General features: G+C 68.1%; 102 protein-coding genes, 1 other RNA gene and 1 pseudogene (1 of these 104 running past the window's edge). 76 read left to right on the top strand and 28 right to left on the bottom strand.

What is annotated here, in order from left to right:
* Positions 1-1,594, top strand: the 3' portion of a protein-coding gene (locus ASC87_RS02575; protein WP_056656195.1) for a glutamate synthase-related protein. The gene continues 3,164 nt to the left of window position 1, outside the view; 1,594 of the gene's 4,758 nt are visible here — the last part of the coding sequence; its start codon lies off the left edge, out of view; it ends in the stop codon at positions 1,592-1,594.
* Positions 1,595-1,624: 30 nt separating this feature from the next.
* A complete protein-coding gene (locus ASC87_RS02570) occupies positions 1,625-3,103 on the top strand; it encodes a glutamate synthase subunit beta (protein WP_056656188.1) in 1,479 nt (492 codons plus the stop codon).
* Between the two features lie 150 nt (positions 3,104-3,253).
* On the opposite strand, the gene ASC87_RS02565 is transcribed toward ASC87_RS02570, so the two are convergent.
* From ASC87_RS02565 to ASC87_RS02540, 6 genes are read right to left on the bottom strand one after another with little or no spacing between them, the layout of a single operon-like run.
* Complete coding sequence (locus ASC87_RS02565) at positions 3,254-7,084, bottom strand: pilus assembly protein (protein WP_157603794.1); 3,831 nt, start codon at positions 7,082-7,084, stop codon at positions 3,254-3,256.
* A 16-nt stretch (positions 7,085-7,100) separates the two neighbouring features.
* Positions 7,101-7,748: a hypothetical protein gene (locus tag ASC87_RS02560; protein ID WP_056656182.1), complete on the bottom strand. Its 648-nt coding sequence runs from the start codon at positions 7,746-7,748 to the stop codon at positions 7,101-7,103.
* On the bottom strand, positions 7,745-8,905 hold the full coding sequence (locus tag ASC87_RS32645) for a PilW family protein (protein WP_056656180.1): 1,161 nt from the start codon (positions 8,903-8,905) through the stop codon (positions 7,745-7,747). Before ASC87_RS32645 ends, ASC87_RS02560 begins: the two co-directional genes overlap by 4 nt.
* The gene (pilV, locus tag ASC87_RS02550; RefSeq protein WP_235582018.1) at positions 8,902-9,294 is read right to left on the bottom strand and encodes a type IV pilus modification protein PilV; all 393 of its coding nucleotides are present in this window, start codon (positions 9,292-9,294) and stop codon (positions 8,902-8,904) included. Before pilV ends, ASC87_RS32645 begins: the two co-directional genes overlap by 4 nt.
* Complete coding sequence (locus ASC87_RS02545) at positions 9,294-9,902, bottom strand: GspH/FimT family pseudopilin (RefSeq protein ID WP_056656409.1); 609 nt, start codon at positions 9,900-9,902, stop codon at positions 9,294-9,296. Before ASC87_RS02545 ends, pilV begins: the two co-directional genes overlap by 1 nt.
* Positions 9,902-10,363 carry a type IV pilin protein gene (locus ASC87_RS02540; RefSeq protein ID WP_304440675.1) on the bottom strand — a complete coding sequence of 154 codons (462 nt, stop codon included), beginning with the start codon at positions 10,361-10,363 and terminating at the stop codon, positions 9,902-9,904. The genes ASC87_RS02545 and ASC87_RS02540 overlap by 1 nt, the downstream gene beginning before the upstream one ends.
* Before the next feature lie 216 nt (positions 10,364-10,579).
* On the opposite strand from ASC87_RS02540, the gene ASC87_RS02535 reads away from it, so the two are divergent.
* The 6 genes from ASC87_RS02535 (at position 10,580) to ASC87_RS02510 (ending at position 14,617) form a co-directional block, all read left to right on the top strand.
* Positions 10,580-11,419: an ABC transporter ATP-binding protein gene (locus ASC87_RS02535; RefSeq protein ID WP_056656170.1), complete on the top strand. Its 840-nt coding sequence runs from the start codon at positions 10,580-10,582 to the stop codon at positions 11,417-11,419.
* Positions 11,416-12,198: a lipid asymmetry maintenance ABC transporter permease subunit MlaE gene (gene mlaE, locus ASC87_RS02530; RefSeq protein WP_056656167.1), complete on the top strand. Its 783-nt coding sequence runs from the start codon at positions 11,416-11,418 to the stop codon at positions 12,196-12,198. Before ASC87_RS02535 ends, mlaE begins: the two co-directional genes overlap by 4 nt.
* Before the next feature lie 12 nt (positions 12,199-12,210).
* On the top strand, positions 12,211-12,705 hold the full coding sequence (mlaD, locus tag ASC87_RS02525) for an outer membrane lipid asymmetry maintenance protein MlaD (protein WP_056656164.1): 495 nt from the start codon (positions 12,211-12,213) through the stop codon (positions 12,703-12,705).
* Positions 12,702-13,553 carry a VacJ family lipoprotein gene (locus ASC87_RS02520; RefSeq protein ID WP_082568332.1) on the top strand — a complete coding sequence of 284 codons (852 nt, stop codon included), beginning with the start codon at positions 12,702-12,704 and terminating at the stop codon, positions 13,551-13,553. Before mlaD ends, ASC87_RS02520 begins: the two co-directional genes overlap by 4 nt.
* Positions 13,554-13,676: 123 nt before the next feature.
* Positions 13,677-14,297 (top strand): phospholipid-binding protein MlaC, encoded by a 621-nt coding sequence (locus ASC87_RS02515; RefSeq protein ID WP_056656163.1) that lies wholly within the window; start codon positions 13,677-13,679, stop codon positions 14,295-14,297.
* 11 nt (positions 14,298-14,308) lie between these two features.
* The gene (locus ASC87_RS02510; protein WP_056656160.1) at positions 14,309-14,617 is read left to right on the top strand and encodes a lipid asymmetry maintenance protein MlaB; all 309 of its coding nucleotides are present in this window, start codon (positions 14,309-14,311) and stop codon (positions 14,615-14,617) included.
* Positions 14,618-14,672: 55 nt separating this feature from the next.
* On the opposite strand, the gene zwf is transcribed toward ASC87_RS02510, so the two are convergent.
* Positions 14,673-16,118, bottom strand: coding sequence for a glucose-6-phosphate dehydrogenase (gene zwf / locus ASC87_RS02505; protein ID WP_056656157.1), 1,446 nt, complete (start codon positions 16,116-16,118; stop codon positions 14,673-14,675).
* 103 nt (positions 16,119-16,221) lie between these two features.
* On the opposite strand from zwf, the gene tal reads away from it, so the two are divergent.
* From tal to ASC87_RS02490, 3 genes are read left to right on the top strand one after another with little or no spacing between them, the layout of a single operon-like run.
* Positions 16,222-17,172, top strand: a complete 951-nt coding sequence (gene tal / locus ASC87_RS02500) for a transaldolase (RefSeq protein WP_056656154.1) — start codon at positions 16,222-16,224, stop codon at positions 17,170-17,172.
* Positions 17,172-18,767: a glucose-6-phosphate isomerase gene (pgi, locus tag ASC87_RS02495; protein ID WP_056656151.1), complete on the top strand. Its 1,596-nt coding sequence runs from the start codon at positions 17,172-17,174 to the stop codon at positions 18,765-18,767. The genes tal and pgi overlap by 1 nt, the downstream gene beginning before the upstream one ends.
* Positions 18,768-18,774: 7 nt before the next feature.
* Complete coding sequence (locus tag ASC87_RS02490) at positions 18,775-19,962, top strand: aminotransferase class I/II-fold pyridoxal phosphate-dependent enzyme (RefSeq protein WP_082568331.1); 1,188 nt, start codon at positions 18,775-18,777, stop codon at positions 19,960-19,962.
* 17 nt (positions 19,963-19,979) lie between these two features.
* On the opposite strand, the gene ASC87_RS02485 is transcribed toward ASC87_RS02490, so the two are convergent.
* Entirely contained in the window at positions 19,980-20,537 is a 558-nt protein-coding gene (locus ASC87_RS02485; protein ID WP_056656146.1) for an HNH endonuclease, read from the bottom strand.
* A 312-nt stretch (positions 20,538-20,849) separates the two neighbouring features.
* Here ASC87_RS02485 and ASC87_RS02480 point away from each other — a divergent pair, with 312 nt between their 5' ends.
* The 7 genes from ASC87_RS02480 (at position 20,850) to ASC87_RS02450 (ending at position 29,238) form a co-directional block, all read left to right on the top strand.
* Positions 20,850-21,554, top strand: a complete 705-nt coding sequence (locus tag ASC87_RS02480; RefSeq protein WP_056656143.1) for a TetR/AcrR family transcriptional regulator — start codon at positions 20,850-20,852, stop codon at positions 21,552-21,554.
* A 46-nt stretch (positions 21,555-21,600) separates the two neighbouring features.
* Positions 21,601-23,391, top strand: a complete 1,791-nt coding sequence (locus ASC87_RS02475; protein ID WP_056656140.1) for an acyl-CoA dehydrogenase C-terminal domain-containing protein — start codon at positions 21,601-21,603, stop codon at positions 23,389-23,391.
* A 31-nt stretch (positions 23,392-23,422) separates the two neighbouring features.
* Positions 23,423-23,869 (top strand): DUF2147 domain-containing protein, encoded by a 447-nt coding sequence (locus ASC87_RS02470; RefSeq protein ID WP_056656137.1) that lies wholly within the window; start codon positions 23,423-23,425, stop codon positions 23,867-23,869.
* 38 nt (positions 23,870-23,907) lie between these two features.
* A complete protein-coding gene (locus tag ASC87_RS02465; protein ID WP_056656135.1) occupies positions 23,908-26,292 on the top strand; it encodes a 3-hydroxyacyl-CoA dehydrogenase/enoyl-CoA hydratase family protein in 2,385 nt (794 codons plus the stop codon).
* Between the two features lie 26 nt (positions 26,293-26,318).
* Complete coding sequence (locus tag ASC87_RS02460; RefSeq protein ID WP_056656405.1) at positions 26,319-27,515, top strand: acetyl-CoA C-acyltransferase; 1,197 nt, start codon at positions 26,319-26,321, stop codon at positions 27,513-27,515.
* Positions 27,516-27,637: 122 nt separating this feature from the next.
* Positions 27,638-28,402, top strand: coding sequence for an enoyl-CoA hydratase (locus tag ASC87_RS02455; RefSeq protein WP_056656132.1), 765 nt, complete (start codon positions 27,638-27,640; stop codon positions 28,400-28,402).
* A gap of 14 nt (positions 28,403-28,416) precedes the next feature.
* Positions 28,417-29,238, top strand: a complete 822-nt coding sequence (locus tag ASC87_RS02450; RefSeq protein WP_056656124.1) for an SGNH/GDSL hydrolase family protein — start codon at positions 28,417-28,419, stop codon at positions 29,236-29,238.
* Positions 29,239-29,276: 38 nt separating this feature from the next.
* On the opposite strand, the gene ASC87_RS02445 is transcribed toward ASC87_RS02450, so the two are convergent.
* Both ASC87_RS02445 and ASC87_RS31500 read right to left on the bottom strand, forming a co-directional pair.
* The gene (locus tag ASC87_RS02445; RefSeq protein WP_056656121.1) at positions 29,277-29,699 is read right to left on the bottom strand and encodes an acyl-CoA thioesterase; all 423 of its coding nucleotides are present in this window, start codon (positions 29,697-29,699) and stop codon (positions 29,277-29,279) included.
* A gap of 85 nt (positions 29,700-29,784) precedes the next feature.
* The gene (locus ASC87_RS31500) at positions 29,785-29,943 is read right to left on the bottom strand and encodes a hypothetical protein (protein WP_157603793.1); all 159 of its coding nucleotides are present in this window, start codon (positions 29,941-29,943) and stop codon (positions 29,785-29,787) included.
* Between the two features lie 190 nt (positions 29,944-30,133).
* Here ASC87_RS31500 and ASC87_RS02440 point away from each other — a divergent pair, with 190 nt between their 5' ends.
* From ASC87_RS02440 to ASC87_RS02415, 6 genes are all read left to right on the top strand, one after another.
* Complete coding sequence (locus ASC87_RS02440) at positions 30,134-32,008, top strand: ABC transporter ATP-binding protein/permease (RefSeq protein WP_056656119.1); 1,875 nt, start codon at positions 30,134-30,136, stop codon at positions 32,006-32,008.
* Complete coding sequence (locus ASC87_RS02435; protein ID WP_056656115.1) at positions 31,989-32,924, top strand: LysR substrate-binding domain-containing protein; 936 nt, start codon at positions 31,989-31,991, stop codon at positions 32,922-32,924. The genes ASC87_RS02440 and ASC87_RS02435 overlap by 20 nt, the downstream gene beginning before the upstream one ends.
* A gap of 51 nt (positions 32,925-32,975) precedes the next feature.
* Positions 32,976-33,875, top strand: coding sequence for an amino acid ABC transporter substrate-binding protein (locus ASC87_RS02430; RefSeq protein WP_056656112.1), 900 nt, complete (start codon positions 32,976-32,978; stop codon positions 33,873-33,875).
* A 207-nt stretch (positions 33,876-34,082) separates the two neighbouring features.
* Positions 34,083-34,829, top strand: a complete 747-nt coding sequence (locus tag ASC87_RS02425; protein WP_056656110.1) for an amino acid ABC transporter permease — start codon at positions 34,083-34,085, stop codon at positions 34,827-34,829.
* On the top strand, positions 34,826-35,491 hold the full coding sequence (locus tag ASC87_RS02420; protein ID WP_056656106.1) for an amino acid ABC transporter permease: 666 nt from the start codon (positions 34,826-34,828) through the stop codon (positions 35,489-35,491). The genes ASC87_RS02425 and ASC87_RS02420 overlap by 4 nt, the downstream gene beginning before the upstream one ends.
* An 8-nt stretch (positions 35,492-35,499) precedes the next feature.
* The gene (locus ASC87_RS02415; RefSeq protein ID WP_056656102.1) at positions 35,500-36,234 is read left to right on the top strand and encodes an amino acid ABC transporter ATP-binding protein; all 735 of its coding nucleotides are present in this window, start codon (positions 35,500-35,502) and stop codon (positions 36,232-36,234) included.
* Between the two features lie 358 nt (positions 36,235-36,592).
* Here the strand turns inward: ASC87_RS02415 and ASC87_RS02410 are convergent, their stop codons facing one another.
* Both ASC87_RS02410 and ASC87_RS02405 read right to left on the bottom strand, forming a co-directional pair.
* The gene (locus ASC87_RS02410) at positions 36,593-36,802 is read right to left on the bottom strand and encodes a cold-shock protein (RefSeq protein WP_056656099.1); all 210 of its coding nucleotides are present in this window, start codon (positions 36,800-36,802) and stop codon (positions 36,593-36,595) included.
* A 202-nt stretch (positions 36,803-37,004) separates the two neighbouring features.
* Positions 37,005-37,889 (bottom strand): DUF4394 domain-containing protein, encoded by an 885-nt coding sequence (locus ASC87_RS02405; RefSeq protein ID WP_056656096.1) that lies wholly within the window; start codon positions 37,887-37,889, stop codon positions 37,005-37,007.
* 102 nt (positions 37,890-37,991) lie between these two features.
* Here ASC87_RS02405 and pyrC point away from each other — a divergent pair, with 102 nt between their 5' ends.
* The 7 genes from pyrC (at position 37,992) to ASC87_RS02375 (ending at position 44,065) form a co-directional block, all read left to right on the top strand.
* Entirely contained in the window at positions 37,992-39,047 is a 1,056-nt protein-coding gene (gene pyrC, locus ASC87_RS02400; protein ID WP_056656093.1) for a dihydroorotase, read from the top strand.
* A complete protein-coding gene (locus tag ASC87_RS02395) occupies positions 39,044-39,898 on the top strand; it encodes an NYN domain-containing protein (protein WP_056656090.1) in 855 nt (284 codons plus the stop codon). The genes pyrC and ASC87_RS02395 overlap by 4 nt, the downstream gene beginning before the upstream one ends.
* Before the next feature lie 11 nt (positions 39,899-39,909).
* Complete coding sequence (locus ASC87_RS02390) at positions 39,910-40,665, top strand: DUF3025 domain-containing protein (RefSeq protein WP_235582017.1); 756 nt, start codon at positions 39,910-39,912, stop codon at positions 40,663-40,665.
* Between the two features lie 9 nt (positions 40,666-40,674).
* Positions 40,675-41,018, top strand: an RNA gene (gene rnpB, locus ASC87_RS02980) — RNase P RNA component class A.
* A gap of 58 nt (positions 41,019-41,076) precedes the next feature.
* Positions 41,077-41,688: a TetR/AcrR family transcriptional regulator gene (locus tag ASC87_RS02385; RefSeq protein WP_056656086.1), complete on the top strand. Its 612-nt coding sequence runs from the start codon at positions 41,077-41,079 to the stop codon at positions 41,686-41,688.
* Positions 41,685-42,890 carry a multidrug effflux MFS transporter gene (locus tag ASC87_RS02380; RefSeq protein WP_056656083.1) on the top strand — a complete coding sequence of 402 codons (1,206 nt, stop codon included), beginning with the start codon at positions 41,685-41,687 and terminating at the stop codon, positions 42,888-42,890. Before ASC87_RS02385 ends, ASC87_RS02380 begins: the two co-directional genes overlap by 4 nt.
* Positions 42,891-43,009: 119 nt before the next feature.
* Positions 43,010-44,065, top strand: coding sequence for a carbonic anhydrase family protein (locus ASC87_RS02375; RefSeq protein ID WP_235582016.1), 1,056 nt, complete (start codon positions 43,010-43,012; stop codon positions 44,063-44,065).
* 55 nt (positions 44,066-44,120) lie between these two features.
* Here the strand turns inward: ASC87_RS02375 and ASC87_RS02370 are convergent, their stop codons facing one another.
* The gene (locus ASC87_RS02370; RefSeq protein ID WP_056656081.1) at positions 44,121-45,221 is read right to left on the bottom strand and encodes a hypothetical protein; all 1,101 of its coding nucleotides are present in this window, start codon (positions 45,219-45,221) and stop codon (positions 44,121-44,123) included.
* A gap of 163 nt (positions 45,222-45,384) precedes the next feature.
* On the opposite strand from ASC87_RS02370, the gene ASC87_RS02365 reads away from it, so the two are divergent.
* Complete coding sequence (locus ASC87_RS02365) at positions 45,385-45,885, top strand: MgtC/SapB family protein (protein ID WP_056656396.1); 501 nt, start codon at positions 45,385-45,387, stop codon at positions 45,883-45,885.
* Here the strand turns inward: ASC87_RS02365 and ASC87_RS02360 are convergent, their stop codons facing one another.
* The 6 genes and pseudogenes from ASC87_RS02360 to ASC87_RS32970 form a co-directional block, all read right to left on the bottom strand.
* Positions 45,886-47,343, bottom strand: coding sequence for a serine/threonine-protein kinase (locus tag ASC87_RS02360; protein WP_056656077.1), 1,458 nt, complete (start codon positions 47,341-47,343; stop codon positions 45,886-45,888).
* Positions 47,344-47,368: 25 nt separating this feature from the next.
* Positions 47,369-48,241: a DUF3365 domain-containing protein gene (locus tag ASC87_RS02355; RefSeq protein WP_056656074.1), complete on the bottom strand. Its 873-nt coding sequence runs from the start codon at positions 48,239-48,241 to the stop codon at positions 47,369-47,371.
* A gap of 27 nt (positions 48,242-48,268) precedes the next feature.
* The gene (locus ASC87_RS02350) at positions 48,269-49,168 is read right to left on the bottom strand and encodes a hypothetical protein (RefSeq protein ID WP_056656071.1); all 900 of its coding nucleotides are present in this window, start codon (positions 49,166-49,168) and stop codon (positions 48,269-48,271) included.
* Positions 49,169-49,513: 345 nt separating this feature from the next.
* The gene (locus ASC87_RS02345; protein ID WP_235582015.1) at positions 49,514-50,923 is read right to left on the bottom strand and encodes an AtzE family amidohydrolase; all 1,410 of its coding nucleotides are present in this window, start codon (positions 50,921-50,923) and stop codon (positions 49,514-49,516) included.
* The gene (locus ASC87_RS02340; RefSeq protein ID WP_056656065.1) at positions 50,920-51,138 is read right to left on the bottom strand and encodes a DUF4089 domain-containing protein; all 219 of its coding nucleotides are present in this window, start codon (positions 51,136-51,138) and stop codon (positions 50,920-50,922) included. The genes ASC87_RS02345 and ASC87_RS02340 overlap by 4 nt, the downstream gene beginning before the upstream one ends.
* A gap of 35 nt (positions 51,139-51,173) precedes the next feature.
* Positions 51,174-51,284 (bottom strand): annotated as a pseudogene (locus tag ASC87_RS32970) (ABC transporter ATP-binding protein); the annotation flags it as partial.
* A 159-nt stretch (positions 51,285-51,443) separates the two neighbouring features.
* On the opposite strand from ASC87_RS32970, the gene ASC87_RS02335 reads away from it, so the two are divergent.
* The 5 genes from ASC87_RS02335 (at position 51,444) to ASC87_RS02315 (ending at position 55,558) form a co-directional block, all read left to right on the top strand.
* Entirely contained in the window at positions 51,444-51,908 is a 465-nt protein-coding gene (locus ASC87_RS02335; protein WP_056656062.1) for a hypothetical protein, read from the top strand.
* A 143-nt stretch (positions 51,909-52,051) separates the two neighbouring features.
* Positions 52,052-53,110, top strand: a complete 1,059-nt coding sequence (locus ASC87_RS02330; RefSeq protein WP_056656059.1) for an alpha/beta fold hydrolase — start codon at positions 52,052-52,054, stop codon at positions 53,108-53,110.
* Positions 53,111-53,136: 26 nt separating this feature from the next.
* Positions 53,137-53,457: a hypothetical protein gene (locus ASC87_RS02325; protein ID WP_056656057.1), complete on the top strand. Its 321-nt coding sequence runs from the start codon at positions 53,137-53,139 to the stop codon at positions 53,455-53,457.
* A 72-nt stretch (positions 53,458-53,529) separates the two neighbouring features.
* Positions 53,530-54,456 (top strand): DedA family protein/thiosulfate sulfurtransferase GlpE, encoded by a 927-nt coding sequence (locus tag ASC87_RS02320; RefSeq protein ID WP_056656052.1) that lies wholly within the window; start codon positions 53,530-53,532, stop codon positions 54,454-54,456.
* Positions 54,457-54,508: 52 nt separating this feature from the next.
* The gene (locus tag ASC87_RS02315; protein WP_056656049.1) at positions 54,509-55,558 is read left to right on the top strand and encodes a DUF1254 domain-containing protein; all 1,050 of its coding nucleotides are present in this window, start codon (positions 54,509-54,511) and stop codon (positions 55,556-55,558) included.
* A 3-nt stretch (positions 55,559-55,561) separates the two neighbouring features.
* On the opposite strand, the gene sctR is transcribed toward ASC87_RS02315, so the two are convergent.
* Positions 55,562-56,221: a type III secretion system export apparatus subunit SctR gene (sctR, locus tag ASC87_RS02310; RefSeq protein WP_056656046.1), complete on the bottom strand. Its 660-nt coding sequence runs from the start codon at positions 56,219-56,221 to the stop codon at positions 55,562-55,564.
* 13 nt (positions 56,222-56,234) lie between these two features.
* Positions 56,235-57,323, bottom strand: coding sequence for a type III secretion system cytoplasmic ring protein SctQ (sctQ, locus tag ASC87_RS02305; protein WP_056656043.1), 1,089 nt, complete (start codon positions 57,321-57,323; stop codon positions 56,235-56,237).
* 203 nt (positions 57,324-57,526) lie between these two features.
* Between sctQ and sctV the strand changes: the two genes are divergently transcribed.
* From sctV to ASC87_RS02235, 14 genes are all read left to right on the top strand, one after another.
* The gene (gene sctV / locus ASC87_RS02300) at positions 57,527-59,599 is read left to right on the top strand and encodes a type III secretion system export apparatus subunit SctV (RefSeq protein ID WP_056656394.1); all 2,073 of its coding nucleotides are present in this window, start codon (positions 57,527-57,529) and stop codon (positions 59,597-59,599) included.
* An 18-nt stretch (positions 59,600-59,617) separates the two neighbouring features.
* A complete protein-coding gene (locus ASC87_RS02295; protein WP_056656391.1) occupies positions 59,618-59,884 on the top strand; it encodes an EscS/YscS/HrcS family type III secretion system export apparatus protein in 267 nt (88 codons plus the stop codon).
* Positions 59,881-61,662 carry a type III secretion system outer membrane ring subunit SctC gene (sctC, locus tag ASC87_RS02290; protein WP_082568328.1) on the top strand — a complete coding sequence of 594 codons (1,782 nt, stop codon included), beginning with the start codon at positions 59,881-59,883 and terminating at the stop codon, positions 61,660-61,662. Before ASC87_RS02295 ends, sctC begins: the two co-directional genes overlap by 4 nt.
* Positions 61,659-62,807, top strand: coding sequence for a hypothetical protein (locus tag ASC87_RS02285; RefSeq protein WP_056656040.1), 1,149 nt, complete (start codon positions 61,659-61,661; stop codon positions 62,805-62,807). The genes sctC and ASC87_RS02285 overlap by 4 nt, the downstream gene beginning before the upstream one ends.
* 131 nt (positions 62,808-62,938) lie before the next feature.
* The gene (locus ASC87_RS02280; protein ID WP_056656036.1) at positions 62,939-63,157 is read left to right on the top strand and encodes a hypothetical protein; all 219 of its coding nucleotides are present in this window, start codon (positions 62,939-62,941) and stop codon (positions 63,155-63,157) included.
* Between the two features lie 78 nt (positions 63,158-63,235).
* On the top strand, positions 63,236-63,601 hold the full coding sequence (locus ASC87_RS02275; protein ID WP_056656033.1) for a hypothetical protein: 366 nt from the start codon (positions 63,236-63,238) through the stop codon (positions 63,599-63,601).
* Positions 63,594-64,364: a type III secretion system inner membrane ring lipoprotein SctJ gene (gene sctJ / locus ASC87_RS02270; protein WP_056656030.1), complete on the top strand. Its 771-nt coding sequence runs from the start codon at positions 63,594-63,596 to the stop codon at positions 64,362-64,364. Before ASC87_RS02275 ends, sctJ begins: the two co-directional genes overlap by 8 nt.
* Before the next feature lie 12 nt (positions 64,365-64,376).
* Positions 64,377-65,045, top strand: a complete 669-nt coding sequence (locus tag ASC87_RS02265) for a hypothetical protein (protein ID WP_056656027.1) — start codon at positions 64,377-64,379, stop codon at positions 65,043-65,045.
* Positions 65,027-65,653 carry a type III secretion system stator protein SctL gene (sctL, locus tag ASC87_RS02260; RefSeq protein ID WP_056656024.1) on the top strand — a complete coding sequence of 209 codons (627 nt, stop codon included), beginning with the start codon at positions 65,027-65,029 and terminating at the stop codon, positions 65,651-65,653. The genes ASC87_RS02265 and sctL overlap by 19 nt, the downstream gene beginning before the upstream one ends.
* Positions 65,653-66,999, top strand: coding sequence for a FliI/YscN family ATPase (locus ASC87_RS02255; protein ID WP_056656022.1), 1,347 nt, complete (start codon positions 65,653-65,655; stop codon positions 66,997-66,999). The genes sctL and ASC87_RS02255 overlap by 1 nt, the downstream gene beginning before the upstream one ends.
* 4 nt (positions 67,000-67,003) lie before the next feature.
* A complete protein-coding gene (locus tag ASC87_RS02250) occupies positions 67,004-67,489 on the top strand; it encodes a hypothetical protein (protein WP_056656019.1) in 486 nt (161 codons plus the stop codon).
* A gap of 2 nt (positions 67,490-67,491) precedes the next feature.
* Complete coding sequence (sctT, locus tag ASC87_RS02245; protein ID WP_369820727.1) at positions 67,492-68,271, top strand: type III secretion system export apparatus subunit SctT; 780 nt, start codon at positions 67,492-67,494, stop codon at positions 68,269-68,271.
* Between the two features lie 6 nt (positions 68,272-68,277).
* Positions 68,278-69,354 (top strand): flagellar biosynthesis protein FlhB, encoded by a 1,077-nt coding sequence (locus tag ASC87_RS02240; protein WP_056656012.1) that lies wholly within the window; start codon positions 68,278-68,280, stop codon positions 69,352-69,354.
* A 265-nt stretch (positions 69,355-69,619) separates the two neighbouring features.
* On the top strand, positions 69,620-77,107 hold the full coding sequence (locus ASC87_RS02235) for a hypothetical protein (RefSeq protein ID WP_056656008.1): 7,488 nt from the start codon (positions 69,620-69,622) through the stop codon (positions 77,105-77,107).
* Positions 77,108-77,201: 94 nt separating this feature from the next.
* Here the strand turns inward: ASC87_RS02235 and ASC87_RS02230 are convergent, their stop codons facing one another.
* The 5 genes from ASC87_RS02230 to ASC87_RS02210 form a co-directional block, all read right to left on the bottom strand.
* Complete coding sequence (locus tag ASC87_RS02230; protein WP_056656006.1) at positions 77,202-78,245, bottom strand: ABC transporter ATP-binding protein; 1,044 nt, start codon at positions 78,243-78,245, stop codon at positions 77,202-77,204.
* A 43-nt stretch (positions 78,246-78,288) separates the two neighbouring features.
* A complete protein-coding gene (locus ASC87_RS02225) occupies positions 78,289-80,481 on the bottom strand; it encodes an iron ABC transporter permease (protein ID WP_056656004.1) in 2,193 nt (730 codons plus the stop codon).
* Positions 80,482-80,499: 18 nt separating this feature from the next.
* Positions 80,500-81,525: an ABC transporter substrate-binding protein gene (locus ASC87_RS02220; protein ID WP_056656001.1), complete on the bottom strand. Its 1,026-nt coding sequence runs from the start codon at positions 81,523-81,525 to the stop codon at positions 80,500-80,502.
* A gap of 97 nt (positions 81,526-81,622) precedes the next feature.
* Positions 81,623-82,945, bottom strand: a complete 1,323-nt coding sequence (locus ASC87_RS02215; protein ID WP_056655998.1) for an ATP-binding protein — start codon at positions 82,943-82,945, stop codon at positions 81,623-81,625.
* Complete coding sequence (locus tag ASC87_RS02210) at positions 82,942-83,631, bottom strand: response regulator transcription factor (protein WP_056655995.1); 690 nt, start codon at positions 83,629-83,631, stop codon at positions 82,942-82,944. The genes ASC87_RS02215 and ASC87_RS02210 overlap by 4 nt, the downstream gene beginning before the upstream one ends.
* Positions 83,632-83,858: 227 nt before the next feature.
* Between ASC87_RS02210 and ASC87_RS02205 the strand changes: the two genes are divergently transcribed.
* On the top strand, positions 83,859-84,689 hold the full coding sequence (locus tag ASC87_RS02205; protein ID WP_056655992.1) for a LuxR family transcriptional regulator: 831 nt from the start codon (positions 83,859-83,861) through the stop codon (positions 84,687-84,689).
* Between the two features lie 97 nt (positions 84,690-84,786).
* Complete coding sequence (locus ASC87_RS02200) at positions 84,787-85,770, top strand: LysR family transcriptional regulator (RefSeq protein WP_082568326.1); 984 nt, start codon at positions 84,787-84,789, stop codon at positions 85,768-85,770.
* Here the strand turns inward: ASC87_RS02200 and ASC87_RS02195 are convergent.
* Complete coding sequence (locus ASC87_RS02195; protein ID WP_056655986.1) at positions 85,764-87,002, bottom strand: sensor histidine kinase; 1,239 nt, start codon at positions 87,000-87,002, stop codon at positions 85,764-85,766. The genes ASC87_RS02200 and ASC87_RS02195 overlap by 7 nt on opposite strands.
* A 77-nt stretch (positions 87,003-87,079) precedes the next feature.
* Here ASC87_RS02195 and ASC87_RS02190 point away from each other — a divergent pair, with 77 nt between their 5' ends.
* Positions 87,080-87,718 carry a response regulator transcription factor gene (locus tag ASC87_RS02190; RefSeq protein WP_056655984.1) on the top strand — a complete coding sequence of 213 codons (639 nt, stop codon included), beginning with the start codon at positions 87,080-87,082 and terminating at the stop codon, positions 87,716-87,718.
* A 147-nt stretch (positions 87,719-87,865) separates the two neighbouring features.
* Positions 87,866-88,675 (top strand): LuxR family transcriptional regulator, encoded by an 810-nt coding sequence (locus tag ASC87_RS02185; protein ID WP_056655981.1) that lies wholly within the window; start codon positions 87,866-87,868, stop codon positions 88,673-88,675.
* Positions 88,676-88,687: 12 nt separating this feature from the next.
* Here the strand turns inward: ASC87_RS02185 and ASC87_RS02180 are convergent, their stop codons facing one another.
* Positions 88,688-89,641: a transporter gene (locus ASC87_RS02180; RefSeq protein WP_162255122.1), complete on the bottom strand. Its 954-nt coding sequence runs from the start codon at positions 89,639-89,641 to the stop codon at positions 88,688-88,690.
* Positions 89,642-89,952: 311 nt separating this feature from the next.
* On the opposite strand from ASC87_RS02180, the gene ASC87_RS02175 reads away from it, so the two are divergent.
* From ASC87_RS02175 to ASC87_RS02075, 21 genes are all read left to right on the top strand, one after another.
* Positions 89,953-90,393 carry a division/cell wall cluster transcriptional repressor MraZ gene (locus tag ASC87_RS02175; RefSeq protein ID WP_056655976.1) on the top strand — a complete coding sequence of 147 codons (441 nt, stop codon included), beginning with the start codon at positions 89,953-89,955 and terminating at the stop codon, positions 90,391-90,393.
* A gap of 6 nt (positions 90,394-90,399) precedes the next feature.
* Positions 90,400-91,356: a 16S rRNA (cytosine(1402)-N(4))-methyltransferase RsmH gene (rsmH, locus tag ASC87_RS02170; RefSeq protein WP_056655971.1), complete on the top strand. Its 957-nt coding sequence runs from the start codon at positions 90,400-90,402 to the stop codon at positions 91,354-91,356.
* Positions 91,353-91,643: a cell division protein FtsL gene (gene ftsL, locus ASC87_RS02165; RefSeq protein ID WP_056655968.1), complete on the top strand. Its 291-nt coding sequence runs from the start codon at positions 91,353-91,355 to the stop codon at positions 91,641-91,643. The genes rsmH and ftsL overlap by 4 nt, the downstream gene beginning before the upstream one ends.
* The gene (locus ASC87_RS02160) at positions 91,640-93,430 is read left to right on the top strand and encodes a penicillin-binding protein 2 (protein ID WP_056655963.1); all 1,791 of its coding nucleotides are present in this window, start codon (positions 91,640-91,642) and stop codon (positions 93,428-93,430) included. The genes ftsL and ASC87_RS02160 overlap by 4 nt, the downstream gene beginning before the upstream one ends.
* Before the next feature lie 8 nt (positions 93,431-93,438).
* A complete protein-coding gene (locus tag ASC87_RS02155) occupies positions 93,439-94,941 on the top strand; it encodes a UDP-N-acetylmuramoyl-L-alanyl-D-glutamate--2,6-diaminopimelate ligase (RefSeq protein WP_056656388.1) in 1,503 nt (500 codons plus the stop codon).
* Entirely contained in the window at positions 94,938-96,341 is a 1,404-nt protein-coding gene (murF, locus tag ASC87_RS02150; RefSeq protein ID WP_082568323.1) for a UDP-N-acetylmuramoyl-tripeptide--D-alanyl-D-alanine ligase, read from the top strand. Before ASC87_RS02155 ends, murF begins: the two co-directional genes overlap by 4 nt.
* Entirely contained in the window at positions 96,331-97,512 is a 1,182-nt protein-coding gene (gene mraY / locus ASC87_RS02145) for a phospho-N-acetylmuramoyl-pentapeptide-transferase (RefSeq protein WP_056655960.1), read from the top strand. Before murF ends, mraY begins: the two co-directional genes overlap by 11 nt.
* 18 nt (positions 97,513-97,530) lie before the next feature.
* Entirely contained in the window at positions 97,531-99,315 is a 1,785-nt protein-coding gene (gene murD, locus ASC87_RS02140; protein WP_056655957.1) for a UDP-N-acetylmuramoyl-L-alanine--D-glutamate ligase, read from the top strand.
* A 47-nt stretch (positions 99,316-99,362) separates the two neighbouring features.
* Positions 99,363-100,568 (top strand): putative lipid II flippase FtsW, encoded by a 1,206-nt coding sequence (ftsW, locus tag ASC87_RS02135; RefSeq protein WP_235582028.1) that lies wholly within the window; start codon positions 99,363-99,365, stop codon positions 100,566-100,568.
* A complete protein-coding gene (gene murG / locus ASC87_RS02130) occupies positions 100,565-101,641 on the top strand; it encodes an undecaprenyldiphospho-muramoylpentapeptide beta-N-acetylglucosaminyltransferase (protein WP_056655950.1) in 1,077 nt (358 codons plus the stop codon). Before ftsW ends, murG begins: the two co-directional genes overlap by 4 nt.
* Positions 101,638-103,047 (top strand): UDP-N-acetylmuramate--L-alanine ligase, encoded by a 1,410-nt coding sequence (gene murC, locus ASC87_RS02125; RefSeq protein ID WP_056655947.1) that lies wholly within the window; start codon positions 101,638-101,640, stop codon positions 103,045-103,047. The genes murG and murC overlap by 4 nt, the downstream gene beginning before the upstream one ends.
* Positions 103,044-104,009: a D-alanine--D-alanine ligase gene (locus ASC87_RS02120; RefSeq protein WP_056655942.1), complete on the top strand. Its 966-nt coding sequence runs from the start codon at positions 103,044-103,046 to the stop codon at positions 104,007-104,009. The genes murC and ASC87_RS02120 overlap by 4 nt, the downstream gene beginning before the upstream one ends.
* A gap of 4 nt (positions 104,010-104,013) precedes the next feature.
* The gene (locus ASC87_RS02115) at positions 104,014-104,847 is read left to right on the top strand and encodes a cell division protein FtsQ/DivIB (RefSeq protein WP_056655939.1); all 834 of its coding nucleotides are present in this window, start codon (positions 104,014-104,016) and stop codon (positions 104,845-104,847) included.
* A gap of 8 nt (positions 104,848-104,855) precedes the next feature.
* Positions 104,856-106,085 carry a cell division protein FtsA gene (gene ftsA / locus ASC87_RS02110; protein WP_056655936.1) on the top strand — a complete coding sequence of 410 codons (1,230 nt, stop codon included), beginning with the start codon at positions 104,856-104,858 and terminating at the stop codon, positions 106,083-106,085.
* A gap of 208 nt (positions 106,086-106,293) precedes the next feature.
* The gene (gene ftsZ / locus ASC87_RS02105; RefSeq protein WP_056656382.1) at positions 106,294-107,496 is read left to right on the top strand and encodes a cell division protein FtsZ; all 1,203 of its coding nucleotides are present in this window, start codon (positions 106,294-106,296) and stop codon (positions 107,494-107,496) included.
* A gap of 104 nt (positions 107,497-107,600) precedes the next feature.
* A complete protein-coding gene (gene lpxC / locus ASC87_RS02100) occupies positions 107,601-108,536 on the top strand; it encodes a UDP-3-O-acyl-N-acetylglucosamine deacetylase (RefSeq protein ID WP_056655933.1) in 936 nt (311 codons plus the stop codon).
* A 12-nt stretch (positions 108,537-108,548) separates the two neighbouring features.
* Positions 108,549-108,734, top strand: coding sequence for a hypothetical protein (locus ASC87_RS02095; RefSeq protein WP_056655931.1), 186 nt, complete (start codon positions 108,549-108,551; stop codon positions 108,732-108,734).
* 30 nt (positions 108,735-108,764) lie between these two features.
* Positions 108,765-108,971 (top strand): hypothetical protein, encoded by a 207-nt coding sequence (locus ASC87_RS02090; protein ID WP_056655928.1) that lies wholly within the window; start codon positions 108,765-108,767, stop codon positions 108,969-108,971.
* Positions 108,972-109,035: 64 nt separating this feature from the next.
* A complete protein-coding gene (gene epsE / locus ASC87_RS02085; RefSeq protein ID WP_056655925.1) occupies positions 109,036-109,866 on the top strand; it encodes a polysaccharide export protein EpsE in 831 nt (276 codons plus the stop codon).
* Between the two features lie 132 nt (positions 109,867-109,998).
* Positions 109,999-111,444, top strand: a complete 1,446-nt coding sequence (locus ASC87_RS02080) for a mannose-1-phosphate guanylyltransferase/mannose-6-phosphate isomerase (protein WP_056655920.1) — start codon at positions 109,999-110,001, stop codon at positions 111,442-111,444.
* 79 nt (positions 111,445-111,523) lie between these two features.
* Positions 111,524-112,627, top strand: a complete 1,104-nt coding sequence (locus ASC87_RS02075; RefSeq protein ID WP_056655918.1) for a sugar phosphate nucleotidyltransferase — start codon at positions 111,524-111,526, stop codon at positions 112,625-112,627.
* Positions 112,628-112,904 lie beyond the last annotated feature (277 nt).

The following is a 112,904-nucleotide window of genomic DNA, read 5'->3' as shown; positions in this document are numbered from 1 at the left end:
CCACGACCTGAAAAACGCGAACAAGCGCGCTGACATCAGCGTGAAGCTCGTGTCCGAAGTGGGCGTGGGCACCATCGCCACCGGCGTGGCCAAGGCGAAGGCCGACCACATCGTGATCGCTGGCCACGACGGTGGCACGGGTGCCTCGCCGTGGTCGAGCATCAAGCATGCCGGTACGCCGTGGGAACTGGGCCTGGCCGAGACGCAGCAGACCCTGGTGCTGAACCGCCTGCGCGGCCGCATCCGCCTGCAGGCCGACGGTCAGATGAAGACCGGCCGCGACGTGGTCATCGGTGCGCTACTGGGCGCCGATGAATTCGGCTTTGCCACCGCACCGCTGGTGGTCGAAGGCTGCATCATGATGCGCAAGTGCCACCTGAACACCTGCCCGGTGGGGGTGGCCACGCAGGATCCGGTGCTGCGCCAGAAATTCCAGGGCCGCCCGGAACACGTCGTCAACTACTTCTTCTTCGTGGCCGAGGAAGCCCGCCAGATCATGGCGCAACTGGGCATCCGCAAGTTCGACGACCTGGTGGGCCGCGCCGACCTGCTCGACACCCGCAAGGGCATCGCGCACTGGAAGGCCAAGGGCCTCGACTTCAGCCGCATCTTCCACCTGCCCAGTGCGCCGGCGGAAGTGGCCCGCCGCCAGGTCGACACCCAGGACCACGGCCTCGACCGTGCGCTCGACGTCAAGCTGATCGAGAAGTGCCTGCCCGCGCTCGAGCGCGGCGAGAAGGTGCAGTTCATCGCCGAGACGCGCAACGTCAACCGCACGGTGGGCGCCATGCTGTCGGGCGAACTGGTGCGCCGCCATCCCGAGGGCCTGCCGGATCACACGATCTTCATGCAACTCGAAGGCACCGGCGGCCAGAGCTTCGGCGCGTTCCTGGCCAAGGGCATCACGCTGTACCTGATCGGTGACGCGAACGACTACACCGGCAAGGGCCTGTCGGGCGGGCGCGTCATCGTGCGTCCGAGCATCGACTTCCGCGGCGACGCGGCGCGCAACATCATCGTCGGCAACACCGTGCTTTACGGCGCCACCAGCGGTGAGGCGTTCTTCCGTGGCGTGGGTGGCGAACGCTTCGCCGTGCGCCTGTCGGGCGCCACGGCGGTGGTCGAAGGCACTGGCGACCACGGGTGCGAGTACATGACGGGTGGCACCGTCGCCGTGCTCGGCAAGACGGGCCGCAACTTCGCCGCCGGCATGAGCGGCGGCGTGGCCTACGTGTACGACGAGGATGGCCAGTTCGCCAGCCGTTGCAACACCTCGATGGTGTCGCTCGACAAGGTGCTCACGGTCAAGGAACAGGAAGCCACCGGCGACAAGGCCACGTGGCACCAGGGCCAGGCCGACGAGGCCATGCTGAGGAAGCTCCTCGAGGACCACCACCGCTGGACGGGCAGCCTGCGCGCCCGCGAGATCCTCGACAGCTGGGCGGAGTCGCGCGGCAAGTTCGTCAAGGTCTTCCCGAACGAATACAAGCGCGCGCTCGGCGAAATGCACGCCGCCCGCCAGGCCGGCGAGACCATCGCCAAGGCCAAGGCATCCGACAAGCCCGCCGGCGGCAAGAGCCGCGCGAAGGCCTGAACCCGCACACGCCAGGAGTCATCAAGCATCATGGGAAAAGTCACCGGCTTCATGGAGTACGAGCGTCTTGAAGAGGGGTACGCCCCCGTTCAGGACCGCGTCAAGAACTACAAGGAATTCGTCATCGGGCTGAAGACCGACGAGGCGAAGATCCAGGGCGCACGTTGCATGGACTGCGGCACGCCGTTCTGCAACAACGGCTGCCCCGTCAACAACATCATCCCGGACTTCAACGACCTCGTTTACCGCGACGACTGGAAGAACGCGATCGAGGTGCTGCACTCGACGAACAACTTCCCGGAGTTCACGGGCCGCATCTGCCCGGCGCCGTGCGAAGCGGCCTGCACGCTCAACGTGAACGACGACCCCGTCGGCATCAAGAGCATCGAGCACGCCATCATCGACCGCGCCTGGGCCGAGGGCTGGGTCCAGCCGCGCCCGGCCAAGGTCAAGACGGGCAAGAAGGTGGCGGTAGTGGGCTCCGGCCCCGCCGGCCTGGCCGCTGCGCAGCAGCTGGCCCGTGCGGGCCACGACGTCACGGTGTTCGAGAAGAATGACCGTGCCGGTGGCCTGCTGCGCTACGGCATCCCCGACTTCAAGATGGAGAAGTCGCACATCGATCGCCGCGTCGACCAGATGAAGGCCGAAGGCGTGACCTTCCGCACCGGCGTGATGGTGGGTGCGTTGCCCGAAGGCAGCAAGGTCACCAACTGGGCCACGGAGACTGTGTCGCCCGACGACCTGAAGTCGCAGTTCGACGCCGTGCTGCTGGCTGGCGGCGCCGAACAGCCGCGCGACCTGCCGGTGCCCGGCCGTGACCTCGAGGGCGTGTACTTCGCGATGGAGTTCCTGCCCCAGCAGAACAAGGTCAACGCGGGCGACAAGGTCAAGGCGCAACTGCGCGCCGAAGGCAAGCGTGTGATCGTGATCGGTGGCGGTGACACCGGCAGCGACTGCGTGGGCACCAGCAACCGCCAGGGCGCTACCAGCGTGACCCAGTTCGAGCTGACCCCGATGCCTCCGGAGCAGGAAAACAAATCGCTCGTGTGGCCGTACTGGCCGCTCAAGCTGCGCACCAGCTCCAGCCACGAGGAAGGCTGCGAACGCGAGTTCGCCATCGCCACGAAGGAATTCATCGGCGGTGAAGGCAAGGAAAAGGGCAAGCTCAAGGCCCTGAAGACCGTGCGTGTCGAGTGGGCCAACGGCAAGATGACCGAAGTGGCTGGCTCCGAGCAGGTGCTGCCAGCTGAGCTGGTTTTCCTGGCGATGGGCTTCGTGAGCCCGGTGGCGAGCGTGCTGGAAGCGTTTGGTGTCGACAAGGACGCCCGTGGCAACGCGAAGGCCAGCACCGAGTTCGTGGGCGGTTATGCCACGAACGTTGCGAAGGTGTTCGCCGCTGGGGACGTCCGCTATGGCCAGTCGCTGGTGGTTCGCGCCATCCGCGAAGGGCGCCAGGCAGCGCGTTCGGTGGATGAGTTCCTGATGGGTGTGAGCGACCTGCCTCGCTGAAGCCCACTGCCAGTCGCCGCGTTGCCCGCGGCCTGGCGAGTCCCCAAGAAAAATGGCGCCCCGCGGGGCGCCATTTTGTTGGGGTCGGGCCTGTGGGTGAATCCTTGCGGACCTACCCACGCTGGCCGCGGCCGGTGGCCGGTCTCTGCCTCAGTTCGTCACCTTCAGTTCGCGCCAGTTCAGCACGCGCAGCGAGGTGGTCTTCGTGAAGTTGCCCGGGAGGGACTTCACTTCACCCTGGTCCGTGCCCACGATGAGGCGCGGTGTGTTGCCCGTCCCGGTGCGTTGGCTCAGGAACTGGATGTCCGTCACCGCGCCGTTGAACGTGGCGTACGCGATCGTCGTCGAGCTGTTGACACCGCTCGTGAGCACGCTGGCACCCGTACCGTAGTTCAGTGCATAGACGCGGCTGAAACCGGCCGGGTTGCAGGCGTCGCCGTTTGGCAGCACCGAGGAGAACGCTACCAAGTCGAGCGGGGCATAAATGGCCGGCTCGGAGACGACTCGCCATCCGATGTTGCTGTTGCCGCGTCCCAGGTTGATGAACCAGCCCAGGGCGTCGGCCGTCGCGTTGGTCACGCCGACGAGCGGGTCCGAATTGAGCGTCATGCGGCCGCGCCGGACGGGCAGGTCGGAGGCATTGGCGTTGAAGCGCGATGCGACGCCGTCGGTGATCGCGTAGAAGGACTGGTTCTGCGTGCTGCCGATGTCGGCGTCATCCAGCAAGCGGCCGGTGCCGAACATGATGTAGCGCTTCAGGTTGGACGACTGGATCTCCACGCGCGGGCGCGAGGTGATCGGCTGGGTCGTGCCATCGGGGTCGGTCACTACCGCGATCAGCGTCGGGGCAGCGTAGTTGCCCGTCGTGGGCCGCAGGTCGACACGCCAGACGTTGCCGTTGAGATCGCCGGCATAGGCGGCATCGGCCGTCGCGTCTGACCGGTCGTTCACGTAAGTGTTCACGTGGGCCAGGCCCGCACTTGCCGTGGCGCTGCCGGAACCGGTGGAGACTTTCTCGAGCAACGCACCGGTGCGCGGGTTGACGAAGAAGAAGTAGCCGCGGCCATCGGTGTTGTTGTACCCGGACACCAGCACGACGACCCAGCCGTACTTGCGTGTCTTGATCACAGCCGGTTCGCCGAAGGTGTAGCCGAGGTCGGGGTCGGTGAACTCCCACATCACCTTCGATGCGACGGCGGACTCGCTGGTCATGCTGGACGGGTCGGTCACGTCGATCGCGTAGTAGCTGCGACCACCCTTGCCGAGTCCGCCGATGAGCAGCGAGCGCCAGTCGGACGTGGTGGCGTTGGTTGACCCACCGGTGCGGTTGAGGTCGACGTCGTACACCTGCGGGGTGGCGTTCACGTAGTAGTGATGCAGGAACTGCGGGTTGCCGAGGGCGGCCAGGCCGTTGATGTTCGGCGTGGCCGTGGGGCCCTGGTAGAGCGCACCCGGGACATAGGCGAACAACTCGGTGCCGTCGGAGGCGGCCGGAGTTGAGGCCGTCGACCCGATGATGGCGTGCATCACGCCCGCGTTGGACCCTGCATAGACCATCGTGGTACGCGACGCGTGCGCGGCCTTGAAGGCGGCGTATCCCGGGTTGATGGATTCGGACAGCGTGAGGTTGGGCGGCCCCACCGGGCGGGCCTTGGAACCGACGATGTCACCGACCAGCGACGTGCGGGTGCGATAGAAGCGGTTGGCCGCAGTGGCAGAGCTCAGTTCGTAGGTGCGTTCGCCGCGCAGGTAGTTCAGGTAGTCCGTGCTGTCGTTGCCCGTGCGGTAGGTGGTGTTGAGCGCAGTGAGTTGGGCGGTGGACAGGTTCGCGGCGCGGAACGCAACGGCAGCGCCGGTTTCGGTATTGCGCGTCACCATGCGACGGCCGGTGTTCCACCCGGTGCCTGACAGCTGCGCGGCCAGGCGGTCACTGAAGTTCCAGAGGTCCGTGGTGGTGGGTTGGCCCGTGGTGGTATCGAACGCGACACTGGAACTGGAGACTTCGCCGGTCCAGTTCGTCGAGTCGTAGCGGCTGCTGTAGCTGAAGCCACCCGACGACTCCACCTGGGGCACCGGCACGGCGAACGAGGTGGTGTAGGCGCGGAGTTGAGCGGCGATGCTGGCGAACACCTTGTTCAGGCCGGCCACCATCTGGTCGGGTCGGCCGGCCGTGAAATAGTTGTCAGGACGATCCTGGAACGTGCCGCTCGACGAAGGTCCCACCGTGTCGGCGGTCTTGTTCCACCACGTCCTGTCGAGCGCCGTGGTGCGGTTGAAGTCATAGCCGTCCGGCACGTCGAAACCACCATACTTGGCTGCCAGGTAGAACTGGTTGTTCGGCGAGAAGGGCTTTTCGAGCACGTCCACCCAGTACGTCTGGATGGTCTGCTTGCCCGTGGTCTTCGTGTCCGATGCGACGTCAGGACGGATGTCCTGGGTGTTCGCCCAGTAGGCAAGGCCCGCCATCCGGCCAGCGTTGTTGCTGCAGCAACCGTTGATGTTGTAGGTGGTGCCGTAGTTCGTCCCCAGGCCCTGCATCACGCCCACCTTGTTCGTGGCCGCGACGGCATCGACAGCCGAGTCGGCGATCACCGCGGACGGCATTGCCGGCTCGTCGGCGTTGTTGGTGTTGCCGGGAACGTTTTTGTCGGCGTGGGTGTAGACGTCACCGATGCCGAGGATGAAGTTGCGCTGGCAGGAGTACTGGATTGGATCGTCCCACGTGGTGATGACCGGGAACCCGTCCAGGCGTGCCGTGACCGTGGCCGCGGCCGTGCCGGTGGCGATGTTGCTCCATTCCGGCACGTTGCCCAGGTTGCGGAAGTAGCGGATCGCAGCGTAGTACAACTCGCTGACCGGATCGTTGGACCGGTAGTTGCCGGGCGTGATCTCACCGAACTTGTTCAGGTAGTTCATCACCCCGCTGTTGGCCACGTTCGTGCTGGGGCGGAACAACGCATTGGTGTCGCTCGCGTCGGAGGCGTCCGGGTTCAGTTCGAACACGCCGGTGGTGGTGTTCCACTCCGACTTCGGGTTGGTCGTAGCCGGGAGGCCCGGCACCGGTTGCGTCGGGCCCACGAACTTCTGGCGTGCACGCAGCACACCGCCGTCCCGGGAGTTGCCGTCCTGCTGGTTCATGTAGCCGAAGGCGCTGAACCGCATGCGGCTGGCGTACTGCTGGATCAGGCCTTCCGGCTTCCAGTTGGTGCCGTACTGCTTGCAGTTGCTTTCGACACCTCCTGCGGAGGAGCTGGAATCGCACACCTTGACCCGGGCGAACGCCTCGAACAACGTGGTGTTGTCGGGGGTGTTGACGAACGGCGAGACCGTGGCACCGTTGACCGCGTTCGCGCCGTTGTTCCCGGTGAACCGGAACTTGTTGCCAAGATTGGCGACTCGGATCTTGAGGCTGTTGGCGCCGTCGAACGGGGTGGCGCCAGGGACCAGGGCTGCGTCCAGGGTCTTGTTGGGCGACAGACTGTTGTCCTGTCCGGACTGCCAGGCGCGCTCGAGCACCGTCAGCGTCGTTTCGTCACGGAAGCGGTAGCCGCCCGTCAGGGCCCAGCGGAACGGGTCGATGGTCTGCATCGTGGCCCAGTTCAGGAAGTTGCCGCTCCACTTGCCCGTGCAAGAGCGGGTCGTGGTGGTGCCGGCCGGAATGAAATAGCGGTCGTTGTCGGTGGCGCCGTTGTTGTACGTGTAGCACTTGTTCGGGTCGAAGTACCCGAGGTATTCCGTGGTGGTCGCGTACGTGGTGTTCGTATGCGCGGCACGGATGGCGGTCGGGTATTCCACGGACAGCGCCAGTGCCACGTTGCCCGGCACGGTGGTGTTGGAGAACAGCGGCTGGTCGGCCAGGGGTGTAGTCGCGAAACCGGGCAGGGCAATGCCGACACATAGCAGCGACACAAGGGTGCTGCGGACGGGCCGGTACCATGCCGAAGGTGGACGGCAGATCGAGGTCGTCGCGTGGGTGCTCATGACAGGTGCTCTCGGATTACATGGTGAACGTGGATTGGTAGAAGGACTGCGAGTTGCGCGGCCCATCCACCCGAACGCTGATGCGGTACACGATCTGGAGTTGTAGCGAACCGCCGCCACTGGAAGAGGTGTCTTCCGGATTGATCAGGTGCGAGCCGCTCCCGCCCTTCTGGGGGGGGCCGACGATCTGGCATCGGGCGGCGCCGAGGTCGGTGTCGAGGCCCTCGCTGTTGCAGAGGCGGTCTACCACGTAGCGGATGGTGATGCCCTGGTCCGCTGGCACGATGGCACCGGCGGTCCAGGTCTGGTCGAAGGTTTCGGCGTCGATCAGCAACACCTTCGGAATGCCTTCCGCGGTGGTTTCGAGCGATGTGGCGCTGTAGTTGTATTGCGCCTTGGCCGTCGACCGGGCGAGTGGCGTGATCAGGGCGCCGGTTCCCTGGACTGTCGCAAGTGCCGCCGTGACGGCGCGCTGGGCCTGGTTCTGCATGTCGCGCTTGAACGCGACGTTGCCGGACGTGTACATGCTGCTGTTGAACGAGCGGACGAGGGCCACGCTCGCAATCATCATGATGGCCAGGGCGATCAGCGCGAACAGCAGCACGACGCCGCGCTGCCCGCGGGGTGTGCAAGCACCGGCAGGACGCATGAGGATGGATTTCATAAGAGGAGGACGTTCCGAAGCGGGATGGTGATTTCGACCGTGCGGTGGCGGGCGTACAGTTCGTCGCCCGTGAGTTCACGCTTGACGGACATGTCGATGTCCTTGAACAGCTCGACCTCGGTGCCGGCGGGATTGACCGCCTCCTTCTCGAGCAGCGACGTGCGCATGATGAGACCGACCCGGACCGAGACGATCTGCCGCAGCAGGGACTGGGAGGCGGCCGAACCATTGAGCAGGGCGGCACTTGCAAAGGCGCCGGTGGGGGCCTGCCAAGCGTCTTGGTCGCCGTCACCGTCGATGTCGATGCCGTAGACCGCACGCATGGCCACGACACCGTCTGCCAGGGGGAGCGGGGCCTCGTTGGCACCTTGCGTCAGCAGGTCATACGTGACCAGGGCGTAGCGGGTCGGGTCCACGCCGTACAGCTTGAATTCAGGCGGGTTGTTGCGCGTCTTCTGGGTGCTGATGTTGCCGAGGGCGATGGCGTAGGGCGTCGCCGTGCCAAAGCTGCCGAGGTTGGCGCTGGTTCCCGTGGCGCTGAAGAACGAGCCCGACAGCGGCAACAAGTCGGTCGCGCCGGCGGCCACCGCGCCCACCTGCTGCAGCATGCAGTCCAGGCCATCCTCCACCAGCAGCACCAGGTCGTCCTGTTGCCAACCCAGCGTGTTCACGAGGCGCACGTTGGCCGGTGCGGTGGAGACGGCCAGCACGGCGCGTCCGACCTCGGCAAAGCCGGCGTTGCCCGACATCGCGATCAACACGTCCGAATCGGTGCCTTGCTGGACGACAACGGGCGCCAGCCTCACGTTCGGGTTGACTCCGGTGAACGGCTCTGGAAACGCCGACGGCCGAGGCAGGATGATGGCGCCATCGCGTGACGAGTTGATGAGGCATCCCAATGAATTGCCGCCGGCCGAGGACCAGCTCTGCATGAAGCCGGAGCCGGCGCTCCGGATGGCGCGGTCGAGCTCGTAGGCGGCGAGTGCACCGTTCTGGTTGGCGTCGTTCAGGGTGGTGGTGGACCGCTTGGAAACTTCGTGGTCGAGCATCACTTTCGAGATGACGAGCGTCAGTACCAGGGCGATGACCATCGAGACCATCAGTTCGACCAGGGAAAACCCGGCCTCCTTCACGCGCATGCGCTGCAAGGTGTTCATAGGATGAACTGCGTTTGGTACTTGTTCATGGGTTCCGTCGTGGCCGCATTCGGCGATTTCCACTGGATGGTGATGTCCACCTCGGTGGCCGAGCGCTGGGTCACGTTGCCCACGCCGTTCGGCAAGCCGCCTTCGGCCGGCTTGGACACACGGTCCTTCCAGGCCTGCAGTTCGGTGGCGTTGACCGTGATGCTCTTGCTGAGCCGCATCTGGGCGGTCAGGTCGTTGGCGAGCAAGGCGGCCCGGTTGGTGTCTTCCGCGCTGGAAGAGAACTGGATCGCCCTAGATTGCAGGCCGACGAGCCCCATGAGGCCCACGGAAAAGATCAGCACGGTCGTCAAGGCCTCGATCAGGCTCATGCCCCGCTGGCGTTTCTGGCTTGGTTTCATCACATGCATCCGTCGGGGTGGGATGAAGAGAAGGTCTTGTCCGGGTCGCACATGCGCACCTGCCCGTTCAACGAAACGGTGACGCGCAGGCGGCGGTCGGCGCCCACGCGGGCAATGTCGTAGCCCACCAGCGGTTGTGCCCCGTCGACGGTGCATGTGGCCGTACCTACGCCGGGCGTGTCGTGGGCGACCTGGCGGCCATTCGAACTGAAGCAGAGGGCGGCCGGGCCGTCGATCGTCACGCCCGCGGAGGAGTCAGACAGCGAACCACCCTGGACGAATTCACGCACCGTGGCGGACTCCGTGGCCCGCGGGATCGTGTGGATGGCCCAGTTGGTGCCGTCGGCCACGGCCTGGGACGAGAGGCTGGGCTCCGCGTTCGTCAGCGAAAACACCGTCTGGCGGTTCCGGCGGATGGCTTCCGACTGGGCCTGGCGCAGGCCGTTCTGCAGCGCGTCGGCAATGGTGCGGACCTGGCTGTTGCGCAGCATGGCCGTGAAGGACGGCACGGCGAGCATCAGCAGGATAGCGATGAGCGAGAGGGTCACCATCAGTTCGACCAGGGTGAAACCCCGATCGGGGGCCCGGGGTCGCCTGCCGCGAAGCATCAGCATGCCTGGCCCCGCTTCAGGATCCAGTGCCTGGCACAAACGCCATAGCCCGCCGGGCCGGCGTCGCTCTTCTGTTCGTCCTTCTCGTTCACCGACAGCGTGAATCCGCTCATGGAACCCGTGCCGACCGCCTGGACGATGTACGTGGTGGAGGTGGGGGTGCCGGCGCAACTCACGACGAATTTGCCGATCGTGCGGCTCGCATCGTTGCCCAGGGCGCATGGCGTCACAAACGTACCCACCGTGCGGTAATCACGGTTGTCCTGGAAATGGCGCTCCATCTTGGCCCGGTAGCCGGACAACGCGGTGGTGGCTTCGGTCAGTTGCCCGCGGATGATGTAGTCACGATAGGACGGAATGGCGATCGAGGCCAGGATGGCGATGATCGCGACAACAATCATCACTTCGATCAGCGTGAAGCCGCGTTGGCGGGGCAGGGCGTGGGACATCGGGTTCATGAAGGCCTTTCCGGAGGTTTGAAGTGTGCCGGTGGGCGGGGGCGGGGTGTCCCCGCTCGTCCCGGTCGGTCGACCGTTCATCGGCGCCCCCCGAAGGATAGTGTCCTGACACACTCCTTTGCCTTGTCTTCACGCCAGCTTCAACCGGCCTGCGCCCGATGCCCTATCATCGGTCGTTTGCGGACAATCCATCCGCCCGCACCTCTCCGAAGGCGAATGAGTTCACCTCCTGTTGATTCCCCTGCTGCCCCCGTACCGCTGATCGAGCTGCGCAACGTGACCTGTGGTTACGATGACAGGGTGATCCTCGAGAACGTCAACCTCACCGTGCCCCGGGGCAAGGTGCTGGCGTTGATGGGCACGTCCGGCGGAGGCAAGACCACCGTGCTGCGCCTGATCGGGCGCCTGCTCGCGCCCATGAGCGGCCAAGTGCTGTTCGATGGCGTCGACCTGGCCACGCTCGACACCGATGCCCTGTACACGGTTCGCCGTCGCATGGGCATGCTGTTCCAGTTCGGGGCGCTGTTCACCGACCTGTCGGTGTTCGACAACGTGGCCTTCCCGTTGCGCGAACACACGAACCTGAACGACAGCATGATCCGCGACCTCGTGCTGATGAAACTCAATGCCGTGGGCCTGCGGGGCGCGCGCGACCTGCTGCCGTCCCAGGTGTCCGGGGGCATGGCACGCCGCGTGGCGCTCGCCCGGGCCATCGCGCTCGACCCCGACCTCATCATGTACGACGAGCCGTTCGCCGGCCTCGACCCCATCTCGATGAGCGTGGCCGCCACGCTCATCCGCGACCTGAACAACGCGCTGGGCGTGACCAGCATCGTCGTGTCGCACGACGTCGACGAAACCTTCCTGATCGCCGACCACGTGGTGTTCGTGGCCAACGGCCGCATCGTCGCGCAGGGGTCTCCCGACGACATGCGCCGCAGCGAAGACCCGCTGGTGCAGCAGTTCGTGGGCGGCCATCCTGATGGCCCGGTGCGCTTCCATTACCCGGCCGTGCCCCTGGCCGAAGACTTCGGCGTCGGCGGGAGCGTTCGATGAACTGGCTGCGTCCTTCCGTGGTGGGGTTCGCGGTGCGCGGCAAGCTGGCCGACATCGGTGACGCCACGCGCCTCTTCTTCCAACTGGTGTCGCTGGTGGGGGCCACCTTCGGGCGCTTCCGGCTCGTGACCGACCAGGTGTTTTTCATCGGCAACCGGTCGTTGTCGATCATCTCGGTGTCGGGGCTGTTCGTCGGCTTCGTGCTGGCCCTGCAGGGGTACTACACGCTGCAGCGCTACGGTTCGGCCGACGCGGTGGGGCTGCTGGTGGCGTTGTCGCTGGTGCGCGAGCTGGGCCCGGTGGTCACGGCGCTGCTGTTTGCCGGTCGGGCCGGCACGTCGCTCACCGCCGAGATCGGCCTCATGAAAGCCGGCGAGCAGCTGGTGGCCATGGAGATGATGGCGGTCGACCCGGTCAAGCGGGTGCTCGCGCCGCGCTTCTGGGGCGGTGTCGTGGCGATGCCACTGCTGGCCGCGGTGTTCAGCGCAGTCGGTATCCTCGGCGGGTGGCTCGTCGCGGTGGTGCTGATCGGCATCGACCCCGGGTCGTTCTGGTCGCAGATGCAGGGTGGGGTGGACGTCTGGGCGGATGTGGGCAACGGCATCGTCAAGAGCGTCGTGTTCGGGTTCACCGTCACCTTCATCGCATTGCTCCAGGGCTTTGCATGCAAGCCCACGCCCGATGGCGTGGCACAGGCCACCACCCGCACCGTGGTGATGGCATCCCTTTCCGTGTTGGCGCTCGATTTCGTGCTGACCGCCATGATGTTTTCGATTTGAGGAGCGACGACGATGCAAAAATCTCGTCATGACGTGTGGGTGGGCCTGTTCGTGCTGATCGGCGCGGCGGCCGTCCTGTTCCTGGCGCTGCGCGCCGGCAACCTGCTGAACCTCAACTTCGGCGAAACCTACGCCGTCGTGGCCCGGTTCGACAACATCGGCGGGCTCAAGCCGCGTGCCGCGGTCAAGAGTGCCGGGGTGGTGGTGGGCCGCGTCGAAGCCATCACCTTCGACAGCAAGACCTTCCAGGCGCGTGTGCAGCTGCAGCTGGAGAAGAAGGTGGAGTTCCCGAAGGACAGCATCGCGAAGATCCTGACCTCCGGCTTGCTGGGCGAGCAATACATCGGGCTCGAGCCCGGCGTGGACGAGAAGGCGCTCGTGGCCAACGACACCATCAAGCAGACCCAGGATGCCGTGGTGCTCGAGAACCTGATCAGCCAGTTCCTGTACAGCAAGGCGGCGGAGCCGGCCGCACCCGCGGCACCTGCACCGGGGGCGAAGAAGTGAGACGCCTGCTCGCGACCGGCGCGGCGGTCCTCGCCCTGCTCGTCACCACGGGGTGCGCCACCACGGCAGGTTCGTCCGCCGCGGATGCCGAGCCGCCGAAACCGTCGAAGGTGGATCCCTGGGAAAACTGGAACCGCAAGGTCTTCAGCTTCAACGATGCCATCGACACGGCCGTGATCCGGCCGGTGGCCACCGCCTATGAAAAGGTGGTGCCACAACTCATCCGCACCGGTGTCACCAACTTCTACGGCAACTTCGCCGACGCCTGGTCGGCGGTGAACAACGTGCTGCAGGGCAAGCTCGCCGACGGTGCCCAGGACGTGATGCGTGTGGGCACCAACACGCTGTTCGGCATCGGCGGGTTGTTCGACGTGGCCACTGAACTCGGCCTCGACAGCCAGCGCGAAGACTTCGGCCAGACGCTCGGTTACTGGGGCATCGCGCCGGGGCCATACGTCGTGTGGCCCCTGTTCGGGCCGTCCACGGTGCGCGAGTCGTTTGCCATGCCGCTGGACCGTTATGTCGGGCCGGGGCTGGCGTTTTCCGATGGCAGCACCCAGTACAGCCTGATGTTCCTGGGCCTGCTCAACGAGCGCGCCAACCTGCTGCCCACCAGCCGCATGCTCGACGACATGGCACTCGACAAATACGTGTTCGTGCGCGATGCCTACCTGCAACGCCGCCGCAGCCTGGTCTACGATGGCAACGAACCCGAGTCGGAAGAGGACTCGTTCGAGGCCGACCCGGAACCCCCGGCCGCCGCAGCGTCGCAGCCGGCCGCGGCATCCGCCCCGGCAGCGGCCGCGGCCTCCGCGCCCGATGCGCCGGCATCCCAACCCAGCAACTGATCGCTGACAACCAAAGTCCGGCCAGTTGCGTTGTGTGACGAGGCGGTGATCGGGGACTGAACTCTTTGCCCTCGATGCCGTCCCATACCGGTCTTTGATGCCGGTGATCTGAAAGGAATCTGAATGCGTATGCAACGTTTGATGTCGTGGGTGGCTGCCATCGGTTTTGTGGCGGTCAGTGGTGTGGCACTGGCTCAGCAGGGGCCCGATGCGCTCGTGCGGCAGGTCTCGGGCGAGGTGCTCGATGCGGCCAAGGCCGACAAGTCGATCCAGGCCGGCGATCTGAAGAAGATCTCGGCGCTGGTGGAAGCCAAGGTGCTGCCCTACGTCAACTTCACCCGCATGACCTCGAAGACGATCGGTCCGCAGTGGAACAAGGCCACGCCGGAGCAGAAACAGAAGGTGCAGGACGAGTTCCGCACGCTGCTGCTTCGCACGTACGCCGGTGCCCTGTCGCAAGTGAAGGACCAGACCGTCGAAGTCAAGCCGGTGCGTGACGTCTCCGACGAGAGCAACGTGCTCGTGCGCAGCGAGATTCGCGGCAAGGGCCAGCCCATCCAGCTCGACTACCGCCTCGAGAAGGCCGGCGACGCCTGGAAGATCTGGGACGTCAACGTGGGCGGGCTGTGGCTTGTCACCACCTACCAGGGCCAGTTCAAGCCGGTGCTGAGCCAGAGCGGCATCGACGGCGTGATCAAGCTCCTCGTGGACCTGAACGGCAAGGCTGCCGCGGCCAACAGCTGATCCGCCAGACGATGCTGATCCTGCCTGCCACCATCACCAGCCGCGAGGCCCGCGACACGCAGCGCATGCTGTCGTCGGCCCTGCAGCAGGAGGCCAAGGCGCCCGGCGAGGCGGAAGTGACGGTGGATGCCTCGGGCCTCCAGCGCTTCGATTCCGCCGCGCTGGCCGTGCTGCTCGAGTGCCAACGCCTGGCAAAGGCGTGGGGGAAGGGGTTCGTGGTGCGCCACGCGCCGTCCAAACTCTCGGACCTCGCGCGCCTGTACGGTGTCGACACCCTGCTGATGCCCGTGGCCGAGCCGGCACCGGAACGGGTGGCCTGATCCGGGCCGTGCACCACGACGGGCGCCTCAGGGCGCCCGTCGTCGTTTCAGGGGGTCACTGTTCCTCGTCCCAGGCGAAGTTGTCGCGGGCGACCAGGGCGCTGGCGGCCGCCGGGCCCCAGGTGCCGGCGGCATAGGGCCGGGGGCCCGCGGAATCCTTGGCCCAGGCTTGCAGGATGGGTTCGACGAACCGCCAGGCCTGCTCCTGTTCGTCGCTGCGCACGAACAGGTTCAGCCGGCCTGCCAGCGCGTCGAGCAGCAGTCTCTCGTAGGCGCCCACGCGGTTTTCCGCAAAGGCCTTGTCGAAGTCCAGGTCGAGCGACACCGGCGACAGCGCCTCCTGCTGGTTGGTGCCCTTGGCCGCCAGCAGGTGCAGTTCGAGACCATCTTCGGGCTGCAGCTTGATCACGAGCTTGTTGGGCTGGTTCACGCCCGGAAAGATGTTGTGGGGCGTGGGGCGGAAGTTCACGACGATCTGCGCTTCGTGCGACGCGAGCCGCTTGCCGGTGCGCAGGTAAAACGGCACCCCCGCCCAGCGCCAGTTCTGAACCTCGGTTCGCAGTGCCACGAAGGTTTCGCAGCGGCTGCCGGCCGGCACGTCCTGCTCCTGCAGGAACCCCACGGCCGGCTGGCCCGCGGCACTGCCTGGGCGGTACTGGCCGCGCACCACGTCGCGCGCCACGCTGTCTTCGGTGAACGGTTTCAGCGACCGCAGCACCTTCAGCTTTTCGTCGCGGATGGCGTCGGCGTCATTGCTGGACGGCGGCTCCATGGCCACCATGGTCAGCAGCTGCAGCGCATGGTTCTGGATCATGTCGCGCAGCGCGCCAGTGCGGTTGTAGAACTCGCCGCGGGTGCCCACGCCCAGGCCTTCGGCCAGGGTGATCTGGATGTTGGCGATGCTTTCGCGGCGCCACAGCGGCTCGAACAGCGCATTGCCGAAGCGCAGCGCCATCAGGTTCTGCACGGACGGCTTGCCCAGGTAGTGGTCGATGCGGAATGCCTGGGTTTCGCTGAAAACCGAGCGCACCACCCGGTTGATTTCCTGTGCGCTGGCCAGGTCGTGGCCGAGCGGCTTCTCGAGAACCACCCGGATGTGCGGCGCATTGAGCCCGGCGGCACCGAGCTGCTCGCAGATCATCGGGAAGAGGTGCGGGCTGGTGGCGAGGTACAGCACCGCCGTGTGGGCGTTGCGCCCCTGCAGCCATGACTTCAGCCGCAGGTAGTCGGCCGGCTGGGACAGGTCCATGCGCCGGTAGTGCAGCAGCTCGGCGAACCGGGCGAATTCCTCGTCGTTGGGCCGTTTGGCGCCCTCGACGTCCTGGAAGCGCTCTTTCAGCCAGGCCCGGTATTGTTCGTCCGACAACTCCTCCCGGGCCACCGACAGGATGCGGCCCCCGGCCGGGAGCTTGCCGTGGCGGAACGCCTGGAACAGCGCGGGCATGAGCTTGCGCCAGGTCAGGTCACCGGTGCCGCCGAAAAAGACAAGGTCGAAAGACATCAATACAGTCGGGTGTTGGGGTGCAAGGCATGGTGCCGAAGTATCCTGGGGGCGTCAACGCGCGCTGCGCTCTAATAAGGTCCTCCCCGAGGAGCTATTCCACATGAACCAACTCGATCAACTCAAGCAGTTCACGACCGTTGTCGCCGACACCGGCAACTTCAAGGAGCTCGCCGCGTTCGCGCCGCGGGATGCCACCACCAACCCGTCGCTGATCCTGAAGGCCGTGCAGCAGCCCGACTACGCGCCGCTGCTGACCGCCACGGTGGCCGCCCACAAGAACGACCGGCTCGACGCCATCGTCGACGAAGTGCTGGTGCGCTTCGGTGTCGAGATCCTGAAGGTGGTGCCCGGCCGCGTGTCCACCGAGGTGGACGCCCGCCTGAGCTTCGACACCGCCGCCACCGTGGCCCGCGCCCGCCGCATCATGGCCCTGTACGAGGCCCGGGGCATCGGCCGCGACCGCGTGCTCATCAAGATCGCGTCCACGTGGGAGGGCATCCAGGCCGCCCGCATCCTCGAACACGACGGCATCCACTGCAACCTGACGCTGCTGTTCTCGTTCTGCCAGGCCGTGGCCTGCGGCGAAGCCGGTGTGCGCCTGATCTCGCCGTTCGTGGGGCGCATCTACGACTGGCACAAGAAGTCCGCCGGCGCCGGCTGGGACGAAGCTGCCAGCTCGCTCGCCAACGACCCGGGTGTCAAGTCCGTCTCGCAGATCTACACGTACTACAAGAAGTTCGACATCGACACCGAGGTGATGGGCGCAAGCTTCCGCAACCTGGGCCAGATCCAGGCACTGGCGGGCTGCGACCTGCTCACCATCAGCCCCGACCTGCTCGCGAAGCTGCAGGCCACCGACGCACCGCTGTCGCGTGCGCTCGACCCGAAGGCCGCCAGGAACGCGCCCATCCACGCCACCACGCACAACGAGCCGAGCTTTCGTCTCGCGCTGAACGACGATGCCATGGCCACCGAAAAGCTCGCGGAGGGTGTCCGCGCCTTCGCCGTCGACGCCGGCAAGCTCGACAAGATGATCGAGGGGCTCGCCTGATGCCCAACGCCCGTTGTGACCGCACCGAAGCCTGGGCCGCACTGGCCGGGCACTTCGAGGCCCATGGCCGCGATTTCGACATCCGCGACGCGTTCGTGCGCGACCCGGGCCGTTTCGACGCCCTGGGTTTCGACGCGCCCGGCCTCTATGCCGACCTGTCGAAGAACCGCATCGACACCGCCACGCTGCACTTCCTGCTCGACCTCGCCCGCGAATGCGGTGTCGAGGCCCGACGCGACGCGATGCTGCGGGGCGACCCCATCAACACCACCGAAGGCCGCGCCGTCTTGCACACCGCGCTGCGCGCCCCGCGCGGCAAGGGCCCCTTCAGCGACGACGTGCACCACGTGCTCGACGCCATGCTCGGGTATGCCGAGCAGGTGCGTGACACTGCCGCCAGCGGCATCCGCCACGTGGTCAACATCGGCATCGGCGGCAGCGACCTCGGGCCGCAGATGGTCATCCCCGCGCTCGACGCGTTCGTGCACCCGGGCCTCACGTTCCACTTCGTCTCCAACGTCGACGGGCACGACATCACGCCGGTGCTGCGCAAGCTGAAGGCGTCCGAAACCCTGTTCGTGATCGCCAGCAAGACGTTCACCACGCAGGAAACCATGGCCAACGCGAAGGTCGCGAAGGCGTGGTTCGAGGCGCAGGGCGGCACCGACATCGCGAAACACTTCGTCGCCACCACCACCAACGTCGAGGCGGCCGCCGCCTTCGGCATCACCACCACCTTCGGGTTCTGGGACTGGGTGGGCGGGCGCTACTCGCTGTGGTCGGCCATCGGGTTGCCCATCGCCATCGCGGTCGGGGGCGACCACTTCCGCGAACTGCTGGCCGGCGCCCACGCGATGGACCGCCACTTCGCCGACACCCCCGCGCCGAAGAACCTGCCCATCGTGCTGGGCCTGCTCGACGTCTGGTACCGCAACTTCCACGGCTTCGGCAGCCGCAGCGTGGCGCCGTACCACCAGGGCCTGCGCCGTTTCCCGGCGTACCTGCAGCAACTCGAGATGGAAAGCAACGGCAAGTCGGTGGACCAGAACGGCGACACACTGCCGTTTGCCACCAGCCCGGTCGTCTGGGGTGAGCCCGGCACCAACGGCCAACACGCCTACTTCCAGATGCTGCACCAGGGCACCGACGTGATCCCGGTCGAGTTCATCCTGGTCAAGCACCCCGCCCACGGGTTCACCGACCTCCAGACGAAGCTGATGGCCAACGGCCTCGCGCAGAGCCAGGCCCTGATGCTCGGCAAGACCGCGGCCGAGGCGGTGACCGAGAAGGCACCCACCGCGTCGGCCGACCTGGATCGCGGCGTGCTGTCGCGTCACCGCAGCTTCCCTGGCAACCGGCCCAGCACCACGCTGCTGATCGACCAGCTGAGCCCGCACGCGCTGGGCGCGCTGATCGCGTTGTACGAGCACCGCGTGTTCGTCAGCGGCGCGCTGTGGGACATCAACAGCTTCGACCAGTGGGGCGTGGAACTGGGCAAGGCCCTGTGCAGCGACTTGCTGCCGCGCCTGGCGTCCGGCGACACGCAGGGGCTCGATGGTTCCACCGCGGGGCTGCTCAAGCGCCTGCGCGCCTGAGCGTTCCATGAAGTTCTCGCGCCGGGCCGAGTCCATCGCGCCGTTCCTCGCGATGGAATTTGGAAAGCGGGCGGCGGCGCTGGAGGCACAGGGCCAGCATGTGGTGAAGCTGAGCCTTGGCGAACCCGACTTCGGCGCCCCGCCTGCCGTGCTGGAGGCATTGCGCCAGGCGGCGGACGGCGGGCCGCTGCCGTACACCTCGGCGCTGGGCTTGCCGGCGCTGCGTGCGGCGATCGCTGGCTTCTACCAATCGGCGCACGGCGTGCATGTGCACCCGTCGCGGGTCATCGTGACCGCTGGCGCCTCTGCGGCCCTGCTGCTTGTGACCGCCGCGCTGGTGGACCCGGGCGACGAGGTGATCGTCGGTGACCCGTCGTACCCGTGCAACCGCCGGTTCCTCGATGGCTTCGGCGCCGACGTGCGCCTCGTGCCCACCGATGCGTCCACCCGGTTCCAGCTCGACCTGGCCACGGTGCAATCGCACTGGACCGACCGCACGCGTGGCCTGATGGTGGCCACGCCGTCCAACCCCACCGGCACGTCGGTGCCGCCCGCCGAACTGGCGGCGCTGTGCGAATGGGCGCGCCAGCACGGCGCCTGGCGCCTGGTCGACGAGATCTACCTCGACCTGAGCGATGCCGATGCGCAAGGGCAGCCGCCACGCACCGTGTTGTCGTTCGATCCCGATGCCGTGGTCATCAACAGCTTCTCGAAGTATTTCGGCATGACAGGCTGGCGGCTGGGCTGGTGCATCGTGCCGGAGGCGATGGTGCCCGTGATGGAGCGCCTCGCGCAGAACTACTACATCTGCCCGTCCACTCCCGCGCAGCACGCGGCGCTGGCCTGTTTCACGCCGGCATCGTTGGCCGTGTGCGAGGCCCGCCGGGCCGAGTTCGGTGAGCGCCGCCGGCTCGTGCTGGACGGCCTGGCCCGCATCGGCCTGCCGGTGCCGGCGCCGCCGGATGGGGCGTTCTACGTGTACTTCGACGTGCGGGGCACCGGGCTCGATGCCATGCGGTTCTGCGAACGCGCCCTGGACGAGGCCCATGTGGCGCTCACGCCGGGCGGTGACTTCGGCCAATGTGGCGCCGACGCCCACGTGCGGCTGTCCTATGCGGCATCGCGCGCCGAGTTGGCCGAAGGCATCGAGCGGCTCGGCCGGTTCGTGGCCGGCCTGGGGGCGCAGGCGGGCTGACGCCCCCCCCGGCGGGTTCAGGCGCGCAGGCGGCTGTTGCGCGGCACGCTGGCCAGCAGGAACTCCATCTGGTCGGCAAGGATGCGGCGGCCCCGCAGGATCATGTCCTCGTGCAGGCTGGGCACGTAGGGCAGGTACAGCAGCGTCATGTGCGCTTCCTCGGGCATCCGGTTGCCCTTGCGGCCATTGCAGGCGCGGCATGCGGTGATGCAGTTCATCCAGGTGTCGTGGCCGCCCCGCGAGGTGGGCACGATGTGTTCACGGGTGAGGTGGTCGCCATGGAAGTGGCCGCCGCAGTAGGCGCACAGGTGCCGGTCGCGCGAGAAGAGCTTCGGGTTCGACAGGGCAGGGGACTGCCGCCACGCCCGGCTGGGGACCGCGCCACGCACCGCGATGATGGGGTGCACCTCGATGCGGGACTGGAGGCCGGTGACGCGCTGCATGCCGCCGCGCAGCACGTAAAAGGCATCCCCGAGCGTCCATGCCACGCCGTCACTGGCGTAGATGACCGCCGCTTCCTTGGCCGAGATCCACGATTGTGGCCGGCCCGACACATCGAGTTGCAGCACTTCCACAGGGATGACTCTCCTTGGACAGAGAGTAAACCAAACGGGGCTGTTTACCCAAGTTGCCTGCGAGATGTCGGCGGTTTGGACACGGACCGGCCGGTTTCATCAAGGCATCACCGAAGGCGCGTTGCACCTTCGTGCACTTCGGGTTCGGCTTTTTGGGGTTAACCCTGGGGGGGCCAGGAGGTTTTCGCGGAACGATGCGGGTTCCATCCCCGAAACCCGCGCATCCCCCCAAAAAAAACTGCCGCCAGGCAGACAAGGGGCTTGCTTTTCTGCAAAAATAGAACGATCGTTCGTTTCTTTCCGGGCTTTGCTGTGACCGAACCGACCTCCCTCACTCCCCGCGCTTCGCGCGATGCGCCGAAGACCCTGCAGAAGGGCCAGCAGACGCGCGCGGTCATTCTGGAAGCGGCGCTGAACCTGGCCTCGCACATGGGTCTCGAGGGCCTGTCCATCGGCGCGCTGGCCGACGTGACCCGCATGAGCAAGTCGGGCGTGTTCGCCCACTTCGGTTCACGGGAGGAATTGCAGATCTCCGTGATCCGCGAGTATCACGTGAAATTCGAGGAAGAAGTGTTCCACCCTGCAATGCGCGTGGCCCGCGGCCTGCCCCGGCTGCGCGCGCTGTTCGATCGCTGGGTGAAGCGGGTCTCCGTCGAACTGGACTCGGGCTGCATCTACATCAGTGGCGCCGTCGAGTTCGACGACCGCCCCGGTCCGGTGCGTGACGCCCTCGTCGAGATGGTGGCGGCCTGGCAGGTGGCACTCACCAAGGCCATCGCACTGGCAGTGTCCGAAGGCCACCTGCGCGAGGACACCGACCCGCAACAGATGCTGTTCGAGGTGCACGGCCTCATCCTCGCGCTGCACCACGATGCGCGCTTCCTGCGTACCCCCGGTTCACTCGAGCGCGTGCGGGTGTCGTTCGAGCGCGTCGTGAGCTACTACGCCACACCCGCCGGCCTGGCCCTGCCCACCACCAATTCATCGCCCCAGCCCGCGCGCCCCAAGCGCGGCTGATCCTTTTCCTCTTGTCCCTCTCTCGATTTTCTCCAAGGAGCTCATGATGGCCCAGTACACCCCGCCGTTGCGCGACATGCAATTCGTGATGCACGAAGTGCTCAACGTCACCGATGAACTGAAGGCCCTGCCGCCATTCGCGGACATCGATGCCGACACCATCAACGCGGTGATCGAAGAGGGCGGCAAGTTCGCCTCCCAGGTGATCTTCCCGATCAACCTGAGCGGTGACCAGGAGGGTTGCACGCTCGATAAAAAGACGCACGAAGTCAGCCCGCCGAAGGGCTTCAAGGAAGCGTACAAGACCTACGTCGAAGGCGGCTGGCCCGCACTGAGCTGCGACCCGGCGTACGGTGGCCAAGGCCTGCCGCACCTGGTGAACCAGTGCCTGTACGAAATGATGAACTCGGGCAACCAGGCCTGGACGATGTACCCCGGCCTGTCGCACGGCGCGTACGAAGCCCTGCACGCCCACGGCACCGACGAGCAGAAGAAGACGTACCTGCCGAAGCTCACGAGCGGCGAGTGGACCGGAACGATGTGCCTGACCGAACCGCACTGCGGCACCGACCTGGGCCTGCTGCGCTCGAAGGCCGAACCGCTCGGCGACGGCACCTACAAGATCACCGGCGCCAAGATCTTCATCTCTGCCGGTGAGCACGACCTGACCGAAAACATCATCCACCTCGTGCTGGCCCGCCTGCCCGACGCCCCGGTGGGTTCGAAGGGCATCTCGCTCTTCGTGGTGCCGAAATTCAACGTCAATGCCGACGGCAGCCTCGGCTCGCGCAACCCGATCTTCTGCACGGGCCTCGAGCACAAGATGGGCATCCACGGCAACGCCACCGCGCAGCTGACGCTCGACGGCGCCGTGGGCACGCTCGTGGGCCAGCCGAACAAGGGCCTGCAAGCCATGTTCGTGATGATGAACGCCGCCCGCCTGGGCGTGGGCATGCAGTCCCTCGGCCTCACCGAAGTGGCGTACCAGAACGCCGTGGCCTACGCGAAGGACCGCCTGCAGATGCGTGCGCTGTCGGGCCCGAAGGCCCCGGACAAGCCTGCCGACCCGATCATCGTGCACCCCGACGTGCGCAAGATGCTGCTGACCGCCCGCGCCTACGCCGAAGGCGGCCGCGCGCTGGGCCTGTGGACCACGCTGCAGCTCGACAAGGAGCTGTCGTCCGACGACGCCGACGTGCGCAAGGAAGCCGGCGAGATGGTGGCGCTGATCACCCCGATCATCAAGGCGTTCATCACCGACAACGCGTGGATCGCCACGTCGCACTGCATGCAGGTGTTCGGCGGCCACGGCTACATCGCCGAGTGGGGCATGGAGCAGTACGTGCGTGACGCGCGCATCAACATGATCTACGAAGGCACGAACACCGTGCAGTCGCTGGACCTGCTGGGCCGCAAGGTCCTCGCAGACAACGGCGCCAAGCTGCGCAAGTTCGGCAAGATGGTGCAGGAATTCGTCGAGGAAGAGGGCACCAACGAAGCCATGCAGGAGTTCGTGAACCCGCTGGCCGACCTGGGCGAGAAGGTCGTCAAGCTGACCACGGAACTGGGCATGAAGGCCTTCGGCAACCAGGACGAAGTGGGCGCGGCCTCGGTCGACTACCTGCGCGTCGTGGGCCACCTCGTGTTCGGCTACTTCTGGGCCCGCATGGCCAAGGTCGCCCTCGAGAAACAAGGTGGTGGCGACCCGTTCTACAAGGCCAAGCTCGCCACGGCGCGCTTCTACTTCGCCAAGCTGATGCCCGAGACGGCATCGTTGATCCGCACCGCGCGCGCCGGCCTGCCGACGCTCGTGGAAATGGAAGAGTCCTGGTTCTGAGCAATCCCCTCGGCGCTTGAAGGAGCCCCCCATGAAACGTGTGCTGTGCGGCCTGGCCGCTGTCTTCGTGTCGTTCGCCGCCTTGGCGGAAGCCACGCCCGCCGGGCTGTGGAAGACGGTCGACGATTCGACGAAGAAGGAGCGTTCGTACGTGCGCATCACCGAGGCCGGTGGTGTGCTCAGCGCGAAGCTCGAGAAGCTGATCGACACGCCCGAGCCCGAGAAGCTCGTCTGCGACAAGTGCACCGACGACCGCAAGGACAAGCCGCTGCTCGGCCTCCAGCTGATCCGTGGTGTCAAGAAGAGCGACGAGGCCGACAGTGCCACGTGGGATGGGGGCACCATCCTTGACCCCGCCAACGGCAAGACCTACAAGGTGCGCCTGACCCCCATCGAGGGTGGCAAGAAGCTCCAGGTGCGTGGCTACATCGGTGCGCCGATGTTCGGCCGCACCCAAGTCTGGATCCGCGCCGAGTGACGCGCGGACCGAATCCGAACAAACCTCCAGGAGAAAACATGAGTCGATTCAATGTCCGCAAGGTCGCCGTGCTTGGCGCCGGCGTGATGGGGGCCCAGATCGCCGCCCATCTGGTCAACGTGAAGGTGCCGGTCGTGCTGTTCGACCTGCCGGCCAAGGAGGGCCCGAAGAACGGCATCGTCACGAAGGCCGTCGAAGGCCTGAAGAAGCTCAAGCCTGCCCCGCTGGGCGTGCCCGAGGACGCTGCGCTGATCCAGCAGGCGAACTACGAGGAACACAGCGAGCTGCTGCGCGAATGTGACCTCGTCATCGAGGCCATCGCCGAGCGCATGGACTGGAAGCTCGACCTCTACACGAAGATCGCGCCGTTCCTGTCGCCGAACGCCATCATCGCCAGCAACACGTCGGGCCTGTCGATCACGAAGCTCGCCGCCGTGCTGCCCGAGTCGATCAAGCCGCGCTTCTGCGGCATCCACTTCTTCAACCCGCCGCGTTACATGGCGCTGGTGGAACTGATCGCCACGCCCACCACGCAGCCCGAGATCCTCGACCAGCTCGAGACCTTCGTCACCACCGCGCTCGGCAAGAGCGTCGTGCGCGCCAAGGACACGCCCAACTTCATCGCGAACCGCGTGGGCATCGCCGGCATCCTCGCCACCTTCAAGGAAGCCGAGAACTACGGCCTGTCCTACGACGTGGTGGACGACCTGACCGGCAAGAAACTCGGCCGCGCCAGCTCTGGCACGTTCCGCACCGCCGACGTGGTGGGCCTCGACACGATGTCGCACGTCATCAAGACGCTGCAGGACAACCTGGCCGACGACCCCTTCTTCCCGAGCTACGCCACCCCGGCCCCGCTCGCCGCGCTGATCGCCAAGGGTGCGCTCGGCCAGAAGACCGGTGCCGGCTTCTACAAGAAGGTCGGCAAGGACATCCAGCGCCTCGACCCGGCCACCGGCGAGTACGTGGCCGGCGGCAAGAAGGCCGACGAGATCGTGGCCCGCATCCTGAAGAAGGCCCCGGCCGAACGCCTGAAGCTGCTCCGCGAGTCCACCAACCCGCAGGCGCAGTTCGTGTGGGCCATCCTGCGCAACAGCTTCCACTACGCGGCCGTGCACCTGGCTGACATCGCCGACACCGCGCGTGACATCGACTTCGCCACCCGCTGGGGCTTCGGCGCATCGCAAGGTCCGTTCGAGCTGTGGCAACAGGCCGGCTGGAAGCAGGTGGCCGAGTGGGTCAAGGCCGACATCGACGCCGGCAAGGCGCTGAGCAAGGCACCGCTGCCCGCCTGGGTGTTCGACGGCCGTGACGGCGTGCACACCGCCGAAGGGTCGTGGAGTCCCACCAAGGCCGCCTACGTGCCAAAGAGCGACCTGCCGGTGTACCAGCGCCAGTTCTTCCCCGAGAACGTGTTCGGTGCCGGCGCTGCCGACGCGCTGAAGTCGGGCACCGAAGAGTTCAAGAACGAGGAAGTGCGCGTCTGGACGCAGGACGGCGAGGTGCTGATCGCCAGCATCACCGCGAAGCTGCACCTGATCAGCCCTACCGTGACCGAAGGCCTGCTGAAGGCCGTCGAGATCGCCGAGGCGAAATACAAGGGTCTCGTGATCTGGTCGCCGGACGACGTGTTCTCGGCCGGCGCCAACCTCGAGGCGCTGATGCCCGTCTTCATGAAGAGCGGCGCCAAGGGCATCGCCCCGGAAGAGAAGAAGCTGCAGGACGCCATGCTGCGCATCCGCTACGCCTCGGTGCCGGTCGTGTCCGCCATCCGTGGCATCGCCCTGGGCGGCGGTTGCGAGCTGGCCGTGTACTCGGCCCGCCGTGTGGCCGCGATGGAAAGCTACATGGGCCTCGTGGAAGTGGGCGTGGGCCTGATCCCGGGTGGTGGTGGCCTCACGTACGTTGCCCGCCGCGCGGCCGAGATGGCGTCGGCCGGCAACGCGAACGCCGACATCCTGAAGTTCCTGACCGACGGTTTCACCGCCGCCGCGACGGCCAAGGTGGGCACGAGCGCCATCGAGAACCGCAAGAACGGCTACCTGCTGTGGAGCGACGTGATCGTGCCGAACAAGGACGAACTGCTGCACGTCGCCGTGCAACAGGCCAAGGCCCTGTTCGAGAGCGGCTACCGCGCGCCCACCAAGGCGGTCTTCCCGGTGGCCGGCCGCGGCGGTATCGCCACCATCAAGGCCCAGCTCGTCAACATGCGCGACGGCGGCTTCATCAGCCAGCACGATTTCCACATCGGTGCACTGATCGCCGACGTGGTGTGTGGCGGTGACGTCGACGCCGGCTCGCTGGTGACGGAGGACTACCTGATGGCGCTCGAGCGCAAGCACTTCTGTGCCCTGCTGGAGAACCCCAAGACGCAAGAGCGGATCATGGGGATGCTCTCCACCGGCAAGCCGGTGCGCAACTGAGCGGCCGCAACCAAGGAACAATGATCATGAGCAAACAAGTTCAAGACGCCTACATCGTCGCCGCCACCCGCACGCCCATCGGCCGCTCCGGCCGTGGCTACTTCCGGAACACCCGGCCCGACGACCTGCTGATCGCCGCGATCCGCAGCGCCCTGTCCCAGGCCCCCGGCCTGGACCCGGCCGCCATCGAGGATGCGATCATCGGCTGCTCCTTCCCCGAGGGCGAGCAGGGCATGAACATGGCCCGCATCGCGGCCGGCCTGGCGTTGCCCAAGCCGGTGGGCGGCGTGACCGTCAACCGCTTCTGCGCTTCGGGCGTGACGGCCATCCAGATGGCCGCCGACCGCATCCGCGTGGGCGAGGCCGACGTGCTGATCGCCGGCGGTGCCGAGTCCATGAGCCTCGTGCCCATGGGTGGCGGCAAGCCCTCGTTCAACCCCGAGATCTTCGCCAAGGACGAGAACGTTGGCATCGCCTACGGCATGGGCCTGACGGCCGAGAAGGTCGCCACGCAGTGGAAGATCTCGCGCGAAGCGCAGGATGCTTTCGCCTACGAGTCGCACATGCGCGCGCTCAAGGCCATCCAGGCCGGCGAGTTCAAGGACGAGATCACGCCGATCGACGTCATCGCCCGCACGCCGAACCTGCAGACCGGCGAGCAGGTCGTGAAGACGCGCACCGTCGACATCGACGAAGGCCCGCGTCCCGACACCTCGCTCGAAGGCCTCGCCAAGCTCAAGACGGTGTTCGCCGCCAAGGGCAGCGTGACGGCCGGCAACAGCTCGCAGACGAGTGACGGTGCTGGCGCGCTGATCCTCGCGAGCGAAAAGGCGATCAAGCAGTTCGGCCTGACGCCGCTGGCCCGTTTCGTGAGCTTCGCCGCGCGCGGCGTGCCGCCCGAGATCATGGGCATCGGCCCCATCGAGGCCATCCCGGCAGCGCTCAAGTACGCTGGCCTCACGAAGGACCAGATCGACTGGATCGAACTCAACGAAGCCTTCGCCGCCCAGTCGCTCGCCGTCATCAACAGCGTGGGCCTGGACCCGAAGAAGGTGAACCCGATGGGCGGTGCCATCGCCCTCGGCCACCCGCTGGGCGCCACCGGCGCCATCCGCGCAGCCACCGTGGTGCACGCGCTGCGCCGCCACAACCTGAAGTACGGCATGGTCACGATGTGCGTGGGCACCGGCCAGGGCGCGGCCGGCATCTTCGAACGGGTCTGACCGTTCGATCGGAGGCCGGTCTGCCCGCGGACCGGTCTCCCCCCGCGACGCGGGCATCCTGTGGCCGGAGGTCAGGCAATGGCTGCAGCCCATCCCGTAAGATCACCCCCCAGGAGACTTCCATGACCATCAAGACCGCCGTGCTCAACGGCGTTTACACCATCGAGATCGCGCGGCCCGAAAAGAAGAACGCGCTGACCGCCGAGATGTACGGCCAGATGGCCGAGGGCCTGATCGCGGCCAAGGCCGACGGCGCGGTGCGCAGCGTGTTGATCACCGGTCAGCCGGGCATCTTCACGTCGGGCAACGACCTCGAGGACTTCATGAAACGCACCGGCACGGTGGCCGAATCGCCCGCGTTCCAGTTCATGAAGGCGCTGACGGGCTGCGACAAGCCCGTGGTGGCCGCGGTGACGGGTGCTGCCATCGGCATCGGCACCACGATGCTGCTGCATTGCGACCTGGTCTACGTGTCCGACGAGGCTCGCCTGGCGATGCCGTTCGTGAGCCTGGGCCTGGTGCCCGAGTTCGCATCGAGCCTGCTCGTGCCCCAGCTGATGGGCCCCCGCAAGGCCGCCGAAAAGATCCTCCTCGGCGACCCGTTCACCGGCCAGGATGCAGTCGACTGTGGCATCGCCAACGCCGTGCTGCCGGCCGCCGAGGTGGCCAACCACGCGCGCCGCATCGCCGAGCGCTTCAACACGCTGCCGCCGTCGGCCGTGCGCCAGACGAAGACGCTGCTGCGCCGCGCGAACGCCGAATCGGTGATGGCCGCCATCGCGGCTGAAAACGAGGTGTTCCTGGCGCGCCTGGGCAGCCCCGAAGCGAAGGAGGCCTTCAGCGCCTTCTTCCAGAAGCGCAAGCCCGACTTCAGCCAGTTCAGCTGACTGTCACGGAACCGGTGGCCACGATCCCCGTGTTGTTCGAGGCCATCCGCTTCCTGTTGACGCCCGTGATCCGCTGGCAGGGTCTGCAGGTGCGCCAGCGTGCCGAACGCCTGCCGGAGCCCCAGGGCAACCGCGAGGGGGTGTCCGGCACGGGCCGCGTGTGCCTGCGGGTGCTGATCGTGGGTGACTCGTCGGCCGCCGGCGTGGGGGCGCACACGCAGGCGCAGGCGTTGTCAGGCCGGCTCGGCGAAGCGTTGTCGCAGCGGCTCGGCGGGGCGGTCGTGTGGCAGGTGGTGGCCCGGCGCGGGGACACCACGGTCGACTCCACCCACGCACTCCAGCGGCTGTCGCTGCGGCCGGCGGACGTGATGGTCACCACCGTGGGCATCACCGACCTGGTGGGGCAGATGCCGCCGCAGCGCTGGTTGCGCCACCTCGATGCCCTCGACCGGGCCGCGGCGCGCCACGCGGGCGTGCACCACATCGTGCATTGCGGCTTGCCGCCAGTGCATTCGTTCCCGCTGCCGAACCCGTTGCGGTGGGTGCTCTCCAACGGCCAGCAGCGCTACAACCGGGCCCTGGCCGAGTGGGTCGAGCGCTGGCCCGAGCGCTGGTGGTTGCCCATTCCGTTCGAGAACGAACTGTCGTCGGACAGCGTGCTGATGGCGGAAGACGGGTTCCATCCCGGTCCGGCCGTCTATGCGTTGTGGGCCGAGCAGCTGGCGGGGATGATCAGCACGCAGATCGTGCCGCGCCTGCCGGCCACCACACCCACGCGGGCGCTGCCGGCGCAGAAGCTGTTGCGCAAACCGCCGCGGCGGGAGCCGCGGGCTTGAGGTTGCCGCGGCCCTGAGCACACCGCGGCGCGAGCCGCTCAGTCCTTCGGGATCTCGCGCGGCTTGCCCTGCATGTCGATGGCGACGTAGGTGAGGTTCGCCTCGGTCACCTTGACCACTTGGAGTTCGGCCGGGTTTCGTTCGGCGTACACCTCCACACGCACCGTGATGGACGTGCGGCCGATGCGCTCGACGTGGGCGTAGAAGCTCAGCAGGTCGCCGACGGAGACGGGCTGCTTGAAGACGAACTGGTTGACCGCCACGGTGGCGATGCGGCCCTTCGCGATGCGCGCCGGCAGCACCGAACCGGCGAGATCCACCTGGGCCATGATCCAGCCCCCGAAGATGTCGCCGTTGCCGTTGGCATCGGACGGCATCGGGGCCACACGCATCGCGAGGTGGCCGTCGGTGGGCAGCGAGACGGGCTCGGTGGCGGGGGAGGAAGCAGGCGTGGAGCTCATGGGGTACCGCGTTCGGGGAAGACGCCCGATTGTCCGCCACCTCGATGTGCAGTGCCCGCGCCCGTGATTGAAAGCGCGGAAAGGGTCACGCCCGGGCGGCTGGCTTGCGCAGGGCCAATGGCCTGGCCGGGGCGATCGTGGTGGCAGCCACGGGCCGCTTGAAGCGGCGTAGGCGCAGGCCCTGCGGCGGGGTCTTGCGCAACACGGCGCGGGGAGGGGCGTGGCGGACGTCGTTCGGGGGCACGTGGGTCTCCGTTTCGAGAGGCGAGGCGAACGCCATGGTGCCGCAACGGGCCGCGGGCAGTGCACCCGGCCGATGAGCGGCCGATCCGGTGGCATGAACGGCGGCGAGGCCAAATCGGTGCACGCGCGCATGCCGCGCCATGTTTGGGCACACTGTCGTCCGAACCCTTGACCGATCGGCTTTTCATTTCATGCGTCCTGCTGCCCTTGCCGCGTCCCCCCGCGAAGCCTCCGCGCCGGCCGGCCCCGCCGTGCCGCGCTCCGACTGGCGCACGCTGCGCAAGCTCTTTCCCTACCTGTGGCAATACCGCTGGCGCGTGGGCATCGCGCTCGCGTTCATGGTGGGGGCCAAGCTCGCCAACGTGGGTGTGCCGCTGCTGCTCAAGACACTGGTCGACAGCCTGTCGCTCAAGCCCGGTGACGCCCGTGCGGTGCTCGTGGTGCCCATCGGCCTCCTGCTGGCCTACGGCGGGCTGCGGCTGTCCACCGCGCTGTTCGGCGAGTTGCGAGAGCTGGTGTTCGCGAAGGCCACCGAAGGCACGGCGCGCAGCATCTCGCTCAGCACGTTCCGCCACCTGCACGACCTGAGCCTGCGTTTCCACCTGGAGCGCCAGACGGGCGGCATGACACGCGACATCGAACGCGGCACCCGCGCCGTGCATTCGCTGATCTCGTACTCGCTGTACAGCATCTTCCCCACGCTGATCGAGGTGGCGCTGGTGCTGGGCCTGCTGGCCGTCAAGTTCGACGCGTGGTTCGCCTGGATCACGCTCGCGGCGCTGGTGCTGTACATCACGTTCACGGTCACCGTGACGAACTGGCGCACGCAGTTCCGCAAGCAAATGAACGAGCTCGACTCGCACGCCCACACCCGTGCCGTCGATTCGCTGCTGAACTACGAGACGGTCAAGTACTTCAACAACGAGGACTTCGAGTCGCGCAGGTACGACGAAAGCCTCGAGCGGCTGCGCCGTGCGTCGCTGAAGGCGCAGACGACGCTGTCGATCCTCAACACCGGCCAGCAGCTCATCATCGCCACCGGCCTCGTCGCGATGCTCTGGCGGGCCACCACGGGCGTGGTGGGCGGCCACATGACGCTGGGCGACCTGGTGATGATCAACGCGTTCATGATCCAGCTGTACATCCCGCTGAACTTCCTCGGCGTGATCTACCGCGAGATCAAGCAGAGCCTGACGGACCTCGACAAGATGTTCACGCTGCTCGAACGCGAGCGCGAGGTGGCCGATTCGCCGGACGCCCACCCGCTGCGCGTGGCCGGCGCCCACGTGCGCTTCGACCAGGTGGTGTTTGCCTACGAGCCCGACCGGCCCATCCTGCATGGCATCAGCTTCGAGATACCGGCCGGCCGCACCGTGGCGGTGGTGGGGCCGTCCGGGTCCGGCAAGAGCACGCTCGCGCGGCTGCTGTACCGGTTCTACGACGTCGACTCGGGTCGCATCACGTTCGACGGCCAGGACCTGCGCGAGGTCACGCAGTCGAGCCTGCGCCAGCAGATCGGCATCGTGCCGCAGGACACCGTGCTCTTCAACGACACCGTGGCCTACAACATCGGCTATGGCCGGGCGGGCGCGAGCCCGGCCGAGATCGAAGGGGCCGCCCGCGCCGCCCGCATCCACGACTTCATCATGTCCACCCCGAAGGGCTACGAGACGCCGGTGGGCGAGCGCGGGCTGAAGCTCAGCGGCGGTGAGAAGCAGCGCGTGGCCATCGCCCGCACGTTGCTCAAGAACCCGCCGTTCCTGATCTTCGACGAGGCCACGTCCGCGCTCGACTCGGCCAACGAACGTGCCATCCAGGCCGAGCTGCAGGGCGTGGCCCGCAACAAGAGCGCCCTCGTGATCGCACACCGGCTGTCCACCGTGGTGGACGCCCACCAGATCCTCGTGATGGACCGTGGCCGCATCATCGAGCGTGGTACACACGGTCAACTGCTCGAGGCCGACGGCCGTTATGCGGAGATGTGGCGCTTGCAGCAAAGTGGCGGCGACCTGCCGGAAAACCGCGAGGAAGGCAAGGAAGGGGCTGATGGAAACCAAGTGGCTTGAGGACTTCGTGAGCCTGGCCGAGACGCGGAGCTTTTCGCGGTCGGCCCAGTTGCGCCATGTCACGCAGCCCGCGTTTTCCCGCCGCATCCAGTCGCTGGAGGCCTGGGCGGGCACCGACCTGGTGGACCGTTCGTCGTACCCCACGCGGCTCACCCTCGCCGGCGTGGCGTTCCGTGCGCAGGCGCTCGAGATCCTTGGGGCGTTGCAGGCCACCCGCAACATGCTGCACGGCCACCAGGTGGCCGGGCAGGACATGCTCGAGTTCGCGGTGCCACATTCGCTTGCCGTCACGTTTTTCCCGCACTGGGTGATGGACGTGCGCCAGCGCTACGGGGCGCTCAAGAGCCGGCTCATCGCGCTGAACGTGCACGACGCGGTGTTGCGGCTCACCGAGGGCAACTGCGACCTGCTCATCTCGTACCACCACCCGTCGCAGCCGCTTGCGCTGAACCCTGACCGCTACGAGATGCTGAGCCTCGGACACGAGGTGCTGGCGCCGTACGCCCGCGGTGACGATGCCGGCCGCCCGATGTTCCGGCTGCCGGCCGCTCCCCACGAGCGGGTGCCGTTCCTGAGCTACGCGTCCGGGGCCTACCTCGGGCGCCTGGTGGAACTGATCGTCAAGCAGTCCCCCGTGGCGCTCAACCTGGATCCGATCTACGAGACCGACATGGCCGAAGGCCTGAAGGCGATGGCACTGGAAGGGCACGGCGTGGCCTTCCTGCCGGGCAGTTCGGTCAAGAAGGAACTGCTGAATCAACGGCTCGTCCGGGCCACCGGGCCCGGAGCTTGCGAGCTGTCGATCGAGGTGCGAATCTACCGGGAGCGCCCGGAGGCCGCCCGCCACACGAAACCCGGAGCGCAATCCCTATGGGAGTTTCTGCGGGAATCCACTGTGGTTAAAACGTATGAGTGATTCGATTCCATTTGTTACCCTAGACTGTTAGCCTCAAAGAAGGAGTTCCCCATGAAGAAGCTTGCTGGTTTCGCCCTGGCGCTGTTGGCCGCCACCGCCACGTCGGCCTTTGCACAGTCCGACACTCTCGCCAAAGTGAAGCAGTCGGGCAAGTTCGTGATCGGCACGCGCGATTCGTCCGCACCGCTCGCCTACACCACCGGTGATGGCAAGTACGTCGGTTACCACGTGGACGTCTGCAACCAGGTGGCCGAGGCCGTCAAGAAGGCCGTCGCCAACCCGAAGCTGAACGTCGAGTACCAACTCGTCACGTCGCAGAACCGCGTGTCGCTCGTCACGAACGGCACGGTCGACGTCGAGTGCGGCTCCACCACGAACAACGCCACCCGCCAGAAGGACGTGGCGTTCGCCCCCACCACCTACGTGACCAACGTCCGCATCGCCGTCAAGGCCGATTCGGGCATCAACTCGCTCGCCCAGCTGGACGGCAAGACGGTGGCCACCACCACCGGCACCACGTCCGTTTTGCTGCTGCGCAAGCACGAACGCGCCGCGAAGGTGAACTTCAACGACGTGCTGGGCAAGGACCACGCCGACAGCTTCCTGCTGGTCGAAACGGGCCGCGCCGATGCATTCGTGATGGACGACAACATCCTGGCCGGCCTGATCGTCAACTCGAAGACCCCGTCCGCCTACAAGATCGTCGGCGAAACCATCAGCGAAGAACCCATCGCGATCATGTACCGCAAGGACGATCCGGCGTTCAAGAAGCTGGTCGACGACACGGTCAAGGGCATGATGAGCAGCGGCGAGCTGGCCAAGACCTACGCCAAGTGGTTCACCAGCCCCATCCCGCCGCGTGGCAACGTGGTCGGCATGCCGATGAGCGACTCGCTCAAGAAGGCCATCGCCAACCCGAACGACAATCCGGCCGAGTCGTACAAGAAGTAAACCGGGCTCCCTCCTCGGAACGCGCATGCGGGCTTCGGCCCGCATGCGCGTTTTGGGCCTTCTCTGGAGTTCGGGAAAACGCCAGGGTGTGCATTTGCCACGGAAAGCCGAGTCACGGTCACAATCGTCGGCTAATCGCCCCGGGCTGGCATGGGTCCTGCTGTTGGCTCTTCTTTTAACCGCGATCCTGAACAAGAAAGTTTGCACATGAGTTCCACGTGGGACTGGCAGGTGTTCTGCAAGAGCACCATTGAAGACACTGTTTATCCAACCTGCTTCGGGCCGGGCGGAGACACCACCTACTTCGAATGGCTGCTGTCAGCCTGGGGATGGACCGGGTCGGTCGCGGTCCTGGCCTGGATCGTCGCGCTGTTGATCGGTTCCCTCGTCGGTATCGCCCGGACCACGCCCAGCAAGCCGCTCGTCTGGTTCGGCAACGTATGGAGCGAGGTCTTCCGCAACATCCCGCTTCTGGTGCAGATCTTCCTCTGGTACCACGTGCTGCCCCAGCTCTTCACGAGCCTGCGCTCGGTGCCGAGCTTCTTGCTGGTCGTGTTCGCCCTCGGTTTCTTCACGTCGGCCCGTGTGGCCGAGCAAGTGCGGGCGGGCATCATGGCCCTGCCGAAGGGGCAGCGTTACGCGGGCCTCGCCATGGGTCTCACGATGACGCAGACGTACCGCTACGTGCTGCTGCCGCGGGCGTTTCGCATCATCATCCCGCCATTGACCAGTGAGGCGATGAGCATCATCAAGAACTCCTCGGTGGCGTTTGCCGTGGGCATCGCCGAACTCACGCTCTTCGCGATGCAGTCGCAGGAGGAAACCTCGCGCGGCATCGAGATGTACCTCGCCGTGACGGGCCTCTACTTCGTGTCGGCGTTCATCGTGAACCGCCTGGCCTTGTTCATCGAGCACCGCTCCGCGGTGCCGGGCATGGCGGGGGCGGGCCAATGAACATCGATTTCTCGTTCCTGACCTGGGACTTCATCCGCGGTTTCATCCTCAACGGCCTGTACTTCTCGCTGGTGCTCACGCTGGTGGCGATGCTCGGTGGCATCTTCCTCGGCACGCTGCTGGCGTTGGCACGGCTGTCGGGCAAGAAGATTTTTGCCATTCCGGCGCAGATCTACGTCGACACGCTGCGGTCCATCCCGCTCGTGATGGTGATCCTGTGGTTCTTCCTGCTGATCCCGTTGCTGATCGGCCGGCCGCTCGGTGCCGAGTGGTCCGCGGTGATCACCTTCACGCTGTTCGAGGCGGCCTACTACTCCGAGATCATGCGGGCCGGCATCCAGTCCGTCTCGCGCGGCCAGGTGCATGCCGGCTACGCGGTGGGCATGACGTACCCGCAGGTCATGAAACTCGTGGTGCTGCCGCAGGCCTTCCGCAACATGTTGCCGGTGCTGCTGATGCAGACCATCATCCTGTTCCAGGACACCTCGCTCGTGTACGCCATCGGCGCCTATGACCTGCTCAAGGGCTTCGAGGTGGCGGGCAAGAACTTCAACCGCCCGGTGGAAACCTACATGCTGGCCGCCGTGGTCTATTTCGTCATCTGCTTCTCGCTGTCGATGGGCGTTCGTGCCTTGCAGAAGCGCATTCAAATCATCCGTTGAGATCCACCATGATCGACATCAAGAACGTCTCCAAGTGGTACGGCAGCTTCCAGGTGCTGACCGACTGCAGCACGAAGATCAACAAGAGCGAGGTGGTCGTCGTGTGCGGCCCGTCCGGTTCGGGCAAGTCCACGCTGATCAAGACCGTCAACGCGCTGGAACCCTTCCAGAAGGGTGACATCGTGGTCGACGGCATCTCGCTCGCCGATCCGAAGACCAACCTGCCCAAGCTGCGCAGCCGCGTGGGCATGGTGTTCCAGCACTTCGAACTCTTCCCGCACCTGAGCGTCACGGAAAACCTGACGCTCGCGCAGATCAAGGTGCTGGGCCGCAACGCGACCGATGCCAAGGCCCGCGGCTTGAAGATGCTCGAGCGCGTGGGCCTGATGGCCCACAAGGACAAGTTCCCCGGCCAGCTGTCCGGCGGCCAGCAGCAGCGCGTGGCCATCGCCCGGGCGCTGAGCATGGACCCCATCGTGATGCTGTTCGACGAACCCACGTCCGCGCTCGACCCCGAGATGGTGGGCGAGGTGCTCGACGTGATGGTGAAACTCGCGGGCGAGGGCATGACCATGATGGTCGTCACGCACGAGATGGGCTTTGCCAAGAAGGTCAGCCACCGCGTGATCTTCATGGACGCCGGCAAGGTGGTCGAGGACTGCACCCGGGACGAGTTCTTCGGCAACACCGAGGCACGCTCGCCGCGCGCAAAAGAGTTCCTCTCGAAGATCCTGCAGCACTGATCTGGCCCCCCAGTCGGCTGGCGCCTCCTGCCCCAGGGGGCGACCCCGGGTCGGCCGGCAAAGCCGGTCCTCGCGGGTGGCTTGATCTGTCGCGTCGCTTCGCTCGCTCTTTCCCCTGCGCACACCTCCTCGCGGGTGGCTTGAATGCAGCTTCGCTGCGCTGGCCTTCTTCTTTCCTCCTCCAACAACAAGGGCCCGCGATGCGGGCCCTTGTTGTTTGGCCTGTGCGCATTGGGGTGGATGAGTGCGCCTCAGTTTGGGAACCGGTTTCACCCCAAAGGGCCGCGCGAGTGTTTTCGCGGGCCCAAAAACAAACGCGGCCCCGAAGGGCCGCGTTGAGGTCTGGGGCGGTTAGGCCTCAGAGGGGGCGAATGTTCGCAGCTTGCAGGCCTTTTTCGCCTTGCTTGACTTCGAATTCGACCTTTTGGTTTTCGGTCAGGGTCTTGAAGCCCGTGCCGATGATGTCGCGAAAGTGTGCGAAGAGGTCAGCACCGCCAGCGTCCTGGGCGATGAAGCCGTAGCCCTTGGCGTCGTTGAACCACTTCACGGTACCGGTTTGAGTCGTCATGGAAATCCAATAGGTAGAGAATTTAAACCGCTGGAACACACGCTCCAACGTGCAGCAACACTCAAGAACGGGTCACGGACTTCCGGCACAAGCTGGTAGATCACATCGAGCAACTGTCTTGCGTACAACTGTGCGCGGGAGCATACACGAACGCGAGCAATTCGCAACGGGGAATGCACCGGAAAGCTAGCATCCGCGCGGCTCAGGGCTCGATCGCGATGCCGATCACCGCTTCGCCGCCACCGATCGCGCCGATCACGCGGGCCGCACCCGTGGCCAGATCCACCTCCACCCAACGCGATTCGTGTGCGTCCGCCGCGGTCAATGCTGCGAATGCAACACCGCCCACATCGGCGATGTCGAATGCGGCCTGCGCAAATGGGCCGGCGCCGAGGGTGCCAACCGTGAACAAGTGCCCGGAATCTGGGGAAACGGCCGGTGTTTTGCCTTCACGGCTGCCCAGTGTCACGAGCGCGCCGGCCGACGCATCGAGCGCGAAGTTCGTGGTCAGCTTCTCGTCGACCTTGTTGTAGGTGTAGGCGATCGCGACGATCGCCGGGCGTTGTTCGTCGGCCGGGTCTCCGGTTGCATACGCCAGCGGGCCGTCGATCTGTATGCCGGCCGCCACAGCGTCACCATCGACCAGGGCCGCGGTGTCGGGGTGCACGCGCAGGCTCTGGCCGGTGTCGCTCACGATGCGCAAGCGATCCACCGTGGGGTTGAAGTCCACGCCGAAGTGGTTGCCCGTGAGCGGCACCGCAAAGCGTTCACCCACCGGCGTGGCAATGGCCGTGATGGTGTTGATGCGGTAGAGCCGGTTGGTGCTGCCTACCGCGTACAGCCATCCCTTCGCCACGCGGTAGTCGATGCCCAGCACCTGCTCGCCCGGCTGCAGGCCCGTCAACGCCTTGGTGGACAGCAGCTTGGCCGGCGCGCCCGCGTTGAAGCGGATCAGTTGGCTCGACGCCGTGACGGCCACCACCGTTTCGCGCCGGGCGACCGGCTCGGCGGCGGGCGTGGTGCAGGCAGACAGGCCGAGAGCCGATGCCAGGGCGATGGCGGCGGCGATGGGGTGGTCCGGGCGCATGGTCGGCTTTCGGTACGGGGGAACGCGCACCGTAGCGCAATTCCGCGTGGCCGGGTGCCCATCTCCCCGACGCCCACGCGGGCCGATGAGACAATCGGAGCCATGAGTTCCGCACCTTCCGCCCCCCTCACGACCCTCACCCTGACCCGCCCCGACGACTGGCACCTGCACGTGCGCGACGGGGCCGCACTGGCCTCGGTCGTGCCCCACACGGCGCGCCAGTTCGGCCGCGCGATCATCATGCCCAACCTGAAGCCGCCGGTGACCACCGCGGCGCAGGCCGTGGCCTACCGCGAGCGCATCCTCGCCGCGGTGCCAGCGGGTGTGTCGTTCGAGCCGCTGATGACGCTGTACCTGACCGACGTGCTGCCGCCCGACGAGATCGTGCGTGCGAAGGCCGCCGGGGTCACCGCCGTGAAGCTGTACCCGGCCGGCGCCACCACCAACAGCGACGCCGGCGTGACCGACCTGCGCAAGACCTACGCCACGCTCGAGGCCATGCAACGCGAAGGCCTGCCACTGCTCGTGCACGGTGAGGTGACCGACAGCGACATCGACCTGTTCGACCGCGAGAAGGCCTTCATCGATGCGAAGCTGATCCCGCTGCGCCGCGACTTTCCCGAGCTGAAGATCGTCTTCGAACACATCACCACGCGGGAAGCAGCCGACTACGTGCGCGCGGCCGACCGTTTCACCGCGGCCACCGTCACCGCCCACCACCTGCTCTACAACCGCAACGCGATCTTCACCGGCGGCATCCGCCCGCACTACTACTGCCTGCCGGTGCTCAAGCGCGAGGAACACCGCCGCGCGCTCGTGGCGGCCGCCACGTCCGGCAGCGACCGCTTCTTCCTCGGCACCGACAGCGCCCCGCACGCCACGCACCTGAAGGAGCACGCCACGGGCTGTGCCGGCTGCTACACGGCGCTGAGCGCGCTGGAGCTGTACGCCGAGGCCTTCGAGGCGGCGGGCGCCCTCGACAAGCTCGAAGGTTTCGCGAGCTTCCACGGCCCGGCCTTCTACGGCCTGCCGCGCAACACCGGCACCGTCACGCTGCGCAAGCAGCCGTGGCAGCTGCCCGAGTCGTTGCCGTTCGGCGAAACGGAACTCAAGCCACTGCGTGGCGGCGAAACCCTCGCCTGGAAGGTGACCGAATGAACTCGCAACTGCGCGTGATGCTGCTGATCGACGCCGACAACGTGTCGGCCGACGTGATGGAGCAGGCGGTGGACAAGGTGCTGACCGAACGCGGTGCGCTGCACGTGCGCCGCGCGTACTGCACGCCCGAGGCGGCACTGGCGAACCAGAAGCTCTTCAAGGCGCTGTCGATCCGCCCCATCGTCAACCTGTCCACCGGCAAGAACTCGACGGACATCCTGCTGGCTACCGACGCGATCGACCTGGTGATCGCCGAGCGCCCCGACGTGGTGGTGATCGTGTCGTCCGACTCCGACTTCGCGCCACTCGTGATCCGGCTGCGCGAGAAGGGCTGCCGCGTCGAAGGCATCGGCCAGCTGGGCAAGACCGGCGAAGACTCGAAGGGGGTGTACGACACCTTCGTCGAGATCGAACACCGCAAGGGCCGCGCGTCGGCGCCTCCGCCGCCGGCACGCAAGCGTGCGCCTGCGCGCACGGCCACGAAACGTGCGGCTGCGCCCGAGCCCGTGGCCGTGGTGGAGCCGCCACCGGCACCCGCACCGAAGCCGGCACGGGCACGCCGCACCAAGGCGGCCGCGCCGGCCGAGGCGCCGGCGCCGGTGGTTCCGCCGCCGCCGCCCGCCCGTCCGCCCATGCCGGACGACCTGCGCAGCATCCTCGCGGTGCTGCCCGAACTCGCACGCGGCCTGACCCTCGACCTCGGCATCGCCACCGAACGGTTGCGTTCGGAAGAGTTGCTCGGGGCCCGCGCACCGGCCACACGCCTGTTCCGCAAGTACCCGGACTGGTTTGCCCTGTCGCCCGAGCAGCAGCCCAACAAGGTGGCTTACCTGGGACTGCCGAAGGCGTGAGCGGCCCCGGGTTGGACCGCACGTTCGCGCTGCTGGCCGGCCATGGTGTCACGGCGCCGGCCTGGTTCGTGCCGTACGCCGATGCCGGCCGCCGCATCGCCGCGCGCCGAACGGCGTTGCTGGCCGACACGCTCAACGCGGCGCTGCCGCCTGTGGCGTTGGCGGCCGGGCCGTTGCAGTTCGTGCCGCAGGCCCACCTGCCCGAGGGTGAGGCCTACGAGGCGTTCATCGCCCGCACGGCCCAGGTGCCCACGCGGGACCACCCGCACGACCTGTTCAACGGGCTCGTGTGGCACCGGTTCGCCCAGCTCAAGCGCCACCTGAACGAACGCCAGGCCGACGAGATCGCCCGGCGCGGCATCGGCCCGCGCCGTGGCCCGGTGCGTGATGCGCTGACGCTGTTCGATGAAAACGCGGCGTGGCTGCAGGCGCCCGCGGCGCTGCTGGAGGCCCTGCGGGCCCGCGCGTGGCACACGGCGTTTGTCACGCTGCGGGCCGCCTGGGCCGACGCCCGCCTCGTGGTGTTCGGCCATGCGCTGATGGAAAAGCTGCTGCTGTCGCCACACAAGTCGATCACCGCGCACGTGTGGGCGGTGCCGGAAGGGGTGGACGCCGAAGTGCACCTGGCCGAGACCCTGACCCCCGAGCGCCTGGCCCGCAAGGCCGACTTTCCGCTGCCGCTGGCCGGTGTGCCGGGGTGGTGCGCCGAGAACGAATGCGCATCCTTTTACGAAGACGTGTCGGTGTTCCGTCCATTGCGTCGATAATCGCCGGGTGAAGCGGGCCAGACCGCCGCTGGTGCAAGGCTCGAAAGGGCGCACTGGAGGAAGGTCCGGACTGCACAGGGCGGCGTAGCAGCTAACGGCTGTCCACCGCGAGGTGAGGATCAGAGCAACAGAGACGAGTCGGCCGGCGTGCGCAAGTGCGGCGGCCGGGTGAAACGGGCAATCTCTACGCGCAGCAACACCAAATAGGCCAGCGATGATGTGGCTCCGCGGAGCTGGCGGGTAGGTGGCATCGAGCCGTGCAGTGATGCACGGCCCAGAGGAATGGCGGTCACGCGCGTTGTCCCGCAAGGGCGGCGCGCGCACAGAATCCGGCCTATCGGCTCGCTTCACACTTTATCCGGGCCTGCTGCGCAGGTAGCATGACGGCTGTCATTCAAAACGCGAGCCGTCATGCGCTACACCGCCGAACACAAGCAGCAGACCCGTGCACGCGTGCTGAAGGAGGCTGCGGCGGCCATCCGCCTGAACGGCCCCGACCGCGTGGCGGTGGCGGCCATCATGGCGAGGGCGGGTCTCACCCACGGAGGCTTCTACGCCCATTTCGCCTCGAAGGACGACCTGCTCGTGGCCGCCATCGACCAGATGTTCAGCGAAGCGCTGGCGTACCTCGACGGCCTGTTGGCCGGCAAGCCGCCGGCCGACGGGCTGGCCGCCTACATCGACTTCTACCTGTCGGCGCTGCACCGTGACCACCGCCACGCGAGCTGCCCGCTGCCGGCCATGGCCGCCGACCTGCCGCGCCTGGGAGCGCCGGCCCGCGAGGCGTTCGAACGGGGGGCCGCCGCGCTGACGAGCCGCGTGGCCGCGGTGCTGGCGGAGACGGGCGCCGAGGAGCCCGGCACGCTGGCGGTGTCGATGCTGTCGGAGATGGTGGGCGCCGTGGTACTGGCCCGTTCCATCGCCGACGCGGGGCCGTGGGTCACCATCCTGGGCGCGTCGCGCGACGCGCTGAAACGGCGTCTCCAGCTCGCTCACACGGATTCGGGCACGATCCGCCCATGAATCCCAATGCCGACACCCTCTGGCGCGCCCCGCGCTGGGCCCTGGCCCTTTTGCTCGCGTGCCTCGGCATGCTGGGGCCGTTTTCGATCGACACCTACCTGCCGGCCTTCACGGGCATCGCGCAATCGGTGGGCGCCACGCCGGTGGAGATGCAGCAGACGCTGTCGGCGTACCTGTTCGGGTTCGCGCTGATGAACCTGTTCCACGGCGCACTGTCGGACAGCTTCGGCCGGCGGCCCGTGGTGCTGACCGGCCTTGCGCTGTTCACGGTCGCGTCCGCCGGGTGTGCGCTGGCTGACAGCATCGGGGCGCTGGTGTTCTGGCGTGCGGTGCAGGGCATGTCGGCCGGTGCCGGCATCGTCGTGTCGCGGGCCGTCATCCGCGACATGTTCCCGCCGGCCGACGCGCAGCGCGTGATGGCCCAGGTCACCATCTACTTCGGCGTGGCGCCGGCCGTGGCGCCCATGGTGGGTGGATTCCTGTTCGTGCACGTGGGCTGGCACGCCATCTTCTGGTTCCTCACGGCTGTGGGCGTGGTGCTGTGGGTCTCGAATTACAAGCTGCTGCCTGAAACCCTTCACGCGGACCATCGCCAGCCGTTCAACGTGCGGCACCTGATGCGGGGCTACTGGCAGCTCGGATCCGACCCGCGGTTCCTCGCGCTGGCGCTGGCGAGCGGCGTGCCGTTCAACGGCATGTTCCTGTACGTGCTGTCGGCGCCGGTGTTCCTGGGCGAGCACCTTCACCTGACGCCGGGGCAGTTCTTCTGGTTCTTCTGCCTGACGATCGGCGGCATCATGGCCGGGGCCAGGTTGTCTGGCCGCCGTGCGGGCGTGATGAAACCCAGGCACCAGATCCGCGCGGGTTTCCTGGTCATGTTCGGCGTCGCGTCGCTCAACCTGCTGCTGAACATCGCCTTCACGCCGTCGGTGTGGTGGGCCATGTTCCCGGTGGCGATCTTCTCGTTCGGCTGGGCCATGATGGTGCCGGTCGTCACACTGCTGGTGCTCGACCTGGTGCCCGAGCGCCGCGGCATGGCGTCGTCGCTGCAGGCGTTCGTGGGCAGCATGGCCAACGGGCTCGTCGCGGGGGCCATCGCGCCGTTGGTGATGCACTCCACCGTGGCGCTCGCGGCCACGTCGCTCGGCATGCTGTGCATCGGCCTCTTTGCGTGGCTGTGGGTGAAGCGGAAGGTGACTTAGGTCTCGTTTCATTGCGGGCCGTTCGGGTACAACCGGCGCATGCGCTCAAGCAGAATGCGCGTCGTGCCGATATCGCGGCGGGCGCCTGTCGTTTTGCAGGGCGGCCACTGGAGAACCCGATGTCATTTCCGATGCGCCCGTTGGCGGCGTTGCTGTTGTCGACCGGCCTGTGCGTGGCGGCCTCTGCCGTGCACGCGGTCGATGTCCCCGCCATCAAGAACTCACCCGGCAAACCCGCCCAGCTGAAGGACCCGGAGCCCGGCCGCGAAAGCACGCCGGGCGACCTGCAGCGCCCGAAGAAGCCCGTGCCCGCCGCGCCCGGGGACCCGATGGACCGCCTGCGCGACCGCCTTGCCGACAAGCTGGGCGCACGCGTCGCCCCCGAGAGCGACTCCGACGTCATCAAGGTGGCCGCCAGCTCGCCCGACGGCGCCGCGCCGCCGCGCCGCAAGGGTGCTGGCAGTGGCACGCCCCGCCGCGCGTCCAGCGGGGCGCCGGCCGGTGGTGCCTGGTCGTACGACGGCAGCACCGGCCCCGAACACTGGTCCCGCCTGCGTGGCGACTACGCGCTGTGTGGCAACGGCAAGCGCCAGAGCCCCATCGACATCCGCGATGGCATCGGCGTCTACCTGGACCCCATCGAGTTCGACTACAAGGCCAGCAGCTTCGGCGTGATCGACACCGGACGCACCGTGCAGGTCAACGTGGCCGACGGCAACTTCATCGAGGTGATGGGCCGGCGCTACCAGCTCGACCGCATCGAGTTCCGCCGCCCGGCCGAAGAGCGCATCAACGGCCGCCAGTTCGACATGGGCGCCCACCTGATACACAAGGATGCCGAGGGCCGCACGGCCGTGGTCGCGGTGCTGCTCGACCGCGGCGCCGAACAGCCGGTGATCCAGGCGGTCTGGAACAACCTGCCGCTCGAGAAGGGCGAGGAGCTGCCGGCCCGGTCCGGCATCGACGTGTCGGGCCTGCTGCCCTCCGACCGCCGCTACTACACCTACATGGGTTCCATGACCACGCCGCCGTGCAGGGAGGGGGTGCTATGGATGGTGATGAAAAGCCCCGTGGCCATCTCGTCTGACCAGCTGGCGATCTTCTCGCGGCTCTACCCGATGAACGCGCGGCCGGTGCAGTCGGCCAGCGGGCGGTTGATCAAGGGTTGGAACTGACGAGGCCGATGCATCTGTGGCGCGCGAAGCGAACGGTTGAGCCGGCTGAGCTGGGTTAGGCGGCGAGGCGTACCTGCAGGCCTTCCGCCTCGCGCCGCTTGGCGGTGTAACGCGCGATGAGGCCGTCGCGCGAGCGGGCCTCGTCACCGTCGAACAACCCGCCTTGTGCCAGCAGCGCACCGTGGTGTGTGCGCACCGCGTCGAGCAGCCAGTCCACGCGCTGCAAGGTCTTCGGCGTGCAGGTGCGGCCGTGCAGGTCGTCCTCCAGGTCCATGACGTGCGACCGCCAGCCTTCGCGCAGGTACAGCCCGTGAAGGTCCCCGGCCAGGGCGCGTTCCCAGCCGTCGGCGACGCCGGCGAGCCAGCCGAGCACCTGCGCCGTGGCCCCATCGGCCCGCAGCTCGTCGTGCAACTGCCGGTAGGTGGCGAGTGCGACGCACTTGGCCTGCCGGAACGAGACCAGCACGTCGGCCGGGTCCTGGTCCAGCCAGGTGCCGAACACGTGCCGGCTCTCGATGCGTTCGGCCAGGTGGCACAGCGGCGCGGTGGTGCCGTCGCCCCCGCTGTTGAAATGGCGCAGCGGGTCGAAGCGGTACATGTAGCCGAAGTCGAACAGCCACACCTGCTGGCCGTCGTCGAGCAGGTTGCCGGGGCTGAAGTCCCACTCGAAGAAGCCGGCACGCAGCAGTTCGCGGCCGGTTTCGAACACCTGCTGGAAGCGCCGGGCATCCCAGGTGCTCACCGGGGTGCCCGGGATCCACGGCGACACGGCCACGCCGTGGCGCAGTGATGCATACACGGTGCTCACGATGCCGGGGAAGCGGCCCGCACCACCGGGCTCGGCGCGGAGCGCGCTGATCTCGGCGCGGCGCTGCACTTCGTTCAGGAACGACGTCTGGCCGTCGACGTTCTGCACCAGGCACGGTGTGCGGGCGCGCTTGACCGCCCAGTCCCGGCCGAGGGCGTGGACCTTGTACACGACCGCCGTGAGGCCCCCTTCGTGCACCTCCCGCACCGCCGGATGGCCCGGGTGCAAAGCCAACAGTTCGGGCAGCGGCAGCGGGCAGTCACGGCGGTCGCCCACCTCGATCTCGGTGGCCGAAGCCTGGAAATCGAGTTGCGATTGCCGGCGTTCTGATTCGATCAAGAAGGTCATGGCGCGCCATTGTGCACGGAACCGCTGGCGCCGCAAGGGGCGGCCTGATCGGGGCAGTACTACTCACCCAGGGGTTGTCCTGGTGCCTTGATGGAAGGGCCCGGGTGTGTCGGGCATCATCGCCGAAGCTCATCCACTCATCCACTCACCGGGGAGCAAGCCCATGGCCTCAGGCTGGACCGCCGTGACCGATACGCTGATCGCCGAGTTCTCCGACATCCCCGACCTCGCCGGTTTCACGCGCGTGGTGGTGCGCCTCGTGCTGGCAGCGCTGCTGGGCGCGCTGCTCGGCTACGAGCGAGGGCAGAAGGGCAAAGCGGCTGGCGTGCGCACGCACATGCTGGTGGCCATGGGGTCGGCCATGTTCGTGCTGGTCCCGGCCCAGATCGGCGTGTCGCCGGCGGACATGACACGGGTGGTGCAGGGCATCGTGGCCGGCATCGGATTCCTCGGTGCCGGCACCATCTGGAAGGGCGACACCACGTCGCAGGTGAAGGGCCTCACGACCGCCGCGGGCATCTGGCTCACGGCCGCCATCGGCATCGCGGCAGGGCTCGGGCGCGAAGTGACCGCCATCCTGGCCACGCTGTTCGCATTGTTCATCCTCTTCCTGCTGCCGCTGATCGCGCCCCACCTGGACCGGCCGGCGCGGGACGAGCCGTGATCAGCCGGCCTTGCGGCGCAGCGCCTTGACGAGCTGGTCGCGCTCTGCGCCCTCGGTGGCATGTTCGGCGAGCATCTGGAAGAACTGTTCTTGCGTGGGGGCCTTCGCCGATGCCTTTTTCACGACGATGGCGGCGATGGGGCCGATGTGGCTCGTCAGCACCTTGAGGCCATGGGCCACGTCGTCGGGTGACAGGGGGGGCGCCATCGTGCCACCCGGCGCGGGCACCGGGGTAGGGGCCCGCGTGGGGACCGTGCGCGCCGTGGCACTGCCGCCGGTGGACGCGTGGGTGCGGGCCGTGCCGGGTTGCATCGCCTTCGCGAGGAAACGCTGGCGGTCCTGTTCGTCGGTCAGGTGGGTTGTCAACGCGGACGTCAACGCGGCGAGGTCGCCCGCATGTTTGGCGGCCATGCGCACCAGCACCTTGGCCACCGGGCCCACGAAACTGGCGAGGGCGTGTTCCACCCGCGTGAGTTCCTCGTTGTTCCAGCCAGGGGGCATCGTGACCGATTGCAGCGCCGGCACCGGCGTGGTGGGCATGTCGGCCGTGGCCGAACGGCCGGCGAACGCCGCCGGTGCAGGCGGATGGGCGTGCACCACGATCACGGTGGTCTGCGCTTCGGCCGCGGGAATGGCCTGCACGCGCTTTTCGAGGGCGCCGCGGAACTGCGCGGCGCTTTCGAAGCGGGCGAGCTTGTCCTTCGCGAGGGCCTTCGCGACGACGGCGTCGTAGAACACCGGCCGCATCGCGCCGGGTACCTGGCTTGGGGGCACCGGTTCCTTGTGGAGGATCTGGTACATCACCGACTCGACCGAGCCGCGGAACGGTTGTTCGCCGGTCAGCATGCGGTACAGCAACACGCCGGCCGAGAAAAGGTCGACACGGTGGTCCACCGCATCGCCGCGGTACTGCTCGGGTGCCATGTAGCCCGGCGTGCCGATGGTGGACGTGACCTGGGTGAGGGCCACCGACTCGATGCGCGCGATGCCGAAGTCGGTGATCTTGAGCTGGCCGGTGGACGTGATGAGGATGTTGGCCGGCTTGATGTCGCGGTGCCACACGCCATGGTGGTGGGCCACGTCCAGCGCCGCGAGCAGCTGGTCCATGATGCGCAGCACGTCCGGTTCGGGCAGCTTCGGGTTCGACTCGAGGATCTGCGAGAGCGTGCGGCCCTGCACCAGTTCCATTGCGATGAACGCCGTGTTGTCGTCCTCGCCGTACTCGTAGATGGCCACGATGCCCGGGTGCAGCAGCCGGCCCACCGCTTGCGCCTCGTTGCGAAAGCGCGCGGCGGCCGAAGTGCCCGACGGGTCGTCGCCGATCAGCTGCTTGTGGATGGTCTTGAGGGCCACCGGGCGCTGGATGATCGGGTCGAATGCCTTGTAGACGACGCCCATGGCACCCTCACCGAGCACGCCGGTGATGGGGTACTTGCCGAGTTTTTCGGGGTGTTTCATCGACGCCGGCTACCGGGAACGGGGTTCAGGTGTCGAGCATTTTCATCGCATGCACCAGGCTCCTGCGCATGCGCGAGAACGAATCGGACAACACGCCAATTTCGTCACGCGCGCGCGCCTTGAACTCGGGTGCGTCGAGTTCGCCGAGGCTCACGCGGTCGGCAAGCTTCGACAGCTGGCTCACCGGCTGGATGACCAACTGCCACAGCATCAGGTTCAGCGCCACGCCGATCAGCAGGAAGACGCTGGCGAGCAGGCCCATCACGACCACGAAGGCGCGGTCAGCGCGCTGCAGCGGCACCGACATGGGCACCGACACGACCTGGGCACCGAGGGCCTCGTTCATGACCCAGCCGAAGCCGTTGGCCGGGCCGTACTTCTCGACGAGAGATGCCGGGGCAGCATCGACCGTGCTGTGGCAGCGCAGGCAGTTGGCGTTGACGATCTTGATGGGGCGGGCGATGTAGAGCGAGCGGCCGGCCGGGGTATCGCGCTGGCCGATGAACTCGGCGCGTTCGGGTTCCTGCTTGAACTGCATGATGACGTCTTCCTCCCAGTCCTGCGCGCGGTCGCGCGGGTTCGTGGGGTTCAGCATGGCGGCCTTGTACGCGTACTCCGGGTGGGCCTTGCGCAGCGCGTTCAGCACCTCGGTGGACGAGTAGGCCGGAACCGATTGGGGCAGGAACGTGTATTTCATCTGCGTCTCGAGCAGCGGGGCCACCTGGTTCGCGGTGTAGGCGCTGACCGCCATGGCGTTTTCCATCAGCAGGCGGGCGCGGTCGAGCACTTCCTCGTGTGCGCCGTCTTGCAGCAGCTTGCGCGCGACGGTGCCGGACACGGCCAGGCCGACCACGAACACGAGGAGGAAAACCAGGTTGAACTTGACGAGCAGCTTCATGGAGCCTCTGCGGTGGGCGGTAGAAAATCAGTAACGCGTGCCGGGAGGCGGGGCATCGCCGGGACGCGGATTGGGGCGGTACTTCTCGGGGAACAGCAGGCGGTCCCACTCGGGGTGGGCCGCGATGCCGGCGACGAGGCCGGCACGGAAGTCGGGCGCTTTCGCCAGGGTGCGCCAGCGGGGCACGAACTGCGGGCGCAACGTGGGCTCCGCATCGATCCATGGCTGTACGTCAGTGTACGAGAGGCCGGCCGCAGCGGGTTTCGGCACCACGTCGCGGCCCTTGAACAGGTCGAGGCGCGACGGCAGCGTGTCGAGGAAGGCCTTGGGCAACGACTGGATGAAGGCGCCCGACGGCCGTGGCGCGACCTGGGCCTTCGCCTCGCCGGTGCGCAGGTAGAACTGCCCGCTGCGCAGGGTGTGGGGCGGCTGGGGCTTGAACTCGCGGCGCTCCACCACGGTGACGGCACCCGACTCGGCGAACACCGAGGCGTCGTGCTGCGTGGCCGACACCACCACGCCCTTGGACACGGCGGCCAGGTCGGCGTTCGGGGACGCCAGCAGCGTGTCGGCCGCGGGCAGGTTGGCGGGCACCCCCACCTTCACGACGCCGTTGAGCAGGTACAGGCGCGGGGGCGCCTTGCCGCGGTCGGGGCCGGCCTTGGGCGACAGCATCAGCTGCGTGCCGCCGGCCAGGTCGACCACCACGCCATCGGCGAACTCCAGGCGCACGAAGCGGCCCTTGGCCGTGGACTGGATGATGTCGCCTTTCTGCAGGCGCACGCCTTCGGCGAGGCCATAGGCCGCGGCTTCGCGGATCAAGATGGTCTCACCCTCGACGATCGTGGCGGTGGCGAGGGGCGGGGCGGCCAGACCCAGGCTCGGCAGGCTGGCGAGAGCGCAGGCCCGCAGGGCTTGTTTCCACATGGGAGTCTCCAGGAAACGCAGTCTTCTCGTGGGCCGGTGAGCAGCGGGTGCGGGTCCGGCAAGGACGGAGAAGCATAGCCGCCCGGGGCGTGGATTTCGATGGTCGAAGGTCATCGGAATCCCCCTGGACCGGCCCTCATCCGTGCATCAATGCACGAACAGGCCCTGGCGGCGTTGCCGCCTGTTATTCGGCGGCGAGCATCATGTCTGGCGTATGCCTTCCACGGGCCGCGCATTGTGCGGTTTGTGGATAGTTATCTTGCCCATCGCGGCCTTGCTGGCCCCGGGTTGCGACACGTCGTTGCTCACGACGGCCTGTTCGTGGCGGTCGACTGCGGTGCCGACTCAGAACGTGGCAACGGGGGACTGCGCGGCGCCACTGGCTTCGAGCACGCGGGCCGCGCGCAGGGCCAGGTCTTCGCGCCACGGGGCGGCGATCACCTGCACGCCCATCGGCAGGCCACGCGGGCCTTCGGGCCACAGCGGGGCGGCAACGACGGGGCAACCCGCGAACGAGATGGGCTGGGTGAGCAGGCCCATCGACGGCCGGGCCGGCAGCCAGTGGCCGTTCAGCTCGAACTGCTCGGTGCCGATGGGCGTGGCCGGCACTGGCGTGGCCGGGGCCAGCAGCACGTCCCAGTCACGAAAGAGGGCGAGCACCTGGTCTCGGTAGCGGCGGCGAAAGCGCTGGGCCCGCACGTACCATTCGGTGGGCTGCAGTGCCCCGGCGATGAACCGGTCGACGGACAGCGGCTCGAACTCCGCGGCGCGCTCACGCAGCAGCGGCAGGTGCAGCGCGCCGCCTTCGCTCGCGCTGACGACATACGCGGCCACGCGGGCCAGCGCGGCGTCAGGCCACGTCACGCCGCGCACGCCGCCCAGCACGCGGGCGGCCGCGTCGAGGGCGCGCTGCGCCTGCGGGCCAGCGAGCTCCTCGAAGTAGCCGTTGAGCACCCCGATGCGCAGGCCGGCCACGCCGGCGTCCAGGTGGCCGGACGTGGGTTGCACCCGCTCCGCATGGCAGCCGGGGTCGGCGGGGTCGGGGCCCTGCAGCACGTCGTACGTGGCGGCCAGGTCTTCGACCGTGCGGGCGAACGGGCCCAGGTGGTCGAGGCTTGCGGCAAACGGGAAGCTGCCGCGCCGCGACAGCCGGCCGAACGTGGGCTTGAGCCCCCACACACCGCAGAGCGACGACGGCACGCGGATGGAGCCGTTGGTGTCGGACCCGAGGGTCATCGGCACCTGGCCGGCGGCCACCGCGGCGCCGCAACCGCCGGACGAGCCGCCGGCGATGCGTTTCAGGTCGCGCGGGTTGCGGCAGGGGCCGTAGTGGCTGTTCTCGGTGGTGAACCCGTAGGCGAACTCGTCCATGTTGAGCGCCCCCACCAGCACGGCGCCGGCGGCCTGCAGGCGCTGCACCAGCACTGCATCCGAGGTGGCGGCGGGTTGCCCGTTGCGCACGCGGCTGCCGGCGCGGGTGGTGAGGCCTTCCACGTCGAACAGGTTCTTCACCGCATATGGCAGGCCGGCGAGCGGCGGCAGCACCTCGCCGCGCGCGCGCCGCCGGTCGATGGCCTGCGCCTCGCGCAGGGCGCGCTCGAAGGTGCCGTCGGTGAACGCGTTCACGCGGTGATCCGTGACCTCGATCCGGGCGATGCAATGTTCGAGCGCCTCCTCGGCCAACATCGCGCCCGAGTGGACGCCGCGCACGATGTTGAGGCCGGAGATCATGTCGGTGACCCGTCCCAGTGTCATGAGTCCGACCCGGGCGGGAACGGCGCGGGCTTGAACACCTCGGCCGGTTCCACGTCCACGTCCAGCGGCAGCGCTTCCAGCGCGGCCACCATGTGCCGCGTGCGCTCCAGGTGCACGGCGACCCGTGCCAACCGGTCGTCGTCGAGCGGCAGGTTCAGGAAACGCGCCGAGGCCCGGACGAAGTCCAGGGTGGCGGCGGGCGGGCTGTCGGGCATCGTTCGGGGTCCTCGGGCCATCAGCGGCGCACCTCGTGCCGCAAGATCTCTGCCAGCCGGGCGGGGCGCTTCAGCAGCAGGAGCACCTGGTCGGGCGACGTACCCGGCCTCTCCAGATCGTGCGAAACGAGCACCATCGTGGTGCCGGCGAGGGCGTTCAGGTGCGGCGCGGCGGGCAGGCCGGTCGGAGCCGTCCTACAGGCGATGCGGTGGGGCGCTGACGGCCCGACAGGCACGCGCCCTCTGCCTCCGGCCGCTGCGCGTTCGTATCGTTCGTCACCGCCTCTATGGTTCCGGAGACCGCCATGCTGATTGCTTCGAACGCCGCCGATTCTTCCCACGCGGCACCTGCCGTGCTGCTGGTCGAGGGCGAACGTGATCGCCAGTTCGCCGCGATGCTGCGTGCGTTCCGCGAAACCGGCGGGCTCGCGCGGGGTGACGAGGTGGCCGAGTCGCTCGCCCAGCGCGGGGTGGGGGATATCTCACGGCTCGCGCGCGCGATCGTCTCGGGCGAGGTGCTGGGTTTCGACTGGAAGGGCGAGGTGTGGGTGCCCCTTTTCCAGTTCGACCTGCGGTCGATGGCCATCCGGCCGGAGGTGCGGCAGGTCACGGGCGAGTTGCCGCCTGACTTCGACACGTGGGCCCAGGCGATGTGGTTCGCGATGCCGAACGTGAGGCTCGGCGAACGCACCCCCGCCGACGCCTTGGCCAGGGACCTGCCGTCGGTGCTCGACGCCGCGCGTGCCGACCGGTTTGCCGTGACGGGATGACCCGCGCGCCGCCTGGCGCAACAAATGAAACACGCCCCGCCGGCGAAGAAACGCCGGTGAAACCCGCGCTGCAGACACTGCGCGGTCATTGACCCACCGTCCAGAAGGGGAAGGCACCATGCACCACGCGCCGGCCTGCCGCCATGCCGGGTGACTCGTTGAATGCGGGCGAGGACACCGAGGCACCCGACTTCCTCGGGGAGCCGCTGGCAGCGCGTGCGATGGTTCCGGTTCCATTCCGGCAGCACCTGGCCCATGGCCGGGCGGCCGATGGCGTGCGCATCGCCCACGCCGTGTCGGGCCACGGGCCCGTGCTGGTCAAGGCGTCCAACGGGTTGAGCCACCTCGAGTTCGATGCCGGCAGCGGCGTGTGGGGCCACCTGCTCGCGGAACTGTCGAGCGACCGCACGCTGGTGCGCCACGACCGGCGCGGGTGTGGCCTGTCCGACTGGGATGTGCCGGGCGTGTCCCTGGACGGCTGGGTTGCCGACCTGGAGGCGGTGGTGGCTGCGCGCGGGCTCGATCGCTTCCCGTTGCTGGGGGTTTCCGACGGGGCGCTCGTGGCACTGGCCTACGCCGCGCGCCATCCGGGGCGGGTGAGCCGGTTGGTGCTGCATGGGGCCTGGGCCCGCAACGGCGGCCGCATCGCCTGCCTGTTCCCGGCGGGCCACGGCGCAGCGGACCTGCGCGAGGTGGCCACGTCGGCCGCGTTGTCGGCCCGCATGCGCGAGGTCGAGGACGCGGTGGACCTGACCCTGCAGCTCGACCGCGTGACTTGCCCCACGCTGCTGCTGCACGCGGCCGACGACCCCGAGGTGCCGGTGGCGGAGGCCTTGTGGCTGGCCGCCCGGCTGCATGACGCCCACCTCGTGACCCTCGACAGCGCGAACCACCTGCTCCAGCCGAACGAGGCGGCGTGGGACCGGTGGTTGCTGGAAGTGCGGCGTTTCCTGCCGCGGGAACCCGAGGGGTCGTCGCCGTTCGCGCGGCTCACGGCCCGCGAACTCGACATCGTCGACCTGCTGGCGCAGGGCCGCGACAACGCGGCGATCGCCCAGGTGCTGGACCTCGGCATCAAGACCGTCCGCAACCATGTGAGCAACCTGTACCGCAAGCTCGGCACCGCCAACCGCGGGCGAACCGTGGCGACCGCCCGGGAGGCCGGGTTCGGCCGCACCTTCCGCCCCGGCCCGGGGGTGTGACGGCGCTTGAGGTACAAACGCGCACCATGTCCGATGAGTACCAGATCGAAGTTCCCCCGTCCTTCTACGCGCTGTACACCGATGCGCGGCAGCGGCTGACCGAACCGCTGCGTGTCGTGCGCGCGCGTTACGAAGCCTGCGAGGACCTCGCCAACCACCTCGTCGACCACGCCAGCACGCTGCTGTTCCAGCTCGGTGTCACCGAGGACGACGTGCTGGAGCGCTGCCTGCGCGGCCTGGAGACACCCGAGTCCGGCGTGTCGCCGCCAGAGGCCCGCTGGGTGGTGCACCGCCTGGCCGAGCTGCTGGGTTGGCCCTTCCTGCCGGAGCCGGATGGCGCGGCATGAGGCGGTCCCCGCCACAAAGGAGAGGCGCCCGCCCCCGGATCGCGCGATGATCGAGGACCCCAAGGAGCCGAAGTGTCGTTGCTGCTCGAGCTGATCACCCAATACGGCGTGTTGTTCATCTTTGCGTGCGTGCTCGTCGAGCAGGCCGGTGTGCCGCTGCCGGCGTACCCGGTGCTGCTCGTGGCCGGGTCGCTGGCCGCCCGCGGCGAGTTGCCCATCGCCGGCCTGCTGGCCACCGCCGTCGTGGCGTGCCTGCTGGCCGACAGCCTCTGGTACGCCGCCGGCCAACGCTACGGCACGCGCGTGTTGCGCACCCTGTGCAGGCTGTCGTTGTCGCAGGACGGGTGTGTGCGGCAGACCGAATCCATCTTCGCGCGTTTCGGTGCACCGTCGCTCGTGGTGGCCAAGTTCGTGCCGGGCTTTGCCAGCGTGGCCACCGCGATGGCCGGTTCCACCGGCGTGCGCCGTGCGCCGTTCGTGTTCTACGACGCCCTCGGTGCGGCCTTGTGGGCGGGTGTCGGCCTGGCGCTTGGCTGGCTGTTCTCGACGGCCATCGAGGATGTGATGCAGGTGCTCACCGAGATGGGTCGGTGGGGGCTCGTGCTGCTCGCCTGTTTCGCGGCGGTGTTCGTGGCCTCGAAGGCGTGGCGCCGCCACCAGTTCCACGCCCAGCTTCGCATGGACCGCATCTCGGTGGCCATGCTGGCCAGCATGTTCGCCAACGGCGAGACGCCGCTGGTGGTGGACGTGCGGTCGGCGCTGGCCCGCGACGATGGCCGCATCCCCGGCGCCATCGTGCTGACGCACGGCGAGTGGCCCGACAACCTGCGTGCCCCCGGCGACGACGCGATGGTGGTGGTCTACTGCGCGTGCCCCAACGAGGCGTCCGCTGCCCTCGTCGCACGCCAGCTGATGGCGCGCGGGTTCAAGCGGGTGCGGCCGCTGCAGGGCGGCATCGACGCGTGGCGTGCGGCCGGGCTGTCGGTGGACGCCGCCTGACCCCCGCACCCTCGCGGTGGACCTTTTGCCGCCATGGTGCTTGAATGACGCCATGAGGCGACTCTTCACGGCCATGGTGTTCGGGCTGGCGGCCGGTGCCGCCGGCGCCCAGGGCGCCGCGCCGGCCACCTACCGCGTCACGGCCGACAACTTCCCGCGGGCCGAAACCGACACCTACTTCGCGCGGTTCGTGGCGCGGGGCGGCCTTGGCCGCTTCCAGCATGCCCGCGACCTCACCGACATCGACCAGCAGGCCGTGGTGCGCTCCAACCGCGACACGCTGTACTCCTCCGCGGTGTTCGACCTCGAGGCCGGCCCGGTCACCGTCACGCTGCCCGATGCGGGCCAGCGTTTCGTGTCCATGCAGGTCATCGACGAAGACCACTTCTGCGGCGACACCCGCTACGCCGCGGGCCCCCACACGCTGACCCGCGAGCAGGTGGGCACCCGCTACGCCTTCGTGCTGCTGCGGCTGTTCGTGAACCCGGCCGATGCCGCCGACGTGGCGGCGGTGCACGCGCTGCAGGACGCGGTCACCGTGCAGCAGGCTGCCACCGGCACGTTCGAGACCCCACGCTGGGATCCGGTGTCGCTCGGGCGCGTGCGCGATGCGTTGCGGGCGTTGGGCGGGGTGGGCACCACGCGCATGTTCGGCGCGCGTGAGAAGGTGGACCCGGTGCATCACCTGATCGGCACCGCCACCGGCTGGGGCGGCAACCCCGCGGCGGACGCCGTGTACCAGAGCGGCTCGCCCGCCCGGAACGACGGCGACACCGTGCACCGTGTCACCGTGCGCGACGTGCCCGTGGATGCGTTCTGGTCCGTGAGTGTCTACAACCGGGAAGGCTTTTTCGCCAAGAACGTGCAGCGGGCCTATTCGCTGAACAACGTCACGGCCGAGCCCGATGCGGACGGCGCGTTCACGCTGCAGTTCGGCGGGTGCGCGGCCGGGGTGCGCAACTGCCTGCCTGTCACGCCGGGGTGGGGCTACACGGTGCGGTTGTATCGGCCGCGGCCGGAGGCGGTGGACGGGCGCTGGGTGTTTCCGGAACCGCGTCCTGAACCGCGCCCCGAGCCGCGCCCGGTGGCCCCGGGCGGTTGAGTTTCACTGGTACGACAGCACGAGCCCGTGGATCAGGCGGCTCCACCCGTCGAGGATCACGAAGAGCAGCAGCTTGAACGGCAGCGAGATGGTGGTGGGCGCGATCATCGACATGCCGAGCGCCAGCAGCACCGTGGCCACGATCAGGTCCACCACCACGAACACGAGGTAGATGACAAACCCGATCTGGAAGGCGCGCGTGAGTTCGCTCAGCGTGAAGCTCGGCACGAGCACCATGAAGTCGTCGGCCTGCAACGTGGCGGCACGTTCCTTCGGCCAGATGTTCTCGGCCGACTTCAGGAAGAACCGGCGGTCGCGTTCATGGGTGTGCTTCTGCAGGAACGCTTTCACCGGCGCCTTGGCGGCATCGAGCACGGCGGTCACGTCACCGAGGCTTTCGCCCTGGGCGCCGAATTTCCGGCCCCGCAGCGCGTCGCCCATTTCCATGCCGATGGGCGCCATGATGTAGATGGACAGGATGATGGCGAGCCCGTTGAGCACCATGTTCGGCGGCGTCTGCTGCAGCCCGAGGGCGGTGCGCAAGAGGCCGAAGACGATCACGAGTTTCGTGTAGCTCGTCATCATCAACGCGACGAACGGCGCCACGCCGAACGCGACGATCAACGCGACGAGCGTGACCGGGTCGTGCAGGTTGACTCCCATCCGGCGGCCCGCCTCACACTTCGCTGGGCGCGAAGTCGGACACCCGCACACCCAGCCGGTCGCCCACGGCCACGAGGTGGCCTTTGCCCAGCACGTTGCCGTGCGCGAGGATGCGCACGGGGCTGCGGCTCAAGGTGTGCGGCAGGTCGAACACGTGGCCTGGCTGGATGGCACGCAGTTCGGCGAGCGAGATCGACAGGTCGCCCACTTCGAACCGCAGGTTCACCTCGAGGTGGTCCAGGCGGTCCAGGGGCAGTTCGGCGCCGGCTGGCGGCTCGTCGGGCAAGCCGGATGCGGAGGCGGGTTCGCGGTGCATGGTGAGGTCCTTCGTGTGGTGGATGGTGATGCGGGTGCCTTCGGCGGTGCCGTCGAGGCGGATGCCGCGCGGGCCGCCCGGGCTGGCGCTGACACGCACGGCCGCGCCGGCCGAGCCCCAGTCCCCGATGCCCACGATGTCGCCGCGGCGAACGCCACGCAGCTCGGCGATGGCGATTTGCGCAGACCCCAGCACGAACGACAGCGGCCACCGCAGCGTGTCCACGGTGTGCCGCGGTGATGCGGCACCCCGCGGCCATCGCGACAGCAGGGCAGCCAGCGCGGGGGCGCTGTCGAGTTGCACGAAGCCCCGGCCCCGTCCGGAACCGGATGGGCCTGACAGCGAGAACCAGGCGGCGCGGCCGGGGTCGGGTTCGACCGCGGCGGCGAGGCCATCGGGCAACCAGACCAGCCGCTGCCGCGTGGCCGATTCGAGCGCGTGGCCCACGGCATGCAACGCGTCGGCCCACAGCACGCAACGCAGTTCGCGCGGCAGGCGCTCGCTGCGTGCCTCGCCGAGCAGCGCGGCCACGGTGACGCGGTCGACCGAGAGCGTGCCGGTGCCGTCCCCCAGTTCGAACCGGAAGGTTTCGACAGGTGCGGGTGCCCCCACCGGCTCGGCCCACACCAGCTGGTGCACCGTGCTACCGAGCTGGAGGTCCATGGCCGCGCCCCGGCTGTACACGTGGCTCAACGCGTGAGCCACCGCAGGGTCCAGCCGCGGCAACGCCGCGGCGAGGCCGAGTTCGGTGACAACGGAGGCAGGACGATCGAGCAGCAGTTCCATGGCGGTGCCGTGTGAACGAGGAGGAGGTTGCGAGCGGCAGCGTAGCCAAAGGCATCGCATTGGGGAACTACGCAAAAGCGTAGTCATGAAGTCAGGTGTGTGACTACGAAAACTCGTGGTTGCTGCCGTGCAGGGGGCGGCCATAGAGTTCGCGGCATCGAACGCACCGCAGTTCCGCGTTGCCGCAGACCCTGGACACGACCATGCCGTTGCGCCCGCAATCCTTCCCCACCGGCTATCCGCTGCGCGACCTGTTCGCCCGCGCGGCACGCCACAACGACCTGCTGCTCGCGGGCCTGCTGGTGGCGATCGTGGCGCTGTTCGTGCTGCCGTTGCCCACGCCGCTGCTCGACCTGCTGATCACGAGCAACCTCGCCATCAGCCTGGTGCTGCTGATCGTGGCGATGTACGTGCCGTCGGCCCTGTCGCTGTCCACGTTCCCGTCGCTGCTGCTGTTCACGACGCTGTTCCGGCTGGCGCTGAACATCGCCTCCACGAAGCTCATCCTGCTGCACGCCAACGCGGGCCACATCATCGACACGTTCGGCAAGCTGATCGTGGGCAACAACGTGGTGGTGGGCGGGGTGGTGTTCATCATCATCGCGGTCGTGCAGTTCATCGTGATCGCCAAAGGCTCGGAGCGGGTGGCGGAAGTGGCGGCCCGGTTCGCGCTCGACGCCATGCCCGGCAAGCAGATGAGCATCGACGCCGACGTGCGGGCCGGTGTGCTGTCGCCCGCGCAGGCGCTGCTGCGCCGCCAGGCGCTCGAACAGGAATGCCAGCTGCACGGCGCGATGGACGGGGCGATGAAGTTCGTCAAGGGCGATGCCATCGCCGGCATCGTCATCGCGCTGGTCAACATCCTGGCTGGTGTGGCCATCGGTTCGCTGATGCACGACATGAGCGTGGGCCAGGCCTTGCAGCGCTACGCGATCCTGACGGTGGGCGACGGCATGGTGTCGCAGATCCCGTCGCTGCTGGTGTCCATCGCGGCGGGGGTGGTCATCACGCGCGTCACGTCGTCCGGTGGGGGCAACCCGGCGCTGGCCGGGCAGATCCTCGGCCAGATCGGCGGCCACCCGCGCGCATTGCTCGTGGCGGCCCTGGCGCTCAGCAGTTTCCTGCTGGTGCCCGGGTTCCCGAAGTGGGCCTTCGGCCTGTGGGTGGTGGTGATCGGGGCGAGCGGCTTCCTGCTGCGTTCGGCCCGCCAGCGTGGCCGCACGCCGGAATGGATCACGCACCACGCGACGGGCGAGGAGGCCGATGGCGAGGACACGCGCGACGCCACGGCCTATCCGGTGGCCGTGCGGCTCGCCCACGAACTGCGCCCGCGGGTGGACCGCCACGCGTTCGACCGCGGCATGGCCGCGGCCAAGGGCCGGGTGGAACGCGACCTCGGCCCGGTGTTCCCGCGGCTGCAGCTCGCCGAAGGCACGATGGCCGACCCGGCGTCGTACCAGGTGCTGGTGCAGGACGTGGTGGTGTCCACCGGCGCGCTGCGGCCCGGCTGGATGTTGCTCGACCCCACGGACCCGCGCGTGCCACCGCCCGAGGCGGTGGTGGCCGAGCCGTTCGGCCCGTTCCCGCGGGCGGTGTGGCTGCCTCCGGCAGCGGCCGGTGGCACCGCACTCACCTGCGAGGACGTGCTGGTCGCCCACGTCGAGGCGGTGATCCGCCAGCATGCACCGCGGTTGATCGGCCTGCAGGAAGTGCAGCGCCTGATCCATGGTGCCCAGCGCGACGTGCCCGATCTCGCGGCCGAAGTGGCCCGCACCGTGCCGCCGCAGCGCATCGCCGAGGTGTTGCGCCGGCTGCTGCAGGAGGGCATCCCCATCCGCAACCTGACCGTGATCTTCGAGAGCCTCGTGCGCTGGGCGCCGAAGGAGGCCGACTCGATCTCGCTCACCGAGCTCGTGCGTGTCGACCTCGGCCGCTACATCACCAGCCGCCACGTGGGTGCCGACCGCAGGCTCAACGCGGTGATGTTCGATGCCGCGTTGCTCGACCGGGTGGAGGCGGCGGTGGAGCGGGTGGTGCGCGGCAACCTGCTGGCGCTCAGTCCGGCTGTCAAGCAGGACATCCTCGACCAGCTGCGGCGCGTGCTGGAGACGGCCCCGCGCGGTGTCGTGGCCGTGGCCCCGACCGACCTGCGCCGCTACATCAAGTTGCTCGTCGAACCCATGGCGCCCCACCTCCCGGTGCTGTCGTACCAGGAGGTCGATGACGACGTCGCGCTCCAGCCTGTGGGCTGGATCACCAACCCGCAGGCCGCCTGACCGCGAGGCCCTTGTTCAATGACCCCTGTCGACATCCTGTCCCTCACCCGCGACGCGCTGCTCGTGATCATCTGGGTGTCGCTGCCCGTCGTGGTGGTGGCGACCCTGACGGCGCTGGGCGTGGCCACGCTGCAGACCGTCACCCAGATCCAGGACCAGAGCATCGGCCAGTCGTTGCGCCAGGTCGCGGTGATGGTGACGATCGTCCTCACCACGGGCTGGTCGGGCCGGCAGGTGATGGGTTTTGCCGAGCGGGCCTTCCACGTCGTGAGCCAGTTGCCATGAAAACCGGTCTTCCTCTCTTCGCCGCGCTGGCGCTCGCTGTGATGCTGGCGGGTGTGGCACCGGCGGGTGCGGCCGAGCTGCGCTGGTCCAGCAAGTCGTTCCAGGTGCTGGCCAACGAAAAGCGGCTGGTCGACTTCCTGCGCGAGCTGGCGGCGTCGCAAGGCACCACCGCGGTGATCGACCCGAAGATCGACGGCCTCATCAGCGGCAAGTTCGTCATCAGCGGGAAGTCGACGGGGTCGGCCCGGCAGATCCTCGACGGGGTGTGCGCGAGCTACGGCCTCACGTACTACTACGACGGCGCGCTGCTGTTCATCGAGCCCGCCAGCGACGCACGCAGCGAGGTGCTGCCCATCTCCGGCAGCAACGCCGCCCGCATCACCGAAGCCATCAGCCGCATGCAGCTGACGGACAAGCGGTTCCCGCTGACGGTCAACGCGGCCGACAACCACGTGTTCGTCTCCGGCCCGAAACGGTATGTCGACGCGGTGCGGCAGGTGGTCAAGTCGATCGACTACCGCGCGTCGCAGGTGGACAAGGCCGAGGTGCGCCTGTTCCCGCTGAAGTACGCGTGGGCGGCCGACTTCCAGATCCGCCGCTCCGGCAAGGAGGTGGGTGTGCCCGGGGTCGTGAGTGTGTTGCGCAGCCTGTTCGACCCGCGAAGCGACAGTGGCGGCGGCGGCACGGTGGGTGGTATGTCGGTGGGCGGCGCGATGGCGATGCCGCGGGTCACCGGCAACCGCCAGATCAAGCTGCCATCGGGCGCCACCGTCAATGCGCCGAAGGTGGATGCCAACGCGATGTCCGCGCCGTCCGATGATGGTGACGGCAACGCGCCGCCGATGATCCGGCACGACTTGCCGCAGTTCCACGTCGACACCCGCATGAACGCGGTGCTGGTGCGTGACCTGCCCGAACGCATGCCACGGTATGCCGAGCTGATCGCGTCGATGGACATGAAACCGCGCCTCGTGGAGATCGAGGTGACGATCATGGACATCAGCAGCGACACGCTCGACAACCTGGGGGTGGACTGGCGCCTGCACGGCAAGCACGCCGACTTCCAGACAGGCAACGGCACCAACGCCCCGCTGTCGTGGGCCAACGGCGCCACCACCGCCGGCCAGACCGGGGCCACGGTGCCGGCGGGCGGCGTGTTCACCGCGAACCTCGGCAGCGAGTTGCGCAACTTCCTGCTGGCACGGGTGAGTGCGCTCGCCACGAAGGGCCAGGCGAACTTCGTGGCACGGCCGAAGGTGCTGACGCTCGACAACACCGAGGCGAGCCTCGAGAACAAGAGCGAGTTCTACATCAAGGTGCCGGGCTTCCAGGACTCGAGCCTGTACACCGTGATCGCCGGCACCGACGTGCGCGTGACGCCGCTCGTGATCGACGAGCCGGGCGGCCGTGGCGTGATGATGACGATCAACATCAACGACGACAGCGTCACGTCCGACACGGTGGACAACCTGCCGATCGTGCGTCGCCGCAGTGTCATCACGCAGGCGATGGTGGGCGACGGGCAGGGGGTGCTGCTGGCGGGCTACTCGTCGGAGGAGCGCACGAACACGATGAGCGGGGTGCCCGGGCTGTCGAAGATCCCCTACGTCGGCAACCTCTTCAAGTACCAGTCGAAGAAACAGTCGAACCTCGAGCGCTTCTACCTGCTGACGCCGCGATTCGTGACGCCGGGTGTGGCCGCGCAGCTGCCGATGCCGCCCGTGCCGGCGCCGGCCCCGCCGGTCACGCCGTTCGATGGGGGGAGCGAACGCTCATGAGCCACGCCACGTTGTCTCCGGCGCCCGGGTGGTGCCTGCGGTTCCTGAGCGGGGCGATCCGTGGCCGCACCATCCTGCTCTCGCCCGGTACGAACCGGGTGGGGTCGGGCCCGGACAGCCAGATCCTGCTGCCCGCGTCCGATGCGCAGGCCCAGCACCTGGTGTTCACGGTGGGTGACGTGGCGCTGTCGGTGCAGCGGATCGGCGAGGCCGCCGCGGCCATCAACGGCGTGCCCATGCCGGTCACACGCCGCAGTGTCGTGGTGGGCGACGTGGTCACGATCGGCGCGATCGACTTCCAGATCGAACGCAACTACCCCGTGAACGAACAGGCGCGCGACACGAGCGAGTCGATGTTCCTCGACGGGGATGCCGAGCTGCTCGCGTCCGATACCACCCTGGCCGCGCCGGCCACACCCCGCAGCACGTGGCGCACCTGGGCAGTGGCCGCCGGGGTGTGGGTGGTGACGATGGCCGCCGCATGGTGGGGCCTGGCCGGCAATGCGTCGGAAGGCCGGCCGGGCGCAGGCCTGGTCGACCTTGCAGCGATCGAAAGTGTGCTGAAGGACTTTCCGGAAACCGATGCAGTGGTGTCGGGCGCGGGCCAGGTGACCGTGACGGGCTTTGTCGAGTCGCAGTCCCGGCGCGCCCGCCTGAACCAGTCGATGCAGCCGTTCGGCCAGCGGGTGATCGTTCGGGTGCATGCCGTCGATGAACTGATCGACCAGTCGCGCCGGTTCGTCAGCGACCCGGGCCTGGCGGTGACGTACGAGGGCAAGGGGCTGATCGCCGTGTCCGGCCGCACCGAACGGGCCGACGTGCAGGACAAGGTGCTGCGCCTGCGCGACGACCTGCACCCGGCGGTGCGGGTGACCGACAAGGTCCAGTACAAGCCCAAGCCCGTCGAGGCGGCCGCGGAGGCGCGTGACCAGTGGGCCGCCTGGCAGAAGGTGCTGCCGTCGCGGATGGTCAGCATCACCGACGACGGCCAGGGGCTGCGCTACATCCAGCTGGCCAACGGCAACGTGTACTTCGAAGGCGCGGTGCTGAAGTCCGGCGACGAACTGGCGAACCTCAGCCCCGACCGCGCGGCGGCCGCTGACGCCGCCGCCTCGGCACCCGTTGCCGTGGAGGCACCCCGATGACCTGATCCCGATCCGCCGTGCGGCCGTTGGCCGGCCGGCTTCCCGATTTGCCGCCGCGCGTGGACGTCCGCGCGCGGTGGCAGATGTCCCCGTCCTCGCCCGAGGATTCATTCACTACCAGGAGAACAGACATGGCCGATGGCATTTCCCCCGACACCGCCGCTTCCATTGCCGCCCAGAAGCAAGCCGCCGCCGACAGCGCCGCGATGAGCGCCGCCACGGCGACCGCGCAGCGCCAGACGTCGGAAGGGCAACAGAAGACGGCGCTCGTCATGAGCATCACCGCTGGCAACACCGAGCTGATCAAGCAGTTCGGCAGCCACATCACCCGCGGTTCCTCGGCGGCCTGACGCCACCGGGGCGGGGCCCCGGTCCGGCTCGGCCGGGCCGGGTGTCCCGATCACTGACCCACATTCAAGGAGGTTCCGATGGTCACATCCGTCGATCCGTCCGCGGTTGCCGCGCTCGGTGCGCTGCCGCCACCCCACGGCGCACCCGCGCAAGACACCGCGGGCGCCCGCATGTTCGCCGACCTGATGAAGGGCGTGGGCGAGGCCACGTCGGCCGGCACCGGGCCGGCACCGTCCCCGTCGGGTTCGCCCGGCTCGGCCACGACGGACCTGGTGCAGCAGCTGTCGAGCCTGCAGGACCCGGCCGACCCCATCAAGTCGCAGTACGTGATGATGGACGTGCTGGGCCAGCGCATGGAATTCCTCGGGAAGATGCACGTCACCGTGGCGGTGACCAGCGGCTTCACCGGCATCTTCAAGCAGCTGTTCAACCGCCATGATTGACCACCTGCCGCGGCTGGGCGCCGCCGTGTTGCTGTGCGCCGTCCTGGCCGGCTGCAAGGTCGGCCTCTACTCGAACCTGAACGAGCAGGAGGCGAACGAGATGCTCGCCGCCCTGACGGCGCAGTCGCTGTCCGCATCGAAGGAGCGCGAGGGCGAGGCCGGCTGGCAGCTGCAGGTGGAGGAGGGTGACCTCGGCCGCGCGCTCGACGTGCTCCGCGCGAACGGCCTGCCCCACGACCGTTTCGTGTCGATGGGCGACATGTTCCAGAAGCAGGGCCTCGTGTCCACGCCGTCCGAGGAACGCATGCGCTACATCCACGCGTTGTCGCAGGAGCTGTCGCAGACGCTCAACCAGATCGACGGCGTGGTGGCGGCCCGGGTGCACGTGGTGGTGCCGGCCAGCGACCCGCTGAGCGAGAAGGTGCGGCCGTCATCGGCCGCCGTCTTCATCAAGCACCAGCCGGACACGGACCTGCGCCTGCTGGTCCCGATGGTCAAGGACCTCGTGGCGCACAGCATCGAGGGGCTGGCACACGAGCAGGTGTCGCTGTCGCTGTTCCCGGCGCGGGCCGCGGGGCCCCGGCCCGCCGCGGCGGGGGGCGCTGCCATGGGCGCATGGGATGGCCTGCCCGGTGGTGCGCGCTTCGTGCTGCTGGGCCTGGCCGCCGCCGCGGTGGCGGCGCTCGTCGCGCTGCCGCACCTGCTCAAGCGCCAGGGGCTCGATTGGCGCACCTGGCTGAGCCGCATCCGGCCTGCCCGTTGACCGGCCCGCACGATGGACTCCACACCGACCCCGCTCAGCCAGTCGCCCCACGCGCTGCTGCTCGCACAGCGGCTCGTGGCGCTGAACCTGCACCCCGAGCAGGACCTGCACCCGAGCTGGCTCCCGGCCGGCTGGCCCGCGCGGCACCGGCGCTTCGGTGCCGCCGGCCGCGCGGTGCTGGGTGACGTGTTGCGCGCCGCCGATGCGCCGCCGCCCGTCTGGTCGTTCGACGATCCGGCAGAACGGCTCGCACTGGTCGACGGCCCGTCGCTGCGGCGCCTCGCGGCCTACTGCGGCTTTGCGGTGCACCGCCCGGCGTTTCGCCAGCGCGGGCTGGCCCGGGCCCTCGAACGGCAGGCCCGGCGCTACGACGCGGATGCGGTGCCGTTCGTGCTGGACCGCCTGCCACACCTGGACCACTTCGCGATGAACCTCCGCGACCTGGAGGCGCGGCCCAGCGGTGCCGGGCACCTGGTGGTGGACCGCGGGCACCGGCTGCTGCTGGCGGCGCTGTCGGGCACGGGCGAGGTGCTGTCCGGCCACGTGCGGCGCAAGCTGCCGCGCCGCGTGTCGTCGCGTCCGCTGCCGGTGCTTCGGCCCGCGCAGCAGGCGCAGCTCATCGAAGTGATCCTGCTCTGCATCGTTCCCGAAAGGTTGCCGCAATGGGACTGGCTTTTCTGATCACCACCGACAACCTGCAGCTGCTGAGCGAACGCAAGGTGCTGAAGGAGGCCGAATATGCCGCGCTGCTCGACGCATCGCAAGTCGTTGCCGCCGCACAGGGCGAGGCGCAGCGCATCCGCGAGCAGGCCCGGGCCGACGCCATCGCCAGCGAAAGGAAGGGCTATGAGAAAGGTCTGCAGCGCGCGAAATCCGAGTACACGCAGCGGCTTGCTGCCGAGGCCATGGCAGCCGAGCGCCAGCTGCACGCTCTACGCGAATCGATGGCCGGCATCGTCGTCCAGGCGATCGGCCAATTCCTGGCCGACGCGGAACCTGCGGCCCAGTTCGAAGCGGCGCTGCGGCGGGTGGACACACTGATCCGCCAGGAGGCGTTCGTCAGCGTGCGTGTGCCACCCACCCGCGAGGCAGCGCTGCGCGCCGCGCTGACGCACTTCGCGGAGACGTCGCCGTGGGCAATGAACTGCCAGGTGCAGGCCGATGCATCGCTGGCGGACGGCATGTGCACGGTGCACACGGCGTCCGGCTCGATCGAGATCGGCATCGAGGCGCAGCTCGAGGCGTTCCGGCGCGCGGTGTTGCGGACGCCACCGGCAGGAGCGCGCTGATGGACCGGCCCGTGCCCGCTGCCGGCCCATCGCGCGCGGCGATCGGCCTCGTGACCGACCTGGCGCAGGCGATGGGGCGTGTGTCCCCGGTGGCCATGCGCGGCCGGGTGAGCCGTGCGGTGGGCATGCTGATCAATGCCACGGGCATCCAGGCCCACGTGGGCGAACTCTGCGAGCTGACAACCCCGGGCGAGCCGCCACTGCTGGCCGAGGTGATCGGCTTTTCGAACCAGACCGCGCTGCTCACGCCGCTCGGCCCCACCACCGGGCTGTCGGCGTTGACGGAGGTCATTCCGTCGGGCCGCGGCCATGTGTGCCCGGTCGGCCCCGGCCTGCTGGGCCGGGTGATCGACGCGATGGGGGCGCCGCTCGACGACCTCGGCCCCGTCGAGGCGCACGCGTTCCACCCGGTGCACCGCGGCCCGGTGTCGCCGCTGGCCCGGCGCCTGATCGAACGGCCCATCGTCACCGGCATCCGCGCCATCGACGGCTTGCTGACGATCGGCGAAGGCCAGCGCATCGGGGTCTTTGCCGCACCGGGCATGGGCAAGAGCACGCTGCTCGGCATGCTGGCGCGGCAGTCCGATGCCGACGTCAACGTGGTGGCATTGATCGGTGAACGCGGGCGCGAGGTGAAGGAGTTCATCGAACATGAACTCGGTGCGGCGGGCCGTGCCAAGACGGTGATGGTGGTGTCCACCTCCGACCGGCCGCCGATGGAGCGGGTGAAGTCGGCCCAGGTGGCCACCACGATCGCTGAACACTTCCGCGACCAGGGCAAGCGGGTGATGCTCGTGGTGGACTCGCTGACGCGCTTTGCGCGGGCGCAGCGCGAGATCGGCCTGGCCAGCGGTGAACCGCCCACGCGACGCAGCTACCCGCCGTCGATCTTCTCGATGCTGCCGCAGCTGCTGGAGCGCGCCGGGCAGGGGCGCACGGGGTCGATCACCGCGGTGTATTCGGTGCTCACCGAAGGGGACGAAGACAACGACCCGATCGCCGAGGAGGTGCGGTCCATCCTCGACGGGCACGTGGTGCTGTCGCGCAAGCTGGCCTCCGCCAGCCACTACCCCGCGATCGACGTGCTGGCGAGCGTGAGCCGGGTGATGCCGCAAGTGGTGTCCCCCGAACACCAGGCCGCGGCATCCGCCTTCCGCTCGTTGATGGCCGCGTACCAGGAGGTGGAACTCCTGGTGCAGATCGGCGAGTACCAGGCCGGCAGTGATCCGCGGGCCGATGCGGCGGTGCGGCTGCGCGCCGAGATGCAGGCGTTCCTGCGCCAGCCGCCGCGAGACCCCGTGGCCCTGACCCACACGCTGTCGGCGTTGCGCCAGCTGTCGGAGTGACACCATGACGATCGACTGGACCTTGCTGATCCGCGTGCGTGAACGCCACCGCACGCTGGCGCTCGACCGCGCGCGGCGCGAACGGGTGGAAGCCGAGGCCCGCGCGGACCAGGTGCGCCAGGCCGAAGCTGCGCTGGAGGCCCGGCAGGAGGTTCGCAGCGCGCTCTGGTCGGACGTGGCATCGGGCCAGCCGGGCGGCCTGCGCATGGACGACCTGCGCAACGTCTCGGCCTGGAGCCGCCGCCTCGACCGGCAGGTGGCGGAGGCCGGCGTGGTGGTCGAGCGCACCTGCGCCGAAGCGGCCCGGCAGCAAGCGCGGGTGGCCGAGGCCCGTGAACGCGTTCGCAAAGCGGCCGCCGAGTGCCAGAGCGCTGTGCGGATGTCCGAGCGCGCGCACACCGATGCCACGCGGCTGCGCGAGCTGCGGTTCGAGGACGCGGCCGAGGAAGCGTCGTTGCGTGTGTGGTCCACGTCTCGCGAGGAGGGCTGACGGTGTTGCCTGCATCGATGGCCTCCTTCGAGGCACTGCTGTTGTCGATCGTGATCACGCTGCCGCGGCTGGTGGCCATCTTCGCCGTGGCGCCGTTCCTGTCGCCGCGCATGCTGACGGGGCCGGCGCGCAACGGGTTGCTGCTCATCCTCGCGCTCTTCCTGTCGCCCATCGTCGGCGACCTGCCGCCCATGCCGGTGCCGATGCTGCTGCTGGTCGCCGCCAAGGAGGTGCTGATCGGCACGCTGCTGGGCCTCGGCTTCGGCATCTTCATCTGGGCCATCCAGAGTGTGGGCGACCTGATCGACTTCCAGACCGGGTCGGCCAATGCCACGTTCTTCGACCCCGTGGGCGGCCACGAAGGCGGCCCCACGGGGGCGTTCCTCGGCATGCTGGCTATCACGCTGTTCGTGGCGGCCGGTGGGTTGCTGGCGATGCTTGGCGTCGTGGTCGATTCCTACCGGCTGTGGCCGCTCAGTTCATTCCTCCCGGACGTGGGCAGGGTGCTGGAGGAATTCACCATCCGCCAGGGCGACACGCTGTTCCTGTGGATCGTCAAGCTGGCCTCACCGGTACTGCTCGTGCTGGTGCTCGTGGAGCTGGGGCTCGGCCTCGTCAACCGTGCTGCGCCGCAGCTCAACGTCTTCGTGTTCTCGCAGCCGCTCAAGAGCCTGCTGGCCACGCTCATGCTGACGCTGTTCCTCTTTTTCGTGTACGACTCGCTGGTCGAATTCCTGCGCCCGTCGAACGGCGTGATCGAGTTCCTGCGCCACGCGCTGTAGGTTCCCATGGCCGAGAAGACCCACGACCCCACGCCGAAGCGCCTGCGCGATGCGCGCAAGCGTGGCGAGGTGGTCTTCAGCGCTGACGTGGCGTCCACCGCCGTGTTCGTGGGTGTGGTGCTTGCCCTGTGGCTGCTGGGCGCCACCGGGTTCAGCGCACTGCGCGAGTTGTGGCTGCACGCGACCAACGGCGCTTTGCTGAGATCTCCCGGCGCGAGCCTGCCGGGGTTGCTGCAGCACGCCCAAGCCGTGTGGCTGTGGGGCGTGCTGCCCGTCGCCGGCGTGGCAGCGTTCGCGGGCATCGTGGGCTCATTCGTGCAGGTGGGGGCGTTGGCCGCCTGGCAGCGGCTGAGCCCCGACGTGAACCGCCTCAATCCGGCCGAAGGCCTCAAGCGCATGTTCTCCACCCGCAGCCTGATCAACCTGGTGAAGGTGGTGGTCAAGACGCTGCTGTTGGGGGCCCTGCTCTTCGTGGTGGTGCGTGGGTTCATCGAAACCGCGCTCAAGCTGGGCTACGTGGACCCGGCCTCCGCCCTGAACGTGGCGGCTCGCATGGTGCTGGTGACGTTCGCCTGGGCCGCCGTCATCTACGCCGTGATGGCCGTCGTGGACTTCGTGCACCAGCGGTACGAGTTCATCAAGCAGCAGCGCATGTCGATCGAAGACCTTCAACGTGAATACAAGGAGAACGAAGGCGACCCGCTCACGTCGGCCCGGCGCAAGTCAGCCCACTTCGAGCAGGTGTACGCGAGCCTGGCCGACCGCGTGCGGGCGGCGTCCGCCGTGATCCATTCGCCCCGCGTCGCCGTGGCCCTGCAATACCTTGGCGAGAAGGACTTGCCGCGCGTGATCGCGCGCGGTGAGAATGAAGTGGCCGCCCAGATCCGCCGCGCCGCCGGCGAGGCCTTGGTGCCGCTGGCCTTCGAGCCCTCTCTCGCCGAGCGCCTCTACGCCGAAGTGCCTGAGGACATGGCCATTCCCCGCTCGTTGTACGAACCGGTGGCTCGCCTGTTGCGCTGGGCGCAAGGAGACGAGCCCACGCCACCGGCGCCTCCGCCAGAACCGGAAGGCGATGCCTCATGAGCAGGCTCGCAAGTCCGGCTACGAGAACTCGTGGTTGCCGTGGCCGGAGGGCGCGACTTAGAGTCTTTCCGATCGTGAACTTTCGCACGGACTTCCCTCGCGATTGCCGCGTGGATCGACGCGACTTCTCCGCTCGTCCCGGCGCCACTCGAGTCCCCCAGAAACCCGTCGCAGCAAGGGCCCCGGTGCCCATGGTGTTCGAGCCCTCGCTGGCCGAGCGCAGGCCGACGAAGCATGAACCGATGTTGACTGAAAGGATGCAGCCATGTTGATTGCAGATGGTGGCGGTGGATATCGCCCGACCGTGGTGCCGATCGTGGACCAGCCCAAGCCGCAACCTGCCGCGGCAAAGAACAATTCCTCGGCCGCGGCGGACCGTGCCCGGGAGGTGCAGCGACAGATCGAGGCGTTGCTGGAACGCATTCGTGAGATGCAACGGCAGGCGGCGGAGGCCCGACGGCGCGCCGCCGAGGCGCAGCAGAAGGCCGAGGCGGCGCGCGAGGCTGCCGACGCGGCGCGCCGGAAGGCCGACAAGAGCAAGTTGGCGGTGGACGAATCCGAGGCGAAGAAGGCCGAGCAGGCCTACTCGCTGGCCGACGCGCGCGTCAAGAAGGAGACGGCTGACGCCCAGCGCCATGACAAGGAGGCTGCGCTGGCCACGGCACAGGTGGCCCAGAAGAAGGAGGCCAAGAAGAGTGCCGACGGCAAGGCCTCGGACGAGGCCAACCAGAAGGTGGACAAGGCCCAGGAGAAGCTCGACGCGGCCAGGCACACCAGCAACCTCTCCAACGACAACCTCGACTACCAGGAGAAGGAGACCAAGGCGCAGGACGCGGAGGCCAAGGTCGCGAAGCTGACACCCGCGCCGGGCCGGCCATCAGACACCATCACCGATGCCGAAAGCAGTGCGCTCGAGGCAGCTCAGGACAAGGCGACGAAGCTGCGCACCGACGCCGACGCGGCCAAGGACAAGTTCACGACGGCCGTGGGCGCCGAAGCGCCACTCGACTTCTACGGCGCGCCGCCCGCCACGCAGGCCGGCGATCCGGCGACCCAGGTCCCTGGCGGAGCGGCACTCCCCAACGACCCGCTGCATTCGCCGCTGCTGCAATTCCTGCAGGTGTCGCCCCCGTCGTCCAGCCCGCGCAGCGTGTTCATGCTGCCCAGCAGCGCCACCCCCAAAACGGCGGTGCCAGCGGACGTCACCAAGACGCTGAGCGGCATCGCCGACGGCAAGACCGTCGACGACATCGCGAAGCAACGTGGCATGACGGCGGACCAGGTGGTGAGCGAAGCGAAGGCGGCGGGTGTCACCATCGAGTCCGGCCAGGCCGACCCCAAGACCCAGCAGTCCGGCATCACCGTCAAGCGGGGCGATTCGACGCTCGTGTACACGCGCGACGAAAAGAACGGCTCGCTGACGGTGAAAGCCACCTTTGCCGACCGCAACGCGCCCGGTCCGGTGGGCACCAAGACCGTGGAGGCCACGCGCGACAAGGACGGCCGCTTCATCCAGCCGGCGAAAGACGGCAAGACGGGCGACACCACCACGCACATCATCGATCCCAACGCCGGCACCCGCACCGATGTCGTCGACAAGAAGGACGGCACGCGCACCGAGACCACGACCGACCTCACGGGTGCCACGGTGAAGCGCGCCGTCGAGCCGGGTGAAGGTTACCTCGACGTGGCCAAGGCCGCGGGCCTCACGCCCGAGCAACTGCTGGCGCTGAACCCCGGCGTGGACTACGGCAAGCCGCTCAAGGAGGGGCAGGAGTTGGTGGTGTCCGACGTGCGCACCACCACCACCACGACCCAGAAGGACGGCACCAAGCTCGAGAAGACCGTCGAGAGCGATGGTTCGCAGCACGTGGTGGCCACGACCCACGATGGCCGCCGCGTCACGTTGATGGGCGAGGGCGACCCGGACAAGAGCCAGGGCGAGGAGGTCCGCAAGGGACTGTTCGACGACAACAAGAGCGTCGCCGACCTGGCGAAGTCCATGGGCATGACGGAAGAGCAGGTGCTGGCCGCCCTGCCACCCGGCGCCGTGAACGACACGAAGTCCAAGTCCGACGGCGCCACCGACATCCGCACGATCTACGACCCGAAGAGCAACAAGGTCATCGTCGAGACGCACGATCATCGGCGCGATCGAACGTCTCGCGAGATGATCGACGACAAGACCAGTTTCAAGGTCCGGCAGTACGACCCCGACACGAAGAAGTACGTGATGAAGGACGTGGCAGGTGGCGTGGGCTACCTGCAGAAGCTTGCCGACGACCAGCGCAACAGCGTCGGCGACCTCGACCAGAAGATCTCTGACCTCGACAAGACCATCCGCCTTTACAACCGGATGGGCGAATCCACGAGCGACCTCCGGTCGCAGCGGCAGGAGCTCGTGGACCAGCGCGACAACGCCAAGGGCGAGTCCGACATCGCCCAGGCGCGTGCCACCTCAGGATTGCTCGAGAACCAGCAGGTCAAGGTCGACAAGGCCGCCGCCGACGCCTACCAGCGGTTCTCCGTGGCTCGCCCGGGAAGCGACGAGCAGAAGGAGGCCACCAAGGCCCTGGACGACATCCTCGCGCTCACCGACAAGGTGGACCGCCTGGTCAAGTCCGGCGACAAGGACGTCGAATTTCTCGTCGCCGACCTCGCCCGCCAACAGAAGCACAAGGGCAAGGTCGACGCCGACGAGAACCTGCAGGCAGCCTTCCAGAAGTGGAAGGATGAGGTCTGGATGTGGCAGACCGTCGACGACAAGACGGCCAAGGACCTGAAGGAGAAGGGCCAGCGACCCGCCACGCGTGTGTTCGCCAGCACCGACCAGGAGAACGAGGTCGCCTGGGAGGCCTTCGAGTACCAGCAGGAGAGCTGGGCCGAGTATGGCACCGACGATGCCAACGACATCGAATTGGCGGCGCGCAACGCTTGGGTGAAGCGCGACGAGGCCGGGGTCGCGGAGGTGAAGTCCAATGACAAGTACTACGAAGTGGCCGTGGACAAGGGCAACGCCGACGCCCATGTGGTCCAGGGCGACATCGACCGGCTCCAGTCCAAGAAGGACGCCTGGGTGGCGGTTCATCCCAAGGATTTCTCGGAGAACTTTCCGGCAGTGAAGGGTGAGCACGGCGGGCAAAAGGAGCTCGACCAGCTCAACGACCAGCGCACGGAACTCGAGGTCGGGGTGGTCCTCGACACCAAGTCCCGGAAGTACAACAAGTTCCTCGAGGGTTTGTCGGTGGGGGACCGCGAGGACCCCGAGAAGCTCAAGGAGAAAAGTCAGGAGTATGGTGAGAAGAACGCCAAGGACATCGAGGCCTACAACCAGCGGATCAACGACCTGCAGATGGCGGGCCTGAACAAGCGGGCAAAGGTGTCCGATGCCTACGTGACCCAATGGGCCAAGGACAACCCGAAGCGGCAGGACCAGCTCGATGCGTTGTCCACCAAGGGCATCACCAACCTGCGCATGGTCGACAACCTGCTCGATCAGCGCAAGGACCTGTTGAACTCGTCGCACGAGTTCAAGCAGTTGAGCTCGGCGCTGGACCTGCAGAGTGACACCGAGTTCAAGCTGACGCAGATCGGTGACCAGGACGTGGCCGGGGTGCAGAAGGACCTGGATGGCATCGACAAGACCGTCGAGGGCCAGACCTGGTTGCGCGACATGTGGTCCAACACGGCCGATGAATCTCAGGAGTGGACCCAGGACCAGCGGGACCAGGTGCGGCAGCTGCGCGACGACCTGGCTTCGGGCAAGATCTCTGCAACGGAATTCACGCAGCGTCGCGACGAGCTGATGGACAGCTACGGCTTCGAGTCCATCGACGTCGGGCAGGAGCTCCAGGACAACAACGAGACCTGGGCGGTGGTTGACGACGTGGTGCGCATGGCGGCCACGGCCGCGGCGGGCATCGGCACGACCCTCCTCACCGGCAACATCGTGGCAGGCATCGCGGTGGGCATCATGGTCAACCAGGCGTGGGATTCGACCAACGACATCTACGCCGCCGCGAATGGGAACGACATCTATGCCGATGGTCACTCATCGTTGTTCACGCTGGGCGTGCGCGGGGCCGCCACCCTGGGCGGCGCGGACGACCTGACGCTGGACGAGACGCTGTTCACGCTCAAGGACGAGGCCGTTGACATCGCGAACGCAGCGGTGTCGGCCACCGGTGCCGGGGCAGGGTTGCGCACCACAGGGGCCTTGACGGCCAAGGTGGCCATGAGAAAGGGCCTCGACCTGGCGGCCGGCGACACCCTGAAGTGGGGCGCCCGCGCCGGCGTGGGCGCGAAGGCCGGGTTTGTGGCACAAGGGGTCGATGGCGCGGGGCGTGTGGCCGTGGAGATGCTTGACGTGGGGCTGGACGGCCAGTTGGGCAGCGACGAAGGCGTGGCCCGCATCGGCACCTCGATCACCAACGGGTTGGTCGGGCTTGGCACGTCGTGGATCACGGGTGGCATCTCTGCCGCCATCCCGCTCAACCGGGCCACGATCTTCTCCCCGACGCTGTTGGCGCAGGGCGCGAACGACCTCGCCGGGAGCTATGGCACCGGGCAGCTCATCTCGCTGGCGAACAACGGTCGGACCATGAACCGCAACGAGACGATTGCGGCGGCGCTGCAAGCCGTGCCGGGCACGATCCTGAACATCGGCCTGCACCCGTCCTGGCACGAAAAACCTGCGGGACAGCCCGCCAGCGCGCGGACGCCGAGAACACCCGGCGTGGACCAGGACGGCAACCCGCTGGTGCCGGAGTCCTTGCCAGGCGGCTGGGACAAGGTCGCGGCCGATGCCGACGCCCTGATCAGCACCCATGAGCAATCCCTGCAGCCGGGGTCCACGGTTGCGCCCCACACCCCTTCGGCGTCCGAGACGGCCTTGTTGCACTGGCTGCAGCAGGACCCCGCTCCAGGGGCGGGCACGGTGTTCGTGGTCTCCACGCGCGGCCCGAAGGACACGATCTTCGCCTCCGATGGTGGTGTTCGCGCACGCAACAGCGACACGTATGGCACCTTCGCCGAAGCGAAGGCGGCGGCTGCAGCAGCGGGTGGGGGCTGGGTCAACCGGGGGCAACCGCGCACGAGCCGACTGCCGATGTCGGCCCGCGTGCGACTGCGAGCCGACGAACTGATCGGCGCGATGCACGTCAACAAGGACGGCAACGTCCTGCCGTACGGCATCCCGAACAGCAAGCATGGAGACCTGCGCCTCGTCCCGACGGGTGATCCCGGCCCGAAGGCCCGGATCAAGAACGCGTTGGCCGCGGAGCCCACGAACGCGAAGATCGATCCGATCCAGATGATGAACATCGCCGCCGGGGCGCGTTTCGTCGCGGAGGCCGCGCGCGCCACGTCGGTCTTCTCGTGGGGCAGCAACGCGGACCGGGTGATGAGCGTGGCACCGGGGCCGTTGTCCGGCTTTGGCCGCGTGGCCTACCTGTCGTCGTCCCAACGGGGCAAGGAGGCGCTCGCGGCCGCGACGGTCGGCAACACCGACAAGGCCAACAAGCTGATCAACAAGGTCATCAAGGGCACGGGCCTGCGCGGCGACAAGGTACTGGACCCCGCCGATGCCCAGCGCATGCGGGACAACGTCACGAACGTGGCAAAGGCCGGCACGAGGGTGCAGAAGGCACTGGACGACCTGGGTGTCGATGCCCCTCCGGCCAAGAGCTACCGCATGCATGAACTGGACAAACCTGCCGACCTTGTGCCCGCACTGAAGGCTGACAGCCTCGACGCTCCGGGCATGGACGGTTTCGTGGGAACGCTTCGGGCCGAGACGGGCGGTGAGTTCCAGGGCAAGTCCGTGACGGACACCCAGGCGGCGCTGGTCAAACGCCTGGATGGCAAGGACGCGAACGAACTGCAGCAGATGCGCGATGACGCGGCCAACACCTCCCCGGAGGCCCGCCTGCTGCGTGAAGTCCCGTCGACCTACGACCGCCTGCACGGCAGGGCGACCGCGCGCACCAAACTGAATACGGCGCACAAGGACCTCTACAACCTGTTGGTCGGCATCGTGGGGGTGGACGGCAAGATCAATCGCGGCAACATCGAGGGCCTGTCCGGTCGCCCCAACGCGTCCGACATCACTCTGGGGAAATCCGGCCGCGATCTCGGCGAGGAAGCACTGGCGGCGGCCACGCTGGGCGACACGAACAAGGCGGGCAGGCTGATCGACAAGGTCATCGCCGGCGCCACCTCCCCCGACGGCCGGGTGCTGGCTCCGGCCGATGCCCAGGCGATGAGGGACAACATCGCGAGCGTGGGCGACGCCGGCAAGAAGGTCCAGTCCGCGCTGGACAAGCTGGGCACCGACGCACCACGCGCCAAGCTCTTCCGCCTGAAGGCGCTGAAGACGCCGGCCGATCTGGTCCCCGTGCTGAAGCCCGAGAGCCTTGCCGGGCGTGGCATGGGCAAGTTCGTGGGCAGGCTCCGCGCGGACGCGGGCGGAGACTTCCACGACAAGTCCGCGTTGGAGACCCAGGCCACACTGGCCGGGCGCCTCGACGCGATGGATGCGGGCGAATTGCAGCAGGCGCGCGACGCTGCGGCGAACACGTCACCAGAGGCCCGCCTGTTGCGTGAGTTCCCGACGGTCTACGAACGCCTTCACCGCAGGGCGACCGGACGCACCGAACTGAAGGCCGCACACCAGGACCTCTACGACACGCTGGTGCGGACCGTGGGCATCGACACGAAGCTGAACATGGGCACGGCCGAAGGCCTGGCCGGCAGCACCAACTCGCCGAACACCCAACTGGGGAAGTTCAGCCGCCGCGCGGTCATCATCTCGAACGTGAACCTCGCCGTGGGCGCGGGCTTCAAACAGCGCGCGGCAGGTGATGGGGGGTGGCTGACCGAGTTTGCGAACGTGGCTGACTTCTTCACCATCGGCACCGCCGGCATGAACATCGTCTACAACCGGAAGGTGGAGTCGTTGTCCGACGTGAAGGCGGCGGTGAAGGCCGAGGCGGAAGACGCAGGAATGACGTACGACGAGTACATGAAGGGCACCTCACCCGAACAGGTTGCTGCGCAGAAGCTGGTGAAAGATGCCAACGGGGAAAAGGACAAGTGGAACAAGTACCGCGATTTCGCCGGAATCACCAGCGGTGTGCGGGCGTTCGCCCAAGGCGCGCTGCTCATGCAGCTGGATTTCAGTGCCGTCCCGGGTGGCGCGTGGATGCAGGGTGGGTTGGTCGGTGCATCGTTCCTTCAAGGCACACTGACGATCGGCTGGGTGGGCCTGCAGCAGTACATGCCTTTGCGCAATGGCAACCTGCCGAACTTCACCAAGTATGCCAAGTGGACCACTGCAGCCGCCATCGTGTTGGTGCCCCTCACGACCCAGGTCGTGACCGCCTTCATCACGCCGGGAGGCGAAAAGAAGGACAGCTACTACGCGGCGTTGTGGAAGATGGTCTTCCCCGACAACTCGCCGGTGGACAAGAACGGCGCCCTGCCGTGGGCCGTTCCGACCGAGCACGCGGGTGACCCTCCGGGCGACACCGGGTTCGCCCGTGTCGAGCCTGAACCGTTGCCAGGGCTTCAACCGGTGCAGGCGCGCCGGGTTGGTGGCGGCACCACCAACCCGGCGCTCGCGCAACTTTTCAACCTCAGCCCGAGGTTCGAATCGCGGGTGAACGACGGCAACGTCCCGGATGTCCCGGGGGACCCCGACCGCCTGCTGGACAGCTGGGATTTCCAGCTCGGCGACCGGTGGGCCACGGCATGACGTGACACGGGCCGCCTCGTGGCGGCCCGTGTGCCGGTTGAAGGAAAAAAGCCCGGCCAAGGCCGGGCTTTTTCGCGGGCAGGGAAAGCGCGCGTCAGACCGAGACGACCGACACCCCGTGGTCCGCCAGGTGCAGGCTCACCGGTGCCCCGTTTTCCAGCGGGTACCGCACGTCGGGTGACACCACGAACAGGTCACCCAACGGGCTGGCCAGGGTGTATTCCATCAGGCTGCCGACGTACGTGCGCTTGACGACGCGCGCGGCCAGGCCCGAGTCGGTGGCCGGCCCGATGCGCCACGCCTCGGGGCGCACCGCGATCTTCACCGGCCCGGCAGGCACCGGGTTCACCGTCGGGATCGTGAGACTGCCGAGGCGGGCCAGGCCTGCGCCGTCGCTGTCACCATCGAACAGCATCGCCTCGCCCATGAACCCGGCCACGAACTCCGAGCGGGGATGCTCGTACAGCTCGCGCGGCGTGCCATCCTGTGCGATGGTGCCGCGGTCCATCACGATGATGCGGTCGCTCACCGCCAGCGCCTCGTTCTGGTCGTGGGTGACGTAGGCCACCGTGAGCTGGAGGCGCTGCTGCAGTGCGCGGATCTCCTCGCGCATCGCGCGGCGCAACCGGGCATCCAGGTTCGACAGCGGCTCGTCGAACAGCAGCACGGCCGGCTCCAGCGCCAGCGCCCGGGCCAGCGCTACGCGCTGCTGCTGGCCGCCGGAGAGTTCACTCGGCATGCGGTTGTCCATCGCCTTCAAGCCCACGGTCTGCAGCATCGTGGCGGCCTTGGCCCGCGCGGCATCCACGGGCAGGCCCGACATGCGCAGGCCGTACGACACGTTGTCGATCACGCTCATGTGGGGAAACAGCGCATAGCTCTGGAACACGAGGCTCACGTTGCGCTGGGCGGGCCCGAGCGTGGTGACGTCCTGTCCCGCGATGAGGATGCGGCCGCTGGTCGGGCTCTCGAGCCCGGCGATCATGCGCAAGGTGGTGGACTTCCCGCAGCCCGACGGGCCGAGGATGGTGGTCAGCGTGCCGGTGGGCACGACGAAGCTGATGTGGTCGACCGCCAGCGGATCGCCGGGTGCGTTGCCATAGCGCTTCGAGACGTTCTGGAATTCGATGCCGTGCATCTTGGTGCCCTTCGTTGTCGTGGAGGGTGGAGGGAAGGAGGGATCAGTGGGCCGGCTGCGCGCGGCGGCCGAGCTTGCGGTCGCCCACCAGGACCTGGATCGCGGCGGTGGCCAATGCCATGAACAGGATCAGCACCGTGCTGTAGGCGAGCGCCACGCCATAGTCACCCTGGCCCACGCGGCCGATGATGAAGGTGGTGGACAGCTCGGTCTCCGCGGTCACGAGGAAGATCACCGCGGACACCGTGGTCATGGACCGCACGAAGCTGTAGATCAGCGCGGCGGCCACGGCGGGTTTGAGCAGCGGGAGCACCACGCTCCACAGCGTGCGGGCGGTGGACGCACGCAACATCAGCGACGCCTCGTCGAGCGATTTGTCCAGCTGCCGGAACGCGGCGGACCCCGCGCGCACACCCACCGGCAGGTTCCGGAAGATGAAGCACAGCACGATGATCAGCCCGGTGCCGGTGAGCTCGAACGGCGGCACGTTGAACGCGAGGATGTAGCTGACACCCAGCACCGTGCCGGGAATGGCAAACGCCATCAGCGCCGAGAACTCGAACGCGCTCTGGCCCCGGAAGGTCATGCGCGACAGCAGCCAGGCGATGAGCAGGCCGAGCGCGGCGGTGAGCGGCGCTGCCACCGCGGCGAGCTTGACGGTGGTGAAGAGCGACGGCCACGCGATGCCGACCCACTGCCAGCCGCCGTCGAAGCCGATGTCGAACGCGGTGCGGAAGTGGGCGAGGGTGGGGGTGTGGTCGCGGCCCCAGGTCTGCACGAACCCGCCGCTGAACGCGAAGACGTACACCACCAGCGTGAACACGAGCCACGGCACGGCCACGCCGAGGGCCACGCGGCGCACGCCGTCGGGCAGCGGCATCGGGATGCCGGCGTCGCCCTTGCCCGACACCGTGGTGTAGTTCTTGCGCCCCAGCACGCCGCGTTGCAGCGCGAACACCGCGAGCGCGAACAGCGTGAGGATCCACGCGAGCGTGGCGGCCCGGCCCTGGTCGAACTGGGCACCCACGATCGCGAAGAAGATGTCGGTGGACAGCACCGAGAACTGCCCGCCCACCACGGCCGGGTTGCCGAAGTCGGCGATGCTTTCGATGAAACCCACGAGGAACGCGTTGGCCAGGCCGGGCAGCATCAGCGGGAAGGTCACGTGCCAGAAGGTGCGCGAGCGGCTCGCCCGCAGCGTCTGCGAGGCCTCCTCGAGGGACGGGCTGATGCCCTGCACCACACCGCGCACGATCATGAACGCAATGGGGGTGAACGCAAACAGCTGCGCCAGCCACACGCCGAAGAAGCCGTAGAACCAGCGGCCCGGCTCCACGCCGAACGCCCATTCGATGGCCTGGTTCACGAGCCCCGCGCGGCCGAACAGCAGGATCAGTCCGAGGCCCACGACAAAGGGCGGCGTGATGATGGGCAACGGCGCGAGGAGGCGCAACACACGCCGCACCTTCGAGTCGCTGCGGTCCTCCAGCAGCGCGAGCAGGGTGCCCAGCACCGTGGTGCCCGCGCCGGTCATCACGGCCAGCAGCAGCGTGTTCCACGCGACACCGCAGCGCCGGTCGCCCGACAGGCAGCCGAGGCCCCAGATGCGTTCGTTCGCGACACGGGTCCAGGCGGCGCCCAGGTCGAACGCACCGGATGCATCGAAGAAGGCGCCTGACAGGGCGCGCAGCACCGGGTACGCCACGAAGATCACGAGGAGCCCGGCGCTGCCGGTGACGGCCGCCGACACGAACAGGTCGCCCCGGAACGCACCGAGGCGGGCCAGGCCGAACGCCGTGAGCATCAGCAGCGCGGCCAGCACGATGGTGGCACCCCAACCGAAGCCCGGCTGCGACGTGGCCGCCAGCAGGCCCGGGAACAGGCCGGCCAGCAGGCCCGGGCCCGCATTGGGCAGGCCGATCACGAAGCCTTGTGCCAGCACGGCCAGCGTGCCGAGCAGCCCGCTGGCCAGGAGCACCCAGCCCTGGCCGCGGGTGGGCAGCAGGCGGGCCGTGATGCCGCCGATCAGCAGCGCGAGGGCCGCGGGCACGAGCCACGGCCGGCGCTGCAGCAGCACCTGCGCGAGGCCCGATGCGCTGTCGTGGCCGCCGAGCAGCTCACCGACCCCTTGCAGCGACAGCACGCCGTCGGGGGTCGCATACCAGGGGACCAGCGCGAAGGCGGCCAGCCCGAGCACCGACCAGAACAGGATCGGGCGGTTGGATCGATGGTTCATGGCAACGTCGTCCGGAGGTCAGCGGGGCAGCGAATTGACGTCGCGCTCCCAGCGCTCGATCAGGCGTTTGCGTTCGGCTGACTTGCCGTACCGGCCGTGGTCGTAGGCCACGAACTTGATCTTGCGGAAGTCGGGGATGCGCGGGTCGAGCGGGGTGGCCTTGTTCGACGGCAGCTGGAACTGCTTGGCCGTGGCACCGAACTGCTGCGCCGCCGGCGTCAGCGCCCATTCGTAGAACTTGCGGGCGCTCTCGGCGTTGCGGGCGCCTTTCACCAGCGACATCGAACCGATCTCGGCGCCAGTGCCTTCGCACGGCGTGTCGGTGGCCACCGGGAACCCCTGCATCTGCTCGCCCGGGGCGTCGTGCACGAAGCTCACGGACACCATGGCCTCGCCGCGTGCCACCGCCTTGATGGGGCCGGAGCCGGAGCGGGTGTACTGGTTCACGTTGGTGTGCAGCTGCTTCAGGTACTGGAACGCCGGGTCCTCGCCCATCAGCTGCACGAGTGTGGCCACCATCGTGTACGCGGTGCCCGAGCTGTTCGGGTTGGCCATCTGGATCTCGCCCTTCAGCGTGGGCGACAGCAGGTCGACCCAGCAGTGCGGCGCCTTCAGCTTCTTCTTCGCGAGCAGCTCGGTGTTGAACCCGAACCCGAGCGGGCCGGAGTACACCCCCACCGTGCGCCAGCCCGACTGCTTCGCCTGGTCCTGGGCCCACGCATGCAACTGGGGCAACGATGGCGACTGGTACGGCTGGGTCAGGTCCAGCTCGGCCGCCTGCATGTGCGGGTCGCCGGTGCCGCCGAACCACACGTCGGCCTTCGGGTTGGCCTTCTCGGCGATCAGCTGCGCCAGCGCCTCGCCGGTGCTGCGCTTGAGCACGTTGACCTTGATGCCACTCGTGCGGCTGAACGTGGTGCTCATCAGCGTGCACCATTCATCCTGGGCGGAACAGATCAGGTTCAGCGTCTGAGACCCTTGCGCGCTGGCGGCGGTCGCCGTGGCGGCGAAGGTCAGTGCGATCCATGTGCGGTGAAATGACATCGGGATCCTCTTCGTGGAAAAGCGGGGAACAACAGCAGTCCCACGCGGCCCCCTCGAAGGGGCCGGCGGCCGGGACCACACGACGGAAACTTGCGGGTCAGGGCCCCTGGCCCCAGGCGACCACGGCATCGACCCCGATCACCCCTCCGGCATCGATGCGGTTGTAGAGGTCGACGCTGGCACCCATCGCGCCGGCGATCTGCCGGCAGATCGACAGGCCCAGGCCGGTGCCGCCCTTGCCGGCCGAAAACGGTTGGAAGAGCCGCTGCCGCACGTCCTCGTCCACGCCAGGACCTTCGTCCCACACCACGAGTTCGGTGCGGCCGGCGCCGTCGCGCAGCAGCACGCCCAGGCGGCCGGCCGGCGGGGCGTGGTGGATGGCGTTGGCCAACAGGTTGCGCAGCAGCTCGCCCAGCATCACGGCGTCACCAGGCACCGGCGGTGCGGTGCCTTCGAGCGCGAAGTCGAGCCGCTTGGCCCCGATCAACGGGGCGAGTTCCATCACGGCGTCGCGTGCCGCGGCATGCAGGTCGACGGGTGCGAGGTGGCCAGTGCGCTTGAGCTGTTCCACCTTCGTGAGGCTCAGCAGCTGGTTCGCGAGGCCCGCCGCACGGTCGACGGTGTGCAGCATCTGCGGCAGCAGTTCGGACACCGGCACGTCGCCCGCGATGGCCGACTGCAGCTGCGTGCGCAACACCGCCATCGGCGTGCGCAGCTGGTGCGACGCGTCGGCGAGGAACCGCCGCTGTTCGTCGACCCACTGCGTCTGGCGCTGGTGCAGTTCACGCATGCGCTGCACCGCGGGCAGCAGTTCGCTCGGGCCGGCGTAGTCGTGGGTGTCCGCGCCCGGGTCGTTCAGCGCGGCGCGGGCCCGGCCCAGCCAGCGCAACGCCACCAGGACACCGCTGACGATGACCACCGATACCACCACCGCGCAGGCGTACACCCATGCGAGTGGCGATTCGAACACCACCTCGCGCCAGCCGGGCAGCCGGTCGCGCCAGGGCAGGGCCACCTGCACCAGCGTCTCGGCCGGCTGGCCCGCGGTGCCCGCCGGGAGCCGGGCCGCGGCGGCGCGCACGAGCACCCCGCGGATGTGGGCCACATAGAGCGTGGGGCCCGCGGTGGCAGACGGTTCGTTGCGCCACGGGAACGGGGCGAAGTCGCGGTCGCCGGCAACCCATTCACCGGTCATGGTGCTCACCCTGAAGGTTGGCTGGCCGGGCGCGGCCTGCGGCGGCACATGCGACAGCGCCTGCACGAGCCGGACGTCGAGCGATTGCGCCTGGTGCGTGGCGCTCTGTACCACCTGCCACAGCGTGGCGGCCGCCACGATGGCCCAGACACCACCGAGCAGCCAGCACAGCAGGAAGCGGCGCAACGTGCCGGTGCGGGGTGTCCAGGTGAGCCATGGGATCACCGTGTTCCTCGCGGCGCGGTGGCCGCGGCGTCGTCGCACAGCAGGTAGCCCACGCCACGCAGCGTCAGGATCTCGGTGTTGCTGCCAACGATCTTCTTGCGCAGGCGGTGCACGATGACCTCCACCGCGTCGGCCTGGATGTCGTCGTCGTCGCCGAACACGGCGGAGCGCAGCGCGTCCTTCGGCACCACGCGGTCCACGTGCGACATCAGCGTGCGCAGCAGTTCGCCTTCGCGCGGCGACAGGTCGAGTGGCCGCTGGTCGCGGTAGAAGGCGCCGGACGTGGCATCGTGGTGCAGCAACCCGCAGCGCAGGTGGCCGTCGCGGCCCATGCGGCGTGTGAGCGCCTGCAGCCGCGCCATCAGTTCTTCCAGGTCGAACGGTTTGGCGAGGTAGTCGTCGGCACCGGCGTTCAGGCCGGCGATGCGTTCGCTGACGGCACCGCGTGCCGTCAGCACCAGCACGGGAGTCCGGTTTCCGTCGCCGCGAAGGCGTGCCAGCAACTCGAGGCCGTCGAGCCCTGGCAGCGTCAGGTCGAGCACGATCACGTCGAACGGCTTCTTGCGCGCCGCGAGCAAGGCCTCGTGACCTTCCGCGCAACGCAACACGTCGAAGCCACGCGTCTCGAGGCTGCGGCTCAATGCACCCGACAAATCGAAATCGTCCTCGACCAGCAGCAGTTTCATGCCGTGGATGTTGCCACCGCTGTGCCTCAGGGCAATCCCGGGGTTGCACCACACACGGGTGAAAGCCGCACGAAAGCTGACCCGCCGCGTGTGTCGCGGCACCGCATCGCTTTCAGTTCCCTTTCGGCACTCGGGCGTGCTTGTCCGCTGCCCCGTCCGGCGCACGGGGAACAGAATCTTTTCGTGGACCTGCTCCGGGGCCAACCGATCTCGACTGGGAGAATGATGTGCACTGCCTGACCCCCGACCTCTTCGACGACCCGGACCTGCTGCCTGCCGCCGACCTGGTGCCGCGTGGCACGGAACCCGCGCTCGCGCGGGACTTGCGCACCGCACCCACTGCCGCCGAGCGCCATCGCACGGTGGGCCGTGCCCTCGAAGCGTTGGGCGCCCAGTGGCTCGGCTACATGCAGGTGGGGCTGGTGCGGGGCCGCCCGGTGCCGCGCCGGTGGTTCCTGCCCCATGCCCACGGTGAGTGGGTGCGCCACAACATCGGCGACCGGCACCACGAGGTGGACCCGCGGTTGGCCGATGCCGTGGCGCTGCGGGTGCCGTTCGTGTGGGAGATCGGTGCACTCGCGCGCCGCGTCGAGGCCGGGCCTCGCCCCGAACACGGCCGGCGCTTCATCGACGGCCTGCGCGCGAATGGCATCGGCAGCGGTGTGTGGCTCGGCGTGCCGGGCGACACGCCGGACGACTACACCGTGATCGGCCTCGACGCACGCAGCGAGACGAGTGGCTGGGTCAGCGACGTGGTGATCGGCCAGGCGCTCGTGACCGCGCTGTCGGTGCACGAGTTCTTGCTGCAGCGCCTGCCGGCCGCCGGCAATCCCGGGGCGCCGCAGGGCTTGTCGGTGACGCAGCAGGGTGTGCTGGACGGGCTGCTGGCGGGCCACAGCGACAAGGTGATCGCCCACCGCCTGCAGCTGTCATCTCACGCGGTCGACTACCACATGCGCCAGTTGCGGCGCCGCTTCGCTGCACGCAACCGCGTGCAGCTCGTGCACGCGGCGTGTGCCATGGGCACGCCGGCGGGCGCGGCTTCACACATTTGGTGACCGATTGTCAGCGCGCCGTCCCATGACCGTGGGACACGGCACCGTCCCCGCCCGGACTACGATGGGCGCCGCCCTGTTGCCGTGGAGCTGACCTCCGATGAGACTGGATCTGTTTTCATTGAAGTTGTTCGTCGACATCGTCGAGGAGCGAAGCATCGGCAAGGGGGCCGCGAAGAACTGCATCGCGATGTCCGCGGCCAGCAAGCGCATGTCCGACCTCGAACAGAAGCTCGGTGCACCGCTGCTGCTGCGGCAGTCGCGCGGCGTGGTCACCACGGGGGCCGGCGACACGCTCTACAAGGGCATGACCGAGACCTTGTCCCGCCTCGCCCAGCTGGCCGCCGCGGTGGGTGACACCGCGAACGGCGTGCGGCGGCCCGTGCGGGTGCTGGCGAACCTGACATCGCTCGCGCGTGACCTGCCGGCATCGCTGAAGGCGTTTGCGGCGTTGCATCCGGCAGTCGCCGTCGAACTCGACGAACAACCCACCGCGGCCACGCTGCAGGCGGTGTCGCGTGGCGACGCCGACCTCGGCATCGTGGCCCCCATCGTGCCGTACCCGCCCAACATCGTGGCGTTCCGCTACCGCGTGATGCGGCACGTGCTGGTGGTGCCGGCGAACCACCCGCTCGCCGCGGCCGCCTCGGTCACGTTCGACATGGTGGCGCGGCACGACATCGTGTCGCTTGAAAACGAGGGCGGCTGGGATTCGCTGCTGCGCAAGGCAGCCGAGGAGCGGGGCAGCGGCTGGCGCGTGCGTGCGCGGGTGGGCAGTTTCGATGCGGTGTGCCGCCTGGTGGCGAGCGGGTTCGGCGTGGCCATCGTGCCGTCGCCCACGGCCGACCTGCACGCCGAGGCGCTGGGCCTGCGGGTGCTGGCCCTTGACGAACCGTGGGCCGAACTGCCGCTGGACGTGTGCGTGCGCGACGTGGCCACGCTGGCCCCCGATGCGCGCCAGCTGCTCGACCACCTGCGCCGCCGCACGCCGGCCGGGGTGCGGTCGATGGCCGGGTTCCTGTTTCCGAAACCCGTGCCCGAGCGTGCGTCGCGCGGTTTCGCGGACAGCACGTCCAGTCACTGAGTCACGGACGGGGCCTGGTGCAACGGCAACCACAGCGTCACGGTGGTGGCGCCCGGCGTCGACGCCACGTCGACACGCCCGCCGAGCGCGCCGGCACGGTCGCGCATGTTGCGCAGCCCGTGGCCGCGCGATGGCAACTGCCCCGTGTCGAAGCCGACGCCGTTGTCGCTGATGACCACCTCGACACCGGCGCGATCGTCCACGCGCCGCTCCCACGTGGCCACACGCACCGAGGTGGCCTGCGCGTGCTTGACCACGTTGACCAGGGCCTCCTGCGCGAGCCTCAGCACCGACAGCGCGTGGTTCGGTTCGAGCCACGTGAGCGGCGGCAGTTCGGTGACGCGCCAGTCCATCTCGATGCCGGCCGCCAGCAGCCGTTTCTCGAGCCGGTAGCGCAGCGTGGCAAGCAGCGCCACGATGTCCTGTTCGGCGAATTCGAGCGAATCCACCGTCAGCATCAGGTCGTCGATGCACTCGCGCAGCAGCTGCACCAGTTGGCCCTGCGGCAGTTGCTCGCGCTCCAGCATCGCGAACGCGGTCAGCAGGTTGGCACCGATGCCGTCGTGGATCTCGCGCATGATGCGCTGGCGTTCCTCGGCGATCAGCCGGGCCTCTTCCTCACGCGACCGCGACGTGGACAGCGAGGCGATGCGCCCGATCGATTCGCGCAGCTTGCGGTTCTGCTCGCGCAGCCGGCGGCGCAGGAACCCCACGTGGGCACCCACCGTGAGGAAGCGCCCCAGCACGGTCAGCAGCACGATCCACAGGATGAACACCTCGAGCGGCGACGACGCCGGCAGCCGCAGGCGCTGGCCCACCGTGGCAAACGCCAAGGCCGACCCCACCGCCATCGCGATCCAGCCGAGGCGAAGCTGGGGCAGTTCGAACTGCACGAGGCCGAACACCCCGGTCACGAACAGGCTCGCGAGGAACACGAAACCTACCTCCGGTGCCCAGCACAGGAACGCGAGCACCACGATGCCACCGAACACCATCTGCCAGCCGAACAGGTTGGGGTCGGGCTGGCGCAGGTTGCGCCCGCTGCGCACGGTGGCGTAGAACACCGCGTTGCCGGCCATCGACACGGCCAGGTAGGCGAGTGGCACGTGCCACGGTGCCGAGCCGGCCAGCGCGTACATCGCCAGCAGCCCCGCGCAGCAGACGTAATTGATCGCCGAGGTGGTGATCATGCCGAGCCGCTGCGCCTGTTCGCGCGTTACGCTGTCATCCATTCCATCGCTCCCGTCATTTCCGGTCGCCGATTGGGCCACGCCCGCGGCCGCAGGAGCAAGCCCCAGGAGGCCCACCGATGATCGACGTGATGCTGGTCGAAGACGACCCCGGTTTTGCCCGCCGATTCGTCGAGGCCATCGCGATGTCCTCCAGCGTGCGCCTGACCCGCACGTGCCACTGCGTGAAGGACGCGCTGGAGCACCTCGCCACCGAGCAGCCCGACGTGCTGCTGGTGGACCTCGGCCTGCCCGACGGCAACGGCATCGAGGTCATCCGCCATGCCGTGGCCCTCTACCCGTCGTGCGATGTGCTGGTGGTGAGCGTGTACGGCGACAAGACCAACGTGCTGAAGTCCATCGAGGCCGGTGCCAGTGGCTACCTGCTCAAGGACGGCCTGCGCGAGGACATCCTGCAGCACATCGACGACCTGCGCCGTGGCGGGTCACCGGTATCGCCGCTGATCGCGCGGCAGCTGTTGCGCCGGTTCCAGCCGGTGCGCCCCACCGAACCGCCGCCGGGTGAACACGTGACCGAGCGGGAACTCGAGGTGTTGAACCTGCTCGCGCGCGGCTTCAACTACCAGGAGATCGCGGGCCTGCTCGGGGTGTCCAAGCACACCATCGGCACGTACATCAAGCGCATGTACCGAAAGCTGCACGTGAACTCGCGCAGCGAGGCGGTCTTCGAGGCCCAGCGCATCGGCCTGCTCGAGTGACGGTGGCCCTGTCCCGCGGCGCTTCGTGATGCGCGAAGCCTGACTTGCCGAAACGGCGCTTGTCGGCGCGGGCCGCCTGCCGCACCCTCCATGCCTGGCGTGACAAAAGTCTCACATGGCGGGTGTGCGGGTCATTGGAAGGGCATCATGGCAGTTCGAGACAGTGAACACATCACGTTCTACTCAGAACAGGACCTCGTTCGCCTGGCGCGGGCCGGCGAGGGCGGCGGCGTGCGCCAGCAGACCACGCCGGACATCGTGCGGCGCCTGCTGGCGCAGACGTCGCCCGAGGCGCGCGAGGCCGTCGTGCGCACGCTGCTGGCCGACGCCGGATTCGACTGGTTCGGGTACGGCACCGTGGCGCTCCGCCAGCGCGGCGGCGAACCGCGCAGCTTCTTCACCACGTACGCCCATACCGCGTGGGTGCGGCGCTACTTCAGCGAGCGGTACCACGAGGTGGACCCGCGGCACCTCGACGCGCCCCGGTCGGGCCTGCCGCTCGTCTGGAGCCTCGACGACATCGCGTCGCACCAGGGTGACCCCCGCGATGCGGTCCGGGTGGCACGTTTCCTCGCCGACCTGGAACACAGCGGCATCCGCAGCGGCATGTTCTTCCAGCTGCCATCGCCGGCGGCCCCGGCGGAGCGGGTGCTGCTGAGCCTGATGTCCCGCACCGGCGGGCGGGCCTGGATGGACGACGCGGTGCTCGGCCAGGCGCTGACGTTCAGCCTCTGCATGCACGAGTTCCTCTCGTGCCATGTGGAACCGGCGGCGGGTCCGGGCATGCTGTCGACGCTGCAGCGCAACATCCTCAACTGCCTGAGCCGCGGCCACAGCGACAAGGAGATCGCGAGCAACCTGCAGCTGTCCTCGCATGCGCTGGACTACCACATGCGCCAGCTGCGCCGGCGGTTCGCGGTGCACAACCGCGTGCAGCTGGTCAACGCGGCCGCGTGACCCGCGGGGTCCTCAATAGGAAACGGCCACCGACAGCGAGAACAGCTCGCCCTTGAACCGGTGGGTGACCCGGGTGTCGCGCAGCCATTTGCCCACCAGGCGCACCGGCATGCCGTCGCCGGGCAGCCTGCCCATGGCGGCCAGGCCGTAGCCGGTGGATCGCCCTCGGCTGCCCGGGCTTGCCGACGATGCCGGCGCGCCGCGGTCGTCGGTGGTTTCCCGGTAGACGTAGCCCACGGCCCCCACCGCCAGGCGATCCGACAGGTGCTGGCCCACCAGCCAGTCGAGGTGGAACTCGTTGCCGCCACGGTAGTTCGTGTCGTGGTTGCGGGCGTTGAAGATCATCCCGGCCGTGGCGCTCACCTCGTGCCCGCGGTCGCCGTGCAGCCAGGTGTAGGCCACGTTGGGGTCGAAGGCCCAGTGGTTCCTGCCGAGATTGATGAGCCGGCCGGGTTCGTACTCGCCGGTGGGCAGGGTGACGTTGGTGGCGAGGTTGACGTGGTGGTCGCGGTGGAGTGACCACGTCAGGCGCACCGGCACGAGCACCAGGTCGCCGAACCCTTGTTCCTCGGCCCCGCCGGGCACGCTGAAGCCCGGGCCGTCGATGCGCGTGGTGACGCGGGCGTCCAGGGCCATCGGCAGCGCGGCCGCGGCGCTGTAGGCGGCGCCCAGCACCCGGGCGCCGGGCACCCACGCCATCTTGATGATGTCGCCCGTGGCGGCCTGGGTCGCTTGCGCGGTGACACCCGGCGCCACGGGCTTGGCCTCGACGCGGCCCCGGTAGCGCAGCAGGTCGTTGCGCACATGCACCCCCGGCGCCAGCGGCATACCCACCGCAAATTCGTTGTAGAAACCCTGGAGGTAGAGGCTCGCACCGTTCTCGGACGCCGCCACCGGCGCGGACAGGATCGCGGCCGCGCAGGCCAAGCCCCACCCCCAGGCCGGCACCCGGCCTCGAATTCCCATTTCCATGCTGCTCCTGCCCCAGGTCGGTCGTGCGGACCGCATCGTAAGGGCCGGAATGCGGATGGTGGTACGCCATCCCAGCGGTTTTGGCGTGAACTTTGCCGCAAATTGCCGCAAACCGCCGTCATCCTGCTTCTAAGCCAACACTTTCACTGCCACACGCAAGTCCTTATTTCTACAGCGCTTTTGCGGGAGTCATGTTTCAGAGTCGTGTGTAAGTTCTTGATTTCATTGATTTTTTCTTACAAGTTGCATTGACGGGGGGCAGGGTGTCGGCTAAAGTGCCTGAAAGTGCACTTTAGTGGGTCTTTGTGGCAGATTTTAGGTTTCAAGGGACGTCAGCGTTGTCGCTGGACGCTAAGGGGCGGGTCACCGTCCCTGCGCGCCAGCGCGAAATGCTGCTCGCTGAAGCCGGGCCTCAACTGACCCTGACCAAAAGTCCAGCGGGGTGCTTGCTGATGTTTCCTCGGCCAGTCTGGAACGGATTCCGCGAAAAGCTCGTCGCGCTGCCGATGTCGGCCGACGGCTGGAAGCGCATCTTTCTGGGCAGCGCCATGGACGTCGAGATCGACGCCTCCGCCCGCGTCCTCATTTCCCCCGAACTCCGTGTTGCCGCCGGCCTCACCAAGGATGTCCTGCTGATGGGCATGGGCAGCCGGCTGGAGTTGTGGGACCCGCTCGCCTACGCTGCTCAAGAGGCGAAGGTGCTCGAGTCCCCGATGCCCGATGCGCTGAAAGATTTCCAGGGCTGAAGTTCCATGGCGCCCGGCAATACCCCACTCATTCACCACACCGTCCTGCTCCATGAGGCGGTGGATGCGCTCGTCACGCGACCGGACGGCATTTATGTCGACGGCACGTTCGGGCGAGGCGGCCACTCGCGGCTGCTGCTCGAACGGCTGGGTCCAGGAGGTCGCCTGTTGGCGATCGACCGGGACCTGGATGCGGTAGCGGCAGCGAGCGCGGGCGATACGCGGGTCGATGACCCGCGTTTTTCCATTCATCACGCCCCCTTTGCGCGCATGGCCGACGTGGTCGCTGCCGCCGGGGTGGGGCGGGTCGACGGCGTGTTGCTCGACATCGGGGTGTCCTCCCCCCAGATCGACAACCCCGAACGGGGTTTCAGCTTCCGTTTCGACGGCCCGCTGGACATGCGCATGGACACATCGCGAGGCGAAAGCGCCGCCGATTTCCTGGCCCGCGCCGATGAGCGCCACATCGCGGAGGTGATAAAAAATTATGGGGAAGAACGGTTTGCTGTTTCGGTTGCAAAGGCGATTGTTGCTCGGCGCGAAAGCGGGAGTCCTGTTCGCACCACCACAGAACTTTCCAACCTCGTGGCTGGTGCGGTCAAGACCCGAGAAGCGGGCCAGAACCCTGCAACGCGCACATTTCAAGCTCTTCGGATTTTCGTCAACGCCGAGCTTGAAGAGCTCGAACAAGGGCTGAATGCCGCGATGGACCTGCTGGTGCCGGGTGGCCGCCTGGCCGTCATCAGTTTCCATTCGCTCGAAGACCGCATCGTCAAGACCTTCATCGCGCGCGAGAGCAAGTCGGTGTTCGACCGCCGCGCGCCGTTTGCCGAACCCACGCCCAGCCGGCTGATCGCGCTCGGGCGCGTGAAGCCGTCCGACGAGGAGGTGGCCGCCAACCCGCGCTCGCGTTCGGCGGTGATGCGGGTGGCTGAACGCACCGACGTGGGGGTGGCGCCATGACGCGCCTGAACCTCGTGCTGCTGCTGGCGCTGATCGCCAGCAGCCTGTACCTCGTGCGCGTGTCCTACGATTCGCGCCGCCTGTACACCGCGCTCGACATCGCGCAGAACGACGCCCGCAAGCTCGAGATCGAACACGAGCGGCTGAAGTCCGAGAAACAGTCCCAGGCCACGCCGCTGCGCGTGGAGCGGGTCGCACGCGACAAGCTCGCCATGCGCACCGCCACGCCCGCCGTCACCGAGTACGTGACCTACGGCCCGGCCGCGGCCTCGGGGGTGACGCCATGAGCCAGGGCAACAGCGCCCGCCTCGCGCCGCTCAGCGTGCGCAGCGTCAACTACACCACGAGCCCGCTGCTTGCGTCGAAGACGCCGCCGTGGCGTTCGCGCTTCCTCGTGGGCCTGGTGGGGCTCGGTTTTGTTGCGCTCGTGGGCCGCGCGGCGTACGTGCAGATCGTCAACAACGACTTCTTCCTGAAACAGGGCGAGATGCGGTACGCCAGCACGCTGCCGCTCGCCGCCAGCCGCGGCCGCATCACCGATCGCAACGGGCAGCTGCTGGCCGTCAGCGTGCCGTCCAAGTCGCTCGCGGTGCTGCCGAAGGCCTTCACCGCCGACCGCGCCCAGCGCCAGAAGGTCGCCCGGCTGCTGGGCATGACCCTCGCCGAACTCGATGGCCGCATCGACGACAACCCGAACTACGTCTGGCTGCGCCGCAACCTCGACGAACAGGTGGCCAAGGACATCGCCGAACTGAACATCAAGGGCCTGTCGCTGCAGTCGGAGTTCCGCCGCGACTACCCGTACAGCGAGGCCGCGGCCCACGTGGTCGGGTTCACCAACGTCGAGGAACGCGGCCAGGAAGGCATCGAGCTCGCGTTCCAGCGCGAACTGCAGGGCACCAAGGGGTCGCGCCGCGTGGTGCGCAACCGGCTGGGCGGCATCGTCGAGGACATGGTGGAGCCGGTGGCCGCCGTGGATGGCCGCGACATCGAACTCTCCATCGACGCCACCTTCCAGTCGTTCGCCTACCAGCGCATCCGCGACGCGGTGCAGCTGCACAAGGCCAAGGCCGGCAGCGTGGTGATGCTCGACGCCCAGACGGGCCAGGTGCTGGCGCTGGCCAACTACCCGAGCTACGTGCCGGGTGACCGCCGCAACCTCACCGGCGCGCAGCTGCGCAACCGCGCCGTCACCGACGTGTTCGAGCCCGGCTCCACGATGAAACCGTTCACCGTGGCGCTGGCCATGGACACGGGCCGGGTGAACCGCAACACCGTGATCCAGACGGCCCCCGGCCGCATGACCATCCACGGCTCCACCATCTCCGATTCCCACGCGCACGGCAACCTGACCGTGGCCGAGGTGATCCAGAAGTCCAGCAACATCGGCACCGCGAAGATCGCGCTGTCGATGCAGCCGCGCGAGATGTGGGAGATCTTCACCCAGGCGGGCTTCGGCCAGCGCCCGCAGGTGCAGTTCCCGGGGGTGGTCACTGGCCGGCTGCGCCCGTACAAGACCTGGCGGCCTATCGAGCAGGCCACCATGAGCTACGGCTACGGCCTGTCGGCCAGCCTGCTCCAGATCGCCCGTGCGTACACCGTGTTCGCGCACGACGGCGAGATCCTGCCCATCTCCCTGTTGAAGAACCCCGAGATCGGCCCCGACGGCCGCGTGCCCGGCGTGCGCGTCATCTCGAAGGACACGGCCGCGCAGATCCGCGACATGCTGCAGATGGCGGCGGGCCCGGGCGGCACCGGCCCGAAGGCGCAGGTCATGGGGTACTCGGTGGGGGGCAAGTCCGGCACCGCCCACAAGCAGGAAGGCAAGGGTTATGCCGAAAAGAAGTACCGCTCCTGGTTCGTGGGCCTGTCGCCCATCAAGAATCCGCGCATCATCGTCGCGGTGATGGTGGATGAACCGGGTGACGGCAAGTACTTCGGCGGCGAGGTGGCCGCCCCGGTGTTCAGTGAAGTGGTGCAGAAGACGCTGCGGTCGATGGGAGTGCAGCCCGACCTGGACGTGCGCCCGCAGATCGTCTCGCAGACCCTGCCCGCGGTGGAGGAGAGCTTCTGATGAACCAGATGCCCATGACCCTGCTCCGTGACCTCGACGCCACCGTGGCGTGGCTGAAGGCGCGCGGCGCCACCGGCCTGGCCACCGACAGCCGCCGCGTGCGGCCCGGCGACGCCTTCATCGCCTGGCCCGGCTACGGCCACGACGCCCGCCAGTTCGTGCCGGGCGCGCTCGCCGCCGGTGCGGTGGCCTGCCTTGTGGAGGCCGACGGGGCCAACGCGTTCCCGCTCGACGGGGCCGTGTGCGCGGCCGTGCCCGACCTGAAGTCCGTCACGGGTGAACTGGCGCACCGCTTCTACGGCCGCCCGAGCGACGCACTCGAGGTGTTTGCCGTCACCGGCACCAATGGCAAGACGTCATGCGCGTGGTGGATCGCCCAGGCGCTGAGCCTTCTGGGCCGCCGCAGCGGCGTGATCGGCACACTGGGGGTGGGTGAACCGCCGTCGGCAGCGTCCCCGAATGCCCAGGTGGTCTCGACCGGCCTGACGACGCCGGACCCCGTGACGCTGCAGGCCGCGTTCCGCCGGTTCGCCGACAGCGGCTTCTCGGCCTGCGCCATCGAGGCCTCGTCGATCGGCATCGTCGAGCAGCGCCTCGCGGGGGCCCGCATCTCCGTGGCGATGTTCACCAATTTCACGCGCGACCACCTCGACTTCCATGGTGGCATGGCCGCCTACTGGGAAGCCAAGGCGCGGCTGTTCGCGTGGCCGGGCCTGCGGGCGGCGGTGCTCAACGTCGACGACGAGCAGGGTGCATCGCTCGCGCGCCAGCTCGACGAAGGCCAGCTCGACCTGTGGACCTTCAGCGCCCAGGCGCACCATGCGGCGCGCCTGCAGGCCCGCCACATCCACTACCACGCCGGAGGCCTGGCGTTCACGGTGAACGAAGGCCCCCACACGGTGTCCGTGCAGACCCGCCTGATCGGCGACTACAACGCGTCCAACGTGCTGGCCGTGATCGGGGCGTTGCGCGCTGCCGGGGTGTCGCTCGTGGACGCGGCAGCGGTGTGCGCGTCGCTGACGCCGGTGCCCGGCCGCATGCAGCGGGTGGGCGGCGACGATGGCCCCCAGGTGGTGGTCGACTACGCCCACACGCCCGACGCGCTGGAAAAGGCGCTCGAAGCATTGCGCCCGCTCGCGCACGCGCGCGGTGGCCGGTTGTGGGCCGTGTTCGGGTGTGGCGGCAACCGCGATGCCACCAAGCGCCCCATGATGGGCGCCATCGCCGAACGCCTGGCCGACCACGTGGTGGTCACCAGCGACAACCCGCGCCATGAAGATCCCGCCGAGATCCTGCGCCAGATTGCCGCGGGCATGGGCGCCAACGCGCCGGTGTCGCTGATCGAGGACCGGCGCGCCGCCATCGGTCACGCCATCTCGGGTGCGCACCACCACGACGTGGTGATGGTGGCCGGCAAGGGACACGAGGCCGAGCAGGAGATCGCGGGGGTGAAACACCCGTTCTCCGACGTGGCCGAAGCGGAGGCCGCGCTCGCGCGGAGACCCCAATGATGATGACCCTCTCCCAGGCCCACGCGCTGCTGCCAGGCTCCACCCTCGTGGGTGACGGCGCGGTGGCGCTCGGTCGTGTGCATTCGGACACCCGCACGTTGCAGTCGGGCGACCTGTTCGTCGCGTTGCGCGGCGAGCGGTTCGACGCGAACGACTTCCTCGCCAATGCCAAGGCCGCCGGTGCGGTGGCAGCGCTGGCCGAACGTGGCTTGGCCGAGGCCGGGTTGCCAGGCCTGCTGGTGCCTGACAGCAAACGCGCCCTCGGCGAGCTGGCCAGGGCGTGGCGCGCGAAGATGGCGCTGCCGCTGGTGGCCGTGACCGGCAGCAACGGCAAGACCACCGTCACGCAGATGCTCGCGAGCGTGCTGTCGGCCTGGGTGGGCGACGGCGCCTTCTCTACCGTGGGCAATTTCAACAACGACATCGGCGTGCCGCTCACGCTGCTGCGCCTGCGGCAAGACACATTGCAGTGGCACCGCGCCGGCGTGGTCGAGCTGGGCATGAACCACCCGGGCGAGATCGCGTGGCTGGCCGAGATGGCCGCGCCCACGGTGGCGCTGGTCAACAACGCCCAGCGCGAGCACCAGGAGTTCATGGCGAGTGTCGAGGCCGTGGCCCGTGAAAACGGCACTGTGATCGAAGCCTTGGGTCCGGCCGGCGTGGCGGTGTACCCGGCCGACGACGAGTTCGCGCCGCTGTGGCACGGCCTTGCCGGCAGCCGCCCGAGCGTCACGTTCGCGTTGCAAGGCGCAGCCGACATCACGGCCGACGCCGAGTGGGTGGACGACCACTGGTCGCTGATGTTGCACACCCCCGCCGGCTTCCAGGCGGTGCAGTTGCGCATCGCGGGCCTGCACAACGTCAAGAACGCGCTCGCCGTCACGGCCTGTGCGCTGGCCGCGGGTGCGCCGCTCGACGCGGTGGTGCGCGGCCTCGAGGCGTTCGAGCCCGTCAAGGGCCGCTCGCAACTGAAGACCGCCACGTTGCACGGCCAACCCGTGACGCTGGTGGACGACACGTACAACGCGAACCCCGATTCGGCCCGCGCGGCCGTCGAGGTGCTGTCGCAGATGACCGGCCCGCGCTGGCTCGTGCTCGGCGACATGGGCGAAGTGGGCGACCAGGGCCCCGCCTTCCACGAGGAGGTGGGCGCGTACGCGAAGGCCCAAGGGGTCGATCACTTCTGGACGGTGGGCGAGCTGTGCCGGCATGCCGCCGCCGCGTTTGCCGGATCCCGGCATTTCGACAGCGTGGCCGACCTGGTCGCCGCGCTGCCACAGGCGCCGCAGGCGTGCGCCGTGCTCGTCAAGGGCTCGCGCTTCATGAAGATGGAACAGGTCGTCGGGGCGCTCGTGTCGCCCGCACCTGCACAGAACCAAGGAAACCCACATGCTGCTTAGCCTGGCTCAATGGCTGCAGAACACCTACCCCGACCAGCTCGGGTTCCTGCGCGTGTTCCAGTACCTCACGTTCCGTGCGGTGCTGGCAGCCATGACGTCGCTGCTGATCGGCCTGGCCATGGGCCCATGGGTGATCCGGCGCCTCACGTCGCTCAAGATCGGGCAGCCGATCCGCGAGTACGGCGTGGCCGAACACCTGGTCAAGAGTGGCACGCCCACGATGGGCGGGGTGCTGATCCTGCTCGGCATCGCGGTGAGCACGTTGCTGTGGTTCGACTGGAGCAACCGCTTCGTGTGGATCGTGATGCTCGTGACGCTGGGTTTCGGCGCCATCGGGTGGGTGGACGACTGGCGCAAGGTGGTCCACAAGAACCCCGAGGGCATGCGCTCGCGCGAGAAGTACTTCTGGCAATCGTTGATCGGCTTGGTCGCGGCGTTGTACCTGGCGTTCAGCGTGTCCGAGACGTCGAACCTGCGGGTGCTGGAGCTGTTCCTGCGCTGGGTGCAGAGCGGCTTCTCGAACGACCTGCCGCCGAAGGCCGACCTGATGATCCCGTTCGTCAAGAGCATCAGCTACCCGCTCGGGGTGTTCGGTTTCATCATCCTGACCTACATCGTCATCGTGGGCAGCAGCAACGCGGTGAACCTGACCGACGGCCTCGACGGCCTGGCCATCATGCCCGTGGTGATGGTGGGCTCGGCGCTCGGCGTGTTCGCGTACGTGGTGGGCAGCTCGGTGTACTCGAAGTACCTGCTGTTCCCGTACATCCCGGGCGCCGGTGAACTGCTGATCTTCTGCGCGGCCATGGCCGGTGCGGGCCTCGCGTTCCTGTGGTTCAACACCCACCCGGCGCAGGTGTTCATGGGCGACGTGGGCGCGTTGTCGCTCGGCGGCGCGCTGGGCACCATTGCCGTGATCACCCGCCAGGAAGTCGTGCTGTCCATCATGGGCGGCATCTTCGTGGTCGAGGCCTTGTCGGTGATGCTGCAGGTGAGCTGGTTCAAGTTCACCAAGAAGCGTTACGGCACCGGGCGCCGCATCTTCAAGATGGCCCCGCTTCACCACCATTTCGAGAAATCGGGCTGGCGCGAGACCCAGGTGGTCGTGCGCTTCTGGATCATCACCATGCTGTTGTGCCTGGTGGGGTTGGCGAGCCTGAAATTGCGTTGAACCGACTGCGTTGAACCGATGAAGTACCTCAAGGACATCTCAGTGCTGGTGCTCGGGCTCGGAGACTCCGGGCTCGCGATGGCGCGCTGGTGCGCGCGCTTCGGTGCGTCGGTCACCGTCTGGGATTCCCGCGACAACCCGCCGCACGCCGCCGCGCTGGCCGAACAGGTGCCGGGGGCCCGCCGCCTCGGTGGCGCGTTCGACGACCAGTCGCTGATCGGCGTGCAGATGGTGTTCAAGAGCCCGGGCCTGGCCCCCATCGACCCGCGCATCGCGCCGCTGCTGGCGCAGGCGCGGGCCACCGGCGTGCCGGTGCAGGGAGAGCTCGACCTCTTCGCCGCGGCGCTCGCCGACCTGAAGGCCACGCGCCAGTACGCGCCCAAGGTCATCGCCATCACCGGCACCAACGGCAAGACCACCACCACGTCGATGACGGCGCAGCTCATCGAGCGCACCGGCCTGCGCGTGGCCGTGGCGGGCAACATCGGCCCCACGATGCTCGACACGCTGGCCGCCGCGCTCGACCTGGAGCCGGCGCCCGAGGAGGCGGCCGTGGCACCGGAAGCGCCGGCCGAAGCCGAGGTGGCCGAACCCGTGGAAACGCTGGACGACCCCGAGGTGCTGGCCGACCTTGCCGCGCTGGATGGCGAATCGCCCGACGTCGAGGATGCGGCAGAGCCCGCGCCCGCCGTGGTGGCCGAAGAGGCCGAGGCCGAGGTTTCCGGTGGCGGCCCGCCGTCGCACCTGATCCCGCCGCCGCCGCCCGGGCCGGTGTTCGCGCACCTGCCGGAGGTGTGGGTGCTCGAGCTGTCGAGCTTCCAGCTGGACGGCGTGAAGGGCTTCGAACCGTCCGCCGCCACGGTGCTCAACGTCACGCAGGACCACCTCGACTGGCACGGGTCCATGGACGCCTATGCCGCGGCGAAGGCCCGCGCGTTCGGGTCCACCGCGGTGATGGTCATCAACCGCGACGACCCGCTGGTGCTGGCCATGGTGCCCAAGCCCGTGCCGGGCAAGGGCCGGTTTGCCAAACCCATCGAACGCGACGTGGTGCGTTTCGGGCTCGACGCCCCCCAGCGCCCCGGCGACTATGGCCTCCTCACGCAGAACGGCATCACGTGGCTCGTTCGGGCGTTGGTCAGCGACGAGCCGGCCATGCGCCGCAAGCGTGGTGCGGCCGTCGAGGAAGAGGAACTGGTCATCCAGCGCCTGATGCCGGCCGACGCGCTGCGCGTGCGTGGCCGCCACAACGCGGCCAACGCGCTGGCAGCGCTGGCACTCGCCACGTCGGTGGGCTGCCCCATCGCGCCCATGCTGCACGGCCTGCGCGAATATGGCGGTGAACCGCACCGCGTCGAGTACATCCTGAGCATCGACGGCATCGAGGCCTACGACGACAGCAAGGGCACGAACGTGGGCGCCACGGTGGCCGCCTTGACCGGCCTGGGCGCCGACAAGGCGCCGTCGCGCCTGGTGGTGATCCTGGGCGGCGACGGCAAGGGCCAGGATTTCTCGCCGCTGATGGCACCCGTGCAGCGGTTTGCCCGCGCCGTGGCCACGATCGGCCGTGATGCCGAGGCCATCGAGGCCGCCATCGCCGAAAGCGGTGTGACCGTGCAACGCCATGACACGCTGCAGGCGGCCACCCGCTGGGCCTTCGAGCGGGCGCACCAGGGCGATTCCGTGTTGCTCAGCCCGGCCTGCGCCAGCCTCGACATGTTCCGCAACTACGCGCACCGCGCCGAGGTCTTCGTGGCCGAGGTGCAGGCGATCGCGGCCGACCGCGGAGGGATGTCCGCATGACGAGCCTTGCCGAACGTGTCGGTTTCGACCGCGTCAAGGAACGCGTGATGGCGCTGTTCCAGCGTGACACCAGCGTGCCCATCCGCGACTGGAGCGGCCCGTCGGGCACGCCGGTGCGGCTGCAGGGGTTCGACCAGCCGCTCGTGTGGATGGTGGTGGCCTTGCTCGCGCTGGGCACGGTGATGGTGTACTCGGCGTCGGTGGCGATGCCCGACAACCCGAAGTTCCTGCTCTACAAGAGCACCCACTTCCTGACCCGCCACATCCTGTCCATCGTGGTGGGGTTCGTGGCCGCGCTGATCGTGGTGCAGCTGCCGCTGAGCCTGTGGGAGAAGTACGCCCCGTGGATCTTCGTGGCCACGCTGCTGGCGCTGGTGGCCGTGCTGATCCCGCACGTGGGCCGGGCGGTCAACGGTGCGCGGCGCTGGATCCCGCTCGGCATCATCAACTTCCAGCCATCCGAGCTGGCGAAGCTGGCCATGGCGCTCTACGCGGCCGACTACATGGTGCGCAAGATGGACGTGAAGGAGAACTTCGTCCGCGCCGTGTTCCCGATGGCCATCGCCGTGGGGGTGGTGGGCCTGCTGCTGCTGGCGGAACCCGACATGGGTGCCTTCCTCGTGATCGCGGCCATCGCGATGGGCATCCTGTTCCTCGGCGGTGTCAACGGCCGCATGTTCCTGCTGATCACGCTGGTGCTGGTGGCTGCGTTCGTCATCATGATCTCGGCCAGCCCGTGGCGGCGCGAGCGCATCTTCGCGTACCTGGACCCGTGGGACGTGAAGTACACCCTCGGCAAGGCCTACCAGCTGTCGCACTCGCTGATCGCGTTCGGCCGCGGCGAGATCTTCGGCCAGGGGCTCGGGTCGAGTGTCGAGAAGCTGCACTACCTGCCCGAGGCCCACACCGACTTCCTGCTCGCGGTGATCGGCGAGGAACTCGGCTTCCTCGGCGTGGCGTGCGTGATCGTCGCGTTCTTCTGGTTGTCGCGCCGGCTCTTTCACATCGGCCGCCAGGCCATCGCGCTCGACCGCGTCTTTGCCGGCCTGTTCGCGCAGGGCATCGGCATCTGGATGGGCGGGCAGGCCTTCATCAACATGGGCGTGAACCTCGGGCTGTTGCCCACCAAGGGGCTCACGCTGCCGCTGATGAGTTTCGGCGGATCGGCCATCCTGCTCAACCTGGTGTCGCTCGCGATCGTCGTGCGGGTGGACATCGAGAACCGGCAGTTGATGCGGGGGGGCAGGGCATGACCTCGCGCCACCTCGTCGTCATGGCCGCCGGCACCGGCGGCCACGTCATTCCCGGCCTGGCCGTGGCGCGCGAGATGCAGCAGCGCGGCTGGACCGTGAGCTGGCTCGGCACCACGCACGGCATGGAGAACAAGCTCGTGCCACCGTCGGGCATCGCGATGGACACCATCACGTTCAGCGGCCTGCGCGGCAAGGGCCTCGTGCACACGATGACGGGCGGCCTGCGCCTGCTGGCGGCGTTCTGGAGTTGCCTGCGCATCCTGCGCCGCCGCGGCGCCACCGTCGTGCTGGGCATGGGCGGCTACGTGTGTTTCCCGGGCGGCCTGATGGCTTCGCTGCTGGGCAAGCCGCTGATGCTCGTCAACGCTGACGCGGCACTGTTGATGAGCAACAAAGCGCTGCTGCCGGTGGCCGATCGCGTGGGCTTCGGGTTCGATGGCAAGGCGGCCCATGGCACCAAGGGCGGGCTGGTCACCGGCAACCCGGTGCGCGCCGAAATCGAGGCGTTGCCCGAACCGGCGCAGCGGTATGCCTCGCGCACCGGCCCGCTGCGGCTGCTGGTGGTGGGCGGCAGCCTGGGCGCACGGGTGCTGAACGACACCGTGCCGCAGGCCCTCGCCTTGCTGGCCCTCGACCAGCGCCCGCGCATCGTGCACCAGACGGGCCAGGCCAACCTGGAAGCCGCCAAGGCGGCGTACGACTCCATGGGGCTCGAGGCCGAGGTGCTGCCGTTCATCGACAACATGGCCGAGCGGCTCGCCGGATGCGACCTGATCCTGTGCCGCGCTGGCGCGGTGACGGTGAGCGAGCTGTGCGCGGCCGGAGTGCCGGGCGTCCTGGTGCCGCTGATCGTCAGCACCACCAGCCACCAGCGCGACAACGCGCAGTGGCTCGCATCGCACGGCGCCGGCATCCACCTGCCGCAGGCCGACTTCAACCCGCGCGCCCTCGCCGACCTGCTGGCCGGCCTGGACCGCGAAGCGCTCCTCGCGATGGCCACGAAGGCCCGCGGGCTGGCGCGGCCCCACGCCGCTGCGCGCGTGGCCGACGAACTTGAAAAGCTGGCTGCATGAAACACGCTGTCAAACACATCCACTTCGTGGGCATCGGGGGCGCCGGCATGAGCGGCATCGCCGAGATCCTCCACAACCTCGGCTACACGGTCTCTGGCTCCGACCAGGGTGACAACGCGGTCACGCGCCGCCTCGCGTCGCTGGGCATCCGCGTGCACGTGGGGCACGATGCGGCCCACATCGACGGTGCCGAAGCGGTGGTCACGTCCACCGCGGTGAAGGGCGACAACCCCGAGGTGATCGCGGCCCGGGCCAAACGCGTGCCGGTGGTGCCGCGCGCGGTGATGCTCGCCGAACTGATGCGCCTGAAACAGGGCATCGCCATCGCGGGCACCCACGGCAAGACCACCACCACGTCGCTCGTGACCAGCGTGCTGGCCGAGGCGGGGCTCGACCCCACGTTCGTGATCGGCGGGCGGTTGAACGCGGCCGGTGCCAACTCGCGGCTCGGCTCGGGTGACTACATCGTCGTGGAGGCGGATGAATCCGATGCGTCGTTCCTGAACCTGCTGCCGGTGCTGTCGGTCATCACGAACATCGATGCCGACCACATGGACACCTACGGGCACGACCTCACGCGGCTGAAGGGCGCGTTCGTCGAGTTCCTGCACCGCATGCCGTTCTATGGCGCCGCGGTGCTGTGTGGCGACGACCCTGGCGTGCGCTCCATCATCCCGATGGTGTCGCGCCCGGTCATCACCTACGGCTTCGGCGAGGACGCGCAGGTGCGCGCGGTGAACGTGCTGGCGTTGCCCGGTGGCCAGATGCGCTTCACGGTGCAGCGCCGCAACGGCGTGGTGATGCCCGACCTCGATATCACGCTGAACTTGCCCGGTGAACACAACGTGCTCAACGCGCTGGCCGTGGTCGCGGTGGCCACCGAACTCGAATTGCCCGATGCGCCCATCGTGAAGGCGCTCCGTGAATTCCATGGCGTGGGCCGCCGCTTCCAGCGTTATGGCGAACAGCCGGCGCGCACCGGCGGCCACTTCACGCTGATCGACGACTACGGCCACCACCCCGTGGAGATGGCCGCGGTGATCGCCGCCGCGCGCGGCGCCTTCCCGGGCCGCCGGCTCGTGATCGCGTTCCAGCCCCACCGCTACACGCGCACCCGCGACTGCTTCGAGGACTTCGTCAAGGTGATGGGGTCGGCCGACGCGGTGCTGCTGGGTGAGGTGTATGCCGCCGGCGAGGCGCCGGTGGTGGCCGCCGACGGCCGTTCGCTGGCCCGTGCACTGCGGGTGGCGGGCAAGGTGGACCCCATCTTCGTGGACGACATCGCACAGATGCCGGCCACGATCGTCGAACACGCACGCGACGGCGACGTCGTGATTTCCATGGGCGCGGGCACCATCGGTGCCGTGCCCGCCCAGGTCCTCGAAATGCTCAAGGAGGGCGCATGACCAACACCATCGACGTCAAGACCCTCGGCAAGGTGGCCGTCCTGCTGGGCGGCAGCTCGGCCGAACGGGACATCTCGCTGATGTCCGGCAACGGCGTGCTCGCCGCGTTGCAGTCGCAAGGGGTGGACGCCCACGCGTTCGACCCGTCCGAACAGGAACTCGGCGAGCTGAAGAAGCAGGGCTTTGCCCGCTGCTTCATCGCGCTGCACGGCCGCCACGGCGAGGATGGCACCGTGCAGGGCGCGCTGGAGCTGCTCGGCATCCCGTACACCGGTTCCGGCGTGATGGCGTCCAGCATCGCGATGGACAAGGTGATGACCAAGCGGGTGTGGATCGCCGAAGGGCTGCCCACACCGAAGTACGTGCGGCTCGCGCCGGAGGAGCAGGACGCGCCCCGCGTGGCGGCCGTGCCCGGCACGCTCGGGCTGCCGCTCATCGTCAAGCCGCCGCGTGAAGGCTCGTCCATCGGCGTCACGAAGGTCAGCACCGGTGCGGAGATGGCCGCTGCCGTCACGCTGTCCGCGAAGTACGACCCCGACGTGCTGTGCGAAGAGTTCATCGACGGCGAGGAGGTCACGTGCCCGGTGTTCGGCAACGGCCCGTCCGCCCGCGCGCTGCCGGTGATCCGCATCGCCGCGCCGGAAGGGGCGTACGACTACCAGAACAAGTACTTCACCGACGTGGTGAAGTACCACTGCCCGAGCGGGCTGCCGGCGGACGAGGAGGCCGAGATCCAGCGCATCGTCGTGGCGGCCTACCGCACGCTCGGCTGCCGCGGCTGGGGCCGCGCCGACCTGATGATCAGGAAGAGCGACCGCAAGCCGTTCCTGCTCGAGATCAACACGTCGCCGGGCATGACATCGCACTCGCTGGTGCCGATGTCGGCCAAGGCCTCGGGCATCAGCTACGAGCAGCTGTGTGTGCAACTGATCGCGTCCGCGTCACTGGACAGCCAGGCCTGAACGCATGGTCCGCCGCGCCAACCTCGTCAACTCCGCCGCGCAGGACGATGCGCGCGAGCGGCCGCTCGACGTGCGGCTGCTGAACATCACCGCGTCGGTGCTGTTCGTGGTGGCGGGCCTGATCGTGGTGGTGGGCTTGGTGACGTGGCTCGTGCGGCAGCCGGTGTTCAGCGTGCACAGCATCCGCGTGGAAGGGGACGTGACCCGCAACAGCGTCTCCACGATCCGCGCCAACGCACTGCCGCAGATCACCGGCAACTACTTCACGCTGGACCTGCGCCAGGCCCAGCGTGCGTTCCAGGGGGTGCCGTGGGTGCGCCAGGCGGTGGTGCGGCGCGTCTGGCCCAACCGGCTGGACGTGGCGCTCGAAGAGCACCGTGCCGCGGCGTTGTGGTCGATGGACGAGGGCAGCGACCAGCTGGTCAACACCTTCGGCGAGGTGTTCCAGGCGAACGTGGGTGACGTCGAGGAAGACGCGTTGCCCACGCTGCAAGGGCCCGAAGGATCGGCTGCGGTCGTGCTCGCCACGTACCACCGCTTGAGCCCGGTGTTCAAGCGGCTCGAACTGAACATGGACACGTTGTCGCTGAGCGGGCGCGGCTCCTGGCACGCCGGGTTCGACAGCGGCGCGGAGATCGAGCTGGGCCGAGGTTCCGAGGTGGAACTGGTGGCGCGGGCCGAACGCTTCATCGGCACGGTGTCGCAGGTGATCGCGCGGTACCAGCGCCCGCTGGTGTCGGCGGACCTGCGCCACAACGAAGGCTACGCGTTGCGCCTCAAGGGCATCACGACGACGTCGCAGGCCGCCGCAGCGGGCGCGGCAGCAGCAAGGAACTGAGAGAGAACATGGCCAAAGAATACAAAGACATCGTGGTGGGACTGGACATCGGCACGGCCAAGGTCATGGCCGTCGTGGCCGAGGTGCTGCCGGGCGGTGAGCTGCGCGTGGCCGGGCTCGGCATCGCGGCGTCCCATGGCCTGAAGCGCGGTGTGGTCGTGAACATCGACGCGACGGTGCAGTCCATCCAGCAGGCGCTGAAAGAGGCCGAGATGATGGCCGACTGCAAGATCACGCGTGTCTATACCGGCATCACCGGCAGCCACATCCGCGGCCAGAACAGCACCGGCATGGTGATCGTGCGCGACAAGGAGGTCACGCCGGTGGACGTGTCGCGGGTGGTCGAGACGGCCAAGGCCATCAACATCCCGAACGACCAGCGGCTGCTGCTGGTGGAGCCGCAGGAATTCGTGATCGACGGCCACGAGGTCAAGGAACCCATCGGCATGAGCGGCGGGCGCCTGGAGGTGAAGGTGCACATCGTGACCGGGGCGCAGAGCGCGGCCGAGAACATCATCAAGTGCGTGCGCCGCTGCGGCCTCGAGGTGGACCAGCTCGTGCTGAACCCCAGCGCCTCGAGCCACGCGGTGCTGACCGACGACGAAAAGGACCTGGGCGTGGCGCTCGTGGACGTGGGCGCCGGCACCACCGACGTGGCCATCTTCACCGACGGCGCCATCCGCCACACCGCGGTGATCCCCATCGCCGGCGACCTGATCACGAGCGACATCGCGATGGCGCTGCGCACGCCCACGAAGGACGCGGAAGAGATCAAGGTCGAGTACGGCGTGGCCAAGCAGCTGCTGGCCGACCCGTCCGAGCAGCTCGAGGTGCCGGGCCTGGGCGACCGCGCGCCGCGCATGCTGAGCCGCCAGGCACTGGCCGGGGTCATCGAACCGCGCGTCGAGGAGATCTTCTCGCTGGTGCACCAGGTGATCCGCGAGAGCGGCTACGAGGAGCTGCTGTCGAGCGGCATCGTGCTGACCGGCGGCGCGGCGGTGATGCCGGGCATGGTCGAACTCGCCGAGGACATCTTCCTGAAACCGGTGCGCAAGGGCATTCCCACGTACCACGGCGCGCTGCACGACATGGTGGCGAGCCCGCGGTCGGCCACCGTGATGGGCCTGCTCGACGAAGCGCGGCTCGGCCGCACGCGGGGCATGAAGGCCGCGCAGCAGGCGGGCTCCGTCAAGACACTTTTTGGTCGCCTCAAGGACTGGTTCCTGGGCAACTTCTGAAATCAACCCGGACGTCAACAACATGAGCACGAAGCACGTTTGTGAATGCCTGGGTTGTCACCTGCTGGAGAGCCGGGGGCCGCCAGCGAACCGTCCCGAGAAGACCGCGGGGTCCGGCTAGCGCCGGCCCATTTCAGCGGCTAGAAGAAGTTTGAAACATCGACTGAACAAGTCAACGGCAACTGCAACCCCGAATGGAGTGAACAACATGGCAATCGAAATGATCGAAGAATTCGACCTGGGCACCAAGATCAAGGTCATCGGCGTGGGCGGTGGCGGCGGCAACGCCGTCGACCACATGATTGCGCAAGGCGTTCAAGGCGTGGAATTCATCTGCGCGAACACCGACGCGCAGGCGCTGAACCGCTCCACCGCACACCACCTGATCCAGCTCGGCAACACGGGCCTCGGCGCCGGCGCCAAGCCCGAAGCCGGCCGCGCGGCCGGTGAAGAGGCGGTCGACCGCATCCGCGAGGCTATCTCCGGCTCCAACATGCTGTTCATCACCGCCGGCATGGGCGGCGGCACGGGCACCGGCGCCGCGCCGGTGATCGCGCGTGTCGCGAAGGAAATGGGCATCCTGACCGTGGGCGTGGTCACGAAGCCCTTCGACTTCGAAGGCAACCGCCGCATGAAGGCGGCCGACGCCGGCCTCGCCGAACTGGAAGCCAACGTCGACTCGCTGATCGTGATCCTGAACGACAAGCTGCTCGACGTGCTGGGCGACGACGTGACGCAGGACCAGGCGTTCGCCCACGCGAACGACGTGCTGCGCAACGCCGTGGGTGGCATCAGCGACATCATCCACATCCCGGGCCTCGTCAACGTCGACTTCGAAGACGTCAAGACGGTGATGAGCGAGCCGGGCAAGGCGATGATGGGCACGGCCGTGGCCGGCGGCCCCGACCGCGCGGCCAAGGCGGCCGAAGGCGCCGTGGCCTGCCCGCTGCTCGAAGGCATCGACCTCTCCGGCGCGCGTGGCGTGCTGGTGCTGATCGCGGCCGGCCGCAGCACGTTCAAGCTGAGCGAGTCCCGCAACGCGATGAACTGCATCCGCCGCTACGCCGCCGACGACGCGCACGTGATCTACGGCACCGCCTACGACGAATCGCTGGGCGACCAGCTGCGCGTCACGGTGATCGCCACCGGCCTGAGCCCGGCGAAGCGCCAGCAGGCGCCCATCAGCGTGGTGCACAGCCAGGTCGTGCAGCGCACCGGTACCGACAACCTGCCGGTGCTGAACCAGCCGGTGCATGCCGGCAGCGGTGGCCAGTCGCACGACTACAGCGGCCTGTCGGTGCCGAGCGTGTGGCGCAACGGCCGCACCGCGGCCGCGAAGGTGGACGCGCTGGCCAGCCACGGCATGGACGAGATCGAGATCCCGGCGTTCCTGCGCAAGCAGGCGGACTGATCTCCGCCGCGGCCACCCCGGCTCCGGCAGGGGTGGCCCACGCTATCACCACGGTAGGCACGGCCTTCCGGTGGTGAGCGCGCGCTCGCCTTAAAATGATGCCCATGATCGCCCAACGCACGCTCAAATCCATCACCCGCGCGGTCGGCGTCGGGGTGCACGGTGGCCAACGCGTCGAACTGACGCTGCGCCCCGCCGCGCCCGACACCGGCATCATGTTCCGCCGCATCGACCTGCCCGTGCCGGTCGATATCCCGGTGCGCGCGGAAACGGTGTGCGACACGCGCATGGCCACCACCATCTCGCCCGGGGGCGACCCCGGCGCGCCGAAGGTCAACACCATCGAACACCTGCTGTCGGCGTGTGCCGGCCTCGGGCTCGACAACCTGGTCATCGACATCACCGCGGAGGAAGTGCCCATCCTCGACGGGTCCGCGGCGTCGTTCGTGTTCCTGCTCCAAAGCGCGGGCATCGCGCTGCAGGCGGCACCCAAGCGGTTCCTTCGCATCATCAAGCCGGTCGAGATCCGCGAAGGGGAGGGGCGTTCGCTCAAGTGGGCGCGGCTGTCCCCGCACAACGGCTACACGCTCACGTTCGAGATCGACTTCGACCACCCGGCCGTCAACCAGACGGGCCAGCAGGTCACGTTCGACATGGGCTCGGGCTTCTACAAGCGCGACATCGCCCGTGCCCGCACCTTCGGCTTCACGAAGGACGTGGAACTGATGCGTTCGCGTGGCCTGGGCCTGGGCGGCAGCATGGACAACGCGATCGTCGTCGATGACTACCGGGTGCTCAATGCCGGCGGGTTGCGGTACGACGACGAGTTCGTCAAGCACAAGATCCTCGACGCCATCGGCGACCTGCACGTCACGGGCCATCCGCTGCTGGGCGCCTACACGGCGTTCAAGTCGGGCCACGCGCTGAACAACAAGCTGATGCGCGCGGTGCTGGCCGACCGCAGCGCCTACGAGATTGTCACGTTCGACGACGAACGCGATGCGCCGGCCGGCCTGGCCGCGCTGGCCCCTGCCTGGTAGGGCGGGCGCGCGATGCTGATCGCCCGCTGGATCTTCCTGCTGCTGGGCGCAGCCGCCATCGTCAGTTTTGCCATGTACATTGGCACCGGGCAACCCCGGTTCCGGCATTACGGCATCGTGATCGTCAAGTGGGCGGTGTTCGCCGGGCTGGCCTTTTTTGCGGTGCTGGTGCTCGAGCGCCTGGCCATGTTCGTCTGAACAACACAACGACAACAAGCATCTTCACGCATGGTCATCTTCAGTTGGGTCGTTCTCGGTCTGGCAGGGCTGCTGCTGCTGTTCAGCGGCCTCAGCTGGGGCATCTTCATTGCCAACGAGGACTCGGACTGGCGGCGCCTGGCCGTCAAGGTGTTCCGGTTCTCGATGGTGCTGGTGCTGCTGTTCGTGAACGTGATGATCTACGCCCACATCGTCTCCGGACTCGGCGGTACCTGACCTCCGGGCCCGGGGTTTGCTTGAACGGTGGCACTTCCGTGTCACGACTCTGCCCCGAACGCCCATGAAACAGTTTGCTCCCCGTTCATCTTCGTTCGCCCGCATGCTCTGGGCGTTCCTCGCCTTCTGCCTGCTGAGCCTGAACGCCCAGGCCCAGATCGACACCCTGCGCGAATACGTGCTCGGGCCGGGCGACGTGCTCAAGGTCACCGTCTACCAGAACGCCGACCTGACGCTCGAGACCCGCGTCTCCGAGGCCGGCACCATCAGCTACCCGCTTCTCAATTCCGTCAAGGTGGGTGGCCTCAGTGTCACGGCCGCCGAAAAACTCATCGCCGATGGTCTGCGCAACGGCAATTTCCTCAAGTCGCCCCAGGTGAACGTGGCCGTGGTCCAGGTGCGCGGCCACCAGGCCTCGGTGCTCGGCCTCGTCAACAAGCCGGGACGCTACCCCATCGAGGTCGCCGGCCTCAAGTTGAGCGACCTGGTGGCCATGGCCGGCGGCGTGGCCACCGGCGGCAGCGAGATCGTCACGCTGGTCGGCACGCGCGACGGCAAAGCTTTCCGGCAGGAGGTCGATCTGCCCTCGCTGTTCAGCGGGCAAGCCAAGTCGGATGACCCCGTGGTGTTGAACGGAGACGTCATTTATGTCGACCGCGTGCCCACGTTCTACATCTACGGCGAGGTGCTGCGTGGCGGGCAGTTGCGCCTCGAACGGGGCATGACGGTGCGCCAGGCGCTGGCCGCTGGCGGCGGTGTCACCCAGCGCGGCACGCAGAAGGGCATGAAACTGCATCGGAAGGATGCTGCCGGTGACGTGAAGATCCTCGACGCCACGCTCGAGATGCCGGTGCTCCCCAACGACGTGATCTATGTCAAGGAAAGCCTGTTCTGACGAGGCACCCCGATGGCCTCGCGGCATGGCCCGGATCTTGCCAAGGTCATCTCAGTACAAACCCTGGGGCGCCGTGCTGGCCAACGCAGCCGCACGGCGCGCCCCAAACCCCAACGTAAGGTGAGGTCGTTGATGTCCCCAAGTCTTTCCGTGTTGCCCGTGGTGATGGCCGGCGGGAGCGGCACGCGGCTCTGGCCGCTGTCGCGCGCCGGGTACCCGAAGCAATTCCTCGTGTTGTCCGGCAACCAGAGCCTGTTCCAGGACGCCGTGACGCGCCTGGCCGCACTCGGCGACAAGGACATCCAGGTGGGTGCCCCGTTGATCGTGGGCAACGAGGAACACCGGTTCCTCGTGCTCGACCAGCTGCGCGAAGCCCGCATCGCCCCCCAGGCGCTGGTGCTCGAGCCCGTGGGCCGCAACACGGCCCCCGCGCTGACGCTCGCGGCCCTGCAGGCCCTCGAGGGCGGCCAGGACCCGATCCTGGTGGTCACCCCGGCCGACCAGACGGTGACCGACGCCGAAGCCTTCACGCAGTCGCTGCAGCGGGCCATCCGCCTGGCCGGCACTGGCGCCATCGCCATCCTCGGCATCACCCCCGACCGCCCCGAGACGGGCTACGGCTACATCCGCAGCACCCCGGGCGAGGGGGCCGACCTCGTGGCGCAGTTCGTCGAGAAGCCCGACGAAGCCACGGCGCAGCGCTACATCGCCGAAGGCGACTACAGCTGGAACAGCGGCATGTTCGTGCTGAAGGCGTCCGTCTGGATCGCCGCGCTCCGCAACTTCCGCCCCGACATCGTCGAGGCCACCGAAGCCGCCTGGAAGGCGCGCAGTGTCGATGCGCAGTTCGTTCGCCCGGGCAAGGTCGAATTTGCCGCCGTGCCGTCCGATTCGGTCGACTACGCGGTCATGGAACGGTGCCCTGGCAGTAAATTTGACATCCGCATGGTCACTCTTGCCGCAGGCTGGAACGACCTCGGCGCGTGGGATGCCGTGTGGCAAGTGGCCGGCAAGGACGCCCAAGGCAACGCCCAGGTGGGCGACGTGATGCTCGCGGACTCGCAGAACACGCTGGTGCATGCCAGCAGCCGCCTCGTCAGTGTCGTGGGCCTGAAAGACGTGGTGGTCGTCGAGACGGCCGACGCCGTGTTGGTCGCCGACCGTGCGCGCAGCCAGGACGTCAAGAAGATCGTGGGCCAGTTGACCGCCGGCGCCCGCACCGAACACACGCTGCATCGCAAGGTGCACCGCCCGTGGGGCTGGTACGACAGCATCGACGCCGGCCCGCGCTTCCAGGTCAAGCGCATCATGGTCAAGCCCGGCGCCACGCTGAGCCTGCAGATGCACCACCACCGCGCTGAACACTGGATCGTGGTGACCGGCACCGCCGAAGTCACCTGCGGCGACAAGAAGCTGCTGCTGACCGAAAACCAGAGCACGTACATCCCGCTCGGCCAGACCCACCGGCTGGCCAACCCTGGCAAGGTGGACCTCGAGATCATCGAGGTCCAGTCGGGCAGTTACCTCGGCGAGGACGACATCGTCCGCTTCGAGGACACGTACGGCCGCACGAGCTGACCCTGTTTCCTCCAGCGTCCGTGGCCTCCCCGTGCGGTAGGCCTGGCCGCGGCATTTCAGAAATCGAAGGAGAACCCCCATGACCAAGGCGATGATTCTGGCTGCAGGCCAGGGCACACGAGTCCGGCCCCTGACCAAGCAACTGCCCAAGCCGATGATCCCCATCCTCGGCAAGCCGGTGCTCGAGTACCTGATCGAGCACCTCGCGCGCTACGGCGTGCGCGACATCATGATCAACGTGGCGCACTACCACTGGAAGATCGAGAACTACTTCGGCAACGGCCACCGCTGGAACGTCAACATCGGCTACTCGTTCGAAGGCGCCCGTGAACACGGCGAGATCGTCGCCAAGCCGATGGGCTCGGCCGGCGGCATGCGCCAGATCCAGGACCACAGCGGCTTCTTCGACGACACCACCATCGTCGTCTGCGGCGACGCCATCATCGACCTGGACATCCAGGCCGCGGTGTTCGAGCACAAGACCAAGAAGGCGATGGCCAGCGTCGTGGCACTCGACGTGCCGCGTGAACAGGTGAAGAACTACGGCATCGTGGTCGCCGACAAGGATGGCCGCATCACGCAGTTCCAGGAAAAGCCGTCGCCGGAAGACGCGCTGTCCACGCTGGCCAGCACCGGCATCTACCTGTTCGAGCCCCAGGTGCTGGAACTGGTGCCGAAGGGCAAGGTGTTCGACATCGGCAGCGAGCTGTTCCCGCTGATGGCCCAGCAGAACCTGCCGTTCTACGCGCAGAAGCGCCATTTCAACTGGATCGACATCGGCCGCGTGACCGACTACTGGGCCGTGTGCCAGCGCGTGCTTCGCGGCGAAGTGGCGCAGATGGACATGCCGGGCACCGAGGTGCGTCCGGGCGTGTGGGTGGGCCTGAACACCAAGGTGAACTGGGAGAAGGTCAATGTGATCGGTCCGGTGTACATCGGTTCGGGCGTGAGCGTCGAGGACGGCGCCACCATCGAAGGCCCGGCGTGGCTGGGCCACGGTTGTGTGCTGCGCAAGAACAGCCGCCTCGTGCGCAGCATCCTGTTCGACTACACCCGCCTGTCCGAAGGTGCGGTGTTCGAGGACCTGATCGCCTCGCCGCAGTACGTGGTGGACCGCCTGGGCCGCACCACCTACCCCGGTGACGAAACCAGCACGCTCCGCTGGGGCGACGCGCGAGCATGAATTGGGCCCCCCAGTCGGCTAGCTAGCGCCTCCTGCCCCCAAGGGGCGCCCGCGGTCGCCCGGGGGACCCGGGCTCGGCGGTAGCTGGATCTGGCGCATCGCTGCGCTTGCTTTCCTGGCGTTCGCGCTTCGGGGCATTGCTCGCTTCGCTCGCTCGCCCAACACCACCTTGTCGTTCCGGCGAAAGCCCACTACTGTCCGGAATAAATTGGACCGAGGTCACGTAAGTTGTTGCGAGCACTCGCTGTTTGGGATAAATCCCAGAGCGCCAACTCAA

It is taken from the genome of Rhizobacter sp. Root1221 (assembly GCF_001425785.1).
GTDB lineage: Bacteria > Pseudomonadota > Gammaproteobacteria > Burkholderiales > Burkholderiaceae_C > Rhizobacter.
This window is presented reverse-complemented; position numbering and strand designations above follow the sequence as displayed.

What these genes read in the sequence shown, in the direction of transcription:
- ASC87_RS02465 (WP_056656135.1), top strand. Translation starts at nt 23,908, where the DNA reads ATGAGTCGATTCAATGTCCGCAAGGTCGCCGTGCTTGGCGCCGGCGTG.
- ASC87_RS02570 (WP_056656188.1), top strand. Translation starts at nt 1,625, where the DNA reads ATGGGAAAAGTCACCGGCTTCATGGAGTACGAGCGTCTTGAAGAGGGG.
- ASC87_RS02365 (WP_056656396.1), top strand. Translation starts at nt 45,385, where the DNA reads ATGGCCTCAGGCTGGACCGCCGTGACCGATACGCTGATCGCCGAGTTC.
- ASC87_RS02200 (WP_082568326.1), top strand. Translation starts at nt 84,787, where the DNA reads ATGAGACTGGATCTGTTTTCATTGAAGTTGTTCGTCGACATCGTCGAG.
- pyrC (WP_056656093.1), top strand. Translation starts at nt 37,992, where the DNA reads ATGAGTTCCGCACCTTCCGCCCCCCTCACGACCCTCACCCTGACCCGC.
- ASC87_RS02510 (WP_056656160.1), top strand. Translation starts at nt 14,309, where the DNA reads ATGCTGATCCTGCCTGCCACCATCACCAGCCGCGAGGCCCGCGACACG.
- zwf (WP_056656157.1), bottom strand. Translation starts at nt 16,118, where the DNA reads ATGTCTTTCGACCTTGTCTTTTTCGGCGGCACCGGTGACCTGACCTGG.
- ASC87_RS02190 (WP_056655984.1), top strand. Translation starts at nt 87,080, where the DNA reads ATGATCGACGTGATGCTGGTCGAAGACGACCCCGGTTTTGCCCGCCGA.
- ASC87_RS02210 (WP_056655995.1), bottom strand. Translation starts at nt 83,631, where the DNA reads ATGAAACTGCTGCTGGTCGAGGACGATTTCGATTTGTCGGGTGCATTG.
- ftsZ (WP_056656382.1), top strand. Translation starts at nt 106,294, where the DNA reads ATGGCAATCGAAATGATCGAAGAATTCGACCTGGGCACCAAGATCAAG.
- pilV (WP_235582018.1), bottom strand. Translation starts at nt 9,294, where the DNA reads ATGAAACCAAGCCAGAAACGCCAGCGGGGCATGAGCCTGATCGAGGCC.
- ASC87_RS02255 (WP_056656022.1), top strand. Translation starts at nt 65,653, where the DNA reads ATGGACCGGCCCGTGCCCGCTGCCGGCCCATCGCGCGCGGCGATCGGC.
- ASC87_RS02080 (WP_056655920.1), top strand. Translation starts at nt 109,999, where the DNA reads ATGTCCCCAAGTCTTTCCGTGTTGCCCGTGGTGATGGCCGGCGGGAGC.
- ASC87_RS02250 (WP_056656019.1), top strand. Translation starts at nt 67,004, where the DNA reads ATGACGATCGACTGGACCTTGCTGATCCGCGTGCGTGAACGCCACCGC.
- ASC87_RS02235 (WP_056656008.1), top strand. Translation starts at nt 69,620, where the DNA reads ATGTTGATTGCAGATGGTGGCGGTGGATATCGCCCGACCGTGGTGCCG.
- ASC87_RS02355 (WP_056656074.1), bottom strand. Translation starts at nt 48,241, where the DNA reads ATGAAGCTGCTCGTCAAGTTCAACCTGGTTTTCCTCCTCGTGTTCGTG.
- ASC87_RS02475 (WP_056656140.1), top strand. Translation starts at nt 21,601, where the DNA reads ATGGCCCAGTACACCCCGCCGTTGCGCGACATGCAATTCGTGATGCAC.
- rsmH (WP_056655971.1), top strand. Translation starts at nt 90,400, where the DNA reads ATGGCGCCCGGCAATACCCCACTCATTCACCACACCGTCCTGCTCCAT.
- ASC87_RS02285 (WP_056656040.1), top strand. Translation starts at nt 61,659, where the DNA reads ATGAGCCACGCCACGTTGTCTCCGGCGCCCGGGTGGTGCCTGCGGTTC.
- ASC87_RS02560 (WP_056656182.1), bottom strand. Translation starts at nt 7,748, where the DNA reads ATGAAATCCATCCTCATGCGTCCTGCCGGTGCTTGCACACCCCGCGGG.
- ASC87_RS02090 (WP_056655928.1), top strand. Translation starts at nt 108,765, where the DNA reads ATGGTCATCTTCAGTTGGGTCGTTCTCGGTCTGGCAGGGCTGCTGCTG.
- ASC87_RS02425 (WP_056656110.1), top strand. Translation starts at nt 34,083, where the DNA reads ATGAGTTCCACGTGGGACTGGCAGGTGTTCTGCAAGAGCACCATTGAA.
- mraY (WP_056655960.1), top strand. Translation starts at nt 96,331, where the DNA reads ATGCTGCTTAGCCTGGCTCAATGGCTGCAGAACACCTACCCCGACCAG.
- ASC87_RS02420 (WP_056656106.1), top strand. Translation starts at nt 34,826, where the DNA reads ATGAACATCGATTTCTCGTTCCTGACCTGGGACTTCATCCGCGGTTTC.
- ASC87_RS02220 (WP_056656001.1), bottom strand. Translation starts at nt 81,525, where the DNA reads ATGTCATTTCACCGCACATGGATCGCACTGACCTTCGCCGCCACGGCG.
- ASC87_RS02160 (WP_056655963.1), top strand. Translation starts at nt 91,640, where the DNA reads ATGAGCCAGGGCAACAGCGCCCGCCTCGCGCCGCTCAGCGTGCGCAGC.
- ftsW (WP_235582028.1), top strand. Translation starts at nt 99,363, where the DNA reads ATGGCGCTGTTCCAGCGTGACACCAGCGTGCCCATCCGCGACTGGAGC.
- sctR (WP_056656046.1), bottom strand. Translation starts at nt 56,221, where the DNA reads ATGGGAGTCAACCTGCACGACCCGGTCACGCTCGTCGCGTTGATCGTC.
- ASC87_RS02370 (WP_056656081.1), bottom strand. Translation starts at nt 45,221, where the DNA reads ATGACCTTCTTGATCGAATCAGAACGCCGGCAATCGCAACTCGATTTC.
- ASC87_RS02380 (WP_056656083.1), top strand. Translation starts at nt 41,685, where the DNA reads ATGAATCCCAATGCCGACACCCTCTGGCGCGCCCCGCGCTGGGCCCTG.
- ASC87_RS02375 (WP_235582016.1), top strand. Translation starts at nt 43,010, where the DNA reads ATGTCATTTCCGATGCGCCCGTTGGCGGCGTTGCTGTTGTCGACCGGC.
- sctL (WP_056656024.1), top strand. Translation starts at nt 65,027, where the DNA reads ATGGGACTGGCTTTTCTGATCACCACCGACAACCTGCAGCTGCTGAGC.
- ASC87_RS02440 (WP_056656119.1), top strand. Translation starts at nt 30,134, where the DNA reads ATGCGTCCTGCTGCCCTTGCCGCGTCCCCCCGCGAAGCCTCCGCGCCG.
- sctV (WP_056656394.1), top strand. Translation starts at nt 57,527, where the DNA reads ATGCCGTTGCGCCCGCAATCCTTCCCCACCGGCTATCCGCTGCGCGAC.
- ASC87_RS02265 (WP_056656027.1), top strand. Translation starts at nt 64,377, where the DNA reads ATGGACTCCACACCGACCCCGCTCAGCCAGTCGCCCCACGCGCTGCTG.
- ASC87_RS02490 (WP_082568331.1), top strand. Translation starts at nt 18,775, where the DNA reads ATGAAGTTCTCGCGCCGGGCCGAGTCCATCGCGCCGTTCCTCGCGATG.
- ASC87_RS02385 (WP_056656086.1), top strand. Translation starts at nt 41,077, where the DNA reads ATGCGCTACACCGCCGAACACAAGCAGCAGACCCGTGCACGCGTGCTG.
- ASC87_RS02535 (WP_056656170.1), top strand. Translation starts at nt 10,580, where the DNA reads ATGAGTTCACCTCCTGTTGATTCCCCTGCTGCCCCCGTACCGCTGATC.
- ASC87_RS02565 (WP_157603794.1), bottom strand. Translation starts at nt 7,084, where the DNA reads ATGAGCACCCACGCGACGACCTCGATCTGCCGTCCACCTTCGGCATGG.
- mlaD (WP_056656164.1), top strand. Translation starts at nt 12,211, where the DNA reads ATGCAAAAATCTCGTCATGACGTGTGGGTGGGCCTGTTCGTGCTGATC.
- ASC87_RS02275 (WP_056656033.1), top strand. Translation starts at nt 63,236, where the DNA reads ATGGTCACATCCGTCGATCCGTCCGCGGTTGCCGCGCTCGGTGCGCTG.
- ASC87_RS02340 (WP_056656065.1), bottom strand. Translation starts at nt 51,138, where the DNA reads ATGCCCGACAGCCCGCCCGCCGCCACCCTGGACTTCGTCCGGGCCTCG.
- ASC87_RS02115 (WP_056655939.1), top strand. Translation starts at nt 104,014, where the DNA reads ATGGTCCGCCGCGCCAACCTCGTCAACTCCGCCGCGCAGGACGATGCG.
- murF (WP_082568323.1), top strand. Translation starts at nt 94,938, where the DNA reads ATGATGATGACCCTCTCCCAGGCCCACGCGCTGCTGCCAGGCTCCACC.
- murC (WP_056655947.1), top strand. Translation starts at nt 101,638, where the DNA reads ATGAAACACGCTGTCAAACACATCCACTTCGTGGGCATCGGGGGCGCC.
- ASC87_RS02430 (WP_056656112.1), top strand. Translation starts at nt 32,976, where the DNA reads ATGAAGAAGCTTGCTGGTTTCGCCCTGGCGCTGTTGGCCGCCACCGCC.
- ASC87_RS02225 (WP_056656004.1), bottom strand. Translation starts at nt 80,481, where the DNA reads ATGAACCATCGATCCAACCGCCCGATCCTGTTCTGGTCGGTGCTCGGG.
- ASC87_RS02195 (WP_056655986.1), bottom strand. Translation starts at nt 87,002, where the DNA reads ATGGATGACAGCGTAACGCGCGAACAGGCGCAGCGGCTCGGCATGATC.
- ASC87_RS02330 (WP_056656059.1), top strand. Translation starts at nt 52,052, where the DNA reads ATGCCGGGTGACTCGTTGAATGCGGGCGAGGACACCGAGGCACCCGAC.
- ASC87_RS02470 (WP_056656137.1), top strand. Translation starts at nt 23,423, where the DNA reads ATGAAACGTGTGCTGTGCGGCCTGGCCGCTGTCTTCGTGTCGTTCGCC.
- mlaE (WP_056656167.1), top strand. Translation starts at nt 11,416, where the DNA reads ATGAACTGGCTGCGTCCTTCCGTGGTGGGGTTCGCGGTGCGCGGCAAG.
- ftsL (WP_056655968.1), top strand. Translation starts at nt 91,353, where the DNA reads ATGACGCGCCTGAACCTCGTGCTGCTGCTGGCGCTGATCGCCAGCAGC.
- sctJ (WP_056656030.1), top strand. Translation starts at nt 63,594, where the DNA reads ATGATTGACCACCTGCCGCGGCTGGGCGCCGCCGTGTTGCTGTGCGCC.
- pgi (WP_056656151.1), top strand. Translation starts at nt 17,172, where the DNA reads ATGCCCAACGCCCGTTGTGACCGCACCGAAGCCTGGGCCGCACTGGCC.
- murG (WP_056655950.1), top strand. Translation starts at nt 100,565, where the DNA reads ATGACCTCGCGCCACCTCGTCGTCATGGCCGCCGGCACCGGCGGCCAC.
- ASC87_RS02435 (WP_056656115.1), top strand. Translation starts at nt 31,989, where the DNA reads ATGGAAACCAAGTGGCTTGAGGACTTCGTGAGCCTGGCCGAGACGCGG.
- ASC87_RS02405 (WP_056656096.1), bottom strand. Translation starts at nt 37,889, where the DNA reads ATGCGCCCGGACCACCCCATCGCCGCCGCCATCGCCCTGGCATCGGCT.
- ASC87_RS02295 (WP_056656391.1), top strand. Translation starts at nt 59,618, where the DNA reads ATGACCCCTGTCGACATCCTGTCCCTCACCCGCGACGCGCTGCTCGTG.
- ASC87_RS02155 (WP_056656388.1), top strand. Translation starts at nt 93,439, where the DNA reads ATGCCCATGACCCTGCTCCGTGACCTCGACGCCACCGTGGCGTGGCTG.
- ASC87_RS02075 (WP_056655918.1), top strand. Translation starts at nt 111,524, where the DNA reads ATGACCAAGGCGATGATTCTGGCTGCAGGCCAGGGCACACGAGTCCGG.
- ASC87_RS02360 (WP_056656077.1), bottom strand. Translation starts at nt 47,343, where the DNA reads ATGAAACACCCCGAAAAACTCGGCAAGTACCCCATCACCGGCGTGCTC.
- ASC87_RS02240 (WP_056656012.1), top strand. Translation starts at nt 68,278, where the DNA reads ATGGCCGAGAAGACCCACGACCCCACGCCGAAGCGCCTGCGCGATGCG.
- ASC87_RS02415 (WP_056656102.1), top strand. Translation starts at nt 35,500, where the DNA reads ATGATCGACATCAAGAACGTCTCCAAGTGGTACGGCAGCTTCCAGGTG.
- ASC87_RS02545 (WP_056656409.1), bottom strand. Translation starts at nt 9,902, where the DNA reads ATGCTTCGCGGCAGGCGACCCCGGGCCCCCGATCGGGGTTTCACCCTG.
- ASC87_RS02460 (WP_056656405.1), top strand. Translation starts at nt 26,319, where the DNA reads ATGAGCAAACAAGTTCAAGACGCCTACATCGTCGCCGCCACCCGCACG.
- lpxC (WP_056655933.1), top strand. Translation starts at nt 107,601, where the DNA reads ATGATCGCCCAACGCACGCTCAAATCCATCACCCGCGCGGTCGGCGTC.
- ASC87_RS02395 (WP_056656090.1), top strand. Translation starts at nt 39,044, where the DNA reads ATGAACTCGCAACTGCGCGTGATGCTGCTGATCGACGCCGACAACGTG.
- ASC87_RS32645 (WP_056656180.1), bottom strand. Translation starts at nt 8,905, where the DNA reads ATGAACACCTTGCAGCGCATGCGCGTGAAGGAGGCCGGGTTTTCCCTG.
- ASC87_RS02515 (WP_056656163.1), top strand. Translation starts at nt 13,677, where the DNA reads ATGCGTATGCAACGTTTGATGTCGTGGGTGGCTGCCATCGGTTTTGTG.
- ASC87_RS02185 (WP_056655981.1), top strand. Translation starts at nt 87,866, where the DNA reads ATGGCAGTTCGAGACAGTGAACACATCACGTTCTACTCAGAACAGGAC.
- ASC87_RS02410 (WP_056656099.1), bottom strand. Translation starts at nt 36,802, where the DNA reads ATGACGACTCAAACCGGTACCGTGAAGTGGTTCAACGACGCCAAGGGC.
- ASC87_RS02540 (WP_304440675.1), bottom strand. Translation starts at nt 10,363, where the DNA reads ATGAACCCGATGTCCCACGCCCTGCCCCGCCAACGCGGCTTCACGCTG.
- ASC87_RS02455 (WP_056656132.1), top strand. Translation starts at nt 27,638, where the DNA reads ATGACCATCAAGACCGCCGTGCTCAACGGCGTTTACACCATCGAGATC.
- ASC87_RS02345 (WP_235582015.1), bottom strand. Translation starts at nt 50,923, where the DNA reads ATGACACTGGGACGGGTCACCGACATGATCTCCGGCCTCAACATCGTG.
- epsE (WP_056655925.1), top strand. Translation starts at nt 109,036, where the DNA reads ATGAAACAGTTTGCTCCCCGTTCATCTTCGTTCGCCCGCATGCTCTGG.
- ASC87_RS02325 (WP_056656057.1), top strand. Translation starts at nt 53,137, where the DNA reads ATGTCCGATGAGTACCAGATCGAAGTTCCCCCGTCCTTCTACGCGCTG.
- ftsA (WP_056655936.1), top strand. Translation starts at nt 104,856, where the DNA reads ATGGCCAAAGAATACAAAGACATCGTGGTGGGACTGGACATCGGCACG.
- ASC87_RS02315 (WP_056656049.1), top strand. Translation starts at nt 54,509, where the DNA reads ATGAGGCGACTCTTCACGGCCATGGTGTTCGGGCTGGCGGCCGGTGCC.
- sctQ (WP_056656043.1), bottom strand. Translation starts at nt 57,323, where the DNA reads ATGGAACTGCTGCTCGATCGTCCTGCCTCCGTTGTCACCGAACTCGGC.
- ASC87_RS02350 (WP_056656071.1), bottom strand. Translation starts at nt 49,168, where the DNA reads ATGTGGAAACAAGCCCTGCGGGCCTGCGCTCTCGCCAGCCTGCCGAGC.
- ASC87_RS02095 (WP_056655931.1), top strand. Translation starts at nt 108,549, where the DNA reads ATGCTGATCGCCCGCTGGATCTTCCTGCTGCTGGGCGCAGCCGCCATC.
- ASC87_RS02120 (WP_056655942.1), top strand. Translation starts at nt 103,044, where the DNA reads ATGACCAACACCATCGACGTCAAGACCCTCGGCAAGGTGGCCGTCCTG.
- tal (WP_056656154.1), top strand. Translation starts at nt 16,222, where the DNA reads ATGAACCAACTCGATCAACTCAAGCAGTTCACGACCGTTGTCGCCGAC.
- ASC87_RS02230 (WP_056656006.1), bottom strand. Translation starts at nt 78,245, where the DNA reads ATGCACGGCATCGAATTCCAGAACGTCTCGAAGCGCTATGGCAACGCA.
- murD (WP_056655957.1), top strand. Translation starts at nt 97,531, where the DNA reads ATGAAGTACCTCAAGGACATCTCAGTGCTGGTGCTCGGGCTCGGAGAC.
- sctC (WP_082568328.1), top strand. Translation starts at nt 59,881, where the DNA reads ATGAAAACCGGTCTTCCTCTCTTCGCCGCGCTGGCGCTCGCTGTGATG.
- ASC87_RS02445 (WP_056656121.1), bottom strand. Translation starts at nt 29,699, where the DNA reads ATGAGCTCCACGCCTGCTTCCTCCCCCGCCACCGAGCCCGTCTCGCTG.
- ASC87_RS02335 (WP_056656062.1), top strand. Translation starts at nt 51,444, where the DNA reads ATGCTGATTGCTTCGAACGCCGCCGATTCTTCCCACGCGGCACCTGCC.
- ASC87_RS02180 (WP_162255122.1), bottom strand. Translation starts at nt 89,641, where the DNA reads ATGGGAATTCGAGGCCGGGTGCCGGCCTGGGGGTGGGGCTTGGCCTGC.
- ASC87_RS02280 (WP_056656036.1), top strand. Translation starts at nt 62,939, where the DNA reads ATGGCCGATGGCATTTCCCCCGACACCGCCGCTTCCATTGCCGCCCAG.